The following is a 115,343-nucleotide window of genomic DNA, read 5'->3' as shown; positions in this document are numbered from 1 at the left end:
AGCCAGGGATCAATGCGCGAACAGCGAGTTGCCCTTCTGCCCCGCCAGTTTCTCCGGTTTGATCAGGAACCGCGCCAGTGCCGGCAACAGCCACAGTGCACCAAACATGTTCCACAGCAGCATGAAGGTCAGCATCAGGCCCATGTCGGCCTGGAACTTGATGGCCGAGAAGATCCAGGTGCACACGCCGATCGCCAGGCACAGGCCGGTGAACAGCACAGCTTTACCGGTGGACTTCAGCGTCTGGTAGTACGCCTCTTGCAACGGCAGGCCCGCACGCAGGAAGCTTTCCAGACGGCTGTAGATGTAAATCCCGTAGTCCACGCCAATCCCCACACCCAGCGCCACCACCGGCAACGTCGCGACTTTCACGCCGATGCCCATGAACGCCATCAGGGCGTTGCCCAGGACCGAGGTCAGGACCAGTGGCAACACGATGCACAAGGTCGCCGCCCAGGAACGGAAGGTGATCATGCACATGGTCGCGACGCAGATGTAGACGAGGATCAGGATGGTCAGCTCGGACTCCTTGATCACCTCGTTGGTGGCCGCCTCGATACCGGCGTTACCGGCCGCGAGGATGAATTCCAGGCCTTCCTTGTTGTTCTCCTTGGCGAAGTCCTGCACGGCATGCACCGCGCGATCCAGGGTGGCAGCCTTGTGATCGTTGAGGAACACCAGCACCGGTGCCAGGGAGCAACTGTTGTTGTACAGGCCGTCAGCGCGAGCGATGGAGTTGTTCAGCACGTCCGGGTTGCGCGACAGGGTTTCCCATTTCAGGTTGCCCTCGTTCATGCCCTTGATCATTTGCTTGGACACGGTCACCAGCGAGATCGCCGACTGCACGCCCTCGGTGTTCTGCATCTTCCACATCAGTTCGTCGATTGGCGCCATGGCTTCATAACGCGAGCAACCTTCGGCCTTGGTCTTGACCATCACCACCAACACGTCAGAACTGGTGGAGTAATTGCTGATGATGAAGTTGTTGTCCTTGTTGTAGCGCGAATCCGGACGCAGCTCCGGCGCGCCTTGATCGAGGTCGCCGATTTTCAGGTTCTGGCTGTACCAGAGGCCACCGCCAAAGGCCAGCAAGGCCAGGACAATTGACACCGGCGCCACTTTCGGGCTGGCAAAGTTCGCCAGCAGGCGCCAGAACGGGTGTTCACGGTGAGCGTCTTTCTTGCTGCGCGCGATGGCGCGCTTACTGATACCGACGTAGGAAATCGCCACCGGCAGCAGAATGAGGTTGGTGAACACGATCACCGCCACACCAATGGAGGCCCCGATCGCCAGTTCACGGATCACCCCGATGTCGATGATCAACAGCGTGATAAAGCCCACGGCATCGGCGAGGATCGCGATCATCCCCGGCAGGAACAGCTGGCGGAACGTGCGGCGTGCCGCGGTCAACGCGTTGTCCGCGTCACTGGACTGCAAGGCGATGCCGTTGATCTTCTGCACGCCGTGGGAAATACCGATGGCGAAGATCAGGAACGGCACCAGCATCGAGTAAGGATCGAGCCCGAAACCGAAAAAGTGCATCAGCCCCAACTGCCAGACCACCGCCACCAGTGTCGTACTCAATACCGCCACGGTGCTGCGCATGCAGTTGGTGAACCAGTACAGCAGGACCAAGGTGATGATGAAGGCGACGCCGAAGAACATCACCACCATGACCAGGCCATCGATCAGGTCGCCGACTTTCTTGGCGAAACCGACGATGTGGATCTTCACGTTAGGGTTCTGGGCTTCGAACTTGTTGCGGATCTTGTCTTCGAGTTCGTGGGAGAACTTGCGGTAGTCCAGCGCCAGCAACTTGCCCTGGTCCTGCGGGTCCGGGTAGGACTCCAGCAACGGAATATCGACGATGCTCGACTTGAAGTCGTTGGCCACCAGACGCCCGACCTGACCGGACTTGAGCACGTTGTTGCGCAGCAGGTCGAGGCTTTGCTGGGAGCCGTTATAGCTCTGCGGGATCACTTCACCGCCGGCAAAACCCTCCTCCGTCACTTCCGTCCAGCGTACGCTCGGGCTCCACAGCGACTTGAGGCCGGAACGGTCGACGCCGGAAATGTAGAACACTTCGTCGTTGATCTGGCGCAGGGTCTCCATGTATTCCTTGGAGAAGATGTCGCCGTCAGTGGCCTCCACGGAAATCCGCACCGTGTTGCCCAGGTTCGCCAGGTCGTTGCGGTGCTCCATCATCTTTTGGATGAAGGGATGCTCGAGCGGGATCATTTTTTCGAAACTGGTGGACGGCCGGATCAGCGTTGCCTGCCAGAACAGGAAAATGCTGACCAGCAGGCAGATGACGATCACTGCCGGGCGGTTGTTGAAGATCAGGCGCTCAAGAAACGTCGCCTTGTCCTGTTGGTGGGTTGTCATTGATGTCATAGCTCCGCCCTTCTTATTATTTGCCCAGCTCTGAGCCGGTTGGCGAAGTAGCGCGAACGCCGCCCTGTCCTGCCAGAATCAGATTACCGTTGCCTGCCGCCGTCACTGCCGACACGGAAATGCGATCCGGCCGGTTGAACACGCTGAAGGTTCCGCCGTTGTCGTTGCTGCGAATCACCGAACCGCCGTTGCCGACGATGACGATGGAACCGTCGTCGAGCAACGTGGCGCCCGACAGACCAAACTCCAGCGCACCGCGAGCCGCCTTGAGCTCGACCGGCTCCCAGGTGGTGCCGAAATCGGTGGAGCGAAACAGGTTGCCGCGCAGTCCGTAGGCCAACAGTGTGTTGGGCTGGGCGGTGCCAATTACGCCAAACAGCGAACCCTGGTAAGGGCCTTCAAGCTTCTCCCAGGTCTGGCCCCAATCGGCGGAGCGGAACATGCTGCCCTGCTCGCCGACGATGAACAGCCCCGCGTCCTTGACCGCTGCGATGGCGTTGAGGTGGTACTGGTCTTCGTTGTCCAGGCGATCGCTGGCGTCTTCCCAGTTTTTGCCGCCATCCGTGGTGGTCATCAAATTACCGTAAGCGCCCACGGCAAAGCCGCTGTTGACGTCCTTGAACCAGACGTCGAGCAGCGGTGATTCGCGTTTCAAATCTTCGAATTGCTTGGTCCAGGTGACGCCGCCGTCCTCGCTGGCGAGGATCTGTGCGTCATGGCCGACAGCCCAGCCGTGTTTGTCATCGACGAAATACACCGAGGTCAGCAGTTGCCGGGTCGGCACCTTGGCCTGGGTCCAGGTTGCGCCCTGGTCATCGGAATACAGGATGTGCCCGCGATCTCCGACGGCCACCAGGCGTTTGCCGGCATGGGTGACGTCGAGCATCAGGCTTTTGCTGGCTTTGGCGGATTCAACGGAATAGACCACGTCGGACGTCGGCGCAGCAGTGGCCAGCGCGGGTCCCGACAACATGGCACAGCCCAACAGCGAGAGCGCTGTAGCCAGCAACGCGAATTTGCGTATTGCCGGCGGGCGGCAGATACCCACACCCATGACAGGCTCACTCATAGACCTTCCCCCATTATTATTGTTAGGTCGTTTAACCTTTCAGGGCGCCGTAAGGGGTGCTCATTGCGATTGTCTGTTCTGGAGCATAGTCCTGAAATGCGCAATCTAGAGCCCCTTCGGAAGCTGGCTTATCCTATCGGGGTTTGGAAAGGTCTGACAATCGACGCCACGTTATGTTTTGTTAACCTGGGGGTAATGCGGATTTCCTGAATGATTGGGTATCAGGTGGGGTGATTGGGATGGCGCCTTTTGGGGGGTTGAGGTTTGGGTACATATCCGTTGCTGTGGTAACGGCTGCTTATGGTTTCGCTTTTACAGCGACTCACTTTTCCAGACGCCGGAATGCCGGCCCAGCGAAAAGTAAGCAAAAGGCTTCGCCCCGGCGTACGGCGCCTCGCTGAGGCTCCGCGTACCCTCGCTACGGTGCCCATCAGGGGGCATCGCCTCCGGTCTGCTTCGCGACGACCTCCTCTCGATGTGTGCGGCTGCGCCGCACGGCGCTACGCGCCTAACCCCCTGATGAACACCTACGCTCGGCCTGCCGAAGGGGCGAAAGATCAAAAGCAGATCAAGATCAAGATCAAGATCAAAAGCCACAGCCACAGCAACAGCAACAGCCACATCGCTGGTCGCCTTTTGCAGCCATGCACCCGCCTGACAAGGCAGCTTCCACAGTTGGAAATAATTGGTCAGCTGCAAGGCCGCCATCGTCGGAACGCCGCCCGGAGCAGGCTCACTCCCACAAGGGAATGGAGTTCATCTGGGAATAATTGGTCGGCTGCCAGGCCGCCATCGCAGGCAAGCCAGCTCCCACAGGGAAATCGGTACATCTGGGAAAGATTGGTCGGCTGTCAGGCCGCCATCGCTGGCAGGCCAGCTCCCACAAGGTACGGTGTGCATCTGCGGTAGTTTGGTCGGCTGCCAGGCCGCCATCGCTGCGATGCGGCGACCCGACAAGCCAGCTCCCACAGTAAATCGGGGCATACCGCCCGCTCCTCACCACTCAACAGGATGAGCGTTAGCTCGGCTGCAGCTCTTGATCTTGATCCACGGGCGACATCGGAAGGCTGAGGGGAGGGATTTATCCGGGGTGGGAGCGTAGCGACCGTTCGACGAAGTCGAACACATCGAGAGGAGGTGCAGCGAAGCAAACCGTAGGCGATGCCCCCCGGATGGATCCCGGAGCGAAGGAACCCCGAGCCTCAGCGAGCGGGCCGAACGTAGGAGCAAGCGTTTTTTTGCTTACTTTTTTTAGGCGTTTGTAAAAAAAGTGAGTCGCCGTAATTGGATGGACTCGCCCGCGCCGAGGCGTCAATGCGCCACGGGGGCAGTCTAAAAAGCCACCGACAGCGAGGGCGAATCCATGAAAAAGCATACGACGGTTAAACAGTCCCTGTCTTCCACCGATCTATCGACCTGCACCACGGTGGCGGTCGATCTTGCCAAACAGGTATTCCAGATCGCGGGGGAAAATGCCCTTGGCCAGGTGCTTTACGAAGAACGAATCAAGTCGCGTGAAGCCTTTCATACCTTTCTGCGCCAACTCCCGCCAACCATAGTGGTGCTGATGGAAACAGGACCAGGCGCTCAAGCATGGGCGCGCCAGCTACAGGCTCAGGGCAGTCTGGCGCGGATTCTTCCAGCACAGCTTGTGGCCAAGCACCGCAGCGGCGCCAAAAATGATCGTAATGATGCCCAAGCCATATTGCGCGCCGGGCGCGACAGCAAAATTGCGGCAGTCCCCATCAAAAGCGCCACCGCACTGGCCATGCAGGCCTTGCACCGTGCCCGGCAAGGTTATGTCCGTCGGCGTACAGCCATGAGCAACCAGATGCGGGGCTTGCTAATGGAGCACGGCATCACCCTGGCCCAAGGTGATGCCGCCATCAATCAGACCCTGCCTAGGGTGCTGGAAGACGCGACACAACCCTTGCCCGACATGTTGCGCGAGCTGGTCGACGAGCTGCTGGGCGAATGGCGTCAGCTGGGCGAGCGGATCAACGTGCTGAGCGGTCGCCTGGAGAATGCCGCGAACGAGGATAAAACAGCCCGGCGACTGATGAGCGTACGCGGTATCGGCCCGATCATCGCCACCGCGCTTTTGGCCAAGCAAACCGACCCGGAACGCTTTGCCAATGCACGTCAGTTCGCCGCCTACTTTGGCATGGTGCCTGAGCAGAACAGCAGTGGGCAGAGGGTCCGCCTGGGCAGGATGAGCAAACGAGGCGACAGCTATGTGCGCAGCCTGATGGTGCAAGGCGCTCACGCGGTATTGAGGCATTTACGCCCGGATTCAGAGCAGCCCGACGATCGTCGGTTGCAACGTTGGCAGGAGCGACTGGGCCGCAAGGAAGCGGCGATACGCTTGGCGAATCGCAACTTTCGAATCGTTTGGGTGCTGCTACAAAATGACCAGACTTACCGCAGCCAACCGGCCGATGGCCGGCCAGCTGCGCCAAGTCATTGATCAAAAGCGTTCTGCCACCGGGGCGTCACGGCGCTCCAGCCCCTGCTAGAAAACATTGAACCCAGGTCAGACCGTCGCGGATCGATGCCTGCGCCCTTACCGGCCTTCGAGGCCTGCACGTAATCGGCATACCGCGAGCTCAACCAATGTTGGCCAGAAGCTCAAGACAGCGTCCTCGGACAGGCCTTATACATAAATGCAACCGGGTAGCAGTGTTTGAAAAGCAGGTAGTCAGTGTGGGCGAGTCCATACATAAGGGCGAAACCCTAAGCCGCCGTTACCGCAGCAACGGATATGTACACCAAGAACAACATGGTCGGCTATCAAGCCGCCATCGCGAGCAAGCTCACTCCCACAGGGTTCGAGTGAACACCTGTGGGAACCCAAACCAACCTCAAGCCAGACTTTTACTGACCACCTCAAACACATCACTGGAAAGCTGCCCAGAAGCACGAATCCGCTCCAGCTCACCTTTCATCAACGCCTGACGCGCATCATCATATTTGCGCCAGCGAGTCAGCGGCGCCAACTGACGCGAAGCAATCTGCGGATTAAACCCGTTCAACTCAATCACCAGATCCGCCAGGAACCGATACCCCGAACCATCCGCCGCATGGAAATTGATCAGGTTCTGCCCGGCAAACGCACCGACCAGCGCCCGCACCTTGTTCGGGTTCTTGATATTGAACGCCGGATGCTGCATCAACTGACGAACCCGCTCCAGACCACCCGGCAACGTACTGCCCGCCTGAACACTGAACCACTGATCCATGACCAGCGGATTGTCCTTGAAGTGCTCGGCAAAACTCGCCAACGCCTTGGCCTTCTCGTCTTCGAACGGCGAATTCACCAACACCGCCAACGCCGTCAGGCGCTCGGTCATGTTGTCGCTGGTCTCGAACTGCTCCAGCGTCGCCGCCAGGACTTCCGGCTTGCCGCTAAGCATCAAGTACGACAGCGCAATATTCTGCAACGCACGACGAGCGAAATGCTCGGCCTCGGCCACGTACGGAGTTTTCTTCGAGAGATCACGATTGGCCTGATAACGCAACCACAACGCCTCGAACAAACCATCAGCCAATTGCTTGCGAGCAAACTCGCGAGCGATGTGAATGGCGTCGACATCCGCCACTTCGCTGATTTCAGTCAGGTACGCCTCGCCCGGCAGCGAGAGCATTTCCGCAACCATCGCCTGGTCCAGCGTCTCGTCGGACAGCACAGTGCGCAGAGCAGAAATCAGGCGCTGATCCAGCACCAGTTTCTCGCCCTTCTGCTGCTGAGCAATCAACTCCTGCAACACCTGGACCGACAGTTGCTGACCGGCATCCCAGCGGTTGAAACCATCGCTGTCGTGCTGCATCAGGAACATCAGCTGATCACGGTTATACGGGAAGCTCAGTTTCACTGGCGCCGAGAACCCGCGCAGCAGCGAAGGCAGCGGCTGTTCAGCGATGTCGATGAAGGTGAATGTCTGCTCGGCTTCAGTCACCGAAATGACCCGTGATGTGCCTTGAGCGCGGTCTTCACCGGCAAGACGCAACGCGATTGCCGCGCCTTTGGCGTCCAGCAGGCCCAGTTCCACCGGAATCACGAATGGCAACTTCTCGACCTTGTCCGGGGTCGGCGGGCAGCTCTGGCGGAAGGTCAGGCTGTAGGTTTTCGCCGCCGCATCGTAAGACTCGCTGACCGCCAGGCGCGGTGTGCCGGCCTGGCTGTACCAGCGCTTGAATTGGGTCAGGTCGACACCGTTGGCGTCTTCCATGGCCTTGATGAAGTCATCGCACGTCACGGCCTGGCCGTCATGGCGATCGAAATACAGGTCGCTGCCTTTGCGGAACCCTTCGGCGCCGAGCAAGGTATGGATCATGCCCACGACTTCCGAACCCTTTTCGTACACGGTCAGGGTGTAGAAGTTGGAAATCTCGATGAAGCTGTCCGGACGCACGGCGTGGGCCATGGGACCCGCGTCTTCGGCGAACTGGTGGGTACGCAGGTACGCCACGTCCTGGATGCGTTTCACGGTGGCCGAGTTCATGTCGGCGGAGAAACCGGAATCGCGGAATACGGTGAAACCTTCCTTCAGCGACAACTGGAACCAGTCGCGGCAGGTGACGCGGTTGCCCGACCAGTTGTGGAAGTATTCGTGAGCGACGATCGCTTCGACACGCTGGTGCGCAGCGTCGGTCGCGGTTTCGGCGCGGGCCAGCACGGCGCTGGAGTTGAAGATGTTGAGGCCCTTGTTCTCCATCGCGCCCATGTTGAAGTCGTTGACCGCAACGATCATGAAGATGTCCAGGTCGTACTCGCGACCGTAAACCTCTTCGTCCCAACGCATCGACTTCTTCAAGCTGTTCATCGCGTGCTGGCACTTGTCGATGTTTTCCGGCTCGACATAGATGCGCAGCGCCACGGAGCGCTCGGTCATGGTGGTGAAGGTGTCTTCAACACACCACAAATCACCGGCCACCAGCGCAAACAGGTACGCCGGCTTCATGAACGGGTCTTCCCAGGTCGCCCAGTGACGGCCATCTTCGCCAGGACCACTGGCAATCGGGTTGCCGTTGGACAGCAGCACCGGATAGCTGTGCTGCTCGGCGACCACCGTGGTGGTGAACTTGCTCATCACGTCCGGGCGGTCAAGGTAATAGGTGATCTTGCGGAAACCTTCGGCCTCGCACTGGGTGCAGAACATCCCGCTGGATTTGTACAAGCCTTCCAGCGCGGTGTTGGTTTCCGGGTGAATGCGCACGCTGGTGTCGACCGTGAAGCGTTCGCTCAACGGCTGCAGCGTCAGATGATTTTCGGTCAGCTCATAGTCGCCAATGCCAAGCTCGCGGTCGGCCAGGTTGACCGTCAACAGCTCCAGCTGCTGGCCGTCGAGGACCAGCGGCGGCAAGCCCGGGCCACGCTCAGGATTGCGGCGCATCACCAGTTGCGCATGGACCAGGCTATGGTCCTCGAACAACTCGAAGGTCAGGTGCGTCTCGTCGATCAGGTACTCGGGCGCCTGATAGTCCTTCAGGTAAATCATCTTCGGTTGTTCGGTGCGCATGCTGGAGTCCTTACTGATGCACGGCGAGCTGATAAGCCGTGTACTTACGAATATTGATCACGCCAGTGTCGAAAATCAGGTATTGGCCCTTGACCCCCAACAGCGTGCCTTCGGCAATCGGATTCTTGTCCAGGTTGAAGCTGACAATCTTGGCCGGGTATTGCTCGACCGGATAGCGGATTTCGAGGGTTTCCACGTCGGCAATGGTCTGGATTGCCTGTAGGCCAAATCGTTCCTGCAAACCCTGCAAACCTTCGGCACAGCTTTCAAACAATTGATCACGAACCTGAGCCAGGTCCACCGAAATCGCATCGCCCTTGAGCAGGGCACGCCAGTTGGTCTTGTCCGCGACCTGACTGCGAAACAGGTCTTCGACAAAGCCCGATTGCTGGCGCGTCGACACACGCATGATCGGTAGCGCCTGACGCGCGCCCTGGTCGATCCAGCGGGTTGGAAGCTGGGTGGCGCGGGTGATCCCGACTTTCACTCCGGAAGAATTGGACAGATACACAATGTGATCGGTCATGCAGAACTTCTCGCCCCACTCCGGCTCACGGCAAGTGCCGGCGTCATAATGGCAACGCTCCGGACTCATGATGCAGAGGTCGCACTGGGCCAGTTTGGTCATGCACGGGTAGCAGTAACCCTGGCTGAAACTGGTTTTGGTCTTGCGTCCGCAATGGGAGCAAAAAATCGCCCCCAGGTATTCCAGACGCACCGTGCTGCCGATCAATGGATTGACCGGGACCTCGACGTCATCCAGACGAAACGCGTATTGCACGTTCGGCCCGTCAAGGCGCGCCGACATTTTGCTGATTGCACCGCGGCCAATCTCAATCAATGGACGGCATCCGATTTGAACAGGATATTGGGCACGCTGATCGACTTCGAGCTGCACTCCTGCGGCCCCATGTAGCCGGTACGCTCTTCCTCGGGAAGGTTCTGGATTTCCCAGGCAATCATCGCCTGCAACGACAGTTCGCGTTGCTCGGCGGTGAGCTTGCCACCGTCGGACCATTTGCCGATTTCCACCGCCAGTTTCAGGCTCTGGTAGATATCGGGGGTGATGTTTTGGATCATTTCGTTAAAAGAGGACATCAAGAGCTCCGCGCACTTAAATTCACATAACGGTTTCAGACGGCCAGTTTACGGCGGTTGTACAAACCACCCAACAAACCGGTCAAGCATCCGACGAGCAACCCGCCGACGTGGGCGGCATTGGCAATTTCACCGAAGCCGATCATCGAGACCAGCCCGGACATACACAGCACCAGCCACACCAGCATCATCACCAGCACGCCGCGCGGCAGGCGATAAGCCGGGTTCGGCGACAGCAGCTGGAAGATCCAGCAATGCCCGAGCAAGCCGTACAGCACCCCGGACAACCCGCCGAACAGGGTCGGGCCGCTGAAATAATACTGGGCGTAGTTGGAGACCAGGCTGAACAGCATGGTCAGGCCGATCAGGTTGATGCTGCCCTGGCGCGACTCGATGCGCCGCCCCAGCTCCCAATACCACATGCCGTTCATGGCCAGGTGCAGGATGCCGAAGTGGATCAACATCGGCGTCACCAGACGCCACCACTGCCCTGCCGCCAGGCTGTCAGCCAGCGGCACGAAATGGATGTAGTCGCCAACAACGCGGAAATCGAGGAAGGTCAGCCAGCGCATCGTGTCGAGGTTTTCACCCAGCAGCGTCACGGCGCCGACAATCAGGCTCAACAGCAGCACCAACCCGGTCGCCCTGGCGTGACGCAGTTGCTCCACAAAACCGGGCCGCTTGTTGGTGTGCGCCACCGGAATGTCCAGTTGCTGATCAGGGTCACCTTCCGGAAAGCGTTCGTACAGGGAACGCACGTCTTCGCTGATATTGGCCGGCACCCACAGCACCTGCTCGCCTGCTTCTTCGCTGACGCGATGCGGCACTTGCATGCGCTGCAGCAGTTTGACGAACCCGCTCAAATCCACCGCCAACGGCAGACGCAGTACGGCCACCACACTCATTGCAGCACCTCCGGCCGCTCGACATCGACCCAGACGAATTTGTGCGGATCGAGCCGGGTTTCCTGATCCAGGCGATAGGCGACCAGTTTGCCGTAGAGCACCGCGCTGTAGTCCAGGCAGGCCAGGTTCGGACGGATCGGTGTCGGTTTGCCGCTGCGCCAATAGTGGCCGACGAACAGCAACGGCTCATCGACGCCGTAGCGCAACAAGGTGTTTTTTTCCGTGGAAGACAGTGGCTTTCGGGCCACGGGCTCAGGCAAGGCGTCAGGCTGGAACACAATATCTCCGTAGGTTTGCGGGTCGTCTTCCCAGAACTTGGTGCGAAAGAACGAGCGCGTCAGGCCATCGCCGCTGGTCATGGTCAAACCGTCAGGCAAGCGCATGTCAGTGCCGCGCAGCAAGCGGTCGAACACGGTGCAGGCGAAACTGCCCGGCACGGCCGAAGCCTGGAGGAAATGTTCGTCGATGCACCCGTTGGGAAACAGCGCGCGCAACGGTTCGATCAAGCCCGAATCCCAGCAGGCGTGCACCACGCGAAAGCGTCCGGCGTCGACGAACAGGGGCAATTGGTAGAACCATTGCTGGAAATCATGCCAGTCGCCGGGATGCTGTTCGAATTGAGTCAGGGTTTCACCCAGCAAGCGTGCATGACGTGGCGTGTGTTCGCGCACGAACTGCTTGCCGCTGCCCGGAAGCGCGGGAGTGGCCCAGCCGAGCGCGTTGAATTCATGGTTGCCCATGATGCACAGCGCCTGGCCGGCCTCGACCATGTCGTGGACGATGTACAGCGCCTCACGGATCCGCGGGCCGCGGTCGATGATGTCGCCAACGAACACCGCCATGCGTGACGGGTGTCGCCAGACGCCACCTTGTTTGCGATAACCGAGCTGGTCGAGCAAGTGCTCAAGGGTCAGAGCGCAACCGTGCACGTCACCGATCAGGTCGTAGCTACGCGCGGGATCGAGCATCAGTCGCCTCCACCACCCAACCGACTGCCCCAGCCGAGCTTGGTCCGGCAGACTTCATAGTAATTGTGGTCGAGCGGATGAATCAGCCGCAGTTTCTGGGCCTTTTTGCTGATGGTGATGGTGTCACCCGGCGCGCAGGTGAAATGGTTCTGCCCGTCACAGGAGACTTGCGGGTAGATCTGCATATCTTTGGACACGACGATTTTCAGCTCACTGTTGCCATCGACCACAATTGGCCTGCCTGACAAGGTATGGGGGTACATCGGCACAATCACAATAGCGTCAAGCTTGGGGTGCATGATCGGCCCGCCCGCCGACAGCGCGTAGGCGGTCGAACCGGTGGGCGTGGCGACGATCAGGCCGTCGGCCTTCTGGCTGCAGACGAACTGGCCGTCGATGTACAGCTCGAACTCGATCATGCGCGTGGATTTGCCGGGGTGCAGCACCACATCATTCAGCGCATCGCCCTGGCCTATGGCCTCGGCATGGCGGCGGACTTCGGCTTGCAGCAGGAAGCGGTTTTCCACCAGGTAGTGGCCGTCGAGCACTTCGGCGACTTTGACTTCCAGCTCATCGGGGCGAATATCGGTCAGGAAACCCAGGCTGCCCCGGTTGATGCCAAGCACCGGGATATTGTGTCGGGCCAAGGCACGCGCGGCGCCAAGCAGGCTGCCGTCGCCGCCGACCACAATCACCATGTCACAGACTTCGCCGAGCATCTTGCGTGACGAGGTTTGCAGGCCATGGCCGGGCAGGACTTCGGCGATGGTGTCTTCGAGGATCACGTGCAGATGACGATCGAGCAGAAAGCGTTTCAGTCGGCGGACGGTATCCAGCACCTGCGAACTGCCCAGGCGACCGATGATGCCGATATTACGAAATTGCTCCATGGGGCCCCTGAGGTCTGTGACGGCGAAAAACACGATTATGGGCGAAAGCGCGGGATAGACAAAATCCTTTCAGCCACAAGGATGTACTCCGATTAAGGCTATGCTCGCAAGATGATCCTATTTCCCGATTTGCTCCAGTTACCCCATCGGTTGCGCCACCCTGAAGTGCGCGACCTGGCCTGGGTCATCCTCGCGCCGCCGATGCTCGGCGAAACGCCGTGGCCACAGCGGCATCCGCTGGCCGGCAGTGACTGGGTGCAGGCGCCGGAACGGCTGGAGCAGTGGCTGCGGCAACTGGACCGCGACAGCTATGACTTGCTGCACTGGCTGGCGCAGGCCAGGACGCGGCGACTGGGTCTGTATTACGAGCGTTTGTGGCAGTACGCCGTGCGCCACGCGCCGGGCATCGACTTGATCGCGGCCAACATGCCGATCCGTCGCGAAGGCCATACGCTCGGCGAACTGGACATGCTATTACGCGACCGCGACGGCGTGCATCACCTGGAACTGGCGATCAAGCTGTACCTGGGCCCGCAAAATGGCGACGGACACGACACGGCGCAATGGCTCGGGCCAGGATGTCATGACCGGCTGGACCGCAAACTGGCGCACCTGGCCCAGCATCAATTGCCGATTTCTGCTCGACCAGAGAGCCGCGAAGTACTCGCGGCGCTGGATATCCAGCAGTTCAGCGCGCATCTGTGGCTGGGCGGTTACCTGCTCTATCCGTGGCCCGGGCATGCCGGACCACCCGCCGGCGCGCATCCGCAACATTTGCGCGGTAGCTGGCTGCATCAGAAGGACTGGGCGCAATTTGTCGTGCAGCGCCCATTCGGTCGCTGGCAACCCCTGCCCCGCCACGCCTGGCTGGCGCCGGCGCATTATCCGGCAGAGCTGACCTGGGACACTGAACAGTTGAATGCCTGGCTGAGCGATCTCGAACCGCAGGCGCCAGCGCAATTGATGGTGCGCCTGACTGAAAATGCCGATGGGGAATGGGAGGAAGCCGAGCGGCTGTTCCTGGTGGCGGATCTTTGGCCGAATGTGCCCGGCGGTGGCTGAATTCTTTAGCGTCTTGACCGGCCTCATCGCGAGCAGGCTCGCTCCCACAGGGAAATGCAGTTCAAATGTGGGAGTGAGCCTGCTCTGGGCGGCATTCCGACGATGGGGTCGACTTGGCCTAAAAGGACAACCGCAACGCCAACGCCGCCAACGTCACCAACAGAACAGGCAACGTCAACACGATCCCGACCTTGAAGTAATACCCCCAGCCAATCTGAATATTCTTGCGCTGCAGCACATGCAGCCACAACAACGTCGCCAGACTGCCAATCGGGGTGATTTTCGGCCCCAGGTCGCTGCCGATGACGTTGGCGTAAATCATCGCTTCCTTCACCACGCCCGTGGCCTGGCTCGCATCGATCGACAGTAAGCCGATCAGCACCGTCGGCAAGTTGTTCATGATCGACGATAACAGCGCTGTCAGTACGCCAGTCCCCATGGCGGCGCCCCAAACGCCGTAATGCGCAAACCCGTCCAGCCACCCCGCCAGATACCCGGTGAGCCCGGCATTGCGCAGGCCATACACCACCAGGTACATGCCCAGCGAGAAAATCACGATCTGCCACGGCGCTTCTTTCATGACCTTGCGCGTGGAAATCTTGTGGCCACGGGCGGCGATGGCCAGCAGCAACGCGGCACACACGGCGGAGATGGCACTGATCGGAATACCCAGCGGTTCAAGGGCAAAACAGCCGAGCAGCAGAATCACCAGCACCGCCCACCCGGCATAAAACGTCGCCTTGTCGTGGATCGCCGTGGCGGGATGTTCCAGTTGTTCGGGGTCGTAATCCTTCGGAATGTCACGACGGAAGAACCACATCAACATCGCCAATGTGGCGGCGACACTGACGACGTTTACCGGAATCATGACCGCCGCGTAACGATTGAAGGTGATGTGAAAGAAGTCCGCTGAAACGATGTTCACCAGGTTCGACACCACCAGCGGCAGGCTCGCGGTATCGGCAATGAAGCCGGCGCCCATCACGAACGCCAACGTGGCCGCCGGGGAAAAGCGCAACGCCAGCAGCATGGAAATCACGATCGGCGTGAGGATCAGTGCAGCGCCGTCATTGGCGAACAACGCCGACACCAGTGCCCCGAGCAGCACCATATAAGCAAACAGCTTGCGTCCGCTGCCCCGCCCCCAACGCGCCACATGCAAGGCCGCCCAGGCAAAGAAACCCGCTTCATCCAATAACAGACTGATGATGATCAGCGCCACAAACGTGCCGGTGGCATTCCAGATGATCTGCCACACAATCGGGATGTCGCTCAGATGAACCACGCCGAAAATCAGGGCCAGCACCGCACCAAAAACCGCGCTCCAGCCTACACCGAGGCCTTTGGGTTGCCAGATCACCAGGGTGATGGTCAGCAGAAAAATCAGCGACGCAATGAGCATGCGAAACAGCCTTCAAAGAGAAATCAGAAATTAGCAGCAGCGTACCGGGCGATCGGCCATTGCTTGCAAACGGGCGACATCAGCGGCCAGCCACTCGGCGTGATCGGCCAGCGCGTGCTGTAACAGAGTGACAACCCACGGTGATAATTCCGGGTGCAGGCGATAAAAAACCCACTGCCCCTGTCGACGGTCCGCCAACAGGCCATTGCTGCGCAGTTGCGCCAGATGGCGGGAAATTTTCGGTTGACTGAGATCGAGCCCGGCCGTCAATTCACACACGCACAACTCACCTTCACGGGCGATCAACAACGCGATTCGACTGCGGGTGTCGTCGGCCAGGGCCTTGAAAATATCGACGGGACTGCGGGAGCTGGACATGGGTAAGCACGCCTCTGGACAAACGAGGCGTGGAATATATGGAATTTCGAATATGCAGTAAAGCGAATGCTGAGAATCGCAGCCAGCTGTAGCCGCTGACCAGCAGCGGCTATCGGCGTGACCTCAAAGGTTTCTTTCCATGGGGGCTGATTACACTTTCTTATGCTGTTCGACCCACTTGCCGTATGCATTGATGAAGTTCTGCAAGAACGGCTTCACCGATTCGGACAACTTGCCCGACTCGTCGAACGCCGAGCCCGCGCCACCCAGGTAGGCCTCGGGTTGCTGCATGCACGGCACATCCAGAAACACCATGGACTGACGCAAGTGATGGTTGGCACCAAATCCACCGACAGCACCGGGTGAAGCGCTGATCACCCCACCGGGCTTGCCGCTCCAGGCACTTTTGCCATAAGGACGCGAGCCGACATCGATGGCATTCTTCAACGGTGCCGGTACCGAGCGGTTGTATTCAGGGGTGACGAACAGCACTGCGTCGGATGAACTGACTTGTTGGCGGAAAGTGCTGTAGGCTGCCGGCGGAGAAGTTCCGTCAATGTCTTCGTTGTAGAGCGGCAGGTCACCAATTTCAATGATATTGAGCTTGAGATTGGCCGGTGCCAGGTCGGCCAGAGCCAGCGCCACCTTGCGGTTGATCGAATCCTTTCTCAAGCTGCCGACAATAACGGCGATCGTGTAGACGTTGCTCATGGAAGATTCTCGACTGTTCGATGGAAAGACATGTAGTTATAGATGACGAATCATCAGTGGGCTGCTGAAATAGCCGTCCCTGACTATTTTTTTCCTGTAGGAAAACTTACCTCGCCCAACCACGGTCTACAGAACCGCAAATTGAGTGATTTATCTCCAGAGGTTCTAAGCAGATGGCAGCAGTACTCGTCGGTCAGTTCCATGCAAGAGACGCGGAAGGCCGCGTTTATTCCGTGCATGAGTTCCAGGAATCCACCCCGTCGGCAGACGGCCTGACTGGCTCTGCGCCTGTCACCACCTACAAACTAGCCATTGGCGACCGCGTCAAAAAGCTCGATGACAACCAGTTTCTGCTGGTGCAGTCGGACGTGACCATCGTGCGCGAGCCTGACACCCATGTAGGCAAACTGCCGGAAACCAACGTCGCCTCATAACTTCGCGTTATGAGCAGAAGTCATATGCGCGCACTTGAGTTAGGATTCAGTCACTGACTCCCTCACCTGCTGAACATGGACTTCACGCATGCGTTTACGTCATATCGAAGTGATCCACGCGCTCTTGCAGACCGGTCACCTGGGTACTGCCGCCGAATGGCTGCAGTTGCCGGTGGCCGAGGTTGAAAGCCTTTTGCGCGATGCCGAGGATCAGTTGGGTTTCATGCTGTTTTCCAGCGTGCGTGGACGCTTGCAAGCTACACGTGAGGCGCGCGAACTCCAGGTCGAAATTGCCCACGTCTATGACGCGCTTGAGCCGGTGCAGCGCCTTGCCAGCAGCCTCAAGCAATATCAGGCGCATCCGCTGCGCATCATCTGCACCCCACCCCTGGCGCACCAATTGTTGCCACAAAGCATCGCGGCCTTGCGCCGACGTCTTCCCGATGCGCCTTGCACCCTGCTGAGCCAACCGACTCGTGACATCGTCCGCAGCCTGCTGCTGCGTGAAAGCGATCTGGGGCTGAGCCTGCACGACCCTGATCACGCCGACATTGATTGCCAGGTGATTGCTCAAGGCAAGCTCCAGCTATTGGCGCCCCACGGCTGGCTGCAACCGAAACAGAAATACATTTCGCTGCAGGACCTGGCCGGTCAGTCGATGGTCGGCCTGGAAGGTCACGACCCGCTGAGCCCGGCGCTGGAGAACAAGTTGCATGCGTTGCGCCCCGCCCCCGTCATTCAGACACGGGTGCAGACGCATCAAATGATGCGCAGCATGGTCGAGGCCGGCGAAGGCCTGGCGATTGTCGATCCGTTTACCGCCCTGGGCGCCAAATCGACCGGGCTCGACGCCTGCCCACTGGCACCCGCGGTACCGATCAGCCTGTATGCCCTGACGCTGAAAAACGCCGAGCCCATTCCGGCCGTTCAGACCCTGCTGGACATCCTCACGGAACAAGCCGCGGCGATGCTTTCGAGCTGAGCGGTTTTTCCAACGGATTATCGAACAAGCGGTACCAGAACAGCGCCACCTCGGCGGTATTGGGGTCGATGCCGCGATAGCGCAGATGATCGATCCCGCCAATCACAAAACCACAGCGCTCATAAAGCCGGCAGGCGCCCAGGTTGTTGTTCTGGGTTTCGAGCATGATGCCCGGCAGTTTTTTCTTGCGACTCCAGAACTGCGCCACATCCAGCAACGCCTTGGCCACACCATGACGCCGCGCCGGCGCATGCACGGCCAATTCGTCGATGTGGGCAAATCCGTTCCAGTTGGTGCTGATCACCAGATGCCCGACGGGTTCGTCATCGAGATAGGCCATGAACACCGCACTGTCGGCGGCATCGCGAAAACTGCTGAACTCCTCGGGATCGATGCCGTAGCACTTTCGATACGGGGTGATTGGCGTCACCCGCCACTGCTCCACCGGTTTGCCGATTTCGGCGACGCCATAAGCCGCGACTTCAAAACTGAAATCGCTGCCCCAGATATAAGGCGCAAAACCCTCATCGGCGACACGCACCGACAGGCCTGGATATTTTGGATTCATGATCGGTTGCATGCTGGGAAAGGTCCTCATTCCTTGATGCAATCAACGGTGTAATGCCGTCCATTGCCCTCGTCTTCGTGTTGCAGTCCATGCACATCAACGACAAACCCGGGGAAGCTGCTGTCGAACGTGCGAGCAAACGACAGGTAATCGATGATCGATCGGGTCGACTCGGTGAACCGTTCGCCCGGCATGATCAGCGGAATGCCAGGCGGATACGGAACCAGCATGACCGCGGCGATCCGTCCATCCAGCGCATCGATCGACACGGCCTCCACTTCACCGCGCACCAATTGATCATAGGCGTCAGCCGGCTTCATGGCGATTTCCGGCAACACGGTGTACATGCGCTTGAGGTGTTTGGCTGTGGCATTGCTGCGATAACAGGCATGCAATTGATCGCACAAATCACGCAAACCCATGCCCTGATAACGCGCGACATTCTGCTGCGCCACGCACGGCAGGCACGTCGACAAACTGACGTTGGCGTCGTAACTGCGCTTGAACTCAAGCAACTCGGTGAGCAGCGTGCTCCATTTACCTTTGGTGATGCCCATGGAGAACAGCACGAGGAATGAATACAGCCCGGTCTTCTCGACCACCAGCCCGCGTTCCCAGAGAAACTTACTGACGACCGCCGCCGGAATTCCGCGCTCACTCAGCGCACCGCCTGCAGTCAGACCTGGCATCACCAGGGTGACTTTGATCGGATCAAGCAGGACGTAATCGTCGGTCACGCCACCAAAGCCATGCCAGTCGGCGTCGGGTTGCAGTAACCAGTCCTGGGTCTCGACGCGATCAATGCCTTCGACCGACGGCGGCTGCCAGATGGAAAACCACCAGTCATCCGCGGCGATGTGTTGCCGCAGATTGGCCAGGGCCCGGCGAAAACTCAGGGCTTCGTCGAACATTTCCTGCAACAGCGAACGCCCGGCCGGGCCTTCCATCATCGCCGACGCTACGTCCAGCGACGCGATGATGCTGTACTGCGGCGATGTGGAGATGTGCATCATGAACGCTTCATTGAAACGGTCGCGATCCAGTTGCCGCGCGCCGCCGTCCTGGACGTGAATCATCGAGGCCTGACTGAACGCCGCCAGCAATTTATGCGTGGAATGAGTGGTAAAGACCAGCGGGCCATCGTCGCTACGGGATGTGCCCATGCCGTAACGCCCGGCGAAAAACTCATGGAACGCCGCGTAGGCGTACCAGGCTTCGTCGAAATGCAAAACTTCGACGCTGTTGCCCAGTTGCTGCTTGATCAGCTCGGCGTTGTAACAGAGGCCGTCGTAGGTCGAATTGGTCACCACCGCCAGCTTGACCTTGGGCGCCCGGCCTTTGGTCAGTGGGCTGGCGTCGATTTTCGCCTGGATTGATTCGCGGCTGAATTCGCTTAGCGGAATAGGGCCGATGATCCCCAGCTCATTGCGCTCCGGGCACAGGTACAGCGGAATCGCGCCGGTCATGATGATCGAGTGCAACACCGACTTGTGGCAGTTGCGGTCCACCAGCACCAGATCATCGCGAGCGACCATCGAATGCCAGACGATCTTATTGGCGGTCGAGGTGCCATTGATCACGAAAAAGGTGTGATCGGCGCCGAAATTACGCGCGGCTCGCGCTTCGGCTTCGGCCAGTGGGCCGGTGTGATCGAGCAAAGAACCCAATTCCGGCACCGAGACCGACAAGTCCGAACGCAGGGTGTTCTCGCCGAAAAACTGATGAAACGCCTGGCCGACCGGACTCTTGTGATAAGCCACTCCCCCGCCATGGCCGGGCGTGTGCCAGGAATAATTGGAATCAGCCGTGTGCTGCACCAGCGCCTTGAAAAACGGCGGGAGCAAACCATCAAGGTATTTGCGGGCGGCCCGGGCCACTTGCCGGGCGAGAAAAGGCACGGTGTCTTCGAACAGATAAAGAATGCCGCGCAGTTGATTGAGCTCGGCCATGGCGTCGGCCGGAGCGTTCTCTAGCGTCACCTGCTCACCCAGGGCGAAGATCGGCAGGTCCGGCGCACGAACCCGTGCGAGGCCGATGAGCTCCGCCATATTGTGTAACAAATGCGAGTGGGTGCTGGGGTCTTCGGCGGCGATCAACATGCAGGAGAGACCGTGATGGGTCGAAGCGACCAGCCGCCCCTCAGCGTAATCCACTGCCGAAACGATGCTGAAGCCTTCCTGCTCCAGCTCCCGGGCGATGCCTCGCACGCGGTCACCGGCAACGGTGTCGGCCTTGATGTCGCGGTGGACGATCAGGACCGGGAATTTCAAATCTTTATACATGAGACTCAGTGTCCTGAGGCTGCAGGCCGCGGCCTGCCAATATCCTCAGGGTAGAGGGTTCAAGCGCATGTGGCGAGCGCCGATGCCCCGAAGCGGGTCAACCGGCGCACCATCATGTAGCCAGCATTTCAGGCCTGAGCCTTGGCCTCGGCCAGTTGCTGCCACAACGACGGAGCGCCCGCAGCCTTGGCAATCGCTTCCAGACGCGCCACGTGCCGGGCCAGATCATCTTCGCTGGCGCGGATGATGCGGGTGGGCTGGCGATCGGCCGGCAAACGGCGGATTTCGGTGGCGGAGTTGTCCGCACCTTCACCCGAGCCATTGCCATCGGACGCATTACCGGCCAGCGACAGGCTGGTCTGGCCACCGGTCATGGTCAGATAAACGTCGGCGAGAATCTCGGAGTCGAGCAAAGCGCCGTGCAGTTCACGGCCGGAGTTGTCGACGCCGTAACGTTTGCACAACGCGTCGAGGCTGTTGCGCTGTCCCGGGTGACGTTCCCGGGCCATCATCAGGGTATCGAGGATCGAGCAGTGTTGCGTGATGTCCGCACGATCGTGCTGGCCCATCAAGGCGAATTCGTTGTTGATGAAACCAACGTCGAACGCCGCGTTATGGATGATCAGCTGTGCGCCCTTGATGAATTCGAAGAACTCATCGGCCACTTCGCTGAAACGCGGCTTGCCCACCAGGAATTCGTTGGTGATGCCGTGGACGCCGATCGCGCCTTCATCGCTCTCGCGATCCGGCTGCAGGTAAACGTGGAAATGCCGGCCGGTCAGGCGCCGACCGATCAACTCGACACAACCGATTTCAATAATCCGGTGGCCGTCGGTCACCGGCATGCCGGTGGTTTCGGTATCGAGTACAACGGATCTGGTGGCCATCAGTGCTCAGCTCTCAACGGGTCATTCGTGCAAAAGCGGCGATGTTAACACGCTCGCCGGGGTCTTTCAGATACACCGTGCTGCACCCATCGCGAGCAGACTCGCTCCCACTGATCGTTCCCACGCTCTGCGTGGGAATGCAGCCCGGGACGCTCTGCGTCCCACTGGAACGCGGAGCGTCCCTTGAGGCATTCCCACGCGGAGCATGGGAACGATCAGTGGGCGACTTCAGGCCTGTTTGTAACCGCGCACTTCATCCACGCCACGGTTAGCCAACTGGTCCGCGCGTTCGTTACCGTGATGACCGATGTGTCCGCGCACCCATTTCCAGGTGACGTTGTGGCGGTTGACCTGCTCATCCAGCAGTTTCCACAGGTCGGCATTCTTGACCGGTTCTTTCGCGGCAGTTTTCCAGCCGCGCTTCTTCCAGTTGTCCATCCACTCGTTGATGCCTTTCATCACGTACTGCGAGTCAGTCACCAGCAGGACGTCGCAGGAGCGCTTGAGTTCTTCCAGGCCGCGGATCGCGCCCATCAGCTCCATGCGGTTGTTCGTGGTGTTGGCTTCGCCGCCCCACAGCTCCTTTTCAACGCCCTTGCACACCAGCAACGCGCCCCAGCCACCTGGGCCAGGGTTGCCTTTGCAGGCGCCATCGGTGAAGAGTTCTACGCTATCGCTCATGCCAATCTATCCAGAAAATGCGGTGGCCCGCCGATCGGTGACCGACGATGCCCGAGGCCGGAACAGGTCCGGCCGGGAAAATAAAGTGTGTATTACGGGTCGATGCGGCGGCGATTGACCTTGGCCATCGGCAACGGAATCAGCTTGCCCATCGGTTCGCGCCGTTCCTGACGCAGCGGCCGCAAGCCCACCACGATCTTGCGCGCAACCAATAAATAGAAGCCGCCACCCGACAGCTGCCAGTCACCGGCCTTGCGCTCCCAACCGGCCAGACGAGCCTGCCAGGCGGGTGACGCAAGCGGCGGACGATAGCACCCGAAGCGGCGTTTCTCCAGCGCGAAGCCCAGCAGGTTCAACCAGTCACCGACCCGCGACGGCGAGATGCAGCGAGCCTTGCGCAGACCATCGTGGGCGAACACATGACGCAAGCCCCACGTGCTCCAGGGATTGATCCCGACGATCAGCAAATGCCCGCCGGGCCGCACGCTGCTGGCCGCTTCACGCAGCAGGCCGTGGGGCGAAAGGCAGAAATCCAGCCCGTGCTGCAACACCACCACGTCAGCGGCATGCTCGCTCAACGGCCAGGCCTGCTCTTCACAGACGATCTCGACGCCCGGCAATGGTGCGCCGAGACGTACATTGCGCTGCACCTGAGGCGCCGACGGCGGCGTCTGGGCCGACGGACCGTAATGCACCAGGTAACCGCCGAAGAAGCGCCCCAACTCGTCTTCGAGCATGCGCCGCTCTTCGTCCAGCAGAAATTGCCCAATCGGGCCGGACAGCCATTCACGGGCCGCGCTGATCAATGTCAGCCACTCAGGATCGGCCTGAGCGAACGCTTTATCGGTCATTGCATTCTCCAACGCGCCAGGAAGTTCTAAGATGCGCCATTGTTTTCCGCTTGGCGAATCCGACGATGATACAGATCAGTGCCCTGCCCGCCTTCACCGACAACTACATCTGGTTGTTACAAGACCATCAAACCCAGCGCTGTGCGGTGGTCGATCCCGGCGATGCCGCGCCCGTGCAAGCCTGGCTGGCGGCGCATCCGGGATGGGTATTGAGCGATATTCTGATCACTCATCACCATCATGATCATGTCGGCGGTGTCGAGCAGCTGAAAAAAGCGACAGACGCGACCGTCTATGGCCCGGCCAGCGAAACCATCCCGGCGCGGGACGTGGCGCTCAAGGACAATGACCGCGTCAGCGTGCTGGGCCTGGACTTCGACGTCTTCGCCGTGCCCGGCCACACGCTGGGACATATTGCCTATTACCATCACGGGCTGCTGTTCTGCGGCGATACCCTGTTTGCCGCCGGTTGCGGGCGCCTGTTCGAAGGCACGCCCGAGCAAATGCACGCTTCGCTGTCGCGCATTGCCGCGCTGCCGGAAGATACGCTGGTCTATTGCACCCACGAATACACCCTGAGCAATCTGAAATTCGCCACAGCGGTCGAACCGGGCAATCCGGACACTACCGCACGTCTGGAAAAAGTCATCGCGCAACGTGAAGCCGGAATCATGACGCTGCCCTCTACTCTGGCATTGGAAAAGCTCACAAATCCGTTTTTGCGTACCGGCGAAACATCCGTTAAAGAAAAAGTGGACGAACGGAACGGAACCGATAACCGGGCTCCGAGTGCGGTTTTTGCTGCCTTGCGGGCGTGGAAAGATAAGTTCTAAGCAGGCTATCTATTGGTACAAAAATTCTGAATGGTTGACCGCAGGGGGTACGCTTTCTAGAATCGCCCGACATTTTTGCCCGGAACTTACTTCCAGCCAATGTCGTCATCTATTCGCAAAGCCATCAATTCAGACGCATTGACCCGCTTGGCTCAAGCCATAGCGGTGGCTGTGTCCGCCACTCTGGCGGGCTGTTCCAGCCATGTGCCGCAGACCGAAGCGACACACACTCCGAATATCGCCGCGCGAGCCAAGCAGAAACCCATCTGGCTCAGCGAAAAACCAACACCGCAAGTACCACAGGACGTCTGGGAGCGCATGCGCCAGGGCTTCCAGTTGCAGGACGGCCTGGGCGTCAACCCGCGTATCGAGCAACAGCGCCTGTGGTTCGCCAGTAATCCGTCCTTTCTCGAAAACGCCGGCGAACGCGGCAGCCTCTACATTCACTACATCATCGAACGCCTTGAAGAACGCAACATGCCGCTGGAACTGGCGCTGTTGCCCGTGATTGAAAGCGCCTACAACCCGATGGCCTATTCCCGGGCCGACGCGGTGGGTCTTTGGCAATTCATCCCGTCCACCGGGCGTTACTACAACCTGCGTCAAACCCGTTTCTACGATGGCCGCCGCGACATTACCGCCTCGACCACCGCGGCCATGGATTACCTGACTCGCCTGCACGACATGTTCAACGGTGACTGGTTGCTGGCACTCGCTGCCTACAATGCCGGTGAAGGCACGGTCAGCCGCGCCATCGAGCGCAACGAAAAGCTCGGCTTGCCAACCGATTACTGGAACCTGCCACTGCCGGCCGAAACCCAGGCCTATGTGCCGAAGCTGCTGGCCCTGTCGCAGGTCGTACTGGCTCCTGAAGCCTATGGCGTGAATCTCAACCCGATCGCCAATGCACCGTACTTCCAGGTCGTCGAAATCAATCAGCGCATGGACCTGTCCAAGGTTGCTGAGGTGGCCAACATCGACGAGGACGAGCTGTTTCAGCTCAACCCGGCATTCAAGCAGCGTACGACCATCGACGGCCCCCAGCATTTGCTGGTGCCGACGTCCAAGGCACAGCTGCTGACCGCCAGCCTGTCGACCATGCGTCCTGAAGAGCTGATCAGCAAAAAATCGTTCAAGCCGGTCTTCGAAGGTGCCGACGAGTCCGAAGTCGCCAGCCTCAAGCGCGCCTACCGGGTGAAACGTGGCGACAACCTCGCCGCCATCGCCAGGGCCAACAAGGTCGACCTCAAGGACCTGCAGCGCTGGAACAAGATGACTGGCAAAGACCTCAAGGTGGGTCAGACACTGGTGATGCAAGACACAACCAAGCGAAGCGGCGGTCGCGTCAACACGGTGGTGGCGGCGAACAGCAAAACCGGCAGCAAGGCGGCCAAGGAAAAACCGCCGACCCAATACAAGGTTCAGCAAGGCGACTCGCTGTATATGGTTGCCAAACGTTTCAACGTAGAAATGCAACACCTCAAGCGCTGGAACCCTCGGGTCGGCCAGGCGCTGAAGCCGGGGCAGATGCTGACGGTTGCTTCGCCACGCTAAGAATGGGCCCCTGATTTCAGGGGTTTTTTATGCCTGCAGCACGGGTTTTCAGGCAAGCCCGCTCGCACAGGATCTGCAATCCGCACGGCTATCCAGCGCACCATTAACAGCGCATTAACCCCCTGTCTTTTTCCTGTCGATACAAGCTGTTACTGTACGGCCCACAAAGCCCAAGCCGCCTGGATCGGATCTCTGACTTGAAGCGTCCCCTCCTCCTGCTCCTGATCAGCCTGGCCTTGAGCTCCACCGCAAGCGCGACGATCAGCGAAAGCCACGGTTATGCGCAGTTCGGCACGCTCAAGTACCCGGCCAGATTTACCCACTTCGACTGGGTCAACCCGCAAGCGCCCAAGGGCGGTACGTTGCGGGTGATGGCGTTTGGCACCTTCGATACGCTCAATCCCTACACGTTCAAGGGTTCGAGCCCGGTCTCCACCCCCAACTTCCTGCAGTACGGCATCAACGAGCTCAACGAACCGCTGATGGTCGGCACCGGCCAGTACGCACCGTCCGGCGACGAGCCGACTTCCAGTTATGGCCTGATTGCCCAATCGGTGGAATACAGCGAAGACCGCAGTTGGGTGGTGTTCAACCTGCGCCCCGAGGCGCGGTTCCACGATGGCACCCCCATTACGGCCTACGACGTGGCGTTTTCCTACCGTTTGCTGCTCAAGGAAGGTCATCCGCAATACCGCACCAGCCTTCAGGAAGTGTCGCGGGTCGACATTCTCAATCCGCAGCGCATTCGTTTTGTGTTCAAGCGCGCCGGCAATCCGTTGCAGATCCTGCGCATGGGCGAGTTGCCAGTGCTGCCCCAGCATTACTGGAAAGGTCGCGATTTCAAGGCCACCACCTTCGAACCACCACTGGGCAGCGGCCCGTACCGCATCACCTCGGTCACACCTGGGCGTCAAATCGTTTTCGAACGGGTCAAGGACTACTGGGGCAAGGACCTCGCGGTCAATCGCGGCAAGTACAACGTCGATCGCATGGAAGTCGAGTTCTACCGCGACAGCGATGTGGCCTTCGAAGCTTTCAAGGCTGGCGAATTCGACATCTACATCGAGCATCAGGCCAAGAACTGGGATAACGGTTACAACTTTCCGGCCATCACTCGGGGCGACGTCATCAAGGCGCAGATCCCGCACCAGATCCCGACCCAGACCCAAGGCCTGTTCATGAACAGCCGTCGCCCGACCTTCGCCGAGAGCAAGGTTCGTGAAGCGCTGGGGCTGATGTTCGATTTCGAGTGGACCAACCGCACGCTGTTCAGCGGTGCCTACAAGCGCGCGTTGAGTTATTACCCCAACAGTGAATTCTCTGCTACCGGGCTGCCGGTCGGGCACGAATGGCTGATGCTCAAGCCGTATCGCGAGCAATTGCCCGCCAAGCTCTTCACCGAGCCGTTCAGCCTGCCGAAGACTGAAGGGCGCGGCATCCCCCGGGAAACCATGCGAAAGGCCCTGACACTGCTCGCAGAGGCCGGCTGGAAGCTCAATGGCCAACGGATCGAGAATGCCAAGGGCCAGCCACTCAGGCTCGAGATACTGCTGGTCAACCCGAACCTGGAACGCATTCTTCAGCCTTACGTCGAGAACCTCGCCAGCATTGGCGTCGATGCACGGCTGCGCACGGTTGATCGCGCCCAGTACAAGCAACGCCTGGATCAGTTCGATTTCGACATGATCCTCATGACCTTGAACCAGACCCTCAGCCCGGGTCTGGAGCAATGGCAGTATTTCCATTCCAGCCAGGTTGGGGTCAAGGGCAGTAAAAACTATGCCGGCATCGACAACCCTGTGGTCGATCACCTGCTTGAACAGTTGCTCGCCGCCCAAACACGCGATGAACAAGTCGCCGCCGGCAAAGCCCTGGACCGTGTGCTGCTGTGGCAGCACTACATGATTCCCAACTGGTACCTCAATTATCACCGCCTGGCCTACCGCAACCGGTTCGCCTTCGTCACCACGCCGCCCTACACCCTGGGCCTGTCCGCGTGGTGGCTGAAATCTTCGGAGAAAGATCGATGAAACCCGTCAGCGCCCTGCTCTTGCAGGCCAGCGGTCTGCTGTTTGCCGGGCTGGCCTGCGCCGCCCCGCAACATGCCGTGACCCTGTACAACGAGCCGCCGAAATACCCGGCCGACTTCAAGCATTTCGATTACGTGAACCCGGACGCACCCAAGGGCGGAATCTTTCGTCAGGCCGGGTTCGGCGGCTTCGACAGCCTCAACCCGTTCATCAGCAAAGGCGTGCCGGCCGACGACATCGGCATGATCTACGACACCCTGGCCAAACAGGGCCTGGACGAGCCTTTCACCGAATACGGACTGGTCGCCGCCAAGATCGAGAAAGCCCCGGACAACAGCTGGGTGCGTTTTTACCTGCGACCCGAGGCACGCTTCCACGATGGTCATGCGATCCGCGCCGAAGACGTGGTGTTCAGTTTCCAGACGCTGACCAAGGATGGCGCCCCGCTCTATCGCGGTTACTACAACGACGTCGATGAGGCGGTCGCCGAAGATCCACTCACCGTGCTGTTCAAGTTCAAGCACAGCAACAACCGCGAACTGCCGCTGATCCTCGGTCAGTTGCCGGTCTTGCCGAAACACTGGTGGGCGAACCGCGATTTCAACAAGGGCAACCTGGAAATGCCATTGGGCAGCGGCCCGTACAAAGTCAGCGAAGTCAAAGCCGGGCGCTCGGTGCGTTATGAGCGGGTCAAGGATTATTGGGGCAAGGACCTGCCGGTCAACCGCGGGTTCTACAACTTCGATGTGATGACCACCGACTACTACCGCGACAACACCGTGGCCCTGGAAGCGCTCAAGGCCGGGCAGTTCGATTACTGGCTGGAAATGACCGCCAAGAACTGGGCCAATGCCTACAACATCCCGGCTGTGACCGAGGGTCGGCTGATCAAGGAACAGATCCCCAACGGCAACCCCACCGGCATGCAGGGGTTTGTGTTCAACCTGCGCCGCCCGGTGTTCCAGGACGTGCGCGTGCGTCAGGCACTGACGCTGTTGCTGGATTTTGAATGGACCAACAAGCAGCTGTTCAATGGCGCCTATGTGCGCACCCGCAGCTTCTTCGAGAACTCGGAAATGGCCGCCACTGGCCTGCCCGACGCCGATCAACTGGCGATCCTCGACCCGTTTCGCGGCAAGATTCCCGAGCAGGTGTTCAGCGAGGCGTTCCAGAACCCGGTGACCGACGCCAGCGGCATGATCCGCACGCAGCAGCGTAAGGCCTATCAGCTGTTGCAAGAGGCTGGCTGGCGGATCGTCGATGACAAGATGGTCGATACCAACGGCAAGCCGGTGACCATCGAGTTCTTGCTGGCCCAGACCGAATTCGAACGCGTGCTGTTGCCGTTCAAGCGCAACCTCAGCGACCTAGGGATCGACCTGGTGATCCGCCGGGTCGATGTGTCGCAATACATCAACCGCGTGCGTTCGCGGGACTTCGACATGATCGTCGGCAGCTTCCCGCAGTCCAACTCGCCGGGTAACGAACAGCGGGAATTCTGGATGTCCGCCGCCGCCGACAAGCCCGGCAGCCGTAATTCCATGGGCTTGAAAGATCCGGTCGTGGACCAACTGGTCGAGCAACTGATCAACGCCGATTCGCGTAAAAGCCTGGTGGCTCACGCGCGGGCGCTGGACCGCGTGCTGCAATGGGGTTATTACGTGATCCCGAACTGGCACATCAAGACCTGGCGCGTGGCTTACTGGAACCACATCGGTCATCCAAAAATCTCACCCAAGTACGACATTGGCATCAACACCTGGTGGGTCAAGCCCGACGCTAAACCGGCGGTGGAAGTCGAAACCAAACTGCAAGCCGACCCTGCGGGCACGGAGTAATAGATGCTGGCGTATATTTTTCGGCGACTGCTGCTGATCATCCCGACCCTGCTCGGCATTTTGCTGATCAACTTCGTGATCATCCAGGCCGCCCCGGGTGGCCCCGTAGAACAGATGATCGCCAAGCTCGAAGGCTTCGAAGGCGCCACCAGCCGCATTGCCGGCGGCGGTGCCGAAGTGTCGGTGGCCGGATCGGCGTACCGCGGTGCCCAAGGCCTGGACCCGGCGCTGGTCAAGGAAATCGAGCACATGTACGGCTTCGACAAATCGGCGCCGGAACGCCTGTGGATCATGATCAAGAACTACGCCACCCTGGATTTCGGCGACAGCTTCTTCCGCGACGCCAAGGTCATCGACCTGATCAAGGAAAAGATGCCGGTGTCGATTTCGCTCGGGCTGTGGAGCACCCTGATCATGTACCTGGTGTCGATCCCGCTGGGAATCGCCAAGGCTACGCGGCACGGCAGCCACTTCGACGTCTGGACCAGTTCGGCAATCATCGTCGGTTACGCGATCCCGGCGTTCCTGTTCGCCATCCTGCTGATCGTGGTGTTCGCCGGTGGCAGCTATCTGGACTGGTTCCCGCTACGGGGCCTGACCTCGAACAACTTTGCTGACTTGAGTACCGGCGGCAAGATCCTCGATTATTTCTGGCACTTGGCGCTGCCGGTGACGGCGCTGGTGATCGGCAACTTCGCGACCATGACGCTGTTAACCAAGAACAGCTTCCTCGACGAAATCAACAAGCAATACGTCGTCACTGCCAAGGCCAAGGGCCTGACCAACCACCGCGTGCTGTACGGCCATGTGTTCCGCAATGCCATGCTGCTGGTAATCGCCGGCTTTCCCTCGGCGTTTATCGGGATTTTCTTCACCGGCTCGTTGCTGGTCGAGGTGATCTTTTCGCTTGATGGCCTCGGCTTGATGAGTTTTGAAGCGGCGATCAACCGTGATTACCCGGTGGTGTTCGGCACACTGTTTATCTTTACCTTGCTGGGGCTGGTGGTGAAATTGATCGGCGACCTCACCTACACCTTTGTCGACCCACGTATCGACTTCGAAAGCCGGGAGCATTGAGATGAATCTGTCCCCGCTCAATCGCCGGCGCTTCGAACTGTTCAAGGCCAACAAGCGCGGCTGGTGGTCGCTGTGGCTGTTCTTGGTGCTGTTCGGCCTGAGCCTCGGCGCCGAGCTGATAGCCAACGACAAACCGCTGGTGGTGCATTACGACAATGGCTGGTACTTCCCTGCGCTCAAGCGCTACCCGGAAACCGCGTTCGGTGGCGAATTCCCGCTGGAAGCCAACTACAAAAGCCCGTACATCCGCGAACTGCTCAAGGCCAAAGACGCCTTTGTCCTGTGGGCGCCGATTCCCTACAGCTACCAGAGCATCAACTACGACCTGAAAGTCCCGGCACCGGCGCCGCCGTCGGCCGACAATCTGCTGGGCACTGACGATCAGGGCCGTGATGTATTGGCGCGGGTGATCTACGGTTTCCGCATTTCAGTGCTGTTTGCCCTGACGCTGACCATTCTCAGCTCAATCATCGGCGTTATCGCCGGCGCCTTGCAGGGCTTCTATGGCGGCTGGGTGGATCTGGCCGGACAGCGTTTCCTGGAGATCTGGTCCGGATTGCCGGTGCTGTACCTGCTGATCATCCTCGCCAGCTTCGTCCAGCCCAACTTCTGGTGGCTGCTGGGGATCATGCTGCTGTTCTCGTGGATGAGTCTGGTGGACGTGGTGCGCGCGGAATTCCTGCGTGGGCGTAACCTCGAATACGTGCGAGCGGCACGGGCACTGGGGATGCAAAACGGTGCGATCATGTTCCGTCACATCCTGCCCAATGCCATGGTTTCGACGATGACGTTCATGCCGTTCATCCTGACTGGCGCCATCGGCACCCTGACCGCGCTCGACTTCCTGGGCTTCGGCCTGCCACCGGGCGCACCGTCGCTGGGTGAGCTGGTGGCCCAGGGCAAATCCAACCTGCAAGCGCCGTGGCTGGGCATGAGCGCGTTTGCGGTGCTGGCGTTGATGTTGAGTCTGCTGGTGTTCATCGGCGAGTCCGCTCGCGATGCCTTCGACCCGAGGAAGTGAAATGAATCAGGACAATCTGATCGAAGTGCGCGACCTGGCCGTCGAATTCGTCGTTGGTGATCGCATTCAGCGCGTCGTCGAAGGCGTGAGCTTCGACATCAAGCGCGGGGAAACCCTGGCGCTGGTAGGCGAAAGCGGGTCCGGCAAATCGGTCACCGCGCACTCGATCCTGCGGCTGCTGCCCTACCCGCTCGCCCGTCATCCGTCCGGGACCATTGAGTATTCCGGGCAGAATTTGCTGAGTCTGAAAGAGAAAACCATCCGCCATATCCGTGGCAACCGGATTGCGATGATCTTCCAGGAGCCGATGACCTCGCTCAATCCGCTGCACTCGATCGAGAAACAGATCAACGAGGTGCTGGGCATTCACAAGGGCCTGATCGGCAAAGTGGCGACCAAGCGCACGCTGGAGTTGCTGGAAATGGTCGGCATACCCGAGCCGCACAAGCGCCTCAAGGCCCTGCCCCACGAATTGTCCGGCGGCCAACGCCAGCGGGTGATGATCGCCATGGCCCTGGCCAACGAACCGGAGTTGCTGATCGCCGATGAGCCGACCACGGCCCTGGACGTGACCGTTCAGCTTAAAATCCTCGAATTGCTCAAGGAATTGCAGGCCCGTCTGGGCATGGCGCTGTTACTGATCAGTCACGATTTGAACCTTGTGCGAAGAATTGCGCATCGCGTATGTGTCATGCAGCGCGGTTGCATCGTCGAACAGGCATCGTGCGAAGAGCTGTTCCGCGCGCCGCAGCATCCGTACACTCGGGAACTGCTGGCAGCGGAGCCTAGCGGCAAGCCGGCAACCAATGTCATTGGCCCGCCGCTGCTGCAGGTCGAGGACCTGAAAGTCTGGTTCCCGATCAAGAAAGGTTTACTGAAAAAGACCGTTGACCACATCAAGGCGGTCGACGGCATCAATTTCAGCCTGCCTCAGGGACAGACCCTGGGGATTGTGGGAGAAAGCGGTTCAGGCAAGTCGACACTGGGGTTGGCGATTTTGCGGCTGATTGCCAGCAAAGGCGCGATCCGTTTTGAAGGCAAGCAGCTAGACTGCCTGACGCAGCAGCAGGTTCGGCCATTGCGTCGGGAGATGCAGGTGGTGTTCCAGGACCCGTTCGGCAGCCTGAGCCCGCGAATGTGTGTGAGCCAGATCGTCGGCGAAGGCCTGCGGATCCACAAGATGGGCACCGAGGCGGAACAGGAACAAGCGATTATTGCGGCATTGAAGGAGGTAGGCCTGGACCCGGAAACCCGGAACCGCTACCCCCACGAATTTTCCGGTGGGCAGCGGCAGAGAATCGCCATTGCCCGGGCATTAGTGCTAAAACCGGCGTTGATTCTGCTGGACGAGCCGACTTCGGCCCTCGACCGCACCGTGCAACGCCAAGTGGTGGAGCTGCTACGTTCACTGCAAACCAAGTACAACCTGACGTATCTGTTTATCAGCCATGACCTGGCTGTCGTCAAGGCGCTGAGCCACCAGCTGATGGTGGTCAAGCATGGCCAAGTGGTCGAACAGGGAGACGCGCAAAGTATCTTTGCCGCCCCCCAACATCCGTATACACAGCAGTTGCTGGAAGCCGCTTTCCTGGCACCAGCCACTGCGCAATAACCTGAAAGAGAGGAGCAACACATGGGTTTTCTCGCCGGTAAGCGCGTACTGATCGTCGGTGTCGCCAGCAAGCTGTCCATCGCATCCGGCATCGCTGCCGCCATGCATCGCGAGGGCGCTGAGCTTGCCTTCACTTATCAGAACGACAAACTCAAGGGTCGTGTCGAAGAGTTCGCACAGAGCTGGGGTTCCAACCCTGACCTGTGCTTCCCGTGCGACGTGGCCAGCGATGAAGAGATCGCCAAGGTTTTCGTTGAACTGGGCAAGAAGTGGGACGGCCTGGACTGCATCGTGCACTCCGTCGGCTTCGCCCCGGGCGACCAACTGGACGGCGACTTCACCGAAGCCACCACCCGTGAAGGTTTCCGCATCGCTCACGACATCAGCGCCTACAGCTTCGTGGCCCTGGCCAAGGCTGGTCGCGAAATGATGAAAGGCCGCAACGGCAGCCTGCTGACCCTGTCGTACCTGGGCGCAGAGCGCACCATGCCTAACTACAACGTGATGGGCATGGCCAAGGCTTCGCTGGAAGCTGGCGTCCGTTACCTGGCCGGCTCCCTGGGCCCGGACGGTACCCGCGTCAACTGCGTATCGGCTGGCCCGATCCGCACCCTCGCGGCTTCCGGCATCAAGAACTTCCGCAAAATGCTGGCGGCCAACGAAGCGCAAACCCCGCTGCGTCGTAACGTCACCATCGACGAAGTCGGCAACGCCGGCGCCTTCCTGTGCTCGGACCTGGCGTCCGGCATCAGCGGCGAAATCATGTACGTAGACGGTGGTTTCAACACCACTGCAATGGGTAGCCTGGAAGAGTGATCTTTCGCTAGCCGATAAAAAACCCGCCTAGGCGGGTTTTTTATTAACTCAAAGCTGGCGATTAATCATCGCGGCTCATGATGCCGAACAGCTGCAACAAGCTGATGAACAGGTTGTAGATCGATACATACAGGCTGATGGTCGCCATGATGTAGTTGCGCTCGCCGCCCTGAATGATGGCACTGGTCTGGAACAGAATGCAGACCGAGGAGAACAGCACAAAACCTGCGCTGATCGCCAGTTGCAGGCCGCTGATCTTGAAGAAGAAGCTTGCCAGCGTCGCACCCAGCAACACGAAGAAGCCAGCGGTGATGAAACCACCGAGGAAGCTCATGTCCTTGCGGGTAATCAGCACGTAAGCCGACAGGCCACCGAATACCAGCGCGGTCATCGCGAAGGCCGAACTGACTACTTCAGCGCCGCCCTGCATGCCCAGGTAGCGGTTGAGGATCGGGCCGAGCAGGAAACCCATGAAACCGGTCAAGGCAAATGCCGACACCAGGCCCCAGGCCGAATCACGGAGTTTGTTGGTGAGGAAGAAAAGGCCGTAGAAGCCGATCAGCACCACGAACACGTTCGGGTAACCGACACGCATCTGCTGAGCGACGAACGCCATCACGCCGCTGAATGCGAGGGTGAGGGCAAGCAAGCCGTATGTGTTGCGCAGGACGCGGCTAACCTCTAGCTGCTCAGCCTGCACGCTGTTATTAACTGCGTAATCCTGTTCGCGCATGGCGACACTCCTGTTGGTTTGAAACGTTCAGTCGCAAAGATCATAACAGACGCTCTGTAACAAGCTATGCAGAGAGTTTGACAGTGTGTTTCATTCAGGTATTATGGCGCCCGCAACGCAAACGGAGGTGTGGCCGAGTGGTTTAAGGCAACGGTCTTGAAAACCGTCGACTGTAACAGGTCCATGAGTTCGAATCCCATCGCCTCCGCCATCTTTATACGACAAAGCCCTGATTATTCAGGGCTTTGTCGTTTCTGGGGCTTGGTAAAAAACCATTGCCCACACTTCAGCCCACACCCTGGATGAAGCATTGCTGTTCGACCCGTCGCTAATTTTTCAAATAGTCTCCTGCGACCAAAAGACATCACCGAGCCCGGTCACGCGAGCTTTATAGCTCCGCCCTGGATATCGTCACGCGCCATTCGTAAGTCAATAGCGTCCTGGTTAAGTCGGTGAATCATGTTGAGCAACCGCTGGCGTAGTACTTCGTCTTTGAGTTGCTCTGCTGCGCGCATCATATCGAGCGCGGCTGCCTCATTGTTAGTGGCGACCGAGTCGAGCAGTTTGCGCAGGCTTCTTGATGGTCGGTTCATCTCCAACCTCCTGGATTTCAGTGAGGCGAAGCATAAGGCTGGAATGTTTCGTAAGTATTTCAACTGCACGAACTGGCTTGAATCAGCGGCTCCGGCTCTTTTGGCGTTAGCTGGCGGTCGATACGCGTGCAGCAACCCGTCATGGATGGCGCGCCGTGGATTCGGTAAAAGACATCGGCGTCCCACCCAAGGTGCGCTTCATACGTTAGTACCGATAGGTAGCCTGCACTGAAACCCCATTCGCACTATTGTTGTAACTGGCACTGTATTCCGGTTGAACACCGGAATTGTTTGCCTGCTTCACCGAGACTTTAGAATCCCAGAGATAACCATAAGCGAAGTCAATCGTCAGATCGGAACTCGGCGAATAAGCGCCACCAAAGGTCACCGCTTGGCGGTTCCCGACCGGAATGCGTACGCTGCGATCGGCATTTCTGATGGGCGACGGATCATAGGCGTAGCCTGCGCGCAGCAGCCATTGTTGGTTCAATTGATAGGAAGCGCCCACTGCGGTGCTCCACGTGTCGCGCCAGTTCATTTCTTCAATCACATGCCCCAGACCCGCTGCCTCGCCGAGGGGGGAAAGACCGCTATTGATTGCCTCGACCTTCTGGATCCGGCTCCAGCGTTTCCAGGTGGTCCCAAGATAGCCCGTCCAGCGACTGTCGAAATGATGGGTGATAGACGTATCCACGGACTCGGGCATGGTGAGGTCTATCTTGTTGTCATATTTTCCGTTCAACGGAATGACGCTCGGGGAGCCAGAAATCTCGGTATGCCCTTCAAGTTGATAATCCACCTTCGAGTGATAGTTAATCCCCCAAGTGGTTGCCTCAGTAAAGTCAATCAACAGGCCGATGTTGTAGCCAAGTGCGGTGTCATCACCCTTGATGGTGACCAGTGTGTCCTCGCCGTTGTTCAGGGCGCCGGTCGCCAGGTAATTCTGAAGCTTTGCATTGAAATGATTTATGGTCGGGCCGCCACCAATGGACACGTAATCATTGATCCGCCAGGCAATGGTCGGTTGCAGGGTTACTTCCTTGGTCGTGCTATAAGAACCGTGATAGCGCCCCTGAAAAGTGCTCTCGTAATCATTGATCAGACCACTGGGGGCATAGAGTCCCAGCCCCATCGAAAAACGATCATCAAGGGGCGTAGACATGTAGACGAAGGGCACGACGCCCAAGGGTACCGAGTCCCCTTTATTGGTGCCTGTGGCACTGCTTCGTGCATCACTGATGTCGTCGCTGACCGAAACGACCGCGGCCCCGCCGGAAATCTCACTGCGCTTCAACTTGGTCAAGCCTGCGGGATTTCCAAAGATAGTGCTCGCGTCCAGCGCCGAAGACGACCTTCCCGCATAAGCAGTTCCCGCACTGCTTGCACTTTGTTCGTTTAGAGCAATGCCGTTTGCGCTGACGATGGTAGAGGCGCTGAGCAGTGCGATGGCACTGCCGAATTCAATCCAGACAGCACACTTGCGCGGAGTAGAGAGACACGGGATCACGCGGCTATTGAGTTTCATTTTCCACCTCTTGTTTATTGTTTTTGTTGTTTGCACGCAGGCATGGCTTCGCCGCCCCGTGCACTTGTCAGTGCCGGCTGGAATTGATCCAAGTTGTGTCATAGACCTTGGCGGAACAGCACCAAGGCTTGACGGCTGGACTTACAGATTGCGAATCAGGAACTCAATTAATCCACTCGACTTGAAAGCTATAACGGCCCAACAGCGGAGCCAGGACTTCCTGGTCAGGTCCGGCCTTGACGCAGGCAACCTGCCCACGACGATTGTCCTGAACGACTTCAACGGCAATATCCGAAAGCCCCAGACGTTCCACTTCCTGCTGGATGACTTTGGCAATTTCCCTCTGCTGCAAAGCGGGCTTGAATATCTTGCCCACTGCCGTCAGGGGCAATGCGTCGAGGATTTCAATGCGCTTGGGCACGGCTGCCCGCTCGCTGATGTTCAGATGAGCGAACGCTTCAAGTTCTTCAACATTGCAGGTTTGCCCGGGGCGTAGTTGGACGTAGGCAACCGGCACCTCGCCCGAGTAGGCATCGGGGCTACCGATTGCAGCGGCCAAGGCGACAGCGGGATGCGCCTGAAGCGCCTCCTCGATCTGCTTTGGATCGATGTTGTGGCCACCGCGAATGATCAACTCCTTTTTGCGCCCGGTCAGCCAGAAATAACCCTGCGCATCCTGGCGGCCCAAATCGCCGGTATTCAGCCAGCGCTGACCGTCGATATCGATCCAGAGGCCCTGGTTATGACGCTCCTCCAGATAACCCTCGAAGAGGTTCGGTCCACTGATCGTGATGACGCCGATCTCATCCACGTTGGCGTCGCGCAGATACGCTCCAGAATCATCGAGCATGACCGCGCGCATATTCTGATAGGCCAGTCGTATCCCGATGGAGCCGATACGGCGCTCGCCATGGGGTGGATTGATTGACGAGACGCAGGCGCCCTCGGTCAGGCCATAACCTTCAAGGATCTTCACTCCGGTGCGGCGCTCGAATTCCCGGAAAAGCTCAGCGGGCATGGGGGCCGCGCCACAGATTGCATAGCGAAGACTGGAGAGGTCGCGACCCTGCCATTCATTTTGCAGAAGCGCGGCATAGACCGTTGGCACGCCGGAAAAGAGGTTGATACCGAAGTGCTCGACCATCTCCCAGAATCGTGGGATCACGCCCTCGCCACGATACCCCTGAGGCGTGCCGAGGATCACATGGTCGCCTTGAGTCCAAGGCATCAGTCCAGTCACCAGTTGCCCGTTGACGTGAAACAGCGGCAGGCCACAAAACAGAACCTGGACATTACTGCGTGGCTGCATGTGAGCGTCGATGGCCCATGCGTCGAATACTTCAGAGCCATGGGTACGCGCGGCAATTTTGGGGAGCCCGGTGGTGCCGCCCGTACAGATGTAGGAAGAGCACTCATCCTCGCGGATTTGCCGACCGCTCTTGAGGTGTGTGTGGGGCTGGGTATTCATCAGCGATTGCCAATCGTGGATCGCGATACCGCTGTGCACGTCTCGCTCTTTCAGTGCCATGGCTTTCAGAGCCCCTCGCACCGGTTCGTCGACATAGGGCTCCATGCTGACCCAGACAACAGACCTGAGCGTGGGTAGCTGATCCCGTTGCGAAACCAGTTTGGGCCACAGATCGCTGCCCGGAGTCGGGGCGAGTGTCACCACCACTGACACCTTTGCCGCATTCAGCAAGCCTGCGATTTGCTTGGCCTCAAGCAGAGGATTGATCGCCATGACAATCCCCGCCGCCTCCCCGCCCCATAGAGTGAAGTGGGTTTCCGGCAGGTTGGGCAGGATGAAGGCAATCACCTCCCCCGGTTTTATGCCCAGGTCATGGAAGGCATTCGCCGCGCGGGTGATATCCGCGAAGAGTTGGGAGTAACTCCACTCGTGGGTGCGCTTGAAATCGGCGGCATCGGCGAAGAAGCTGAGCGCCGGTGCCTGGGGGGTGCGCTCGGCCGCCACACGCAGCGCTTCATAAGTGCTGCAAGCCAGCCCGCGCTCCGACAAGGGGACTCGCTCAAGACTTTCGATGTCATTCAGGCTTCGAACAATCATTAAACTTCTCCCACGACCCGGTTGCGTTGCACGCCAAGGTCGACCACACCATCGGCGCTGCGAATACGCGCCTCGACCACGTCACCGGCCTTGAGGTACTGCGTCCGGCCCTCTTGTGCCTTGAGGAACAGCTTCCACTTGGTGGCTTCCGGCAAAAGGGCTGCAATGCGCATTTTTCCGGGCGAAGGGATCGTCAGAGCGCAGCCGGCAGGTGTCCCCGTGGCAATCAAGTCTCCGACCGCGAGATCTTGCAACGCGCTAAGTTCGGTCAGGGTTTCAGCGGGGCCGTAAACCAGATTGGCCGTGCTGTCGTTCTGTCGTACCTGGTCGTTGACTGTCAGGCGCAACTGCAGCGCTTTCAGGTAATGCATGCTCTTGGCATCCAGAAGGCACAGGTACGGGCCGACCGGACCAAAAGTACGGTAGCTCTTGCCCTTGTAGAACTGCATCTGGGGAATCTGAATGTCACGGGCCGAGTAGTCATTGACAATGACGACGCCGGCAATGAATTCATGCAAATTGGCGTCGGTGACAGCAATAGCGCCGGTGATCGAGCGTTTCATCACCAGGCCCAGTTCGATCTCGTAGTCAAGGAAGCGCACGTGGCGCGGCTTGATCAGGTCGCTGTCAGCCGCCACCAGGCAACTGGTCGCCTTGGTGAAGATCATGTTGAATTTCTTCGCATCAGGATCCATGCCTGACTCGATCATGTGCTGACGGTAGTTGGCACCCTGGCAGACAAACTGCTGGTTACGGGTCACCGGCGACAGCAGTTTTACGTCGCCCTCCTGCAACTCCGGACCTTTCAGTTGAGCAAGGTCGTCGAGACTGTTCTGGCTGATGAAGTCACCGGTCGTTTCAAAAACACCGGGGACAACTGTGATACGGCCCTGGCGAAGCACGCCCCAGTGGATACCGTTCTGAAATTCAAAGCGGACTACGTGTACAGCAGACATTGAAGGTACTCCTGGAGCGGCGTTTGTCCCGCGTTCAGTGGCGCGGGAACTGTTGTGATGTTCTGAAACGGGGGCTGGCAACGGTGTAGCTCTACCCGAACATGCGCATGAGTGTTATCAGCTTGCGAATGCTCAGGTCAGGGCTGCGTCGCAGGTTGCGGATCAGCAGCAGAAAATTGGCCAGGTTCATTTTGGGTTTGGTAAAACTCCTGGGCATGCGCTGCCCCCACTGCGCCATGGCCTCGGGACTCACCGGATGAATGCCCGTCGGCCGAGTGGCGGTGAAAATATCCCCGTCGCAGTAATGCTCGTGCTTGTCGCCCCAAGGGTCTTGCCAGTAATCGAAGATCTGACTGCCCAGAATGTGCCGGCCGATGCCCCATGAGTGCGCCCAACCGCTCTCACGCAGGACGCGCTGCCCCATACCCACGGCGTCTGTATCGACGACTTCATAAGCGCTATGGCTGTAGGTCGCCATGAACCCTTGCGCAATCGCGAGCGTATGGTGATCCGCGGGAATGTCACCGAGATCAAGGCGCATGAACGTGACGATAGGCGTGCCGTCGGGGAGTACCTGCACATCGCTGGGAATAAACCCGAAATGCTGCGTGTACCAGGCGCAGGTTGCTTGATAGTCGGCCACTTCAATGACGATGTGGCCCAGCTTGAGGACTTCAGGAGGAGTAATCGGCGGACGCTGCGTCGCGTTGATTCGCTGTGGTTCCTGCGCCAGGTTCCAGTTCAGAGGCGCTCGATGTGCCAGCGCCTTGCCTGGTGTCTGGTCGCACACGGCTTCCACAATGAAACCGGAAGGATCCGTCAGTCTGACGTAATAGCCTTTACCCGGATGTTCCGATTTCTCGACCGATGACGCACCCGGGATTCGAGTGAGCTTTTTAAGCTCTTCCAGGGACCGCACGGCAAGCCCGAACCCGATGAAACGGGCCTGTTCGGCCCATTCGACGCGGTAACAATACGCAGCGGCGTCGGTGGCCCGCATATAGAGAATCTCGGCGTCCTGCCGAGCGACCGTCAGGCCGAAGTCAGTCAGGAAACGCGCCGCCTCATTCAAGTCCGGCCGCTGGAAGATCAGGTGAGTCAAAACCTGGGCCTTTACCGTCGGCTGCGGATGCCGCGCGGGGTGTGGTGTCGCCAACCGATGCAATTCTTTTTTGTCGTTCATTGTTGTTGTTTTCCGGGGTTTTAGGGCAAAGCGGTCCCGTACCCCTGAAAATCCAGGGGTTTGCTCAGTCAAATCAATTAGGCGCTCAGTCGAGAGTTGGCAGTGCCGGCAACTCTTGAGTTGCCAACGCACGGGCCTCTTGTGGCGGCACACCCAATGCGCGCAATACCAGCTCGGCGGTATCGGAGCCCGATTCGCGCCACGTTCGGTGACCTTCCAGTACCAGGAAAATCGAGCCGAGCACGCTGCTCGATATCAGCGTCAGTACCGAGAGCAATTGCTCCTGCGCAAACGTATAGCGCCCGGCGGCGAGCCCGCTCAGAAGATCCTTGGTCGCCTGGCTGCTGAACATTTCGCGCAACGCCGAATTGCTCATGGCGAATTTATGGATGAACGCGCCCCACTGGGAATCTTCGTGCGCACGGCGAATGAAGAATCGAATGCCATTGGCCAGGCGATGAGCAGGGTCCGAGAGGGCATTGAAGCTCTTGTTGACGCGCTCATGCATCTCCCTCGCGAGATGGCTGGCGACCGCCTCGAACAGGTTTTCCATGCTGTCGATGTTGCTATAGACCGTTCCGCGCGCCACACCGGCCTCTTGCGCGAGGTCGAGGATGTTCACTTGCGAGGTGCCTCTTTCGGCAAACAGGCGAAAGGCAGCTTGATGGATGCGGCGCTGTGTTGGGTTCAGGGATTCCACGGTTCTCTCTCCAGGATTACCTCATGGATCAATTGAACACTCGTGTTCATTTTGCGTCAATACTATTTTTTGGCCTACTGGAGTCAGCACCCGTAAAAACAGCCTTATGGCAAACATTTCGGATGAGAGGATCGATTTCGCATGATAAAAAACAGTCAAGCGAACTCACTAAACTGAACACAGATGTTCAGTTTAGTGAGAAGATTTTTAATGGCTGAAGACTCGTCGCCAAGCGAAGCGCTATCGACGATGGATAGATCAAACCAGTTAGAGCGCCGACGACATCGGATCAGGCCGGCAGCGGCTTGCCGGCGATTTTCCTGGCTTTGGCAGGAGTGACGCCCAGGGCTTGGAGAACCATTTCGGCGACCCGCAGATCATGCTCCTCCACTGCACGCCCCTCGACAACAGAGCGCATGGCTCCGGTTGTGCACGACAAAACGATGTCCAGGGCGACCCCTTCGTCTTCGTAAGCAAACGTACCCGCACGCAATCCTTCGCGCAGATCGCCCAGTACATGGTCAGCCAGACGCGAGCGCATGGCCTGGTCGAAATGGATAATGCGCAGCAGCGCATTCGCCCACTGGTGGTCGGCTGCGGCCCGGCACACAAACATGCGCACGCCGATCGAAAGCCGCTGTGCACCACAGTGCACGTCCCTGCTCTTGGCGGAAATGGCATCGGAGAACTCGGCGGCCATGGCGATGCCCACCGCCTCCAGCACTTCGTCGCGAGTCCGAAAATAGTTGTAGATGGTGCCGTTGGATACCGCGGCTTCCGCCGCGACCTCGAGCAGTGCGATCTCCCCCACTTCCTTGCGTGCGATAAGACGCAACGCGGCGTCCACCAGGCCGCGGCGGGTGCGCTCACGTTTCTTGTGACCTCTCGTGAGAGGTTCTGGCGCATCAGCTTCTAAAGGAAGAGTGGGGGAATGCATGATCAAGCTCGTAATCTAATGGGCTCGTTGATGGTAATGGAAACACCGTCCGGCATGGCGCCTTTGCTGGCCAGCAGCCCCCAGCAGTCTCGAAGCAGGCTGCCTGCTTCTGCGCCTGGGGCGTGGTGCATGATGATACGGTCGGGGCGAACCGCGACGAGCGTTCCCTTGGCAGCCAGCGGCAGGATCTCATGGTTCATGTCTTCGATGAAGTCACAGCTGCCACCGGAGCGTTGGCCGCGTGCTCTGACCTCTAGAAAGTGGCCTCCCATTTTTTCCCAGGAAACAATCTGGTCAGGGGTCAGCAGTGACAACGGGTCAACCCCGAATCCAACCAGGGTCAGGTTATCTCCCAGCGCATCGTCGCTCAGCTTGATCTGCTTTTGCATGTTGCGAGTCCAGGCCTGCGGGAACAGGCTGCCACGTACCAGTTTGTCGCCCCGGCAATGCTGCACGAACAGGCCGTGTTTGAAGGTGTTCTTCGGCTTGATGTCCAACTGTTCGAAGTACCTTCTGGTCGTGGGCGTCAACGCCAGCGTGCGCATCAGACCGTGGACAAAGAAAGCGGCAATCTTGTTCTTGGGCATCACCAGGCGGCCCATGAGTTTCGCCAGATTGATCATTGCGCGGGCATGAGGTCGGCGCTCTTCGTCATAGGTATCAAGTATTGCAGGCGCGGCATGGCCACGAAGGACCCAAGCCAGTTTCCAGGCAAGGTTGGCGCCATCACGAAGTCCCGCAACGAGGCCCTGGCCGACAAAAGGAGGCGTGATGTGCGCTGCATCGCCGGCGAGAAAGACCCGCCCCTTGCTGAAACTGTTGCAGCAGCGCGCATGGAATCGATATACCGCCTTGCGCTCGATTTCCAGCTCTTGCGGGTTGATCCATGGCGCGATCAGCCGGGCGATGCTTTCGGGGCTTTCCAGCTCTTCCCGGGACTCGCCGGATTGCAGCATGAATTCCCAACGCTCCCTGCCGCCGGGGGCAGGCATGTGCGGCGTCGGGCGCCGCGGATCACAGACAAACTCGATGTGATCAATCGCTGACTTATGGCGGTTCTTCACATCGACAATCAACCAATCCTCCGCGTAGGTCTGCCCTTCGAATTCCTGGCCAATCAGCGCCCTGACCCTGGAGCTGGCGCCATCCGCTCCGATCAAATACTGGGCGCGGACGGAATGCGTCTGCCCATGTTCATCCTGTACGCAAGCAACGACGCCATCCGACATCTCGACCAGGCTCTCAAGCTCGAAGCCTCCCAGGCTGGTGACGGTTTTAAGCCGGGCAACCTGGCCGCGCATCGCGTGTTCGAGGTCGGGTTGATAGAACGTCACAAGTTTCGGATGGCCGTCGATGCACCCCTCGGTATTGGCTCGACCGAACTGTCCAAGTACCGGGGAGTGCATTTTCACTTCAGGGATAACGATCTTCTCGAAAGCGTCTTCCGACAAACCGGCCTGTTGCAGGATGCGCAGCGCCTCATTGTCCAGAGCAATGGCTCGCGGCATCAGGAGGACGTCATGGACCTTGTCCAATACCAGGGTCGTGACGCCATAGCGGCCCAGAAGCGCAGCAATGGTCGCACCTACCGGACCATAACCGATCACCAGCACATCGACGGCGGCGGGAGGCAATTGGCAATCTTTCTTGTTGTTGTTCATCTCGAGCCCTTGTTGTGATTGAAGTCGTGAGACGCGAGGTCTCCTCGTCAGGCAAGGTGAAGGTATTCAATATTGAGAGATATTTCAATATTGATGTTTTTGTCATTATTTTTTGAGATCATGCTCAAGCCGCGACAGGACCAAGGGGCGAGCCGGATTGCGCGGCGTGAACCGAGTTTGCGCGCGTGCGAGTTTCCGACCGGCGACGCTTGGCTTGAACGCCGATCAGCGTTGTCATTGGACCCATGGCTCAAACCTGCCGAGGCTGGAGAGCCGTTGATTCAAAAGGCTGGCCGATAGGACCAGGAAGCCGGACACAGCGGTTTTCACTATCGAACCCTATGTGCAGCGTCGCGGCGCACAACCTTGTTTTAGTCGTCAGGAATCAACCGTGGCACGTCCGCAGCCCCATCCAAACCCAGTCTCGCTCTGCTTCTTCGAGTTCGAACTCGACGAGTCCAACGCCTGCCTGTCGCGTAACGGGGAAACCGTTGCGGTGGCCCCAACGCCTTTCACGTTGCTGTGTGTGCTGGCACGCCAACCAGGGTCGCTGGTGACCAAGGATGCCTTGCTGGATGCCGTGTGGGGGCATCGGTTCGTCAGCGACTCAGTGCTGAAAACGGCCATCAGCGATTTGCGCAAGGTGCTGGGCGATGACCCCAGGCTTCCTCGCTTCATCGAGACGGTATCGCGGCGCGGCTATCGCTTCATCGCCCCACCCTCCTGTGCCCTTTCGATGCCGCCTGCATCCGCCACCGTTGCAGCGACCGGCACACCTTCGTCACCGTCATTCATCGGTCGCACTGGCGAGGTCGCGAGGCTGCAAAGGGCCTGGGGACAGGCGAAGGGCGGCCAGCGCGCCGTGGTCTGGCTCGCTGGAGAGCCGGGAATCGGCAAGACCACGTTGATCGAACATTTCCTCTCCGGCCTTGGCGACATCGCCTGCGCACGCGGCCATTGCGTGGAGCACTACGGCGCCGGCGAGCCGTATCTGCCGGTGCTGGAGGCATTAGCCGATCTGTGCCGCAGCGACCCTACCCTGCCGGCGCTGATGCGCGCCGTGGCACCGACCTGGCTGCTGCAACTTCCGTGGCTGAGTACCACGCAGGAGAGAGACGCCTTGCGGCGCGAGCTTGCCGGCGTCGGCCCGGATCGCATGCTTAGGGAAATGGGCGAATTGCTGGACCGCTACACAGAGCAGCGCCCGTTGATGATGGTGACCGAAGACCTGCACTGGAGCGATAGGGCGACGGTCCAGCTCATCAACTATATGGCGCGGCGACGTGGCCGCACACGGCTGATGTGGCTGTCGAGCTTGCGCCTCGCCGAGGTGGTTGCGCTCGATCATCCCCTCAGCTCATTGCGCCACGAACTGCGTCTGCAACGTCTGTGCGAGGAAGTGGTGCTCGACCCGTTCTCGGAAACCGAGGTCGCTGACTATGTTGCGTTGCGTTCGACCTCGCTGGCACGCAATGAAGCCTTCGTGCGCGCCCTGCACGAGCGGACCGACGGTGTGCCGTTGTTCGTTTCGTCAATCACCAGTGAAGTGATGGACCCAAAGGACGACAAAGCCACCATCGAAGCTCGGCTTGCGGATCTGGCGGTTCCCGAAAATCTAGCAGCCATCATTGATCACTACATCGCCAGGCTGGGTCCCGAGCAACGTACCCTCCTCTCGGCCGCAGCGGTATGCGGGGTCGAATTCCGCATCGAGACGGTTTCACTGGCCCTCGAGCGCGACCTCGCTTGGGTGGCTCACACCTGTGAAGAGCTGATACACGAACAGGTATGGCTCATACGATCGCGGGTCACGGAAATTGAAGAGACACTGGAGCCACCCCACGCTTTCCGACATGCCCTCTTCCGCCAGGTACTGTACGACCGCACCCCGCGCGCCTTGCGCACCCAACTTCATCGCCAGGTCGGCATGGCCCTCGAACACGAACGCAAAACCGGCGTGCCGGTTGCTGCCTCGGAGCTGGCGATGCACTTCGACCGCACTCGGCAACCGATGATTGCGCTGCGTTACTACGCTGAGGCCGCAGAGGCCGCGCTACTGCATTTCAGCCCGGACTTGTGCATTGGCCTCACTGAGCGCGCCTTGGTCTTGTTGATGCAGACTCCCGAAGGGACGGAGCGCAACGCGCTCGAAATCACCCTGGCCACCCTGCAAGGGGTTTCGGCTTTTCACATGTTCGGTGTCGGCAGCAAAGCCAAATGCGCTTTCGAACGTGGCTACCGACTGCTGGCAGATGTACCCGAGCACCCCATGCGGGGTCGCCTGCTGCATGGATTCGGCTACCTGCTAGGTTTGCGCGGCGACTATGAGTTGGCGCTCGAGGTGGCGGAGCGTGCTGAAACCCTCTCCTGCGAGGCAAATGATCAAGCGCTCATGCTGGCGGCGTGCATCGTTCGGGGCGAGGTGCACCACCTCCAGGGACGCACGAAGACGACTCGCCATTGGCTGGAACGCGCCCTCGCGATCGCCGAGCCGCTGGACATCGGGACGAACGAGATTTTTGCAGCCGATCCTCAGGTCATGCTGCACGGCATGCTGGCGATAGAACTCGTGCGTTCTGGTCTGATCGAGCAAGCCCGAATCCACATGCAGCAAGCGCGGGCACGCGCACAGACGTTGCGCCAACCCATGACCTGGCTGGTCGCCGCCTGGCAGGAGGTGTTGATCGAGGTACGGATGGGAAATCACGCGCGTGTGTCTGCGTTGGCCGACGACATGCAGGCGCTGGTCGATGAATATTCGCTCGCACTCGGGCGCACGGCTTGCCGCTGGTGGCGCGGTTGGGCCGACGCGCGCAACGGAGCAGCGCGCGACGGCTACCGTCGCATCCGTGAGGCCTATGAAGAACACACTGGGCTTGGAATGCGCTCCGGTGCCAGCGAGGTACTCGGCTACGCCACCGAAGCGCTGCTGCTCGCAGGTGACTGCAACGCAGCGCAAGTCGAGCTGCAGGAAGCATTTCGGGTGGGCGAAGAATTGGGCGAGCGCGTCTACCTGCCGCAGTTATTGCTGCTGGAGGCAGCGATCTGGCGAGCACAGGGTCAGTCCGACGCCAGCATCGCTGCGCTGCGGCACGCGGTTGCAGAAGCCCGCGCCCAAGAGGCGCCGTGGCTGGAGCTGCAAGCGCTGGTCGAACTGTGGGAGCACCCTGACGCTACGGCCGAGGACCATCTGGCATTGGCGACGCTGGTTGACCAGTCGCCGGAAACCGACGGAACCGATCTGGCGAAACGCGCGCGCTCGCTGATTCGCGCTGCCAAGCGGTCGTGAGCAACGCGATTACTCCTCGGTAAGGGTCACTGTTCCGACCGAAATCTGACCTTTCGCTTACGACTCGCCCCAGCAAGCCGCTTACGCTGGCGTCGAACTTTCTTGCCTCCCTGGACTGCGATGATCCTGAACCCTGAATCCAAATACCCGAGCCGCCGCTCGTACGTAGTGAAACTGCGTAGCGACGCCGCGCCCGGAGCCCTTGTGGGCCGCCTCGAAAACCTGGTCACCGGGCGACAGCGCGAGTTTTCCTGCGCCGAAGAGCTGCTGGAATCGATTGCCTCGGACCTTGCGTTGACGGCCGGCGAACACACGATAAATGCCGACAGCGAATGACGCCTTCACGACGAACGAGTGCTCGAAATGGCGACCGAACGGCGACCCTTCGCTGACAACTTCGCGCGCGCCGAGCCCTACGCTGATGCCACCTCGAATCTTCACGAGCTCAATCCGATGCCGCGATTTCCAACTTTCCATCTTTTGACCCGCAACGGCCAGACGCCCCTGCAATATGCCGAACGCGTGGGCAGCATCGTCGTGGGCGCAGCGCTCGCCGCGTCTGTTGCCCTGATATTGACTGGTTGCTCCACGGAGGTGCTCAAGCCGTCGGTAGACCTGCCGAGCAACTTCTCCACGAGCACGGCCTCCGAAATGGAACCCGAGGCGGCGTGGTGGGAGGTTTACCACGACCCGTTGCTGACGGATCTTGTACGCCGAGCAGCGCGTGAGAATCGCGACGTCAAGATGGCCGCCGAGCGCTTGCGTGCCGCGCGTGCCGGAGAAACCGTCAGCCAATCCTGGTTGTTCCCGAGCGTCGGTGCATCCGCCTCCGGCAGTGACCGCAGCACTGGCTTCAACTCGGCCACGAAACAAGGTTATCCGGATACCAAGACAACCAGTGTCGGTCTGGATGTGTCGTGGGAGCTCGACCTGAGCGGCCGTCTGCGAGCCGGCGCAGCGGCGGCTGACGCCGATGCGCTAGCCGCTGAACACAACATGCGTGGCGTGCGCCTGTTGGTGATGAGCGACGTCGTCAGCAACTACTTCACACTGGTCGGTGCGCAACGCCAGGTCGCGACGCTTCGAGCCATCTCGGCGATGCAGGACGAGACGCTGCGCTTGGTCACCGCGCGTCAACAGGTCGGGCTGGCATCCGCCTTCGACGTTGAACGTGCGCAGACCGACGCATTGTCGGCGCGGGCGCAGATTCCGCCGCTGGAAACCCAAGTTGCGGTGGCACGTCACCGTATCGCGGTACTGATCGCAGATCAGTCTTTCAACACCAGGAACATCCAGCCTTCAACAGGTGATTTGACCGACGTGCCCGAAGCCAGGCCCGGCCAGCCCGCCGAGCTGCTGCAACGCCGCCCCGATGTACTGGCGCTGATGGCACAGCTCGACGCCGCCAATGCGCGACGCCAGCAAGCGGCCGCCGAGTGGTTCCCGCAACTCTTTCTCGGCGCGTCCTTTGGTCGCCAGGGACTGAGCCTGAACGGTGCCGATCTTGGTGCCGCGCGCTTCACCAATGTGGCGGGCCTGCTGGCGATGCCGCTCTTCAATGCCGGGCGCACGCAAGCAATCAACGATGCGGCCCAAAGCGCTCAAAAAGAGGCGGTGCTGCGCGCCGAAGACGGCATCGTACGGGCGCTCGAGGATGTGGAGAACGCCCTCGTCACGCTAGCGCAGGAGCGGCGCCGCGCCGGGTCGCTGCAATTGGCAGCCGCATCTGCCGAGGCAGCGCAGACCCGTGCGCAATCGCTCTATAACCGCGGGCAGATCGACCTATTGCCACTGCTGGATTCGCAGCGGGCACGCCTGGCGGCACGCCTGAACTCCAATGAAAGCAATACCCGCCTGCTGATCGATAGCGTGCAGCTTTACAAGGCCCTGGGCGGCGGCTGGCAGGTATTCGAACACCCCGTCACCCCCACCGCAGCCAACAAAGCCGACCAGCCACCACTTTCTTAAGCATCTGCCGTTTATTAGAGGATCCGCCTTGAAAACCTCCCTTACCGCGGCCGGCGCCCTGGCTGTCGCCGTCATGCTGTGCGCGTGCAGCCCCAATCAAACTGCCGTGCAGGCACCCCGACCCGTGCGTACCGCTGAAATCAACTACGACAATGCTCGCGACATCAGTCGCTACGTGGGCACCGTGCAATCGCGGCATGAAGTCGACCAGGCCTTCCGCGTCGGCGGCAAGGTCGCCCAGCGCAAGGTCGAGGTAGGCCAGTTTGTGCGTGAAGGCGACATATTGGCTGTACTGGATGACGCTGACTATCGCCTCGCCGAAGAGGCATCGCGACAACAGTGGACGGTTGCCGCAGAACAGATGCGCCAGGCTGACTCGGACCGCCAGCGCCTGACCGCACTGAAGGCTGACGGCTCGGTCAGCGCAGCCGACGGCGAGCGCGCACAAACCAATGCCCAAACCGCCCATGCGACGGCCGAAGCCGAGGCACGAAAGCTCGAACTCGCGCGCAATCGTCTCAAGTACACCGTGTTGCGCGCCTCGCGTAGCGGCGTCGTCACGGCTGTGCGCTTTGAGGCCGGACAGGTCGTGCCCGAGGGGCAACCGGTTGTCTCGATCGCGAATCCGGACGAATCCGAGATCGTCATCGACGTGCCCGAGGATCAACTGGCCGTCTTCAAGGACGCGCATTTCAAGGCGTCGCTGGCGAGTGCGCCGAACGAGGTCTTCGATGTCACGCTGCGCGAGCTATCGCCGCAAGCCGCAGCGCAGACCCGCACCTATCGCGCGCGGCTCAAGCCGGCCCAGGCGCTGCCGCTGGGCGCCACCGCCACGGTAACGGCTGAGCGCGTCATGACCAGTGTCTCAGTGGCGGCGGTGCCGGCCACGGCACTGACGCAAAACGGTGGCCAGCCGGCGCTGTGGGTGGTCACGCACACGGGCAAGGATTCGATAGGCATCGTCGACCTGGAGCCTGTGGCGGTGTTGGGCTATCGCAACGACGAGGTGCTCGTCTCCGGGCCGCACGCTGGCGCATTGGTCGTCACCGCCGGTGTCCAGAAGATGACGTCCGGACTGAAGGTCGCGCTCCCCGGTGCGGCGATCGTTGACGCCAATACCACGCAGCAGGCCGCCCGATGAACAACTTCAACCTCACCAGCTGGGCGCTGCGCCATCGCGCCATCGTTCTGTTCATGCTCCTCATTGTCGCGGTGGCTGGCGCGTTCAGCTTCACCCGCCTCGGCCAGCTCGAGGATCCGAACTTTTCCGTGCCGTCCATGACCGCCATGGTCATCTGGCCGGGCGCCACTGCCCAGCAGCTGCAGGACCAGGTCCTCAACCGCATGGAGAAGAAATTCGAGCAGATCGACAACTTCGAGAAGGTGGTCACCTACGCGCGACAAGGCTATGCAGGCATGACGCTTACCGTGCGCGGCGGCACTTCCAAGGCTGACCAGCGCGAAGCCTGGTATCAGGCGCGCAAGAAACTCAACGACCTGAGTCTCGAGATGCCTGACGGCGTAATCGGCCCGATCCTGAACGACGAGTACGGCGACGTGTACGGCCTGATGTACGCCATCAAGGGCGACGGCGTCGGTCAAGCCGACCTGTCGCACGCGGCCGAGGACATCAAGCGCCAGATGCTGAAGGTGCCGATGGTCAAGAAGATCGATCTCATCGGTAAACAGGCCGAGCGTGTCTACGTCGAGTTCTCGCACGAGCGCCTGGCCGCGCTGGGCATCACACCGCTGGCCATTGCCGAAAGCCTCAAGAGCCAGAACGCCATGGTGCCTGCAGGCCAGATCGATACCCGCGGCGACCGCGTCATGGTGCGCGTTAGCGGCCAGTTCGCCAGCGAAGCGGCTATCCGCAACGTGCCCATCGCCGCGGGCGGCCGGCAGATCAAGCTCGGCGACATTGCGACCGTTACACGGGGCTTCGAGGATCCACCCACCTACACGGTCCGCCACAACGGCCAGCCCGTGCTGATGCTCGGCATCACGATGACCAGCGACGGCAACATCGTGGACCTTGGCAAGGCAATGGATACGGCAGTCGCCAAGATCCAGTCCGAGCTGCCGCATGGGGTAGAACTTGAACTTGTGGCCGACCAGCCCACCACGGTGAAGGATGCAATCCTGGACTTCGGTCGCGCACTGGCCGAGGCGTTGATCATCGTGATCGCGGTGAGCCTGGCCAGCCTGGGCTGGCGCGCAGGTCTCGTGGTTGCGGCCACGGTGCCGCTGGTGCTGGGCGGCGTGGCGCTGGTGATGCTGGCGATGGGCTGGAACCTCGAACGAATCTCGCTCGGCTCACTGATTATCGCCTTGGGACTTCTGGTGGATGACGCCATCATCGCCATCGAGATGATGGTGGCGAAAATGGAAACCGGCATGGACCGCGTGAAGGCGGCTGCCTTCTCCTATCAGTCCACCGCCATGCCGCGCCTGACCGGCGCACTTATCACCGTCGTGGGCTTCCTGCCGATCGGCCTCTCGAAGTCCACCACCGGCGAGTACGCGGGTGGCATTTTCTGGATCGTTGGCACCGCAGTGCTGTTCTCGTGGATCTGTTCCGGCATCTTCACGCCGTACCTGGCGGTCAAGATGCTGCCCAACGACTTGGGCACGCACCAGCACGGTGACCCGCACGACACGAAGTTCTACCGCAGCCTGCGCCGCCTGATCGACGCCGCCATCGAGCGTCGCTGGGTGGTCATCGGTGCGACGGTTGCCGCCCTGGTGCTTGCCCTGGCCTGTATCAAGCTGGTGCCGCAGCAATTCTTCCCCAACAGTTCGCGCCCTGAACTGGTCATTGACCTGCGCGTCAAGGAAGGCTCCTCGTTCGCCGCGACGACCGAGCAGGTCAAGCACATGGAGGAGATCCTGGCGAAGGACGAGGACGTGCGTTTCTATACCGCCTACACCGGCGCCGGCGCACCGCGTTTTTATCTCTCGCTCAACCCAGAGCTGCCCAATCCGGGATTTGCCCAGTTAGTCGTCATGACCAAGGACCTGCAAGCACGCGAACGGGTGCGTGCGCGGCTGGTGGCCTCGGCCGACCAACAATTCCCGCAGGCGTGGGTGCGCGTGACCCGGCTCGAGTTGGGGCCACCTGTCGGCTACCCGGTGCAGTTCCGCGTCGTAGGGCCTGATACCCAGAAGGTGCGCCAGATCGCCCGCGAGGTGGAGAACGTGATTGCGTCCAACCCGAAGGTGCGCGACCTCCAGCTCGACTGGAACGACCCGGTGCGCACGCTGAAGGTCGAACTTGATCAGGACAAGGCAAACGCGCTCGGTCTCACGCCGGCCGACGTGTCGCTGGCGACTCAGACCGTGATGAACGGTGCAACCCTGTCGCAGTTGCGTGAGCATGAGGACCTGATCGACATCGTCGCCCGTGCCGTGCCGGCTGAGCGTCACAGCCTCGACACGCTGAAAGACATCAACCTCTACACGCGCCAGGGCACGGTGGTGCCGCTGTCGCAAGTCGCACAGGTGCGCTCTGAACTGGAAGAACCAGTGCTTTGGCGCCGCAACCGCGATATGGCAATCACGGTGCGTGCCGACGTGAAGGATGGCGAACAAGGTGTCTCGGTGACTCAGGAGATCCAACCGTTGCTCAAAGACATCGAAGCGAAGCTGCCGTCGGGCTACCGCATCGATACGGGTGGCGCCGTTGAGGAAAGTGACAAAGCCAACAAGGCGCTGATCGCGGTGGCCCCGCTGATGCTGATCACCATCCTGCTGTTGCTCATGCTGCAACTGCAGAACTTTTCCCGCATGTGGATGGTCGTGCTGACCGCGCCGCTGGGGCTGGTCGGTGTGGTGCCGGCGCTGCTGGTCTTTCAGTCGCCGCTGGGCTTCGTTGCGATCCTGGGCATCATCGCACTGGGCGGCATGATCATGCGTAACGCAGTGATCCTGATCGATCAGGTGCAGATCGAAATCACCGGAGGGCGCGACCCATGGAATGCGGTGCTGGACGCGGCCATTCACCGGGCGCGTCCAGTGATGCTGACGGCGCTGGCCACCGTGCTGGCAATGATCCCGCTGACGCGCAGTGTGTTTTGGGGACCGATGGCCATTGCGATCATGGGCGGCCTTACGGTGGCGACGCTGCTGACGATTTTCTTCGTCCCGGCCTTGTACGCCGCATGGTTCAAGATAAGTCGCCAGACAGCCGCTGGTACTCAATCAGTGAGGAGTGACGCCGCGCTCGCTTCTGAGTAATGAGTGCCGGAGCGTTGGCTCCTGAATCTCAGCGCTTTTGGAGCGTTTCTTGAATCAACCGAGGTCAGCCGCGATGTCTTGGCGAATGTTTCTTTCGCCCCCTCGCGGCTTACTTCGGGACAAGGCCGGCACCGTAAGCACGGGCTGATCAGTGTTTGCTCATCAGACCATGCAGGACGCCGAACCTCAGCCCCGGTTCGGAAGGCGTCATATGCGAGACACCAAACACCTTGAATGCCGCCAGCATAAGCACCAAGCCTCCAGGCAAGATGCTCTGACGATGCGTTTGCAAGCCCGCCAGACCGAGCTGTTTGACATGCCCCACTTCAAGCAGGCGCAACGACAGGCGCAACAAGCCGCTGTAGGTGATGCCGACTTCGTCATAGTCGTTCAACCCGTTGGCCTTGAGGACTTTGGCCAGCATCCGTGCGGTGCCTGAAGAGCCAATCACCTGCTGCCAACCCAGCGCGCGATAACGCCGCGCTACTTTTTCGAACTGAACAGTGGCCGCACGCTCGGCCTCCAGCAGCGCCTGAGCCGTGATACAGCCCCCTTGAAAATAGCGGGCGCCGAACGTGCCGCTGCCGATGGCAATACTCTCGGTCATCAGGGGCCGAGCGCCCTGCCCCAGAATCAATTCAGTGGAGCCGCCACCGATATCCACGACCAGTCGCCGGTTTTCGGTACCTGGGACCGTATGGGCAACACCGGCGTACACCAGCCTTGCCTCTTCGTGCCCGGAGATCACGTCAATCCGAAACCCAAGGTGGCGCTCGGCGCTGGCCAAAAACAGTTGCGCATTGTCGGCTTCGCGCACGGCACTGGTCGCCACCGCCCGCACTCGCCCGGCCTCGAAGCCGCGTAACTTTTTGCCAAATCGCGCGAGCGCTTGCCATCCCCGATCCAGCGCCAACTCGTCCAGCGCTCCACCTTCAAACCCCTCCGTCAAACGAACAGGTTCACGCAAGGTTTTCACTTCCTGGATCATGAACCCCTGACGCCGTCTGACTGACTGGCCGATGATCATGCGAAACGCATTGGAACCAAGATCAATGGCTGCAAATAGAGAAGCGTCTCCTTTCACGGGGGATTCCTTGCAAGCTGAGCGCGCTAGGCGGTTTGCGAGGATCTTGCCATGGGGTCGATGACGCTAAGATGACACCCGCGACCCTTTGCAGACGAGCAGGTATCCGCATCGCGGGTCTTGAGGAGGTGATCGTCGAAGTACGCAAAAAATCTGTCATCGCGCTGTAATGTTCGATAGTCATACTCCAGCAATCACAACGCGTGCTCGTTTTTTTGCTGCCTCTTCAGGCGGCTTTTTTTTGCCTTGATTTTGGCAGCCGCGCGCGACATCCCCCCAGAAAAACCGCCGCCCCATGGGTGGTGCTATGGCGCAACAAACACCGGCTCACCCAGATTCAACATCAATCGATTGGCCCAGGCGAAAATCGAGATCGCGTGGATCAGATCCAGCACCTGACCATCATCCAACCCTTGATCGCGCAAGGCATGGATGTGACTGGCGTTCAGCGACGCCGGCTCCAGGGTCAGATCAATGGCGAACCGCACGATGGCCTTTTCCCGATCCGTCGTGCCGGCGGTTGCAGGGTCAGCGAACACCTCGGTGATCACATCGTTGCGCTTGGCCAGTTGCTCGAACCGTTGTGCATGCACCGAGGCGCAGTACACGCACTGATTGACCCGCGACACTACCGTACTCGCCAGTTCGCGCTCGGCACGGGACAAACCGCCGGGGGCATACATGATGGCGTTGAATGCCTGCGAACGCTGGCGAAGGATGTCCGGGTGGTGAGCCAGCGTCAGGTAGTAGTCCGACGTCATGGCCTGCGGATGACTTTCTTGCAGCACGGCCACTTGCTTGCGCGTGGCGCTGTTCAGGTCAACGGTGGGTAGCCAGGATTTCCAGCCCAGCACTTCGTTGGTGAATCCATTGCTGCGAATAAGCTCGCTCATCAGGCTGCTCCAGCGGACAGTAACGCGCCGAGCCCGGCGGCCAGACGCACTTGATAGGACAGGAAGGCAATCAATTGCGCCAGCACGACGACTTCGGCGGTGCTCAATCCTTCATGTTGCAGCGCTTGCAAAGCCACCTGATCGCCATGGACAGGGGATTCGATCAAGGTACGGGTAAAACTCAAAATCGCCCGCAGACGAGCATCGTTCAGCGTTTCGATGGCACCGGAATCGATAGCCGCGCGCACGGAATTATCCGCGTCCAGCGCCTGCAACTGCTCGAGGTAATGCGCCGTCAGCGTCGGGTGCGGTGTCAGTCGCGCGGCGTAGTAAGCCACCCACAGGCGCTCAATCAATGACAGGTTGCTTTCCAGCGTCGGATCAAAAAACAGATCCTGACAGGCCTGTGTCGACGCAACGACTTTCCCCCTGGCATGGCGCACGGCATGCAGAGGATTAGTGGGCTGTAGGTTCAACAAGCGGTCGAGCAAATCCGAAGCGGGAATGGGCTCAGCGGTCAAGGTCATGACAAATCCTCCAGGACGGTTGGCATAAATTGCGCGCAGAGCCTGGCGGCCCTGGCGCAAGACGATTCAAGGTAGTTCGGTGACCATGGTCGCCGCCGTGCGGTCGCTGACCAGCGGTTCGACTTTCAGGCCTTTGCGGGCGGCCCAGATATTCTGGTAGTGGAATAACGGGATGATGCCAACGTCGTCACTGACCACCTTGACCGAGTCCTGGAGGATCTTGCGGCGCTTGCCCTCATCGAACTCGGCGGTCGAATCCACCAACGCCTTGTCCACCAACGGATTGCTGTAATGGCCCCAGTTGGAGGCGCCCTGTCCTTTATTGCTGTCCACGGTGGTCAGGATGTTTGTCAACGCATACGCCGCTTCGCCGGTGCCGTTACCCCAGGCGATGACACTGACCGCGAGTTCATTCTTGTTGGCCTTGCCGGCGTATACGGCCCACGGCAACACTTCGAGCTGAACCTTGACGCCGATCCGCGACCAGAACTGCGCCACGGCCTGCAGCGCTTCCGGTGCCTGTGGGTAGCGATCACCCGGCACATGCACAGTCAGTTGGAAGCCCTCCGGGAAGCCTGCCAGTGCCAACAGTTCCTTGGCCTGTTTCGGGTCGAACGGAATGTTCTTCACATCCGGGTTGTAGCCGAACGTGTTGGCCGGCATCCATTGATTGGCCTCGGTGACGGTGCCCTGCATAATCCGCTCATCAATGGCCTGGCGATTGATAGCCAACGACAGCGCCTTGCGCACGCGCACATCACGTAGCGGGTTCTCGGGCAACGGCTGGCCGGCGTTATCACGAATGAACTCGTTGGGGCCTTCGCGGAAACTTGGCTGGATAATCAGCGCACGCAAGCCTTGATAGGCGTAGACATTGACATTTGGCGTCTTGCGCAAACGTTCGACATCGGTGGGCGACACTTTGTCGATCACGTCCACATCACCGGCGAGCAACGCGGCTGTGCGGTTGGCGGCGTTGGCGATAAAGCGATAGTCGACCTTGTCCCAGGTCGGTTTTGCGCCCCAGTAGGTTTCGTTGCGCTCGAAGATCGTCCGGTCACCCGGCACATAGGAGACGAAGCGGTACGGCCCCACGCCAACCATGGCTTTGCCCGAGTTGTAATCGGCGCTGCTGGCATTGGCGCCGGCATGACGGCTGACGATGTAGATCGAGTCCACGTCCGGCAGCAGGTTTGCATTGGGCGTGCGGGTCTTGATGATCAGGGTGTGATCGTCCTTGGCCGTTACCGATTCCACGGTGCGGGTGGCCCCGGCATAGGAAGCGACGCTGCCCGGCACACTGCGGGCGCGCTCGAACGAGAACACGAAGTCATCGGCGGTCAGCGGCTTGCCGTCCTGCCATTTCACGTCATCGCGCAGGGCAAACTCCCACGTCGTGTCATCGATGACTTTCCAGCTTTTGGCCAGGCCAGGGAGGGTTTTGTCGTCGCGGCGGTTGACCAGCGATTCGAACGCGTGCAGCGCCACCGAGCGGTCACCGGCGTAGTTGTTCAATTGCGGATCGAGGGACGACACCGGGTCGGCGTAACCGATGCGCAAGGTCTGCGCGGCAGCACTGCCGGCCGCCAGGATAAGCGCCGAGGCTAACAGTGAACGAACAAATGGATTCATGGGTAATTCCTTGCACGCAATGGGCATGACGAACGTCAGTGCGCTCGTTCAAAAGTGGTCGTTGAGGTGACACGCACTCAGGTGGTTCGGCGAAACCTCCCTGAGTGTTGGAACTTCGCTGCGACAGCGCGTGGTGGCGTGCGGGCAACGAGGGTGGAAATGACACCCGGCGGGCGGGTTCAGCGGACTGGGGATTTCCCCTTTGACCGCGTCATAACGGGTGCTGCGGACATCGAAGCGCGGGATTTGCGCCAACAGTGCCTGGGTGTAGGGATGGTTGGCGCGGGCAAACAGGTCATCGACCGACGCGCTCTCGACCACGCGACCCAGGTACATCACAACGACGCGGTCGCACAGGTGTTCGACGACGCCCAGATCATGACTGATGAACAAATAGGTCAGGCCCAACTCGTCGCGCAGGTCCATGAACAGATTGAGAATCTGCGCCTGAATCGACACGTCCAGCGCCGCCACGGATTCATCGCAGACCAACAGTTGCGGCTGCACTGCCAGTGCTCGGGCAATGCCGATGCGCTGACGTTGACCACCACTGAATTGATGCGGATAACGCTGACGCAACTGAGGGCTGAGCCCGGCCCGTTGCAGCTGCGCACTGACGTAATCGTCGAAGCCTTGTTTGTCGGTCAAGCCATGCAGCAACGCGCCCTCGCCAACGATATGGTCGACCCGCAGGCGCGGATTGAGGCTCGACGACGGATCCTGAAAGATCATCTGCACTTGCAGGCGTACCGCCTGGCGATCTTGCGCCGTCAGGTTGTCGCGCAATTGACCGTTCACCAGCGCGGTGCCCGATGACACCGGCAGCAACCCTGCCACCAAGCGCCCGAGGGTTGATTTGCCACAGCCGGATTCACCGACCAGGCCAACTACTTCGCCACGAGCGATGCGCAGGTCCACGCGATCGACGGCGTGGGTCACTGGCTTGGGACGAGTCAGATGAAATCGTTGCAACAGGTGCTGGATTGAATGCTCAGGCACCGGTTTGCCAAAGGTTTTGCTGACCTTGCGCAGTTCAACGAGGGGGTTTTGATCAGTACGCATCGGCGGCTCCAGGGTGAAAACAACGAACCGTCTGGCCCGGCAGGACCTCCCGGGGTTCAGGTTCCTGTGCGCAAGCCACCGATGCTCGGGTACAGCGTTCGGCGAACGCACAGCCCGCCGGCATGGAGGACAAATCCGGCGCCATTCCGGGAATCTGGCGCAGACGCTCACCGCGCTTGTTGCGGCTCGGCAGGCTGTTGATCAGGCCTTGGGTGTAGGGGTGTTGCGGACGATCCAGCACATCGGCGACCGGCCCTTGTTCGACGATGCGCCCGGCGTACATCACCGCCACGTCATCGGCCAGCCCGGCCACCACTGACAGGTCATGGGTAATCCAGATCAGCGACGTGCCCTGCTCGCGCACCAGTTTCTGCGCTTCGCTGAGAATCTGCGCCTGGATCGTCACGTCCAGTGCCGTGGTCGGCTCATCGGCAATGATCAGGTCCGGCGAATGCAGCAGTGCGATAGCAATCGCCACCCGCTGGCGCATGCCACCGGACAACTGATGGGGATAGGCGCGCAGACGTTCCTCAGGGCTGGCGATGCCCATCAGTGCCAAGGTTCGGCTGGCGTGCTCACGAGCCTCGCGCTTGCTCAGCGGGCGATGGGCACGCACCGCTTCGATCATCTGCGTATCGACCCGCAGCACCGGGTTGAGCGTCATCATCGGGTCCTGAAAAATCATCGCGATCCGATTGCCTTGTAACGCGCGCAGTTGCGAAGCCGAGAGTTTTGTTAGATCACGACCTTTGAATAACACTTGGCCGCCACTGATACGACCGGGCTCATCCACCAAGCCGAGAATCGAAAACCCGGTCACCGATTTACCCGACCCCGACTCGCCCACCAGCCCCAGAATTCGACCTGGCTGAACGCGTAACGACAGATCGCGCACCGCCGGCAGTACGCCTGCCCGGGTATGGAACGAGGTGCAAAGACCACGTACTTCCAGGGTTGGCTGCTGCAAAGGCACTTCGGGCAGGCTCATCGCTGCAACCTCGGGTTCAGGACATCGCGCAATCGGTCGCCGACCAGATTGATCGCGACAATGGTGATCAACAGCGCCAGCCCCGGAAACAGGCTGATCCAGTATTCGTTGCTGAGCATGTACTGGAAGCCGTTGGCGATCAGCAGGCCCAGGGAAGGCTCCGTCACCGGCACACCAAGACCGAGAAACGACAAGGTCGCTTCCAGCGTGATAGCGCGGGCGATCTGCAAGGCGCCGATGACAATCAGCGGCGGCAGGCAATTGGGCAGAATATGCCGGGTGACGATGCGCCACGGACCGATACCCTGCCCTCGCGCGGCCTCGACGTATTCGCGGCGGCTTTCAGTCAATGCCTGACCGCGAGCAGTGCGGGCGTAATAGGCCCACTCCAGCAGGATCAACGTGAGCATCACATTGCCCACGCCCTTGCCCAGCCAGGCGAGAATCATCAGTGCCATGAGAATCACCGGGAACGACAGCAGCAGGTCCACCAGACGCATCAACAGCGCATCGACCCAGCCACCGACATAGGCCGAGACCAGGCCCAGCAGCGTGCCGATCAACGCCGCAATCAACGCCGAACCGATCCCCACCCACAAACTGATGCGCAAGCCATACAGGATTGCCGAGACCAGGTCGCGACCTTGGCCATCGGTGCCGAGCCAATAGGTGTAGCCGCTGTCCATGTTGGCGCTGCCGGGTGCCAGGCGTGCATCCAGCACGTTGAGCTGCATCAGGTCGTAGGGGTTTTGCACGACGATCCATGGGGCAAAAACCGCGACCACCACGATAGCCAGCAACGCCAGCAGAGCGACGACTGCCGTCGGTGAGCCCTTGAACTCGACGAACACCCGGCGCCAGGGCGACTGGGCCTGCAACCGCACATTAAGGGATGTTGTTTTTTGAATGGCATTCATCGGGAGGCCTCGCTACGCACGCGGGGGTCGAGCACGTAATACAAGCCGTCGACAATCAAATTGAGCACCACGAAGATCACCACGACCACCATCAAATAGGCCACCACCACCGGACGATCCAGGGTGTTGATGCTGTCCAGGATCAGCTTGCCGGCGCCGGGCCAGGAAAAGATGCTTTCGGTCACCACCGCGTAGGCAATGGTCGACCCCAACTCCATCGCCAGCACCGTGACCAGCGGGATCATGGTGTTGCGCATGACGTGCATGCACATCACCCGCATCGGCGAGAGCCCCTTCGCCCGGGCAAATTTGACGAACTCCTGTGGCAGCACTTCGCGAACACCGGCCCGGGTCAGGCGCAATACAAGCGAAATTTTGAACAGCGCCAGGTTCAACGCGGGCAACAGCAGGTGCTGCAGGCCATTAAGGGTCAGCCACGACCACTGCACGCCCAGCCATTCGCGGGTATCGCCCCGCCCGCTGGCGGGCAGCCAGCCCATTTTGATCGAGAACAGCATGATCATCATCAATGCCACCCAGAACGCTGGCAGCGAAAAGCCCACGATGCTGCAAGCCATCATCAGCCGCGAGAACGGGTGATCGGGATAGGCGCCGGCAAACATGCCCAAAGGAACGCCAATCACGATGGCCAGGAACAGCGCGCAGAACGCCAGTTCGAAGGTCGCCGGCAGTCGTTGCAGAATCAGGCGCATGGCGTCTTCGTGATAGACAAAACTCTGGCCCAAGTTGCCGTGGACAGCGCCCTTGAGAAAAATCAGGTATTGCGCCCACAGTGGCTGGTCCAGCCCCAGGTGCGCGATGGCCTGCAAGCGTTCGGCCTGATTGAGGTCCTCCCCCACCAGAATGTCCATGGGATTGCCGATAGCGTTCAGACCGATGAACACCACGAGGGTCATCAGCACAATCACCAGCAGCGACTGAGTCAATCGTCGCAGGGCCCAGCCGATCATTGCCGTGACTCTTCAGCGGTCGGCCGGGCAGCCACCCACTCATCGCCCAGCAGTTCAGGGTCTGCATAACTGCGTATCGACTCGAAATGCAACGCGATGTCGTCGTTGAACAATTGGCCGACCAAGGCCTGCGCCAGGCGCTTGGAGCCTTCGCTGATGGCCGGGATATCCCCGGACACCGCACCATAGGTCAGTGCGGCGGGATAGCTGAAGCAATGGATGTGGTTCAGCCCCGGACAGTGGCCGGGCAGCTTTTCCTGAAACTCGAAACAATCGCCCAGGTCCGGCAGTTCGGACATCTCGGCATCAACTTCTGTGGACGGCGCCTCGAAGCGATCCCGCCAGACGCGGATGTGCGAGGCGAACGGTGCGAATTCCGGGCGTTGTTTAAAGTCAGTTCGAAAGCCGGTAGCGAACACCAGAAAATCCGCGTCGATTCGGGCAGTGGGCGTGTGCAGCCACAGGCCGCCGGCCGGATTTTCTTCCACCGACACCACCGGGCTGCTCAACAGGAACCGCGCCTTGCCGGAGTTGGACACCCTGAGCGTACTGCCGCGCGGTGGCGGCACCTGCTGGGTATTGAGGTAGTTGCGAATGCGCCATTTCCAGGCGTCCGGCAGGCGCCAGTAGCCGTGGATCATTCCCGGATTGCCGGCGCCTTTGCCTTTGTTGATTCGGGGTAGCTCGGCGCGGCGGATCAGCAGATCGACCCCCTTCGCACCCGCTTCCAACGCGGTGGCGGCACTGTCCATGGCGGACGCCCCGCCACCGATGACCGCGACACGCTTGCCTTCAAACCAGGCGTTCTGCAAACCGTGCGCAGAATGTGCCCAAAGATGACTCGGCAGCCGCCGGGCGAACTCAGGCACCCAAGGGCCGCCCAAACCGTCGCGTCCGGTGGCCAGCACGACATGACGCGCCAACAGATGATGCGTCTGCGCCGACGTCACGACGGCCAGCTCAACCAATCCGTCAGCCCTTGGCGCAACCCGGCTGACGCGATGTTCATTGCGCACATCCAGCGCCAGGACCTTGCGATACCAGCGTAAATAATCGGCCCATTGCAGACGCGGAATTTTGTCCAGGGCGGCCCAGCCCTCAGCGCCGAATTGCGCTTCGAACCAGGCACGGAACGTCAGCGCGGGCAACCCGAGCGCCGGCCCGGTGAGGTGTTTGGGTGAGCGCAAGGTTTCCATACGCGCGGTGGTGGCCCAAGGGCCTTCGAAGCCTGCTGGCGACTGATCGAAGATCACCGCAGCGACACCCAGGTGACGCAGCTCGGCGGCAAGCGCCAGACCGGCCATGCCGCCGCCGATGATCGCCACGTCAACCACCGCCGCCCCCTCGTTGAAGCGCGGCTTGACCCAGGGATTGGCAGGCAGGTCGAGCCAGGCCAGGTCTTGGCGCAAGCGTGCTTCGAGTGCCGCAAGGCTTGCGGGTGGATTCACATCGGACATTGATCGCTACTCGATGATGATCGAGAGCAATTCACTCGACCCTTGGTTCGAACACTACAAACGCTTCATTGGCCGCACAAAATGAATGCTTGGCGCCATTGAATGCTTAAAGTGAATACTAGAAGGGGTTTTTTATTCTCGCAACGCGCAAAAAAACATATTGATAGACGCAAATGGAATTAACGAGCCGCGTTATCAGACCTGCGCGACTTACTCGGCGTAGATGCTCTGCAACAGCGCGTCATGCACACTGGCTTCATGCATGACCATATGCGGCAGCAGCAATTTTGCCGAAACGGCAATCTCGTCGATCAACGCCCGCGTCACATCGGACACCGGGTTGGCGAATGCCGAAATCAAGCCGAAGAAGAACGGGATATTGCAGGCAATCGGCCTGACCACCACGCCTTCCAATGGCACCCCCACCGCGGTGAAGGGATCGACCAGGGCAACGCCCAACCCGACCCTGGCCATCTGCATCGCGACCAATGACGTGTTGGTATCGAGCATGTGCGGCGGTGAGCCTCCGGCGTCAAGAAAGGCCTTGTCGACGCGCCGACGAAAACGATACGGATTGGCCATGGTGATCAGGGTCTGCTGTACCAACAGCTCCATGGACAGTACTTCGTACGCCGCCAATTCGGAGTTGGCCGGCAACACCGCGACACAGGGCGCCTCGCCGATCCAGTGAATATCCAGTCCGCGATGTTCCAGCGGCAAGCTCACGGCGCCCAGATCCATGGTTTTCGACAACACCGCCTGCACCACGTTTTCCGGGGTCATGCTCTGCAACTGGATCTGCTGCGGACGCAAGCTATCAGGCAAGCGTGACAACGCCATCGGCAACAACCCAAGCGCCAGCGCCGAGATCGCTACCAATTTGATCTGATGATTTTCTTCCCGGGCGATGTGCTGGGCACGCTGGCGAATGTTGCGAATCCCCAGCAATGCGCTTTCGACTTCGGCGTACATCATGAACGCCTTGTGGGTGGGCGTGACCTTGGGTCCGCTGCGCTCGAACAAGGCAAAACCGAGCTCTTGCTCCAGCTCCTGGATAACCCTGGTCACCGAAGGCTGGGAGCGGCCAAGCATCTTTCCTGCCGCGGTGACACTGCCCGCCGACATCACAGCAGCAAACGCTTCAAGCTGACGCAGATCCATAAGCACGCCTTGATCAATACACAACGGACAGGGGCCCCGGCATGAGACTCCATGATTCGAAGCGCGAAAGTCTACACACTGTTGGGACATATATCGCGCCAGCGATCCCTCTACAGCCATCCCTATAGCCAATCCCAGCCCACCTGCGCCCCTTTGACCTCGATCTATACATATTCCTCAACGATATTTAAAAAATAGTTTTTATATCTATAAAGTCGATAGCTAGCTCCCCATCGACTCTCGGTTAGCCAAGCCCCCTTAACCATTTACACTCGAGAACATCATGAAAGGCACCAAGCTCCGTTCGTTGTCAGCTGCCCTCGGTTCCACCGCTCTGTTGAGCGTCGTGTTTGCTTCCTCTGCCATGGCCGGCTTGCTGGAGAAAGGCCGCGCCAGCGGACTGACCGCGGGCATTGCCAACGAACAGCCCTATGCCTATATCGGTACGGATGGAAGGATTACGGGGGCCAACGTCGAAGTATTGCAGGCCATTTTGAAACCGCTGGGCATCACCAGGATCGACACGCCAATCACCGATTTCGGCTCGCTGGTTCCCGGGCTTGCTGCCGGGCGCTTCGACCTGATCGGTGCGGGCCTGTTCATTAATCCCAGTCGCTGCAAGGTCATCGGCTACTCCAACCCTGTCACCCATTCCGGCGGCGCTTTTATTGTCAAAGCGGGCAACCCGTTGAAGTTGCACAGCCTCAAGGATGTCGCCAGTAATCCCAAGGCGCGACTGGCCACGCAAACCGGCACCAATCAGGTACAGGAAGCCAAGGACACCGGCATTGCCGCCAACAATGTGATCCTGTTCGACAAAGATACCGAGGCGTTGGCCGCACTCCAGGCCGATCGTGTCGACGTGGTGTATTTCCCCGATGCCGAAATTATCAGCCTGGTGAAAAAAGCGGACAGCCCGGCGGTCGAACGCGCCCTGCCCTTCAATCAGATTACCGATGCACAAGGCAAGCCGACCTGGAATTACCACGCCTATGGCCTGCCAAAAAATGATCCTGAATTCACCCAAGCGTTCAACGACCAGCTGTCGAAACTACGGGCTTCCGGCGAGCTGCTGAAAATTCTGCAAAAGTACGGCTACACCGAAAATGAATTGCCGGACGCCGGCGTGACGGCTGCACAACGCTGCGCACTCTGACACTCATCGCACTGAGAGAACTTCATTTTGCACAAGCACATCATCGGCAAAAACGGCACGTTGAGCTGGGGAACGCTGACCTTTGACTCGCCATTGCTGGCGGATCTGCAACTGCCGTTTTTCGACATCCAGGCGCCGCTGCCAGGGGCAAAACTGGCGATCATCGCCGGTATGCACCCCAACGAAGTCGATGCCATGGAAGCGGCGCTGCGCCTAAAGGACCATTTCGCCCGGCATCTGCTGCGGGGCTCGGTTTCGATTCTGCCGGTGCTGAACATGCCCGGTCTGTTCGAGCACGCCGAATTCGTCTGTCCGGTGGACGGCAAAAACCTCAACTTCCTCTCACCCGGTGATTTGCAAGGCTCTTTCAGCCAGGTGTTGATACATCATGTGTTGCACGAATGGGCGAAAGAAGCCGACGTCTTTATCGACTTGCACGGCGGCGACTTGCGCGAGGACGTCGCCAAATTCGTCATGTGCCAGATGACCGGTGACAGGGATTTCGATCAGCACACTCGAGCGTTGGCGCATCAGTTCGATGCCGACAGCATCGTCGAATTCGCGGCGGAGCAAACCAACAATCGCGGGCGCGCCACCAATGAGCTGCCGAGGCTGGGCCGCCATGCAGTCATGGCCGAAGGCGGCGCCAACGGCGTGTTTGACCCCGAGTGCATCGCGTTTCATTTCGATGGCGTGGCCAACATCGCGCAGTTTCTCGGCCTCACCGAAGAACGCGCAGCCGTATCGAAACAGCGGCGTAATATCGTGGTGAGCAACTTCGACAAGGTCGAAGCGCCCATCAGCGCACGACTGTATCTTGATGTGGCAGCCGGCGATCCGGTGATTGCCGGCCAGCGCCTCGGACGCCTGAAGGATCTTTACGGCAACCCCCAGGGCGAGTTGCTGGCGCCCCACCACGGATTGGTGCTGATGGTCGTCAACCACCCGATTATCAACCAGGGCGAATGGCTGATCAGTCTCGCACCGTTGCCTGCCAGCACGCTTTGAACCCCGCGGCAGCAAACGGCCTCCACCCACACGAGCACAGGCCATGTTTTTCGAATCTTCCACGATAGAGACCGCTACCTTCATTGCCCGGCAGCTCGCAACGGGGGCACTGACGACACTGGAAATCACCTTCCTCGCAGAACTGGTGGTGTTGCTGATGTCGTTCATCATCGCGCTGATGCGCCTATCACCCTCGCGGAGCCTGCGCTGGATCGCCACGGTGTACGTCGAAGTGTTGCGCGGCATCTCTGCCCTGGTCCTGCTGTTCTACCTGTTTTTCATTTTGCCGTTGTTCGGTATCAGCCTGTCACCCATGACCACCGGCGTCATCGGCCTGGGCCTTACCTTTTCCGCCTATGGCTCGGAAATAGTGCGCTCGGCACTGATCAACGTCAGCCGAGGGCAGCGCGATGCATTTCGAGCGCTGGACTTTGGGCCAGTGACCGCGTTTCGCCGAATTCTGTTGCCCCAGGCCCTACCGTTCATGCTACCGCCGCTGGGTAATCAACTGGTGGAGCTGATGAAAACCACCTCTCTGGTGTCCTTGATTACCCTGAGCGACCTGACGTTTTCCGGCGGACAATTGGTGACCACCCTGGGACAACAGACGCTGATCTGGAGCATCGTCCTGGTGTGCTATTTCGTCATGGCCTGGCCGCTGAGCTGGTTGGTCCGGCGTTATGAGCGACATGTCACGGCATGGCGTCAGGTGAGCCCATCATGAACTTCGACTACGCCTTTGCCTGGTCAATCCTGCCGGATCTGTGTCGCGGCCTGCTGGTTACCATCCAGGTGGTGGTGCTCGGCTTTATGCTCGCAGTGTTGTTGGGGTTGCTGTTGGCGATTGCCCAGCGCTCCCGGATTACCATCGTTCATGCCGCAAGCACCGGCTACCTGAGCTTCTTTCGCAACACGCCGTTGATGGTCCAGTTGTATGTGCTGTTCTTTGCCTTTCCGCTGGCGGGGATCACCCTGCCAGCGATCTCCACCGGTGTCATCGGCCTGGGGCTTTATTACAGCGCCTACATCGCCGAGGCCTACCGGGGCGCCATCGAAGGCGTGCCGGCCGGGCAATGGGAAGCCGCCAGGGCGCTGGATTTCGATACGGCGACGACCTGGCAAAGGATCGTCCTGCCCCAGGCGCTGAAACCGATGCTGCCGATCCTCGGCAACTATCTGATCGGCATGTTCAAGGAAACCCCGCTGCTGGCTGTGATCACCATCCCGGAGCTGTTCCAGGCGGCCAAGCAAATCGCGGGCATGACCTACCGCTACAACGAACCCTATACCGTCATGGCCCTGATGTTCCTGGCGATCAGCGTGCCGACGTCCCTGTTCTTCAAACACCTCGAAAGGCGCAGCCATGACTGATCTCACCCACACCCAGAGCCTTGCGCCGGTGCAAATTTCGCTCAAGCAAGTGGTGAAAAGCTTTGGCAGCACCCGGATTATCGATCACCTCGACCTGAGTATCCCCCAAGGGCAGAAAGTCGCTTTGATCGGCCCGAGCGGTTCAGGGAAATCCACGGTGCTGCGCTTGATCAAAGGGCTCGAAAGCTATCAGCACGGCAGCATAGAAGTGGCCGGCGCCCCGATTCCTGTCAAGCACTGGCGTTGGCCAAGTGCCAGAAGAGCGCCCGTGGTGCATCGCGTGGGCATGGTTTTCCAGCATTTCAACCTGTTCCCGCATTTGACGGTTCAGGAAAACATTACCGAGGCACCTTTCCGGGTGCTGAAACTGAGCCGCGAAGAAGCCAACGCCCGCGCAGAGCAATACCTGGGTTTGGTCGGATTAAGCCACAAGGCTGACGCGTTCCCGAGCCAACTGTCAGGTGGCCAACAGCAACGCGTGGCGATTGCCCGAGCCCTGGCAATGCGCCCGCAAGTCATGCTGTTCGACGAAGTCACCTCGGCGCTGGACCCGGAACTGGTCGGCGAGGTGTTGGCGGTCATCCGCGCCATCGCCCATGAACAGCAAATGACGATGTTGTTGGTGACCCATGAAATGAAGTTCGCTCAAGACATCGCTGATCGAGTGCTGTTTATGGAGGCAGGGAAAATTGTCGCCGATGGCACACCCAGGCAAATATTGGTTAATCCTGATAACGAGCGGACCCGACGCTTTCTGAACCTGGTTGAGCAACGTTAATCATTGATCACGGCTGCTCGATCACCTCTCCAACTCCCAAGTCCGACTGAAACCCGTTCAAGCGGTCGGTAGCATTTGCCGCTGGACAGGGGCTTTTGAATAGCCCTGTCCCGGGATATCCGTTAGCAGACTGCGCGTGTATTCGCTGGCCGGAGACTGAAAGATCTGCTCGCAGGCGCCCTGCTCGACGACCCGCCCCGCCTGCATCACCACCACCTGATTGGATATCTCCCGGACCACGGCCAGATCGTGGGAGATGAACAGGTAACTCAGACCGAGCCTTGTTTGCAGCTCCCCAAGCAGCTTCAGAATCTGTCCTTGAACCGAAGCATCCAACGCCGATAACGGCTCATCGAGCACCAACAGTTCAGGCTCCAGCGCCAGCGCTCGGGCAATTGCCACGCGCTGACGCTGTCCTCCGGACAGTTCAGTGGGACAACTGCCCAGCAAACGGGCTGGCAGCTCCACTTGCTCCAACAGGATCGCCGCTTGTTTGCGTCGCCAGGCCGCATCCCCTACTGCGAAAGCTTGCATTGGCTCGCAGATAATTTGTTCAAGGCTCAGACGCGGATTGAGCGATGCGTAAGGGTTTTGATAGACCACCTGAATCCGTCGACGCAGGGCCAGCCACTCACGCTTTGAAACCTGGGTAATGTCCTGACCATCGAACAAGACGCTACCCATGTCGGGGCGCTCCAGACCAAGGATCAACCGCGCAGTGGTGGACTTTCCCGAGCCCGACTCACCCACCAGGCTGGTAGTGCCATGTCGCGGCAAATGGAAGGAAACCCCATCGACCGCCGCCGGCCCAGGGTTGCGCCAGGTGGAGAAATCTTTGCTCAGGTTCTTCACCACCAGTAACGTCGCAGGCTTGCCATCGACCTGCGGCACGCTCGCCGACGTCCGCCGTTGTTGCACGGTCAGACTCGGTGCGGCGTTGAGCAGCTGTTGCGTGTAGGCGTGTTGCGGCGCCTGGAAAATCCGCCGGGCATCACCGGACTCGACGATTCGCCCCTGGTGCATCACCAGCAACCGATCGGCTCGATCCAGCGCCACACCCAGGTCATGGGTAATCAGCAAAACAGCCGTCCCGCGCTCCCGGGCCAATGCCTGCAAGCGATCAAGAATCTGCCGCTGCACCCCGACATCCAGCGCACTGGTGGGCTCATCTGCAATAATCAGCGGCGGGTCGTTAGCCAGAGCGATGGCAATCAATACGCGCTGACGCATACCGCCCGAGAGCTGATGGGGATAGCCGCGCGAGACGCGCTCCACCTCCGCCAGACCGACTTCACGCAGCAGTTCCAGGCTACGTTGGCGAGCGAGGGGTTTCGGCACGCCGTGCAAGGTCAATGCTTCAATCAATTGGCTGCCGATACGCTTGACCGGGTCGAGTGACAAGCCGGGATCCTGAGGCACAAAGCCGATACCGTGCCCGCGAATTGATTGCCACTGGCGCTCGCTGACTTGCGTTATTTCCTGACCCGCCAAGCGGATACTGCCGGCCTCGATCTGCGCATTGGCGGGCAGTAAACCCACCAGCGCCGCAGCCAGGGTCGATTTTCCCGAACCGGACTCGCCGACAATCGCCAGGATCTCGCCGGGCTGCAGTTGAAAATCGAGGCCGGCCACCCCCTCGATCGGCCCTTCGCTGCCCTGATAAGCAATGCGCAGGCCACGCACTTCCAGCAAGTGTTCCTGTTGCAAACTCATCTCCGTACTCCCTATTCATCTTGTAGAGCCCTGGCCAACTGGTTGGCCGACACCACCACGGCAGCCACCACCAACCCCGGCAAACTGGTGTACCACCAGGCAGAAATCATGTAATTGCGCCCTTCAGAAACCAGCAACCCCCATTCCGGCTGCGGCGGTGGCGCGCCGAACCCGAGAAAGCTCAATGCCGACACCGCCAGCACCGCGCTGCCAAACTCCAGGGCCGCCAAGGCCAGCACCGGTGCGGTCGCATGGGGCAGGATGTGCCTGACGATAATGGTCCACGGCCCGACACCGCAGGCCGACGCAGCTTCGACAAAGGTGCTGGCGTTCCAGCGCAGCACTTCGCCCCTGACCAGCCGCACGAACGTTGCAACCGAAGACAAGCCAACCGCCAGGGCAATGTTCAAGGTGCCGAAGCCCAGGACGGTGATCACCGCCATGGCCAGCAGCAACGCTGGAATCGCCATCAGTATTTCCACCAGGCGCATCAATATGGCGTCGACCCAGCCCCTGAAAAAACCGGCCAAAACACCCAGCACCATGCCACTGAACAAGGCGATCACCACGGCCAGCAGCGTCGCGCGCAACGACAGCGCCGAGCCGTGTACGGTGCGGCTGTACAGATCGCGACCCAGATGATCGGTGCCAAACCAGTGCTCCAGAGAAGGCCCCTGTAACGCGTGGGCCGGCACGCCCAGCAAGGGATCAAAGCGACTGAACAGGTGAGGCCAAAGCGCCCAGCCCAATACCAGCAACAAGACCAACAGCCCCAATGGCAACAACGGTCGTCGGCGCAGCGTTCGCAGCAAGGTGGCTTGCCAGCCCAAGTGCCTTTGCGATTGGCGCGTAGCGGGCAGCGCATTAATCAATCCGTCGCTCATCCTCTGGCTCCTGTCGCGCAAGCGCGGATACGCGGGTCCAGCAGCGGGTACAACAGGTCGACCAGCAGATTGACGACAATAAAGATCAGCGCCGCCAGCAGCACCACGCCCTGGACCATGGGGATGTCCTGCGTGCTGACGGCGGCTTGTGCCAGCCGTCCGACGCCTTCGCGGGAAAATACGGTTTCCGTGACCACCGAACCGGCCAGCAGCGAACCGACGATCACCCCGGACAGACTCAGAATGGGGATCACCGCGTTATGCAGCACGTGCACCAGCAACAGACGCAGCGGGCTCAGCCCCTTGGCCCGCAATGCATCGACGAAAGGCTGACGCCAGGTCGCGGCCAATGAGCGTGCCAGCACTTGAGCGATCACCGCGCCGGTGGGAATGGCCAGCGTCAGGGCTGGCAGCACCAACGAGGCCAATCCCTGATTACCCATCGCCGGGAACCAGTGCCAGCCAAAGGAAAACCACTGCAACAGCAGTAACCCGACCCAGAAGGTCGGCACCGACACCCCGATGGCAGGCAGCCCGAGCAACAAATCGCACAACCAGGCACGGCGCGTCAGGCTTGCCCCCAACGCCAGCCCAATACCGGACACCAACGCCACTAACAGAGACAGAATGGTCAGCGCGGCAGTTTTCGGCAGCGCTTGGGCCAACGCCCCGGAAACTGGCTGGCCACTCTGGATCGAATGGCCAAAATCCAGCTGCACCGCGTGCCACAGGGCAATCCCGTACTGAACCACCAGCGGCTCATCAAGATGATATTGCGCACGCAACGCGGCGACCTGCTGCTGATTTACCGTGCTCTGCTCGCCACTCTGATTGAGCATGATGCTCACCGGGTCGCTGGGCAGCGCATAGAGAATCAGGAACGACAGGCTGAACGCTGCCCACAGCACCAACACGGCCTGCCAGGTGCGCGACAACAGATAGTGCCTGATACCCGGACCGCGACGGCGTCTCGCAGCCGGGCTCGCACGCCCTATGGATTCACTCATCGTCCGGCCCTCATGGCTGCAACCAGGTGTCGAAAAACTGCAACCGCGACGAGGCTTCATAGTGCAGGCCATGAACTGTATTGCCGTGGGCCAGGATCGTCGCCAGTTCAACCAGCGCAATCGCATGCCCATCGCGTAAAAGCAACTCGCTGGCCTGATCGATCAAGCTCTGGCGTTTGGCGCCGCTCAGGGTCTCGGCGGACTCGCGTAACAGTCGATCCACTTCGCCTGGTTGCCGTTGGTTGATGTTGTAACCCGCCGCATCGAACAGAGTGCGCAAGACATCAGGATCGGCTCTGGTCAGATTGAGAAAGCGCAGACTGAAGTCGCCACTCGCCTGTAGCGCGGTGACCTGGCTCAAGGTCGACTTGTTCAGGCGCAGGTCAATCCCCACTCGTTTCAATTGTTGTTGAACCAGTTCGAGAATCGGTGTCGGCTGCCAGTAGTCGAGTCGAAATGACAGGCGCTGGCCATCTTTACTGCGCACCCCATCCGCACCCGTCTGCCAACCAGCTTCATCGAGCAGCCGTCGGGCGCCATCCGGGTCGTAGGTCAAAAGGCTGGAGAAGTCCCGATACAACGGCGTGCTGCTGGCCAGCAACGCACTGGCGGGTTTCTGATAGCTGGAAATAATGCTTTGCAGTTCGGCTCGATCAATCGCTTTGCTCAGCGCCTGCCGCACCTTGATATCGGCGAAAAGCGCCGTCGATTCGTTCAGCGCCAGGTTGTACACCACCCCAGGATTGGCTCGGGTCAAAAGCACCAGGCCCTGGCTTTCGATGCTTTGCTCGTCTTGTGGGGCCACCCCGGTGTTCACATCGATCTGGCCAGACGCCAGGCTCCCCAAACGCACCCCTGACTCGGGAACGATCAGGAATTCGATGCCGTCCAGCCAAGCCTTGCCCGTATGGCCAGCTAACGATGACGCCCAGTCATAGTCATCGCGCCGATGCAGCGATACGCCCTGATTGTGCACAAAGGATTTCAAGGTGAAGGGACCCGAGCCGATCAACTGGCCTTGGCAACGGTCACCTGCCATCAGACCGAGGGTCGTGCGCGACAGCAGGCCCAACGTCATGGTTGACGTCGCCTGGAGGAACTGCGCGTTTGGCTGCTCGAATTCGACCACAACGGTCTGGCTGTCGGGTGTCTCGATGTGCTTGAGCCCGGCCAGATAGGTTGAGCCCAGGATCGAGCGCGCGCCAAGGGCGACGATGCCTTCGAAGTTGGCTTTTACCGCCGCCGCATCAAGCACCGTGCCGTCGCTGAAGGTCACGCCTTTGCGCAAGGTAAAGGTGAAACGTCGAGAGTCCGGATCGATCTCCCAGCGCTGCGCCAGCCACGGTACGATTGCGCCATTGAGCGGGTCCTGATCGGTCAGAGAGTCGACCAGTTGCCGCCCGACATTGAGCGCGGTGTTATTCCCCGCCTGCTGTGGGTCGACACACTGTGGATCACCCTCCAGCGCGACCCGAAGCGTGCCACCGTTTTGCGGTTTGGCGGCAACCGCGCCGGTCTTGTTGCTCTGCGGATCGCCGCAAGCCCCCAGCAGCAGCGCCAGCAGCGGCGCACTCAGAGACAGCCAGCGCAACCGCTTCGTCATCTTGTACCGCTCACTCATGATTCAGCCTCTTTCAGTGGCTGCAGGTTCTGGACGCAGTGGCGGTTTTCGATGTAGGGCAAGCCGAGGTTTTCACGCAAGGTTTTGCCCTGATAATCACGCCGGAACAGCCCGCGGCGTTGCAGTTCAGGCACCACGCCATCGACAAAATCGCCAATGCCCTGCTGCAGGCCCGAGAACATCACATTGAAACCGTCCGCGGCACCATTCTCGAACCACTCCTGAAAATCGTCGGCAATGCTTTGTGGGGTGCCGATCAAAATCCGATGGCCACCGGCGGTGAGTTTGTTGAACAGCTCGCGCACCGTAGGACGCTCCCGGCGGATCAGGTCGAACACCAGCTTCTGCCGGCTCTTATGGGTGTTGGTGTCGAACTGCTCGGGGGGCAATGGCACCAGCGAGTCGAACGGCAGTTCAGACAAGTCGAAACCCAAACTGGTAAAGCGCGAGATCGAACTGAGAAAGGCTTTCGGGTCCTGCAATTCCTGCAACCGGTCGTATTTGGCCTGGGCCTCGGCCTGGGTTCGGCCAACGACTGTTGAGACGCCCGGAAGCACCTTCAGATGTTCGGGATTGCGCCCCAGACGCTGGGCGCTCTGCTTGATTTCGCGATAAAAGGCCTGCCCCTGCTCAACCGTATGCTGGGCGGTAAAGATCAACTCCCCGGCCCTCGCCGCCAGTCGCTTGCCCGAGTCGGATGAGCCCGCCTGGGCAATCACCGGATAACCCTGCACAGGGCGCGCGGCATTCAGCGGTCCCTGGACCTGGAAGTACTTGCCGTGGTGATTGAGCACATGCAATTTGTCCACGTCGAGCCAGCGACCGGATGCCTTGTCCTGGACAAAGGCATCGTCCTGCCAACTGTCCCAGAGGCCAGTGACCACATCGTAGAACTCCTCGGCACGCTCATAGCGATCAGCGTGCTTGATGTGTGCATCGAGGTTGAAATTTTCCCCGCCGCCCAGCGATGTCACCAGGTTCCATCCTGCCCGACCGCCACTCAGATGATCGATGGAAGCAAACTTGCGGGCGATGTTGAAGGGCTCGTTATAGGTGGTGCTGGCCGTGGCGATCAATCCGATATGACGCGTCGCCAACGCCAGCGCTGGCAGCAACACCAATGGGTCCCAGCGCACACTGTTGGGACCGCTGGCGAGTGCTAATGGATCGAGATCGACACTCACGGTGTCGTTGAAGAACAACGCATGAAAGCGCGCGGCTTCAAGTTTTTCGGCAATCCAGCGGTAGTGTTCGAAATCGCGGAATGAATCGTTGGCAGCCGCGGGGTCACGCCACGCGGCGCCTTGTATGCCGGCGCTGGGAATGAAGGCGCCGAGGATGATCTGTCTGTCACGTTGGCTCATGTTGGCGTCCTCATCAGAAGTTGTAGGTCACGCGGGTGTACCAAAAGCCGCCGTAAGGATCGAACGGCGAGATGCTGCCGAACTTCGGAAAGCCGTTGGTATCGCCGTTGGGGTAAGCGTTGTTATCGGCCTTGACGTTGAGCAGGTTGTTGGCCCCCACGGCCAGGTTCAGACTTTTGGTCACGTCATAGGCGACCTCCAGGTCAGTGAGCCATTTGGCACCATAGGTGACGTCAAAATCGGGGTTCACATCCCGGGCGATGACTTTGTCGTAACGGTTGAGGGAGGCGTTGATATCGAACTTGTCGATTTTCCAGTTGGCACTGAGGATCAGCTTGGTCTTGGGGTTGGCGACCGTCAGATAACCTTGGGCCACCCGATCGAACAACACCAGGTTGCTGCCAGCAGCGGTGAGCGCGGCCGGTGTCGACTTGATGCTGTCGATTTCGGTTTTGTTGTAGTTGAAGCCCACTCCGTATTTGACGTTGCCCAACGCGCCGTAATCGACACGGTAGTCGGTGACCAGGTCCACACCACGGGTGGTGGTGTCCGCCGCGTTGGTGAAGTACTTCACCCGGTAACCAGGCCGGAAGCCATTGGCCTGGAGGATCTGGTCGACACCGTTGCCAAACAGAAAACCGGTCTGGGCGATGCGGTCCCTGATTTCGATCTGATAAGCATCGAGGGTGATGCTGGCTTCGGGCAGCGGCTTGTAGGCGAAGCCAACGCTGATGTTGCGCGACTTCTCCGGCTTCAGATCCTCAGCACCCAACGCTTGGGCTAACGGTGAGTCAACGCGCACCGATTTGGCTTCCACAAACTGTGCGACACCATTGACGAGGGTGTATTGGTTAGCCGTTTGGGCATACACCGATTGCGACAACGACGGGGCACGGAACCCGTTGCTCAAGGTGCCTCGGATAGCGAACTCAGGCGTGAAGTCATAGCGCAGCGACAGCTTGCCGCTACTGGTGTTGCCGGAACTGTCGTCATAGCTCTCAAAGCGACCCGCCAGGCCGACATAGAATTTCTCGGTCAGGTTGATCCCCAGATCGGCATACGTCGCGTAGCTGTTGCGACTGGCTTGACCGGCGTCTTCCGGGGTCAGGGTAATCGCGCCCTGAGCCCCGACTGCCGCTGGCTGGCCGCGTAAAGGACCACTGGGGTAGATGTAGCCGCCATTGATGTACGACAGCGGATCATCTGACTCGGTCTTGTAGCGTTCATGCCGGTGCTCAAGGCCTGCGGACACTTGTAATGGCTTGGCCAAGCCGACTTCGAACGCACGGGTCAGGTCGAGATTGTTGGTCCACTGGTCAAAGTAATTGGTGTAGCTGTCGAAGTGGGTCGGGCTCGAAGGCCCCAGGGAGGCGTTGAGGGTTTCGTCGGCACCGGCCTGCCCCTTGTCGCGGCCAAAGGTCGAGCTCAAGTCCCAGCTCCAGTCGGCCACCAGGCCCTTGGCACCTCCGGCAACCTGGTAATCCGTTTCCTCGAGGGTGTAGAACGGCGCCGTACCGTCGGGGTAGATCTCGGGGATGATGTTGGTGGAATTGGGTCGGCGGAAGTTCTGCCCGCCCCGCGCATCGCGCTTGGTCAAGGTCGAGAATGAGTAAAGGGTGACATTATCCAGGGGCAGTTCGGCGTTGTAGGCCACCCCCAGCGCCTTGATTTTCGGCAAACCGTTTTTCTGCACGTCCTTGTCGGCCGTCGCCTCGCGCGGGTCGGCCGAACCATCGGGTTGCCGGTAGTAGAACGCACCGGTTGCGTCGCGCGCGCGAACGGCGGTCTGCTGGGACTTGGCGTCCAGGGCAAAGTTGAAGAAGCCCTCATTGGGCAGTTCGAAACCCTTGTTCAGCGTCTGGCGGATAGTGCCACCATCACCCTTGGTGTACTCGCCATAAGAGGTGCTCACCGAGCCGCCACTGTCGTTCTGCTTGAGGATGATGTTGATCACCCCGGCAATCGCATCTGAGCCGTACTGCGCCGAAGCACCATCACGCAGTACCTCGATATGGTCGATGGCGCTGATCGGGATCATGTCCAGATCGACCGGGTTGGTGCCGTAGGCCGCCGTTGAATCGAGGTTGACGACCGCACTATTGTGACGGCGCTTGCCATTGACCAGCACCAGCACATTGGAGCCGTTCAGGCCGCGCAAACTGTAAGGCCTGGCGATGCTGTCGTTGGAGGACCCCGAAGGGCGTTGCGAAAATGACGGCAAAGTCCTCTGCAAAGCCGTGCGCAGGCTGTTGGCGCCGGTTTTTTCCAGTTGCTGTGCGCTGATAACGTCGATGGGCGATGGGCTGCTGGTGACCGTGCGCGCCTCGCTGCCGCGGGAGCCGGTGACGATGACCGTATCGAGGGTGTCATCGGTGGTGGCTGCATGGACCGGCAGTAACGCGAAACCTGCAAACGCCAAGGGGGCAAGTTGCAGCTTCGAAACACAAGGGTTCGATTTCATGTGAGATCAACTGTTCAAAAGATGAGAGAAGTCGTTGCGCCATAACGGTCGGACATCGACGCTTTGGCTGATCAAGCGGTTCTCGTAGAACAGGTCTGCAACCTGTTGCTGCGAGGCAATGGCGGTGTCATCGATACCGATAAGGCGTGCCAACTGGCTACGCTGCCGGAACTGATGCAGGTACAGCGCGCGGTCGATACCGGTCAGCGCTTCACTGCGTTGTGCCCAGCGTTCGGGATGGCCGTTGACCCACTCCCAAGTGGCCTTCTCGCGCTGCAAAAAGTCGCCGATCTGGCTGCGGCGCGAGGGATCGGCGAGCACTTGTTCAGTGGTGGCGATGACGTAATTGCCGGAGTAGTAGCGGCTGACGTTTTCCAGTAACTCGCCATCCATTTGGCTGGCGGCTTGCAAGGCACTGATTCCGCCGGTCGCCAACGCGTCGATGTGGCCATTGCGAAACGCGGTCAAGGCATCCTGCATCGGCAACGGCACCGCCTGTACATCAGCCAGGGACAAACCGTTCTGGCGCAGCATGTTGAGTACGAAGTAATGAGTATTGGTGGCCCGCACATAACTGATGGTCTTGCCCCTCAGGTCGGCAATGCTGCGGATCCCGGAGCCTTTCTTGACCACGATGCCACTGTCGTTGTTATCGCCCTTGTAGACCGCGATCAACGCCAACGGCACCTTGGCAATCGAAGCGAAAATCGGTGGGATCTCGCTCATGAATGCATAATCCAGATCCCCGCTTCTCAGGGCCTCGAGCACCAGATTGCCGCCACCAATATCCACCCATTCCACGGGGTAAGGCGTGTCCGCCTGCCCGGCATCGACAAGAAATGACGCCGCCGAGCCTTTGTAGCGCCAGACCCGTAAAGGCGCTGGCGAAGCCTGGGCGTCGAGCAGCGTTCCGGCAGCCAGGACGCCGGTGGCAAGCAGCAATGTGCGACGAGAGAGCGAGAGCATGGTCAGCCCCTCAGTCGAGCAGGTCAGGTTCTTCGGTGCGGATCAGATCCCACAACGGCAGGAAGTTGAGCCAACCGAAAAACTCATGACGAGCCTTGTCTTTTCCACCTTCAAGCAAGTCTGCCTGCGGTAACAGCGGCACTCCTGCCGAGTGCGCCAACAGATGAGCGCGTGCCGTGTCTTCAGCGAGGATAAATCGCCAGGCAGCACTTTCCACCGACTCCCCGGTGACCCACAGGCCGTGGTTCTGCCAGACCAATAAATTATTATCGGCAAAGGTCTCGACGAACGCCTGGCTGACAATGTTCCGGTCCTGTTCCAAGGCGCCGCTGGCCGTGCGCAAGTCGTGGCGGCGAAACAACACCTGGTCGTCTTGAAAGGCCCCGGCTTCGGCGGTAATCGGGTCGAACAAACGCCCCAGCGACGACCACACCCGACCGTGGAATGCATGCAGGTGAGCAATGCCGACGACTTCCGGGCGTGCCTGCTGCAAATCATGGTGAAGTTCAAGGGCACTGGTGTTGAGCAAGCCATCGCCCTCCACCACCTGACCATTGCCATCGACACGCAGCAGATGGGAAACCGTTATTTGCGAGAACGGCACGCCGAGTGGGTTGATCCAGTACTGCTCAGGATGGATCGGGTCGCGAGCGGTGAAATGCCCGGCAACGCCGACTTCATAGCCAAAACGGGCAAACAACCGGTAAGCCGCGGCGAGGCGTTGCTTGCGATGCAGACGCTCCAGCAATGGATCGTCATGTCGGGGGACGCTCCCCAGGGTCAGGCGATTGTTGTCGGAAGGCAGCGTGTAGATGGTTTGGGGAAAACGCTTTTCATTGCTCATTCGGGTAGACCCTGATCAGGCACTCGGATTGCGTGCAGTTTTTTCAAAGGCGAACGAAACCGTGGCTCGGGCGCTGCCGGCATCGAGATCGTGATGGTTTTTTTGCGGGGACTGGCGTCAGGCCATCCGTTAGGAGCCACGCGCACAGCGACAGGATTAAGGTCAGGTAGTCATGATCAGGAAGTCCTCGCAGATGGGTCAGGCTTAATGCTCTCCTCCACCGTGCGAGGGGTCGGGTCGAGTTACTCTCAGAGGAAGACCTCTGAAGTAAAAGATATTCGTCTAAGAATCGCCTGTAAAAGGCTTTGTAGTTATAAGTTAATAATTAGTTTATTTAATATTTATTAACTTCGTTATCAGTAATTTGCATTTCATTTTGGATCAGCCGACGTATACAACCCTGCCCCCGCGCCTCCGCGTAAACGGCGAAAGAGCAACAGCGAAAAACCACAGACAAGCCCACTGAACAGCATCACCAGCGTGATGTCGTCGACCGTCACTTGCCGATGGCCGCGCCAGCGCTGTACCAGCCCCAAAATCGTCGCAGCCAGCCCCACCGAAAAACTCAGGCTCAATTGCATGGACATCGCCGCCAGACTGCTGGCCCGACTCGACAGTGCTGACGGCACATCGGCATAGGTCAACGCGCCGAGAGTGCTCATCTGCAGCGAACGCGCCAGCCCTCCGACAAACAGCAAGCCAATGACCAGCCAATACGGCGTATCGGCCCGAAATGTCGAGCAGACGGCCACTGACAACCCTCCCAGCACTGCGTTGCCGACCAGCGTCTGGCGGAAGCCGAAACGCTGGACAATGGACGCCGCCAGGAACTTGATCGCCAGCGCCCCGGCCCCGCCGGCAAACGTCAGTAGCCCTGCGGACAGCGGGCTCAGACCAAAACCGAGTTGAAACAACAGCACCAGCAAAAACGGCAAGGCACCGCTGCCCAATCGGAACAGATTGCCGCCCCAGATGGCGATGGAAAATGTCGGGATGCGCAGTAATGTCAGGTCGATCAGTGGCCGCTCGCAGCGTCGCGCATGGACAACGTACAGCCAGGCGAATCCCAGGCCGACGATCAGCAGCACTCCAATCGGCAACGGCGCCAGCAACCCATGGCCGAGGGCTTCAAACGCGAACACCAGACAGGCCAAGCCACCAGCGCTGAGCAGCAGCCCCTTGCCATCGAGCCTGCCCGCCTCGCCTGCCGGATAGTCTGGAATGAATCGCCATACCAGCCACAGTCCCAACAGGCCAATCGGCAGATTGATGAAAAAGATCCAGTGCCAGGAGACATAGGTCACCAGCAGACCGCCCAGCGGCGGCCCGATCACCGGCCCCAGCAATGCCGGCGCGGTCAGAAAGGCCATGGCCCGAAGCAGGTTGTCTCTCGAAGACCAGCGCAGCAGTATCACTTGCCCCACCGGCACCATCATCGCCCCGCCCGCCCCTTGGGCCAGACGCGCCAATGACAGTTGCAGCAATGAACCGGACAAGGCGCACGCCAGGGAGGCCAGCGTAAACAACGCAATGGCGGCCAGAAACACCCGCCGTGGGCCAAAGCGATCCGCCGCCCAACCACTGGCAGGCACGAACACCGCTGCCGCCAACAGGTACAACGAGACCACCAGATTCATCCGCAAGGCAGGCTCGCCAAAGTCCGCGGCCATTTGCGGCAATGCAGTCAGGACCGCCGTGGCATCCAGTAACTCCATGAATAACGCACAACCGGCAATCGCCGGCACCCGATAATCGAAAGGCCGACTTGCCGACATGCATAGTGCTCACATAGGTAAAGGTGATCAGGCCACCGCATCATTTTTGTTCGAAACGCTGCCCCTTGAGCACTGCGCTGATATGTTCACGCCCGTTCAACGTTTTGATGCTGCGCAAGCGTTCGACGGCCTGCTGCGACCAACTGGGCGTGCTCAGTCCCTGCTCTCGATAAAAGGTTGCGATGTGCTGGTCATAGTCTTCGATCAACTGCTGCTCCACAGACTGCCCGTAAGTTTCGCGGTGTAGCACGACCTGTTGCGGCAGTCGCGGTTTGACGACGCTCGGGTGTGCCGGGTCGGCATAGCCGACACACAAGCCGAAGACCGGAAAAACCAGCGGTGGCAGCTGTAATTCGTCGATGACGGCCGCGAGGTTATTTCGCAGTGCGCCGATGTACACACTGCCCAACCCCAGGGATTCCAACGCCACCACGGCATTTTGCGCCGCCAGCGCAGCGTCGATGCTGCTGACCAGCAGGCTATCGAGATAGGCCGGAGCGCCGAGCTCGATTTCGCGCCGTTCGGCCTGACGCTCGATACGCGACAGATCCGCCAGCCAGACCAGGAACAGCGGTGCCTGACGGATATGCGCCTGGTGACCGGCAAGTTCGGCCAGCCGCGCCTTGCGTGCTGGATCCTCGATCGCCACCAGGCTCCAGGCTTGCAGGTTGGAAGAGGTGGCCGCCGATTGCGCAGCCGCCACTAACACGTTCAACGTCCCTTCCGGCAGTGGCTTATCCAGATAGCTGCGCACACTGCGGTGCTGCACGAGCGACTCGATGATTTCATTCCACGGCGCGCCTTGCGGCAACTCGCTGTGTCGGTAGCGATAATTCAAGGACGAAGACATCTATGCACCCACCGCTTGCAAGGTTTCTGTTTGCGCAACTCGCGCAGCGCTGTGGCGATTGACCGGCACCGGCAAGCCCAGATGACCACGCAATGTGCTGTGGCTGTACTCGCTGCGGAACAAGCCGCGCTCACGCAGCAGCGGCAAGACTTCGTCGGTGAAGCGAGCAAATTCCCCCGGTGCGCCTACGCGGATGTTGAAACCATCAACGGCTCCTTCGACAAACCAGCGCTCTATCTCATCGGCAACGGTCTTCGGCGAGCCGACAAAATTCGAAAACGGTGCGGCAAACCGCCAGGCGGCCTGGCGCAGCGTCAACCCTTGATCACGCGCGACACGCTTGATGTGTTCGGCATGACCGCGATAACCGTTGCTGCCCAAATCACCCAGCTGCGGGAACGGTTCGTCGAGCGGATATTGGGTAAAGTCGTGATAGTTGAACGGGCGCCCCAGTTGCACCAAAGCCTTATGCAAATCCAGTTCGCCATGGCGCTCGCGGTCGATGGCCTGGGCCTGCTCGTCGGTATCGGCAATGATCGGGGCGATGCCTGGCAGGATGGTGACGTGATCGGGGTTGCGTTCGGCGGCGGCGGTGCGTTGTTTGATGTCGGCGTAGTAGGCGCGGGCATCCTCAAAATTATCCACGCCGGCAAAGATTCCCTCGGCGAAGTTTGCCGCCAGGTTGCGCCCGGATTCTGAAATACCGGCCTGGAAAATCACCGGTTGGCCTTGGGGCGAACGAGCGATATTCAGCGGCCCGGTAACGGAAAAAAATTCGCCTTGGTGATCGAGACGATGTTGACGTTGCGGGTCGAGAAAGACTCCGCTCTGCTTGTCTCGCACAAAAGCGTCGTCTTCGTACGAGTCCCACAACCCTTGCACCACTTGCAGATGTTCGCCGGCCCGGCGATAGCGCTCGGTGTGATCAATGTGCTGCTCGCGCCCGAAATTCCCCGCGGCACCTTCAAGCCCTGTGGTGACCACATTCCAGCCGGCCCGACCCCTGCTGATCAGATCCAGCGAGGCGAATTGTCGAGCGACGTTGAACGGCTCGGTATAGGACGTCGTCAATGTGGCGACCAGACCGATCTTCGACGTTGCCCCGGCGACGGCGGATAACAGCGTCAGGGGTTCCAGGCGATTGAGAAAATGCGGGGCCGATTCCGGGGTGATGTAAGGGCTGTCGACAATGAAGATCAAGTCAAACTTTGCCGCCTCCGCTTGTTGGGCCTGCTGGCGATACCAGTCGATATCGATGCTCGCATCACCGGGTATCTCCGGGTGCAGCCATTCGTTCTGAGCGGTACCGACGCCAGTGAGAATGGCGCCGAATTTGAGTTGTCGTGGTGAAGTAGACATCTGGATTTTCCCCCGGAGATGGCAGCATAGCTAGCCTTTGGAGGATGACCTTATGCGTTGGAAATACGCTTGTGAAATGCTTTGTTGATCTATCCTAATTATGAAAAACAATGATCTTGTACTAATTTATTATTCTTCTAGCGCATATCAACGCCACACAGCGCGACTACCTTGGCGTCGATCTGTAGGGACAGTACCTCTCCATTGCGCAATTGCCAGTCAAAGAAGTCCGAAAGATCCCGCCGAACCAACGCGCGGATGACCTTGGCGACAAAACCGTGGGCAACCAGCACGACGACCTGATGTGCATTGGCAGCCAGAAGCTCGTTTAACCCTGCCCTGATGCGTTCAAAGACTTGCTCGATGGACTCTCCGTCCGTAGGAGCCAATGCCCACCGTCGAGTGATGTTTTGCACCCACAACTCGGGATAGCGCTCTCGCGCTTCGTGTTGTGTCAGTCCTTCGAATACGCCAACGCTTCGCTCTCGAAACGCGTCCAGCGTACGCACCGTCAGTAAACCATCGACAAAGATGATTCGAGCCGTTTGCTGAGCCCTGCGTAGTGGAGAGGCCACAACACTGTCAATATGCGCAGGTAGCTTCGTCCTCAACACCATTGCCTGCACGACTCCGTTTTCGTTGAGTTGCGCATCCAGCGAGCCTTGATAGCGACCTTTTGCATTGGCCTCGGTTTCGCCGTGGCGAACAACATATAGCTGCATTGATCTTTCGCTCCAAGAGTGGCAACAGTTAAGTCATCGACGGTGGCTCGAAAGCCGTTACGGGCGGCAACGCCTGATTCCACTTCACAATGTCCACCGAGGCGGTTTGCGCCGAGCAGCCCTGGGACAGACTTGATGAACCGATATCAGCGGTGACCATGTTCGGGTTGCCGTGTTTATCCAGGCTGTTTCGCTCACCTTTCACCAACGGATCGAACCAGGCCCCCGTGGCGATCTGCACCACACCCGGGCGGATTCCATCCGAGACAATCACCCCGGCCAGAAACGCCCCGCGCTCGTTGAATACCTTGACCACGTCGCCATTGACAATGCCCCGGGCGTGCGCGTCCGCAGTATTGAGGGTCAAGGGCTCACGCTGCTGGATTTTCGAGGAGCGGCTGTAGGCGCCATGATCGTATTGGCTGTGCAAACGGGTTTTCGGTTGGTTCGACAGCAGTTGCAACGGGTACTGCGCCACAGGTTTGTCCAGCCACACCGGGTGACCGGGGCAATCGGCGTAGCCAAAACTCGCGATGCGTTCGCAGAAGATTTCGATCCGTCCCGAAGGCGTCGGCAGCGGATTGGCCTCCGGGTCTTCGCGGAAGGCTTTGAGCAATACCGTATCGGTATCGGGGTAGGCAATTTCGAACAGGCCATCTCGCCAGAACGCGTCGTAGTCCGGCAGCTCAATTCCCTGTTCCTGCGCCCTGCCCCGGGACTCGTCATAGGTAAAACGCAGCCACGCCTCGGCGTCACGACCTTCGGTGAATGACTCGCCGAACTCCAGACGCTCGGCGACATCGGCCAGAATCGAATAGTCGTCCCGGGATTCGCCCACCGGCTTGATCGCCTGCTTCATTGCGATCATGAAGCGGTCCGACGCGGAGCTGCCGATATCGTTGCGTTCCAGGGCCGTCGTGGCCGGCAGCACGATATCCGAATACTTGGCCTGGGCAGTCCAGAACTGCTCATGGACAACGATGGTTTGCGGCCGCTTCCAGGCCTCCAGCAGACGGTTGAGGTCTTGATGGTGGTGAAAAATGTTACCCCCCGCCCAATAGACCAGACGTATGTCCGGGTAATGCATCTGCTTGCCGTTGTAGTCGAACGGGGCTCCCGGATTAAGCAGCATGTCGGTCACCCGCGCCACCGGAATGAAGTCCCTGACCGGATTGACCCCTTGGGAAAAGCGCGGTCCGGAAAACGCTTTGCGACCGCTACCCGTGTTGTTCATGCAGCCATAGCCGAGGCCGAAACCACCGCCCGGCAGGCCGATCTGCCCAAGCAGCGCGGCCAGTGTCACCGTCATCCAGAACGGCTGTTCGCCGTTCACCGCTCGCTGCAAGGAGTAGGCAATGTTGATCATGGTGCGCTTGCAGGCCATGCGCCGTGCCAAGTCGATGATTTGCGGTGCCGGGATGTCTGTCAGGGCCTGCGCCCATAACGGGTCTTTGGGCTGGCCATCGACATGACCGAGCAGGTATTGGCGAAACCGCTCATAGCCGACCGTGTAGCGCCGGACGAAGTCCTCATGGTGCAAACCCTCACTGACCAACACGTAAGACAACGCCATCATCAGCGCCGTGTCGCTGCCGGGGCGCACCGGTAACCATTGAATATTTGTCGGCCCTGCCAGGTCTTCGCGCAAGGGACTGACGTTGACGAACTGCACGCCGGCCTCGGACATCTTTTCGAGTGCCCGGGACAGCAGGTGATCACTGGCCCCGCCGGGGCTGGTCTGGGCGTTTTTCGCAGGCAGGCCACCGAAAGCGACGAACAACTCGCAATGCTGCGCCAGGTTTTTCCATGAGGTATGCGCGGCCAGCAACCAATCCATGTTGCCGACGATATGTGGCATCAGCACCCGCCCGGCGCCAAGGCTGTAGCTGTCCATGCTGAACACGTAGCCACCGAACAGATTGAGGAAGCGATGCAACTGACTCTGGGCGTGATGGAAGCGTCCGGCACTGCCCCAACCGTAGCTGCCGCCGAAAATCGCCTGGTTGCCATGCTCGCTCTTGACCCGTTTCAGTTCCCGGGCGACCAAGTCCAGCGCAACCTCCCACGACACTTCGACGAAGGGTTCCTGACCGCGCCGCTCGGGGTGAGATCCAGGCTCGGCGAGGTAACTGCGGCGCACCGCCGGCCGCATTATCCGCGTTAGCGAAGTAATGGCCTCGGGAATCGACGCCCCGATGGGCGACGGATCAGAGTCCCATTCAACAGGCACCATCGCATGCAGCTTTCCGTCGACAACCTGCGGACGGTACGCGCCCCAATGCAGCGAAGTGAAACTCATGGCACCCCCCCAGTTACACCCAGCAGATCACATATGGGAGCGGGCTTGCTCGCTCCCGCCCCCATTATCACCAGCTTTCGCCGAGCCCCAGCAACCCCATGATCTGGCGTCTCAGATCCACCAGATAAGGATCGTCGCGATGACGCGGATAAGGCCGTTCGATGGTCAATTGCGCTTTAATCGCTGCCGGTCGGTCACTGAATACGATCACTCGATTGGCCAGCAGCAAAGCCTCTTCAACATCATGGGTCACCAGCAGCGCGGTGTAACCCTGACGTTGCCACAAGTCGATCAACTCTTTCTGCATGGTAATGCGGGTCAGCGAATCCAGCTTGCCTAATGGTTCGTCGAGAATCAGTAGCCGCGGTTCGTTGACCAACGCCCGGGCCAACGCGACACGCTGGGCCATACCCCCTGACAATTGCCGTGGATACGCCCGGGAGAACTGACTGAGCCCGACTTTTTCCAGTGCCTCATCGACCTTGGCGGAATGGGCTTTAAGGATACCCTGGGCTTCCAGGCCAAGGGCAACGTTGTCCCACACACGCCGCCACGGGTACAGCGTCGGGTCCTGGAACACCACGACCCGGCTTGGGTCCGGACCGGTAATCGGGATGCCATCAGCCAGCAAAGCGCCGGAATCCGCAGGTTCCAGCCCCGCCACCAGTCGCAGCAACGTGGACTTGCCGCACCCCGACGGTCCTAGCAGCGCAACGAATTCACCGGGCGCCACGTCAAGGGACACCTGCTCCAGAACCGGCAAGTGCTGACCGTCCAGGGCGAAACCATGACTCAGGTTCTCAATGCGCAAGGCCAGCCCTGCTGACGCTGTCGCGGTTGTTGCCGGTGCCAGCGCTACCATTTCATCGCTCCTTTTTGCCAGGCCAGTAACCGGTCACGGATCAGGAACAGCACAGAGATCAACCCCGAACAGGCCAGTGCCATGACCAACAACGCCGCGTACATATTAGCGTAGGCCGCCCACCCCTGAGCCCATTGCAAGTACCAGCCGATGCCGGATTTGACGCCCATCATCTCCGCAACCACCAGGGTCGAGAATGAGGCACCCAGGCCCATGAACAAACCGACAAATACGTGGGGCAACGCAGCCGGGATCGCCACTTTGAAAATCAGAAACCCCTGCTTCGCGCCCAACGTCCGGGCCACGTCGTAATAGGCTTTGTCGACACTGGCCACACCCGACCACGTCAACACCGTCACCGGAAACCAGGTCGCCAGAGCAATGAGAAATACGCTGGCACTCCAACTGCTGGGAAACAGAAAGAAGCACAGTGGCAACAACGCCGTCGAAGGCACCGGCCCGAGAATGCGCAACACCGGATGCAGCCAATAACCGATGCTGCTCGACCAACCGATGGCCACCCCTGCCGCAAACCCGGTGGCAGCGCCCAGTGCCAACCCGCTTCCAAGCAACAATGCCGAATGCCACAAGCTGTCGACCAGACGCGGCCAGTCTTCAACGTAGACCGCGAGCAAGGCTTGCGGCGGTGCAAAAAATGGCACTGCAAGCATGCCCAGCTTGGCGGTGAGCAGTTCCCAGATGCCCAGCAAAATCGGTAGCGCGATCAACCAGGCTCCAGCGGCACGAGTGCGCGCGGCGATCTTGGGCGACCAGTGACCAATGATGCCCAGCAGCCCGATCAACGCTGCCACCGCCAGGCACAGATTCGCCAGGCCATGGGTCATCGGCCAGACACGCGTGGCATTGGGCCAATAGCTGATCAACATCGCAACCACCACCCATGCCGTCACTGCGACCGCGCCTTGGCGCCAAAGCTTGAATACCCACGGTCGGGCGGATGCGGCCAACGTCGAAACATCAGCTGAAGACATCGGCGGTGATCTCCTTGGCGAACTCGCCGGCGTCGGTACCCTGACTGATCACTTCCACGGTTTTCAGGTCGGTGACGTAGGTGGTGATCTCCTTGGTCAGCAACGAGCCGACGGCGTGATGACCGTGGGTATGGTCGTGCAGGATGGCCTCGACTTCTTCGGTGGAAGTATTCAGCGCATAGGCCTGGAAGCCCTTGGCCACGGCCTCGGGGTTTTTCACCGAGTAATCGTGGGCCTCCAGAATCGCCTGGGTCAGGGCTGCGGCCACGCGCTTTTCCTCGCGCACCAGTTTGCCAGTGATGCCGACGACGCAGCAGCTGAGGTTGGCGTACTCCTCGACCAGGTTGGTGGACAGCTCCTGGGCTTTGCCGGTCTTGATCAGGCGATACATGAACGGATCACTGCCGCTGACTGCCTGCACTTCACCGCGCTCCAGTGCTGTGCCCAGCAGGTCGGCCGGGTACAGTCGCCATTCCACATCCCGCACCGGATCGATGCCGTGCTTTTTCAGCAGGATCGAGAAGAAGTTACGGTCCGGGCTGGCCATGTCGGTCACGCCGATGGTCTTGCCCTTGAGGTCTTCGAGCTTATGGACGTTGCCGTTTACTGCGCTGAGCAAACGCAGGCAACCGCCGTGAGTGCCAGCGGTGAGTTTGACGTCGAAGCCCTGCTCCAGCGCCTTGAGCCAGCGCAACGCCATGCCGACACCAGCATCAGCCTTGCCGGTGGCGATGGCTTCAAGCAGCACTTCTGTGGAGTTGCCAAAGTTGACCAGTTCGACATCGAGGTTGTGCTTCTTAAAAAAACCCTGACCGTGGGCGATGACCACCGGCGCCAGGCAAACCGCGTTGAGGTTGACCGCCAGTTTCAGTGCACGCGGGGCGTCCAGACGAATGAATTCGCCCGTGTTGGCGGGCTCGCTGGCGCTATCGACAGCATGGCCGGCGTGCTCATCCGCCGCCCGGCTAAAGCGCGGCAACGACATCAGCAGCGGACTCGCCAGGGCAACACTGGCCAGCCCCAGCAGGTGGCGACGGGTCAAACGATCGAAAACAGCCATTCAAATATCCCTTTGGTTAATGGAGGTAGTTCAGTCCTTCAGCTCGCCGAGCTCCAAGTGCTCGCGCAAGGTCGAACCCTCATAAGCACGACGAAACAAGCCTTTGCGTTGCAGATGGGGAATCACGCTTTCGACGAATTCGCTGAACGAACCCGGCAGATAGCCCGGCGAAATGACGAAACCGTCGCAGCCGTCGCCAAGGAATAGCTCGGCAAGTTGATCGGCGATTTGTGCGCCGGTACCCACCAGTTGCGGCACGCGAACGCTGCTGGCAAAAATCCGACCCAGTTGCTCCAGCGTGGTCTCGGCACCTTGCATCAACAGCTTTTCGGCGGCCGCAGGATGGATCAGGGGCGATTGGGCAATCTCGGCCAGCGTTGCCGATAACGGAAACGGTGACAGGTCGACATTGAGCTGTGAGGCCAGCGTCACCAGCCCCAGTTCAGGACGTGCCAGTGCGTTGTGACGATCACGCTTTGCCCGTGCTTCGGCCTCGGTGCCGCCAATGAACGGCATCACCGCCGTCAGCACTTTGCAGCTGTCGGCCTCGCGCCCTTGTTGCACGACCTGCGCACGTACGTCGTCGCGGAAGGCGCGCATGGCGCTCAGGTGCGGATGAATGGTGAAGATGGCTTCCGCCCAACGCGCCCCGAAACGCCGACCGCGACCGGACGAACCGGCCTGGATCAGCACCGGTCTTCCTTGGGGCGTGCGCGGAATATTCAGGGGGCCTTCGACCTTGAACCACTCGCCACGGTGCTGCACCGACTGGATCTTCGATGGATCGGCCAGCTCCCCGCTTTCGCGATCGAGCTTGAGCGCGCCGGGTCCCCAACTGCGCCACAGCTTCAACGCCACTTCGACAAATTCGTCGGCACGGTCGTAACGCAGGTCATGCTCAAGGTGCTTGTCCTTGCCGAACAGGCGCCCTTCGCTGTCGTTCATTGAGGTGACGATGTTCCACGCCGCGCGGCCCTTGGACAGGTGATCCAGGGTGGCGAATTCGCGGGCGATGTGCGCGGGTTCGTAGTAGGTCGTGGAGCGGGTTGCACCCAGGCCGAGCTTGCTCGTTTGCCCGATCAGGTAAGACAGGATCGGAAGCGGGTCCAGACGTGTCGCATCCTGAGCGCCATAACGTAACGCCAGATCCCGGGAGCCGCCCATCTGGTCACCGACCGCCAGGCGATCGGCGAAGAACAGGAAGTCGAACAGCCCCTCCTCCACGACTTTGGCTACGCGCGCGTAATACTCGGGGTCGAGGTAATTGCCGACGGTTTCAGGGTGACGCCAGACAGCGTGACTGTGAACGACAGGGCCCGTCAGCAAGAAGGCTGACAGATGAATTTGACGACTCATGGCAACGCTCCCCTACTTCGCCTTCGGCGTCCAGACTGCGATGTCGGAAACCTTCAACGGCTTGGGCGTCAGCTTCGCCGCGTAATAGGTGTCAGCGATGCGTTGTTGCTCGGCCAGCTCGTCGACCTTGACCGGGACAATGTCATAGCTGCGGCGGGTATTCGCCAGCTCCACGGTGGCGGGAGGAATGTTGCCCCACAGCGGGCCGAGTATCTTCGCGGCCTCTTGTGGGTGCGCTTTGACCCACTGCCCTGTCTCGCGCAAGGTATCGAAGGTGACTTGCAACACGTCCGGGTGTGCGCTGGCGAACTTTGTCGTCGCCAGGTAGAAGCGGTTGTAGTCGGCCACGCCGTCCTTGCCATCAGCCAACACGCGCACGTGATGATCCAGTTGTTGGGTCGCCAGGAACGGGTCCCAGATAGCCCAGGCATCGACACTGCCGTTGGCGAATGCGGCCCCACCATCCGGTGCTTCGAGGTAACGTGGAGTGATGTCGGCGAGGGTCAATCCGGCTTTTTTCAACGCGCAAATCAACAGGAAATTGCTGCCCGAGCCCTTGGAAACCGCGACGGTCTTGCCCTTCAGATCGGCAACGCTGCGGATCGATGAATTGTCCTGAACGATGATTGCCTGGGCGCCAGACGATGGGTTTTCCCGGGCGTAGTAGGTCAATGGCGCATCGGCAGCCTGAGTGAACAGCGCAAAGGCGTCGGCGACGTCGGCATGCAAATCGACACTGCCTGCGTTTAGGGAACTGAGCAGGCCGGTGCTGAATTCATGCCAGTTGACGGTGAAGCCCAAGGGCTTCAGTCGCTCTTCCAGTTGGCCGTTTTGCTTGAGCAATATCCATAAGGTCGATGAACGCTGGTAGCTGATATCAATGGCTTGCTGGGCGTGTGCCCCGGCGGCGACGAACAACAGGCTGGCGGCGATGATGAGTTTTTTAAACGTCATGAAAGGCCTTGATAGGATTGGGGCGGCGAGGCTGAGGGAAAAAACCGAGTCAGCAGTGTTGCGTCCAGCAAGACTCGAAGGCCTAAGCTGAAAACAGCAATGATTATATTAATGATGAAAGATTATGAAAGAATCATATAACGCTAAGGTTATTCCTGTTTTGGCGAGTGGTCCTGAGTTGGGCGGCGTGACCGCGCACCCAGTCGGCCAGTGAATCGAGGGTGTCTGCCATTGGTTTCAGGTACAGAGGCATCATCGGCCCATCTCTCCCTGGGGCCGGTCAGCACATCGTAAAACGCCCTGCTCAAGATGATCCCAGCATCGACTCGGCGGACTTCCCTGTCCAATGATCAAACGTGCTGACTTATGCGGTTGGGTTCGAATTCGACGGCCTCAGGCAAGCGTCAGGAATAACGCCGAGGTCCAGACTCTGGACTGATCCCGCTGACGCGCGCAGATGAACAACGGATGCTCACGACCCGGTTGCAGGTTGAGTCGCGCCAACTCGATCTTGCCTTGCAGCTCGCGCGGCAGCGACGCCGCGGTTGTTCGCTCAAGCGAGACTTTCAACTCGGCGCCCGGCAGCTCTTCGACCACTTGGGATTGCGCCAGCAGTTCTTCCCCGGACAGTTCCATCAGTACGGTCGGCGCGTGCACGTAGGGTTGCGGTTCAGACGGGTCGCCGACCTTGATGTAGTTGTCGATGCGGCTGTGGATCTGCAACGTCGCGCCGGCCAATTGCGACAGGTCGATCTCGATGCTGTCAGTGTCGCCGTTGGTGTCGGTACGAAAGGCCAGGACCGTTGCATCCTTGCGCCAGACGGTTTGCTCGGGGTGATCCAGACCCAGGGCACGAAAGCCATTGATGACGGCCCCGGTCACGCGAATTTCGCCGGTCCAGTAAGCGCCGCGATAACGGTCCTTGATCCGTGCACCACCGAGGCGCAGACGAATGCGCTGGGCGGAAAACCCTAACTCCTGGTGCAGGTTGCGCGACCAGATCAGCTTGTCGCCATCGAACAGATCGACCTGCTCCCAGCCCGCTTCGCCCAGCAGTCGATAATCCAGCGTGGCATTCGAATCGGCGCTGAAGACTTCCCCCATAAAGTGTTGGCCCTGGCGCAGGCTGGCAAACGAACGCTCGCCGGTGGTGGCAAAGGTGCGACGGGCACGAAGTGCCTTGCCGACACTGGCGCGGTCGAACGCCTCAGCGACCACACCGGTCAGTCCGCCGCGCGAGCCGAACACCGCCGTGGCCGGCACCCCGCCGCCGCAACGGCCCTGATGCTCATCGCTGTTGGCTGCGGCACCGACCCGATAACCGCGCTGAAGCGCCTCGGCGTAGACCCAATGGAATTGCCCCCAGGCCGAGCCGACTTCGATCAACCGTTCCAGCTCCGGGTGATGCCAGTCGAGGTTGCAACGGCGCCCACCGACATGGGGCATCATCAGGTGGCCTTCGGGATCTTTGGCATACGCGGCATACAACTCGTCCACCGGCCAGGCGCCTGGCTTGATGGTGCCGGCGGTGAACTCATTCCACTCAAAAGAGCGCACCAGCCGCCCTTGATTGTCGAAAGGAAACTCGGGCTTTCGATCGTGCAGGAACACCACATTGCGGTCGCCACCGGCACAGGAGTTACCGCACCATTCGGTGCCGGGATAACACACAAAACGGCCCGGCTCGTTGAGTTCGTGAATCAGGTTGACCGCCTGATCCCAGCGTTGCTCGGTGATATTGAAATCATTGGCGGTGTAACCGAGGACATCGAGGCCGGCGACATCGCGGCCGTAGCTGAGGTTGTACAACGTGTCGTTGGTGCCCACGGTGTCATCCGAGTGCACATGCAGGTCCGCGTAGAGCGGACGCAATGTCGTTCCTGCCGGGTCGACGCTGACGAAAGCCTGGGCGCCACGGACGAAAGGCCCCTCCACTTGCGCCGACAATCGCCACTCGCCTAGCGCACCGAGATCAAAACCTTCGAGCCGGGCTGTGGCCCAACCTTCAGTTGCCAAAGTGAAGGGTTGTTGCCGCTCGCCCCCTTCAGGATCAACGAGAGTCAGGACACCCTTGAGCGGCAAGTTGCGGCACGTGTTGCCCCAGGCGTCATCCACCCTGAGCAGAACGTCGAACGCCTCACCGGCGCTGACCAGTCGAGGAACAATCAGCTGCACGCTCTGCGCCGCTCCCGGCACGATGTTCAGCAAGGGATCGCCCGGCACTTCGGCAAATTTCGAGCTGCCCAACGGGTCGATGAACATACGGAAACGGAAGTCCTTCTCAACGAAACTCTGTACCCGTGTCCCCGCGCCGCCCTGACGACGATCGCCCAGGCGGATGGTGATTTTGTCCCCGGGATTCAGGTAACCGTCGACGATGTCGATGATGATCGCTTTCTGAAACGGCCGTTCATGGCCCTTCTGGTCGAAGCGCACTTTCAAGTGCTGCACCGTGGCCTGGCTCTGACCGGGAACCAGCTCACCGGCCTGATATTCGGCGCTGACGTAGTTGGGCCCGGCAGGATTCGAGGTCTGGAACAAGGCCCAGTCGGAGTAGAACTTGAAGGCCAGTTTCAACCATGCGCCGTCGGCCAGGCCACTTCCACCCACCTCGTAGATCAGGGTGATTTCATCCCAATGACCGGCGATCAGGGTGTCACGGTCACAGTGGACACTGCCCAGGAACGGGCGTTTCTTGTTGCGTTCGTAGAGGCCTTGCGGGGCAATGTAATGCCCGGCTTCGCGGGGATCGAAAACGTTACTCACATGACACCTCGTGCAGTGGTCCACTGAAGATTTGAAGACACATGGCGATGCTTACTGCACGCGCCATTTCTGGTAGTGACGCTCGATGCGCCGGAACACGAAACTCTCCATCAGCCACGCAATCAGGCCGATCAGCACGATGCCGAGCAACACCTGACTGCTGTTACCGATCTGTCCGCCCGTGGACACCATCCAGCCAATGCCTTGGGACGCACCGATCATTTCCGCCGCGACCAATGCCCGCCAGCCCTGGCTGAAACCGATGCGTAAGGCCGCCGTCACGAAGGGTAATGACGCCGGCAAATAGACATGGGCCAGCAATTGCCAGGTATTGGCGCCCAAGGTTCGTGCGGCGCGAACTTCGCCACCGCGAATGCTCTGCACACCCTCCTGAATCGTCACTGCCATGGGGAACACCGCGGCAATGAAAATCACCAGCACAATCGAGACATACCCCAGGCCGAAAATGATCATGATCAGCGGCGCCCAGGCGATCGGCGGGATCGCCATGAACAGGCTATTGAGCGGCGAGATGAAATCGCGAAAGCGTGATGACAGGCCACCGGCCGTGCCCAACAAAATCGCAATAATCACTGCGGCGCAGAAGCCGCCGACCTCTTCAAGGACACTCGCCCTGAGGTGCTGCCACAGCGAACTATCGCTGAGCCAGCGCACAGCCTCGCGGGCGACATCCCATGGCTGCGGCAGGATATAAGTGGGAAAACGACTCGCCAGGGCGATCCAGATCAACAGCAGGAACGGCAGCGAAGCCCATCCCCAATTCGGTTTTGGCAAGGACATGACAGACTCAGCGCGAGGCTTTTTGCAGGTAGGAGGTGTCCACGATCTGCTCGGTCTTGAGCGTGGTATCGATAAAACCGAGGTCGTGGGAGTAATTCATCAGGCGCTGGATGAATTGAATATCCGAAGCCCGCAAGTCCGCCGACCAACCCAGTCGGGTCCGCGCCTGGGCGACGATGGTTTCTGGCGCGATGGTCTTGCCGTCAGCGCCTTGCACCGCTTCAAGCTTGAACGCCTCGGCGATTATGCGATTCGACTCGTCGGGATGCTCATTGAGGAACGCTATGGCCTTGCGGTGCGCACGCAGCAACTTGACCACGTCGTCCGGGCGCTCCTGCAAGGTTTTGGGTAGCGCGATCACTACGTACCACGGGTAATTCGGCAGCGCCTGGTTGACGTCGAGCAAAATCCGGCTCGCCCCCCGCAGCAACGACTGGCTGACAAAGGGCTCCCAGGAAAACGCCGCATCGACAATGCCTCGCTCCAGCGCCGCGTTCATATTGCCGGGGGGCATGTCGATGATGTCCAGGTCCTTGTCAGGATTGAGCCCGGCCTTTTCTTTCAGCACATAACCGCGCAGCAGGACGTCCATGCCACTGCCCTTCTTGACCCCGGCGAGTTTTTTGCCCTTGAGTTGATCCAAGCTGGCAATCGGACTCTTGGCATCGACAATCACCGCCGCCTGGCCGTAATTGACCTTGGCCAGAATCCGGCTTTGCAGCCCTCGGGAGAACCATTGGTAAACCGGTGGCGTGCCGACATAGGCCACATCCAGCTCATTGGCGGCCAACGCCTGCTGGATAACCGGGCCATCGCCCAAGGCCTTAAGATCGACATTCAAGCCTTCCTCGCGGTAGTAACCTTGTTTGTCGGCGATCAGCGCCGGGGCATTGGCCATGGCGAAGACATAACCCACACGCAGGGGCTTTTCCTCAGTGGCGACGGCAAATGTGCTGCTTGCCAGGGCGGCAACAGACAATGAAAGGGCAAGCAGCGAACGTTTGATCATGCGGTTAACTCGGGTTGTCGGGTGGTGTGGGGAGTGGCTGCGGACACTTCCATGACATGGGAAATGCGCTCCATCAGCTCATTGCGGTAATCGAGAAAGGCCGGCAAGCGGCGGGTGTTCAGGTTGGAGCGAGGGCGTGGTAGATGAATACTCAGTTCGCTATGGATACCGCCCGGGGCGATGTTGAGCACGATCACCCTATCCGCCAGGAACACCGCCTCGTCGATATCGTGGGTGATGAACAGCACCGTCTGGCCCAGCTCGGCCCAGATGCGCAGGGTCTCTTCATTCATGCTGTTGCGGCTGATGGCATCCAGCGCGGCGAAGGGCTCGTCCATCAGCAACACGCTGGGCTCCAGGGCCAGGGTCCTGGCTAGGGAAACCCGCTGCTGCATACCGCCAGAAAGCTGATGCGGCAATCGATGCGCCGCGCTCTCCAGACCGACCAGGCGCAGGTACTGCAACGCTTGAGAGCGCTGTTGCGCCTCGCTGAGTTGCGCCGTCATCCGCAGGCCAAAGCGGACGTTTTCCAGAGCGCTCAACCAGGGAAACAACTGCGGCGCCTGAAACACATAACCCAGTTCCGAACGCTCCGGCTTCACCGCTGTCTGGTTGATGCTGATCTGACCGCTCTGGGGTTGCTGAAAACCGGATAACAAGTTCAACAAGGTGGTTTTGCCGCAGCCCGACGGCCCCAGAATCGCAACGAATTCGCCAGGCCGGGCGTTCAGGCTGAAAGCAGAAAACACCTGATGCCCGTTGGGGTAGCTGAAGCTGATGTCATCGACCGTCAGCGCGTCGGCTTGCTGCTGCAGGTAGGCGTTTGTTTTGAGCATGGCAAGTGTCGTCAGGTCGTTTACAATGGGAATGCCTGACATAATACGTATTAATACATGTTGTCCCAATAACCTATTTTTATAACCTTAGAAGTGACGGCGCACCGCCCCACTCCAAGGACCCTGGAAGCCGACCGTGTCCACGTCCATTCTGCGCGACAGCGCCACCTCGCTTTACGAACAGATCGCCCATCGATTGCTGGAAGAAATTCAGCGCGGTGACTTTGAACCCACCGGCAAATTGCCGTCGGAAGCGGAGCTGGGCCAACGCTTTGGGGTCAGCCGCGTCACGGTGCGCCTGGCGGTGGGCAAGCTCAGCGATGACGGCGTGGTGGAGCGCAAGCAAGGCAAAGGTACCTTCGTGGCGGCCAAGCAGGTTCGCCACGGCCTGGATGCATTGCGCAGCTTTCACGAAGCCTTGTTGCTGCAAGGTCTAAAACCGAGCATGCGGGTCATCAGCCATGCACTGCAGCCAGTCCCGGAGGCATTGCGTGGATTGTTTGAAGCAGCGGACGATTGCCTGCTGCTGGAGCGACTGCACTTTGTCGATGACGAACCCATCGCACTCGGGCGCAGCTATTTGCCGGCGGAGCTGGCCAGCGTGGTGTGGACTGATGTCGAGCACCAACCGATCTACTCCATTCTGGAGTCGATCACCGGCATGGCGGTCACCCGTGCCGATCTGGCGATCCGCGCGCAAGAAGCGGACAAAAGCCTGGCCAGTGCCTTGCACATCAAACGCGGCGCGGCGCTGTTGGTCATGGAACGCACATCGTACTTCGCTGACGGCCAATGCTGTGACCGCACGACGTTTTTCATCCGACCTGAACGCTACGCCTTCGTCCTCAGCGGTGTGTTCAAATCCACAAGCGGCCGTTAGAACGACCGCTTGTGCACGGAGATCAACTATGCCTTCCCGACTGGATGGTCATCGGCCCCATAAGCCGTAGTTCTGCCGCCCTAGAGGTCACTGTCGAAACGGAACGACGCGCCATAAGCTGACGCTGGCAAATGGCTCGAACCGTCACCCCGTAACCGCGAGCGAAAGGTACCGCTTTGCGGTTGGGTGCGATATAGGCCACGTTTTTGCAGTTCAGGGATGACCAACTCGACGAAGTCTTCAAGACTGCCGGGGCTGATCAACGGATTGAGCATGTAGCCGCTGGTGCCTGAAATGCGTGCGTGCTCTTCGATGCGCTCGGCCACCTGTTGCGGTGTGCCTACAAGGATCAGATCGCTCCCTCGGGTAACGTTGGCAAAGCGCTGTTTGACGTCGCCCGCGGTCAACGGTTTGCCACTGCCATCGGGACGCATCACATAGGAAGTCATGCCTTCCGTGTGGGTTGAAAGCGCGTCGCTGTCGGCATAGCGGCTGATATCGATGCCGGTGTCGCCGGCGTAGCTCACCAATTGCGCCTGCAAGTGATAGTTGCTTTGCAGCTCATCATATTTGCGCTGAGCTTCGATTTCGGTCTTGGCCGTGACGATACGCAGCACCGTTAAAGACTTCACATCCTCGGGCTGACGGCCACGAGCCTGAGCCTGGGCCCAGATTTCTTCCAGCCCCTGACGAATTTCCAGTGGGTTGGATTTGGCGATGAAGATAAGTTCAGCGTGCTTGGCCGCGAACTCCCGGCCACGCCCTGACCAGCCGGCTTGGATCAGTAAAGGTGTGCGCTGGGGCGATGGCGAGGTCAAGTGCGGCCCGGCCACCCGGTAATGCTCTCCCACGTGGTTGATTGGCCGTACACGATCACCCCGCGCGTAGAACTGGCGTGCCTTGTCCGCGACCACGGCGTCGCCGGCCCAACTGCCTTCCCAGAGTTTGTAGACCACATCGAGGAACTCTTCAGCGCGCTCGTAGCGATCATCATGCTTGATCATCTGTTCCAGCCCGAAGTTGCGGGCGGCACTGGACAGGTACGAGGTAACGATGTTCCAGCCCACCCGGCCATTGGTGAGGTGATCCAGCGTGCTGAAACGTCGGGCATGGGTAAAAGGATGTTCGTAGCTGGTGGTCACGGTTACGCCAAAGGCCAGGTTTTCGGTCACGGCCGCCAATGCAGGAATGATCATAAGCGGGTCATTGGCGGGTGCTTCCACGGCCCATTTCATCGCCGCATCGGCGCTGCCGCCAAATACGTCGTAGAAACCCAGGACATCACCAAAAAAAAGCATGTCGAGATGAGCCTGGTCGGCAATGCGCGCCAGATTTGACCAATAGCCCAGAGAATTGATGGCCAGTCGTTCGTCAGCCGGGTGCGTCCAAAGGCTCGGCGCACCGCCACAGCCCACACTGGCTTGCTCATAGAGGGCAAACAAAAGAGGTTTTGGATCGGACATCGTGGTTCCTGTAAATAAAGTCATTGAACGGGGTGGATCACCGCTGAGGGCAAAGCCCCTTGTTCGAAAAAACTGACGGAAAAAAAACGCCACAGAATCGAGTCAGTGGCGCTTGTATTGTTCAACCCGAAAACGCTGTTGCCTGTTCAAAGAGAGCAGGCACTGCCACCGTGCTTTTCAAGGTATCGCTGCTGAGTTTCATCCGCCTTTTGGAATTCACCCAAGGGAAGAATGACCGTCGCCACCGGTCTTTTCAGCTGACCGGAAGCGTCCAGGCGCTGTTTGGCGACCAGCGCCAACTGGGCCTGTTGAGCGGAGCTGAAAAACAATGCTGAACGGTATTTCTCCCCGACATCCGCACCCTGGCGGTCGATGGACGTCGGATCATGCAGCGTCCAGAAGTGCTCGATCAGGCGGCTATAAGTAATCACCCGCGCATCGAAGTCGACCTGCACCACTTCAATCAGTGTCGCCTCCCCTCTGGCCGACCGTGCAAAACCGACCCTACTGTCGAGTACGCCCGGCAACTCCCTGAATGACGCTTCTGCGCCCCAAAAACAGCCGGCGCCAAACGTTGCCTGCTCAACCTGGGCTTCTCGCTGAAAATCAGTCATGCGTTGACCACCTCTTTGTAGGGCAGCAGATGCAGGTGCAACTGCGCAATATGTTCAGGACCGATGCCACAACATCCGCCGACGATGCTGGCGCCCGCGGCAACCCACGACCTCGACCAGTCAAGGTAGGACTCGGGGCCCAGATCGCGACGAATCTCCAACAACGTGCTATTGGCCTCGGCCTGTGCGCTGACGGGCGGGAAGGCGTTGGCGTAAACCCCCAGTTCAATGGATTGGCCGAGGTTCTGAATAACATCCCGGGCCTCGGCCAATGCCGCTGCCATCACTTCCGGCTGGCTGCAATTGAAGAGCACCACTGTCGCGCCCAACTCCGCCGCCACGCGCACCGCATCGGCGACGGGTTCGGATGAACGCAATCGCGACGCCTGGCCAACTTCATCCAGAAGCGTAAACGACAGCCAAAGCGGCTTGGGTTGTGCACCCAGCGCCTCGGCTACCGCCCGAACTTCAGCGATGGAACTCTGGGTTTCCGCCAACCAGACATCGACGTGGGCCTGCAGTCCGGCGATCAGTTCCCGATGAATCGCCACCGAGCGTTGATGATCAAACAGGTCCGGTCGATATGACCCCAGAGCTGGAGGCAAAGAACCCGCCACCGTGACCGGCTCAGTGCTCTCGGACGCCGCCTGGTGCGCGAGCCGACCAGCGCGCTCGGCCAGCGTTCGCCCCTGTTCGGCAAAGCGCTCATCACCAATGTGAAAAGGCACCACCGCGTAGCTGTTGGTCGTGACGATCCGCGCACCAGCAGCAATGAACGCTTTATGCGCCTGAAGCACAAACTCAGGCGCCTCGATCAGCGCAAGCGCTGACCATTCCGGCTGACGAAACGGTGCGCCTATACGCTGCAACTCGCGACCCATACCGCCATCGAGCAAACGCAAGGAAGCCTGACTCATTGGGCCGAACTCACTTTTGGCGCCGACGCTGCCAACCATTGATCAACCGTGGCGCTGTTCGCCTGTACCCATGCTTTGGCTGCGACTTCCGCCGGCTGCTTTTCCTTTTCGATCTTCAGGATCAGCTCATTGAGTTGCGCCGGATCGATAGCGACATTGCGCAAGAACTCGGCAATTTTCGGTGCGCGTTTCTGCAAGGCAGCGGAGGCCAGGACATGGACCTTGGCATCCGGGAAGGCGCAGGTAATCTGGCTCTTGTTCAGCCAGTCCGGGTCGACCGTCGGGCTGATGAATTTCCAGCAGCCATCGGCCTTATACAGCGGGTCATCCTTTTTGTTGTCCTGGGCGTAGCCGTCGAACGCCGGTTCTTCCAGGCGGCGCAAGTCGAAGGCCGAGAAGATCCAGTCCGGGGTGTAGGCATAGAACACCACGCCACGTTGCGACTTGTAAGCCGAGGCCAGTTTGGCGTATGTCACCGAGGCTTCCGTGGACACCGACTCGAACTTATCGGCAAACCCGTAATCCTTGGCCTTGATCTGGCCAATGTAAGTCGACTCCCAGCCCGCTGGTCCCACCAGCAACTCAGCCTTGCCGCCGCCCAGAGGTTCGAAGAGCTTGGCCACTTCCGGTTTTTTCAGGTCATAGATGGATTTGACCCCGTACTTGTCCTGCAAATAGCCGGGAATGTAAAACCCTTGTTCGCCCGCATACGGATGCGTGTTCGGCACCAATGACCGGGTGCCGCCAGTGACGTACTTGGCCCAAGCGGCCGATTGATTGGGCAACCAGATGTCGGTCAGCACATCCACCGAGCCATCGCCTTTCGCCGCGGCACTGAACAGTACCGGGACGTCTCCTGCCAGATACGACACATCGCCATCCAGGCGACTTTTGATCACTTCGCCGAGGATGTGCTGGATGGCGATAGCCCCCGTCCAGTTCTGCTCACCAATGACTATTTTGTCCTTGGCCCAGACAGTGGCGGGAAGGATTAGGGAGGTCAGCAATGCGGCGGCGCCCAGGGTGCGCAATACGTGTGTCTTCACAATAAGTCTCACTGTTCAGTTGTGCAGATGATCTTGCTTGCGCAAGCTCGATTGAATGATTCGATCAGGGATCAGAGCGCACAGGACGATCGCCACACCGGCCAGAACACCCTCCCCCCCCTTGATGTTGCGCAACGCCGTCATGACGTCATAACCCAAGCCGCCAGCACCGATCAGGGCGGCCACCACGACCATCGACAGGCTCATGACGATGGTTTGATTAATGCCCAGCAACAGCGACCGGCGAGCCAGGGGCAGTTGCACCTTGATCAGGGTTTGCCAAGGGCTGGCCCCGTGGGCGACCGCCGCTTCGACGGCATCCTTCGGGACTTCCTGGATACCCAGCGACGTCAGGCGAATCATCGGCGCCAGGGCGAAGATCACTGTCGCGATCACCGCGGGAGTCTTGCCGACAGAGAAGAACGCCACGGCAGGAATCAGGTACACGAACGTCGGCAGGGTTTGCATGACATCCAGCAAGGGTGTGATCAGGCGCCGTACGAGCGGGCGCTTCGCCAGCAGAATGCCGGCTGGTACACCGATGGCCAGGGCAATCAACACCGACGAGCCGACCAGCGCCAGCGTGGCAATAGTCCTCTCCCAAAAGCCGAACAGGCCGATGTACAACAAGGCTGCGCTACTGGTCAGCGCCAGCGTCAGGCCCGCCGAACGCCACGCCAGCAACACCAGCGCCAGCGCCGAAACCGGCCATGGCAACCAGCCCAGCAGGTTTTCGATGCCTTCGATGACAGTGCGAACGGCCACGATCACGCCAACGAAAGCGCTCTCGAACGTGACCTGCGACCAGCCGATGAATTCATCAATGCTCTGCGCCGCCAGCAGCAGCGCCTGGCGATTGGCCGGGAACTGCAGCAGCACGTGAGTGGTGTCAGGCGTAAGCACGCGCCAGATCACCAACGCCTGACTGACCAGCAGCACCGCCAAAGGCAGCCCCCACCCCGATACGTTGCGCCGCACAGGCTGGCGGCTCAACGAGAACACTGTGAAGCGACTGGCCGCGAACACAATCACAGCCGCCAGAATCGCCAACCATGACGAATTGGCAATGCCTTGGCCCACTGCCGCCAGCGCTGAGAGCTCAGCAGCGAACCCGAGCCAGAAGAAACCGCCCTTGCCTCGCGCGGCCAGCGCTGCCGGCCCCAGCAACAGTGCTTGCCACCCGCGCAAGCCGGGGTGGGCGGGTTGCTCGCGCGGAGCCGTTTCGGGAGCCTGGAAGTGACCGCTGTCGACGCTGCGCAGTGGTGCTGGGGCTGGGGTGCAATCCCGGAAAAAATCCGCAACTTCGGCGTCAACCGGATGTTCAAGCAACTGTTTGGGTGTGCCCAACTGCACCAGGCGGCCGCGGCGCAGCACGGCGATACGGTCAGCAAGACGTATTGCCTCCGTCGGGTCGTGTGTAACCAGCAATGTGCTGATACCGCGCTCACGCACCAAGGCCAGAAAATGGCTTTGCAGATCGCGCCTGATGGTCGGATCCAGCGCACTGAACGGCTCGTCCATCAGCAGGATGTCCGGATCAGTCACCAATGCCCGTGCCAGGCCGACTCGTTGCTGCATGCCGCCAGACAGTTCATGGGGATAATGCTCGCCCCAACCTTCCAGGCCTACCGCCTGCAACTGCAGGATTGCCGCCGCATGACGAATCGACTCGGATTCGCCACGCAGCTCGAGGGGCAACGCGACGTTGTCCAGCACCGTGCGATGAGGCAACAGGCCAAAATGTTGGAACACCATCCCGATGCGTCGCGATCTCAGATCGCGCAAGGCCGTGTGACTCAAACCGCTGATGGCCTGCCCTTCGATCAAGACCTCGCCACTCGTGGGTTCGATCAAGCGATTGATATGCCGCAGCAACGTGGATTTGCCGCTTCCGGATGTCCCCATCAGGCACAGAACTTCCCCGCGACGCACCTTCAAGCTGACATTGCTGACGGCCGGCAGCACCGAAGAACCTTTGCGCAGATAGGCTTTGGTGACGTCCCGCAGCTCAAGCACAACGTCGCCCTCATTTGTGTGATCGCTGGAGGGTTGCGCAAGCCGTTGAGAGGAGTCGATCCGGGCAGTCGGCAAAGAGGTTTGAATAAGTGTCACAGGAGCTCCGGGCAAGCAACCTCTGGATACGGGCAACGCGCTCGCCCCAGAGTAGGAAAATTGGCTGGGCCTCAGGCCATGACCCGAATACGGTTAGCCTGAAGCAAAAAAAGCGCCGCGCGTGGACCGCAGCACTTCCTTGAGGCATAAAGCTAATCGATCTTAAAAAGCAGAAATAAATATCTTTTTGGAATTAGCTTAGGCCTTCTTTTCCGAAGGTATCGGTGGCGGCGTTTCTCGAATATCGGGCCTTTGAAGGCGTGGCCGCGCTGTCGGCGAGCCCGAGCAAAAGCTTGGTCAGCGCCAACGGTGCGTTTATCACCCGCGCGCAGTTCCCCTTCGACGGGGCGCACCAATCGGAATGCTATGAACTACGCCTGAGTGCGATGGGTGAGGATCAGTCCGAAGGAAAAACCATATCAACGTCGATGGGCCAAGGAACGTACCAGCCGATCGCCCAGGCTTTGCACGCTCTGGACCAGAATCACCAGCACCACCACCGTGGCGACCATCACTTGGTTGTTGAAACGCTGATAGCCATAGCGAATCGCCAAGTCCCCCAGCCCGCCGCCCCCAATGACGCCAGCCATGGAGGAAAATCCGATCAGCATCACCAAGGTCAACGTGATGCCCGCCAGCAACGCCGGCAGCGCTTCGGGCAGCAGTACCTTGAAAATCACATGCCAGATATCACCGCCCATAGCGAGAATGGCTTCGATCCGGCCCTTGTCGACTTCGTCCAGGGCGTTCTCGACAATTCGGGCAAAGAACGGAAAGGCACCGATGGTGATAGGCACCACGGCGGCGGTGCTGCCAAGGGTCGTGCCGACCACCAGCCGGGTCAGCGGAATCAGGGCAATCAGCATCACCACGAATGGCAGCGAGCGGCCAAGATTGACCAACCCACCCAGGCCTTTGTTGAGCCGAGGCATCGGATACAAACCACCGCTGCGACTGATGAACAGCAACACGCCCAATGGCAAGCCGATAAGCAGGGTAAAGAACCCCGCCAGCACAACCATGTACAGAGTTTCACCGGTTGCATTGAGCACCAGCTGAAAGATCTCGTTCCAGTCGATCACACGGTTCATGAGCGCTCCACCCTGACGCCACGTTGTTTGAGAAACGCCACCACCCGCGTCAATTTCAGCTCATCGCCAGACTGCTGAAAAGCCACGCGCAAACGCCCGACCCGACGCCCACCGATGGACTCGACACCACTGGCCAGCAAGTCCACCTCCACGCCCTGCTGCTGCACCAATTCATTGAGCACTGGAGTGGCCAGAAGGTTGTCGAAAAAGCTCAGTTCCAAAGTCCGGGTATCGTTGCCCAAAGGCGTGCTGTAACTAGGTAGCAGCCATCGGCCAAGGCTCGAATCCGGATTGGCCAATAACTGTGCAATCGGCCCTGCCTCGACCAACCGGCCATGGGCCAGTGAAGCAGCATGATCACAAATGGACTTGACCACATCCAACTCATGGGTGATCAGCACGATGGTCAGTCCCAACTGGCGATTGATGTCGCGCAGTAGTTCAAGAATCGAGTGGGTGGTTTCAGGATCGAGGGCGCTGGTGGCTTCATCCGACAGCAGATACGCCGGTCGCGCCGCCAATGCCCGAGCAATGCCCACCCGTTGTTTCTGCCCGCCGGAGAGTTGCGAGGGAAACGCCTGAGCCTTATCGCTCAGGCCTACCAGATCCAGCAGTTCTCGTACCCGTGAATGACGCTGCGTTTTAGTGACACGCGCTATCTCCAGCGGCACGGCGATGTTGTCGAAGACGTTGCGCGAGTGCAGTAAGTTGAAGCCCTGAAAGATCATGCCGATACGTTGGCGTTGCTGGCGCAGCTCGATGTCGGACAAGGCGGTGAGGTCCTTGCCATCCAGCAGAATGCGACCAGAACTGGGGCGTTCGAGCAGATTGAGGCAACGCAGCAGCGTCGATTTACCCGCACCGCTGCGCCCCAGAATCCCATAGATCGCGCCATCGGGAATACTCAGGGACACCTCGTCCAGTGCAGGTGCCTGCCCTGGGGCGTAGGTTTTGCTCAACTGCTCGACGATGATCATGGCTTGCTGGTCGCAACAGCCACCGGGACCACCGGGATGACCGAGCCCGAGAAGTTATCAGTGATGAACTTGGCCACTTCAGGCGACGTCAGGTCTTTGGCCAGTTGCTTGATCCGTGGATCGTCCTGCAGTTTTGGCGTGGTCACCAGGATGTTGGCGTAGGGATTGTGCTCGGCCTTCTCCAGACCCAACGCATCCTTGGCCGGGACCAGACCGGCTTCCAGCGCGTAGTTGCCATTTATCACTGCAAGGTCCACGTCATCCAGGGAGCGAGGAATCTGTGGCGACTCGATCTCGAGGATCTTCAGCTGCTTCGGGTTCTCAGCGATGTCCTTCGGTGTCGCCTGATCGGTCGCCGGGTCGTTGAAACCGGCTTTGAGTTTGATCAAGCCGTTGTCCTGCAACAGGTACAGGGCGCGACTCAGGTTGGTGACGTTGTTGGGAACGGCCACCGTGCCTTTTAGCGGCACCTGGGCGAAGGTCTTGTACCGATGCGAGTAGATCCCCAGAGGTTCGATATGCACCGTTGCCGCCACTGCAAGTTTTTCTCCAAGGGCTTGCTCCTGAGACTTCAAGTACGGCAAGTGCTGGAAGTAATTGGCATCGACATCGCCGTGTACCAGCAGCTCATTGGAGTTCACGCCGTTGGGGATCTCAATGACTTTGAGGTTCAGCTTCGGGTCGAGTTTCTGCACGTACGCCAGAATCTGCGCATGGGGCACAGGGTCCGCTGCCACGCGCAACGGCTCCAAGGCCAGTGCATTGAAAGAAGCCACCAGAGCGCCCAGCACGGCCAGGGTCAATCCTGTTTTTTTCATCATGTTCGTAGTCCTTGACGGGTTCAGGCGCTCAGCGCCTTGGGGATTAGTGCATCGGCGTAAAAACGTTGGGCAACATCGGGATGGGAACGCAGGCGACCTTTGAGGTAGTTCCAGCCCACGTCACGAAATAACGGATTGTCCGGATCACTGGCCGGGCCCCGTGCTTCCCGCAGCAGAGCCGTGGGCAAGGGATACAGCGGCACTACCGCGTCCAATTGCGCACCGAGGAAAAACGCAATCGACAAGCGCTCGCTCCCCTTGGGCGGCGACAGCACTCGATGCACCGTGGCGCGCAGATAACCGTTGCTAGCCAGCTCCAGCAATTCGCCGATGTTCACCACGAGGGTGTTGTCCCGAGGCAGCGCATCGATCCAGCGCCCCTCCTCGATCTCGACTTGCAGACCGGCCTGCCCGTCTTGCAGCAGGAAGCTCAAGAACCCCGAATCCTTGTGTGCACCGACGCCTTGATTACTGGTATCCGGTGCCTGCCCCGGATAACGCATCAATTTGATGTGTTCATTGGGTTTGTCGCCGTACAACTGATCGAAAGCCTCCTGTGGCAATGACAGCGCTTGAGCGAAGGCCCGCAGCAGACGCAGCGACCTACGGGTCATGGCTTGCTGCCAATCCAGCAGTAAAGGCTTGAGTTGAGGCAGCGCCGCCGGCCATTGATTGGGGCCTTGGAGACGCAACCAGTACGGACTGTGCTCATCCTGCGGCAACACGTCCCGCTCGGCCCCCAGATCGAACTGTTCGCGCAGGTCGGGCTTGCCGCGTGTGATTTCTGAAGCCGCGCGGTTGTAGCCGCGAAAGTGCGGTGAGTTGATCATGCCGATCGCTGCTTTTTCGCTGTCCGGCAAAGCAAAGAATTGGCGGGCGTGGTCCTGCACCTGCTTCAACAAACTGCCGTCGATGCCGTGGCCGGTCAGATAGAAAAAACCCACATCCCGCGCGGCGTGACGCAAGTCGTCAAGAAACCCCTGACGCTGTGCCGCCGTGCCCTCGAGCAGTGACAGGTCCAAGGTCGGCAGGGTCGTGATGTCCTGTGTGTGCGCCATGTTTCACTCCATGTGTCTTAACTGAATCTGTAAGCCTTGGTTGAAGCTAAACGATCTTAAAAACCAGTAATAAATATCTTTTTCGCATTAGCTTAGGTCCGCCTCAAGCGAGCAGCGAGGCTGTATTTTTTGACTGGATAGGTATTCACGGGCAGTCACGAATGTTATTCGAGAACCCTTCTGTCATCGCTGAACAGCAAGCTGATGTGCGAACTTCAAGTTGCTCATGAACATGGCGTCCATAAACTTGTTGAGCGCAATCACAAGTGATCGGTAAAACTAGCGGTAAAGGCTGAACACTTACGCTGCCATCACAAGTTAATCCGATCTATCGTTAGCGTCCAAAATTCTAATCCGCGGTTTAAATGGGAAGTTACAGTAAGTCCTCTCTTGCCCTTTAAGGATGGCGTCATGTCATTAACCGCAGAAGTTGTCTGGATAAACGGGGGCGGCGCTGTTGAAGGATTAGGCGCGGCGCTGGCACGACGGTTCGCCAAAGGTGGATATAAGGTCGCCGTGAGCGGTCGTATCGCGACAAAGTCGGGGAAACTTTTTCCGTGCGCGCGAACCCAAATCATCGCTGGTATTACTACCCGCGTTTACGACCTGAAGAAGTGCTGCTGCTCAAGATCTTCGATTCGCGCACCGACGGTGTGGCGCGAGCGGGCGCACACACCGCTTTCGATGACCCTTCTACGCCACGTGATGCCCCACCACGGCGCAGTATCGAATTGCGTGCATTGGTGTTCTTCGCCGTCTAGTACATGACCGTAGTTCTTCTTCCCTTCGGACCGACATCACTGGAGCCCGTTTTGCACCACGGGCACCTGCGCCCTCGGCCAGCCCTGATCTGTCTATGCTGCTTCCTGCCTCCACTCGCCCGATCACCTAGCCGGGTATTCGCGCACTGAGCCGCCACCCCGAGCGACATCATCACACCCTCAAAACCTACGAACCCTACGAACCCTACGAACCCTGGCGAAGCCAGGATCTGCGTGGTTTTGCTCTCGCGTTGAACATTCCAAGTATATCCGTCGCAATAACGACGGTATCTGCCCGGGAATCTACAACCCTCAACGGCGTCATACCCTTAACCTGCCAACCCTCAAAGCACTCATTAAGTGGCAGAATCCCCTCACATTGATTTTTTCGGAGGCCACAATGCTTCGCGTGTTTGAACAAAGGCTCGATCCATTTCCTCCCGACGAAGCACCGCCACCGCCTGTTGGCCTGATGCGGTTCCTGTGGGCCTGCACCCGAGGAGCACGCGGCTATATTCTTGCGCTTGCTCTGCTGAGTGCCAGTGTGTCGATTTACGAAGCCTGGTTGTTTTCCTTTCTTGGGCAGGTCGTGGATCTGCTCTCGACATGGCAAGCCGGTAGCGATGCAAAGGGGCAAGAAAGTCGAGTGCTGTGGGGGATCGGGATTGTATTGCTCACCAGCATTGGGCTGGTGGCGCTTCGCACCATGGTGCAGCACCAGGTATTGGCGATTAATCTGCCGTTGCGGCTGCGCTGGGACTTCCACCGTCTGATGCTGCGGCAAAGCCTTTCGTTCTTCTCCGATGAGTTCTCCGGCCGCGTCACGACCAAGGTGATGCAGACGGCACTGGCCGTGCGCGAAGTGCTGTTCACCCTGATCGAAATAGCTCCCGGCATCGGCGTTTATTTCATTGCGATCATCGCACTGGCCGGCGGCTTTGCCCTGAAACTCATGCTGCCTTTTATTGTGTGGGTCGCGCTATTCGGGCTGGCCATGCTGTACTTCGTGCCACGCCTGGGGCATGTCGGCCAGGAACAGGCCAATGCGCGATCTTCGATGACGGGGCGTATTTCCGACGCCTACACCAACATCACCACCGTGAAACTGTTCTCGCACTCCAAACGTGAAGCGCATTTCGCGCGCGCGGCGATGGAGGATTTCAAGGACACCGGTTTTCGCCAGATGCGCCTGGTCAGCCAGTTTGAGATCGTCAATCAGGCACTGGTGGTCGGGCTGATCATCGGAGCAGGCGGCTACGCGCTGTGGCTCTGGCACCAAGGCCAAGTCGGCACGGGGGCCGTGGCGGCGATTACGGCCATGGCGTTGCGCATCAATGGCATGTCGCACTGGATCATGTGGCAAATGACCTCGCTGTTCGAAAACATTGGCACCGTGCAGGATGGCATGGCCACCCTGACCCGTGGTCCCAAGGTGCAGGATGCGCCGAACGCTGGCGTGCTGGTGCCCTCTGGCGGCGCGGTGACGTTTGACAATGTAAGTTTCAGCTACAACGGTGAACGCCACGTGCTCGATGGCTTGAACCTGAACATCCGCGCAGGCGAAAAGATCGGCCTGGTGGGCCGTTCCGGTGCAGGGAAATCGACGCTGATTAATCTGTTGCTGCGTTTCTATGATATCGACAGCGGTGAGATCCGCATCGATGGGCAAAACATCGCTCAGGTGACACAAGACAGTCTGCGCAGCGCTATCGGCATGGTCACGCAGGATACGTCCTTGTTGCACCGCTCCATTCGCGACAACATCGCTTACGGCCGACCGGACGCAACCGAGGCGCAGATCCGCAGCGCTGCGGCCAATGCGCAAGCCGACGGATTCATAAGCCAACTGAGCGACCGGCAAGGCCATAACGGCTATGACACCCTGGTGGGTGAGCGCGGCATCAAGCTCTCCGGCGGCCAGCGCCAACGCATCGCCATTGCCCGAGTGATGCTCAAGAACGCCCCGATCCTGTTGCTTGACGAGGCCACCAGCGCCCTGGACTCGGAAGTCGAAGTCGCCATCCAGGAAAACCTCTATGAAATGATGGAGGGAAAAACCGTCATCGCCATCGCCCATCGGCTGTCGACGATTGCGGCCATGGATCGGCTCATTGTCATGGATGAAGGACGCGTCATCGAACAAGGCACCCACGCTGAATTGCTGGCAAGAAACGGCACCTACGCACGACTCTGGCAGCATCAAAGTGGTGGCTTTCTCGGTGAGGATGAGGGGCTGGCTGAGGCGATGGATCAGGCATGAGCGTGGGCGCGGCAGGCAGGACCGCCCCCACGACTAATCCACAATGAACAACTTCGCCCCGTGGGTAGTGAATGATCGATGTCCCTCAGCATCATTACCCACCTGATAGCTCATGCCCGGCGTCAGTGTGAACTGACGACCATCCTCCAGCTCTGTATGCAACTGCCCCTCCAGGCACAACAGGATGTGCCCTCTCCAACACCAGTGATCGGCCAAATAGCCAGGGCTGTACTCGACCATCCGCACACGCGCTGAACCAAACTGGCAGGTACGCCAATAGGCTGTGCCTGTCTGACCGGCATGCGCCACGGGCTCTATCGTTGACCAATCAGTGGTACCGAACGGGATTGCAGTGAGATCCATTGTTGCCTCATCGACATGCGATAAATGCAGACCGTATCAATCTGGCGATGGTGTCGATAGACACAGAGGTGATGCATTTATGGGATACAGGCGCTGCGCCCACCCGAAGGCTAGTTGACCCGCCGCCCTCCAAACGACGGCGGCTGTCGCCGCCGGATTGGACCTGACCCTGCGAACTCGCATCGGGCAGACGAGTCATCTCACCGTCATTTCCGGATTGCCCGGCGCGACACTCCTTGGCTACGTGCTTCATAGCAGTGGCGACGATCCTACGCCCGCCATCAAAAACCTCGCAGCGTTGATCAAAAGCCTGCAAGAACAGGCGTCTAGGCCAAATCACCTTCGATGATGATCAGTTCCCGGCGAGAACCGCGTAGCGCAAATTTCTTTGCCTCAATGTAGGCAGGATCGTTGTAGCAGGCCTTCGCTTGTTCGTAGCTAGGAAACTCTACGGCAAGTACCCGGTTACTGGATTGCGCCTCGACCAGAACGCTGGGGTCCAGAAATTTCAGCTTGGCTTTGTACTGCTCACTAATAGGGGCCCAAAGCCGTCCATATTCATGCTGTGCATCCGGGTCGACCACATCAGAGCCGAAGATAATCCAATAGCCTTTCAAATTAGTTCTCCAGTGCGGGGGGTGCGATTGTTCACGGCCGCTTATTTTGGCAGTGTCGGCAAGCGAGGATTATTGTGGTGGCGGCGTGATATGTGGCACTGGCTCCAACGCACCGCTCTCCAGTAACTGCTTGTATGCTATTGCCTCGGACTCTCGGTGATAAATGCCGACCAACACCTCACCTTGCAGCACTTCCCAAAAGGTCACGCCCGCGTTAATAGCATCATGGGACATATGGTCTTCGGTGCGTTCTCTAACGATGATGTGCATGAACGTTCTCCACGTCGCATTGAAAAGGTAATTGATTTCAAAATATTACGCTTCATTATTTAAAGTGACAACGTTATTTATGTAAAATTCATCAGCCATAAATATGGAATGGTATTTAGCGGCTACACTTACCAGCCTCTCGTATTTCTGCCACCTCCCTTCCCTTTGACTGCGCATTAATAACGGCAGCGCAGCACTGTCTGCCTAACGGACTACAGCGGAAGGTCATGCGTTGCACGCCCGACAACATGTGGCTTAACTCCACACCGGCGGGCCGCTCTTTAAGAACAAAAAAAAATTTTCGACTTTGCCGCAGAGACTAGCGCACGGTTAATGCAGCGTATTAGCTCATCGCTCTGGAACGGTTTATCAAGCATGCAAACCGCGCCACCATCAATGGCCCTGCGGCGAATGGAGGGTTCGGCAAAACCCGTGATGAATATTATCGGGATTTGACTACCTGATTTATTAAGCAGTGCCTGCAGTTCCAGCCCACTCATACCCGGCATTTGCACGTCCACTATCAGGCAAATCGTTTCGGCAAAACTTGAAGAGCACACGAAGGTTTCGGCTGAATAGAACAGCCTGACGGTAAAGCCTATCGAACGAACCAGGCTCCCGATTGAAGCGAGAATAGATTCCTCGTTGTCAATCACTGAAATAACGGTCGGTCTGTTCATGCCCGCTTCCACTCAAAGAAAAACAATCGCCGTATGGCGTTGTGATGCGGACCGACTGTAACTGTATTGCCCTCGCTTAAGAACCATACTCATGTATGACTCTGATAATACCAGTTGCTAAATTAATTTGATTAACGCCGGAGTGCTGAAACAACCATTATTCAACCCGACAATAAAACCTCCATTTTCACCAGTTCAGCAAATGTGCCAGCCTGCATTTTATCCATCGCTTGTTTGCGATGAATTTTGACTGTTACTTCGCTCAATCCGAGAACAGCAGCGATTTGCTTATTGATCAGTCCGCTGACGGCATGGCCCATTACTTGGCGCTCGCGGGGACTCAAGGTCGAATAACGAGATCGCAACGTCTTGAGCTTGAGCGTCTGCTTGCGGTGCTCGACATTTTCACGTATTGACACCGTCACAGCGTCAAGCAACTCCTGATCCCGAAAAGGCTTTACCAGAAAATCCAGCGCTCCAGCCTTCATCGCTGCGACCGACATCTGGATATCTCCATGGCCGCTAATAAAAACGATGGGGCTGTAGATATTTCTCTGCTGCATCTGAAGCGGCAGATCAAGGCCGCTTTCCCCTTGCAGGCGCACGTCCAGGATCACACAATTGGGTGGGATCTCTTGCGCAGCGAGTAGAAACCTTGAGCCTGAGGAGAAAGTTCTCACTCGCATGCCAATCGACCTTAGCAGCGCACTGATGGCATCACAGATCGCAATGTCGTCATCTACAACGAACACTTCCGGTGCCGCATGCTCAATAATCATATGAGCGGCTTGCCGTATTGGGGTAGTGAAAAGTTGAAGCTTGCGCCTCGGCCAGGTTCGCTGCTCGCCCATATTCTTCCGCCGTGAGCTTCTATAATAGAGCGACAAATGGCTAGCCCCATTCCCACGCCTTTAGGTTTTGTGGTGAAAAACGGCTCAAACAAACTCGATATATTTTTCTCAGGTATCCCAGGGCCGTTATCTCGCACCGTCACCCCAAGATCATCAGTGTCCGCCCGCTTTACTACGATCAGCACTTCACGGGGAGCGCACACGTGATAGGACATTGCCTGAATAGCATTGATTATCAAATTTATAATGACCTGTTGCAGTTGTACCCTATCACCGTTAATTAAAGGCGCGTGCTCGTCTATGTAACATCGAAGAGTTATCTTATTTCGTTTGATTTCTCGCTCTACTAACTGAACGGTCTCATTCACCAACTCAGATACATCTACCGTTCTATGTTCCGGAGCCGCTTTACGAGAGATCGCCCTCACCCGCTTGACCACTTCGCTCGCACGATTGGCCTGCGCAATAATTCTTTCAATGGCGCGTCGCACCTCAACAACGTCAGGTTCGTTGCGATTGAGCCAACGCAGGCCTGACTCTGCATTGGTAATAACCGCTGCCAAGGGCTGATTGACTTCATGCGCAATGGACGCAGCGAGTTCGCCCAATGTGGTCACCCGAGTGATATGAGCAAGTTCGGACTGGGTGCGTTGTAATGCCTCCTCCGATGTCCGCGCTGCGGTTACATCCATCAGTGCCCCCATGAACTCACAGGTATTGTGTGATTCAGCAAAGGGGCTGGCGAGCATGCGCAAGGTCTTGAGCCGTCCGTCTGTCATCACCAGTCGAAACTCGATCTCTAGAAGAGCGTGGGCGTTTACTACCTGATGAATTGCTGTCCGCACACGCGCCTGGTCGTCGGTGTGAATCAATTTCACCATTTCTTCCAAGGTAGGCTTTTGAACATCATCGAACTCTAATATTCGCTTTGCTTCTGTGGACAAGTACATCTCCGTGCGCGGCATCAGAAAACCGAAACTTCCTGTCAGGCTGAGGCTTTGTGCACCGGCCAGAAATGCTTCGCTGCGATTCAACAACAGCAATTGCTCTTGCAGATTGCTTTTCGCTGTTGAGTGCTTCAAGGCCAGATATGCGGTGACAACAATTGCGGACAGACTGATGATACAGCGACCGCAGGAGTCATCACTGCACTTCAGACCATGGGAGGAAACATAGGCAAGCATGGTCAAGCCACAGCAGCCCAACGCGATGCACAGCACACCTTTGCGGCTAAACATATCTACCGAGATCAGAATCACCGCCACGTAGAGCACGGCGATAGCGATATCCAAAGTACTGAGGCTGTCCATCAGAAAAATGAGCAGTGCCGTAATGATCGCCGCCGCCCGCT

Annotated in this window: 96 protein-coding genes, 1 tRNA gene and 3 pseudogenes (1 of these 100 cut by a window edge); 28 read left to right on the top strand and 72 right to left on the bottom strand. The window is 59.4% G+C overall.

Annotated elements, in window-relative coordinates; all coding sequences use genetic code 11:
* Positions 1-9: 9 nt before the first annotated feature.
* Entirely contained in the window at positions 10-2,394 is a 2,385-nt protein-coding gene (locus K5K95_RS23575; RefSeq protein WP_222586356.1) for an efflux RND transporter permease subunit, read from the bottom strand.
* Between the two features lie 16 nt (positions 2,395-2,410).
* Entirely contained in the window at positions 2,411-3,463 is a 1,053-nt protein-coding gene (locus tag K5K95_RS23570; RefSeq protein ID WP_222586355.1) for a WD40/YVTN/BNR-like repeat-containing protein, read from the bottom strand.
* Between the two features lie 1,363 nt (positions 3,464-4,826).
* Here K5K95_RS23570 and K5K95_RS23565 point away from each other — a divergent pair.
* Entirely contained in the window at positions 4,827-5,930 is a 1,104-nt protein-coding gene (locus K5K95_RS23565; RefSeq protein ID WP_222585923.1) for an IS110 family transposase, read from the top strand.
* Between the two features lie 394 nt (positions 5,931-6,324).
* On the opposite strand, the gene pepN is transcribed toward K5K95_RS23565, so the two are convergent.
* The 6 genes from pepN to K5K95_RS23535 are packed head-to-tail and all read right to left on the bottom strand — an operon-like array spanning position 6,325 to position 12,843.
* A complete protein-coding gene (pepN, locus tag K5K95_RS23560) occupies positions 6,325-8,982 on the bottom strand; it encodes an aminopeptidase N (RefSeq protein ID WP_222586354.1) in 2,658 nt (885 codons plus the stop codon).
* Positions 8,983-8,992: 10 nt separating this feature from the next.
* Positions 8,993-9,823 (bottom strand): DUF2797 domain-containing protein, encoded by an 831-nt coding sequence (locus tag K5K95_RS23555; RefSeq protein WP_222586353.1) that lies wholly within the window; start codon positions 9,821-9,823, stop codon positions 8,993-8,995.
* Positions 9,820-10,080: a YeaC family protein gene (locus K5K95_RS23550; RefSeq protein WP_090183249.1), complete on the bottom strand. Its 261-nt coding sequence runs from the start codon at positions 10,078-10,080 to the stop codon at positions 9,820-9,822. The genes K5K95_RS23555 and K5K95_RS23550 overlap by 4 nt, the downstream gene beginning before the upstream one ends.
* Before the next feature lie 35 nt (positions 10,081-10,115).
* Entirely contained in the window at positions 10,116-10,985 is an 870-nt protein-coding gene (locus tag K5K95_RS23545; protein WP_222586352.1) for a rhomboid family intramembrane serine protease, read from the bottom strand.
* Positions 10,982-11,956, bottom strand: coding sequence for a metallophosphoesterase (locus K5K95_RS23540; RefSeq protein ID WP_409999735.1), 975 nt, complete (start codon positions 11,954-11,956; stop codon positions 10,982-10,984). The genes K5K95_RS23545 and K5K95_RS23540 overlap by 4 nt, the downstream gene beginning before the upstream one ends.
* Entirely contained in the window at positions 11,953-12,843 is an 891-nt protein-coding gene (locus K5K95_RS23535) for an NAD(+) kinase (protein WP_010459816.1), read from the bottom strand. Before K5K95_RS23535 ends, K5K95_RS23540 begins: the two co-directional genes overlap by 4 nt.
* A 111-nt stretch (positions 12,844-12,954) precedes the next feature.
* On the opposite strand from K5K95_RS23535, the gene K5K95_RS23530 reads away from it, so the two are divergent.
* Positions 12,955-13,905, top strand: a complete 951-nt coding sequence (locus K5K95_RS23530) for a DUF1853 family protein (RefSeq protein ID WP_222586350.1) — start codon at positions 12,955-12,957, stop codon at positions 13,903-13,905.
* Between the two features lie 118 nt (positions 13,906-14,023).
* On the opposite strand, the gene K5K95_RS23525 is transcribed toward K5K95_RS23530, so the two are convergent.
* The 3 genes from K5K95_RS23525 to K5K95_RS23515 form a co-directional block, all read right to left on the bottom strand.
* Complete coding sequence (locus K5K95_RS23525) at positions 14,024-15,307, bottom strand: arsenic transporter (RefSeq protein WP_222586349.1); 1,284 nt, start codon at positions 15,305-15,307, stop codon at positions 14,024-14,026.
* Between the two features lie 30 nt (positions 15,308-15,337).
* Complete coding sequence (locus K5K95_RS23520) at positions 15,338-15,685, bottom strand: metalloregulator ArsR/SmtB family transcription factor (RefSeq protein WP_222586348.1); 348 nt, start codon at positions 15,683-15,685, stop codon at positions 15,338-15,340.
* Positions 15,686-15,835: 150 nt separating this feature from the next.
* Complete coding sequence (locus K5K95_RS23515; protein ID WP_222586347.1) at positions 15,836-16,396, bottom strand: NADPH-dependent FMN reductase; 561 nt, start codon at positions 16,394-16,396, stop codon at positions 15,836-15,838.
* A gap of 173 nt (positions 16,397-16,569) precedes the next feature.
* On the opposite strand from K5K95_RS23515, the gene K5K95_RS23510 reads away from it, so the two are divergent.
* Both K5K95_RS23510 and K5K95_RS23505 read left to right on the top strand, forming a co-directional pair.
* Positions 16,570-16,830 (top strand): hypothetical protein, encoded by a 261-nt coding sequence (locus K5K95_RS23510; protein WP_222586346.1) that lies wholly within the window; start codon positions 16,570-16,572, stop codon positions 16,828-16,830.
* 88 nt (positions 16,831-16,918) lie between these two features.
* Positions 16,919-17,812: a LysR substrate-binding domain-containing protein gene (locus K5K95_RS23505; protein ID WP_222586345.1), complete on the top strand. Its 894-nt coding sequence runs from the start codon at positions 16,919-16,921 to the stop codon at positions 17,810-17,812.
* On the opposite strand, the gene K5K95_RS23500 is transcribed toward K5K95_RS23505, so the two are convergent.
* The 5 genes from K5K95_RS23500 to K5K95_RS23480 all read right to left on the bottom strand — a co-directional run bounded on the left by K5K95_RS23500 (position 17,778) and on the right by K5K95_RS23480 (position 23,081).
* A complete protein-coding gene (locus K5K95_RS23500; RefSeq protein WP_222586344.1) occupies positions 17,778-18,392 on the bottom strand; it encodes a GNAT family N-acetyltransferase in 615 nt (204 codons plus the stop codon). The two genes, K5K95_RS23505 and K5K95_RS23500, sit on opposite strands and share 35 nt — an antisense overlap.
* 14 nt (positions 18,393-18,406) lie before the next feature.
* Complete coding sequence (locus tag K5K95_RS23495) at positions 18,407-20,662, bottom strand: Orn/Lys/Arg decarboxylase N-terminal domain-containing protein (RefSeq protein ID WP_222586343.1); 2,256 nt, start codon at positions 20,660-20,662, stop codon at positions 18,407-18,409.
* Positions 20,663-20,790: 128 nt separating this feature from the next.
* Positions 20,791-21,549, bottom strand: coding sequence for a DNA polymerase III subunit epsilon (dnaQ, locus tag K5K95_RS23490; protein WP_090183233.1), 759 nt, complete (start codon positions 21,547-21,549; stop codon positions 20,791-20,793).
* Positions 21,550-21,777: 228 nt separating this feature from the next.
* On the bottom strand, positions 21,778-22,230 hold the full coding sequence (rnhA, locus tag K5K95_RS23485) for a ribonuclease HI (RefSeq protein ID WP_008028618.1): 453 nt from the start codon (positions 22,228-22,230) through the stop codon (positions 21,778-21,780).
* Positions 22,231-22,322: 92 nt separating this feature from the next.
* Positions 22,323-23,081 (bottom strand): class I SAM-dependent methyltransferase, encoded by a 759-nt coding sequence (locus tag K5K95_RS23480; RefSeq protein ID WP_222586342.1) that lies wholly within the window; start codon positions 23,079-23,081, stop codon positions 22,323-22,325.
* A 65-nt stretch (positions 23,082-23,146) separates the two neighbouring features.
* Between K5K95_RS23480 and gloB the strand changes: the two genes are divergently transcribed.
* The 8 genes from gloB (at position 23,147) to fabI (ending at position 33,862) form a co-directional block, all read left to right on the top strand.
* Positions 23,147-23,914: a hydroxyacylglutathione hydrolase gene (gene gloB / locus K5K95_RS23475; protein ID WP_222590401.1), complete on the top strand. Its 768-nt coding sequence runs from the start codon at positions 23,147-23,149 to the stop codon at positions 23,912-23,914.
* A 99-nt stretch (positions 23,915-24,013) separates the two neighbouring features.
* Positions 24,014-25,468, top strand: coding sequence for a transglycosylase SLT domain-containing protein (locus tag K5K95_RS23470; RefSeq protein WP_222586341.1), 1,455 nt, complete (start codon positions 24,014-24,016; stop codon positions 25,466-25,468).
* A gap of 215 nt (positions 25,469-25,683) precedes the next feature.
* Complete coding sequence (locus tag K5K95_RS23465; protein ID WP_409999734.1) at positions 25,684-27,498, top strand: extracellular solute-binding protein; 1,815 nt, start codon at positions 25,684-25,686, stop codon at positions 27,496-27,498.
* Positions 27,495-29,336 carry an extracellular solute-binding protein gene (locus tag K5K95_RS23460; protein WP_222586339.1) on the top strand — a complete coding sequence of 614 codons (1,842 nt, stop codon included), beginning with the start codon at positions 27,495-27,497 and terminating at the stop codon, positions 29,334-29,336. Before K5K95_RS23465 ends, K5K95_RS23460 begins: the two co-directional genes overlap by 4 nt.
* A 3-nt stretch (positions 29,337-29,339) precedes the next feature.
* Positions 29,340-30,413: a microcin C ABC transporter permease YejB gene (locus K5K95_RS23455; RefSeq protein ID WP_090183223.1), complete on the top strand. Its 1,074-nt coding sequence runs from the start codon at positions 29,340-29,342 to the stop codon at positions 30,411-30,413.
* 1 nt (position 30,414) lies between these two features.
* Positions 30,415-31,434 carry an ABC transporter permease gene (locus K5K95_RS23450; RefSeq protein WP_090183221.1) on the top strand — a complete coding sequence of 340 codons (1,020 nt, stop codon included), beginning with the start codon at positions 30,415-30,417 and terminating at the stop codon, positions 31,432-31,434.
* Position 31,435: 1 nt separating this feature from the next.
* Positions 31,436-33,046, top strand: coding sequence for an ABC transporter ATP-binding protein (locus K5K95_RS23445; RefSeq protein ID WP_208667977.1), 1,611 nt, complete (start codon positions 31,436-31,438; stop codon positions 33,044-33,046).
* A gap of 21 nt (positions 33,047-33,067) precedes the next feature.
* On the top strand, positions 33,068-33,862 hold the full coding sequence (gene fabI, locus K5K95_RS23440; protein ID WP_008152082.1) for an enoyl-ACP reductase FabI: 795 nt from the start codon (positions 33,068-33,070) through the stop codon (positions 33,860-33,862).
* Between the two features lie 61 nt (positions 33,863-33,923).
* On the opposite strand, the gene K5K95_RS23435 is transcribed toward fabI, so the two are convergent.
* Entirely contained in the window at positions 33,924-34,595 is a 672-nt protein-coding gene (locus K5K95_RS23435; protein WP_222586338.1) for a Bax inhibitor-1/YccA family protein, read from the bottom strand.
* Between the two features lie 123 nt (positions 34,596-34,718).
* Between K5K95_RS23435 and K5K95_RS23430 the strand changes: the two genes are divergently transcribed.
* Positions 34,719-34,806, top strand: a tRNA-Ser gene (locus tag K5K95_RS23430).
* A 166-nt stretch (positions 34,807-34,972) separates the two neighbouring features.
* On the opposite strand, the gene K5K95_RS23425 is transcribed toward K5K95_RS23430, so the two are convergent.
* From K5K95_RS23425 to K5K95_RS23390, 8 genes are all read right to left on the bottom strand, one after another.
* Complete coding sequence (locus K5K95_RS23425) at positions 34,973-35,188, bottom strand: hypothetical protein (RefSeq protein ID WP_222586337.1); 216 nt, start codon at positions 35,186-35,188, stop codon at positions 34,973-34,975.
* 205 nt (positions 35,189-35,393) lie between these two features.
* Entirely contained in the window at positions 35,394-36,713 is a 1,320-nt protein-coding gene (locus K5K95_RS23420) for an OmpP1/FadL family transporter (protein WP_222586336.1), read from the bottom strand.
* Positions 36,714-36,876: 163 nt separating this feature from the next.
* Positions 36,877-38,778, bottom strand: coding sequence for an acyl-CoA synthetase (locus tag K5K95_RS23415; protein WP_222586335.1), 1,902 nt, complete (start codon positions 38,776-38,778; stop codon positions 36,877-36,879).
* Entirely contained in the window at positions 38,778-39,734 is a 957-nt protein-coding gene (locus K5K95_RS23410; protein ID WP_222586334.1) for a fumarylacetoacetate hydrolase family protein, read from the bottom strand. The genes K5K95_RS23415 and K5K95_RS23410 overlap by 1 nt, the downstream gene beginning before the upstream one ends.
* A gap of 91 nt (positions 39,735-39,825) precedes the next feature.
* Positions 39,826-40,917 (bottom strand): VOC family protein, encoded by a 1,092-nt coding sequence (locus K5K95_RS23405; protein WP_222586333.1) that lies wholly within the window; start codon positions 40,915-40,917, stop codon positions 39,826-39,828.
* A gap of 85 nt (positions 40,918-41,002) precedes the next feature.
* Positions 41,003-41,617 carry a TetR/AcrR family transcriptional regulator gene (locus K5K95_RS23400; protein WP_222586332.1) on the bottom strand — a complete coding sequence of 205 codons (615 nt, stop codon included), beginning with the start codon at positions 41,615-41,617 and terminating at the stop codon, positions 41,003-41,005.
* 289 nt (positions 41,618-41,906) lie between these two features.
* Complete coding sequence (locus K5K95_RS23395; RefSeq protein ID WP_222586331.1) at positions 41,907-42,554, bottom strand: TetR/AcrR family transcriptional regulator; 648 nt, start codon at positions 42,552-42,554, stop codon at positions 41,907-41,909.
* A 2-nt stretch (positions 42,555-42,556) separates the two neighbouring features.
* Entirely contained in the window at positions 42,557-44,215 is a 1,659-nt protein-coding gene (locus tag K5K95_RS23390; RefSeq protein ID WP_222586330.1) for a bifunctional 3-(3-hydroxy-phenyl)propionate/3-hydroxycinnamic acid hydroxylase, read from the bottom strand.
* 391 nt (positions 44,216-44,606) lie between these two features.
* Between K5K95_RS23390 and K5K95_RS23385 the strand changes: the two genes are divergently transcribed.
* From K5K95_RS23385 to K5K95_RS23365, 5 genes are all read left to right on the top strand, one after another.
* Positions 44,607-47,504, top strand: a complete 2,898-nt coding sequence (locus K5K95_RS23385) for an ATP-binding protein (RefSeq protein WP_222586329.1) — start codon at positions 44,607-44,609, stop codon at positions 47,502-47,504.
* Between the two features lie 120 nt (positions 47,505-47,624).
* Positions 47,625-47,840, top strand: a complete 216-nt coding sequence (locus K5K95_RS23380; protein WP_222586328.1) for a hypothetical protein — start codon at positions 47,625-47,627, stop codon at positions 47,838-47,840.
* Between the two features lie 117 nt (positions 47,841-47,957).
* Positions 47,958-49,472: an efflux transporter outer membrane subunit gene (locus K5K95_RS23375; protein WP_222590400.1), complete on the top strand. Its 1,515-nt coding sequence runs from the start codon at positions 47,958-47,960 to the stop codon at positions 49,470-49,472.
* A 28-nt stretch (positions 49,473-49,500) separates the two neighbouring features.
* Entirely contained in the window at positions 49,501-50,613 is a 1,113-nt protein-coding gene (locus K5K95_RS23370) for an efflux RND transporter periplasmic adaptor subunit (RefSeq protein ID WP_222586327.1), read from the top strand.
* A complete protein-coding gene (locus K5K95_RS23365) occupies positions 50,610-53,705 on the top strand; it encodes an efflux RND transporter permease subunit (protein ID WP_222586326.1) in 3,096 nt (1,031 codons plus the stop codon). Before K5K95_RS23370 ends, K5K95_RS23365 begins: the two co-directional genes overlap by 4 nt.
* Positions 53,706-53,853: 148 nt before the next feature.
* On the opposite strand, the gene K5K95_RS23360 is transcribed toward K5K95_RS23365, so the two are convergent.
* From K5K95_RS23360 to K5K95_RS23315, 10 genes are all read right to left on the bottom strand, one after another.
* Entirely contained in the window at positions 53,854-54,789 is a 936-nt protein-coding gene (locus tag K5K95_RS23360) for a Ppx/GppA family phosphatase (protein ID WP_222586325.1), read from the bottom strand.
* Positions 54,790-55,094: 305 nt separating this feature from the next.
* The gene (locus K5K95_RS23355) at positions 55,095-55,682 is read right to left on the bottom strand and encodes a peroxidase-related enzyme (RefSeq protein WP_222586324.1); all 588 of its coding nucleotides are present in this window, start codon (positions 55,680-55,682) and stop codon (positions 55,095-55,097) included.
* Entirely contained in the window at positions 55,682-56,203 is a 522-nt protein-coding gene (locus K5K95_RS23350) for a CMD domain-containing protein (protein ID WP_409999733.1), read from the bottom strand. Before K5K95_RS23350 ends, K5K95_RS23355 begins: the two co-directional genes overlap by 1 nt.
* 72 nt (positions 56,204-56,275) lie before the next feature.
* Complete coding sequence (locus K5K95_RS23345; protein WP_222586322.1) at positions 56,276-57,841, bottom strand: ABC transporter substrate-binding protein; 1,566 nt, start codon at positions 57,839-57,841, stop codon at positions 56,276-56,278.
* 48 nt (positions 57,842-57,889) lie between these two features.
* Positions 57,890-58,903: an ABC transporter ATP-binding protein gene (locus K5K95_RS23340; RefSeq protein ID WP_222586321.1), complete on the bottom strand. Its 1,014-nt coding sequence runs from the start codon at positions 58,901-58,903 to the stop codon at positions 57,890-57,892.
* Entirely contained in the window at positions 58,893-59,891 is a 999-nt protein-coding gene (locus tag K5K95_RS23335; protein WP_222586320.1) for an ABC transporter ATP-binding protein, read from the bottom strand. The genes K5K95_RS23340 and K5K95_RS23335 overlap by 11 nt, the downstream gene beginning before the upstream one ends.
* Positions 59,888-60,808: an ABC transporter permease gene (locus K5K95_RS23330; protein WP_222586319.1), complete on the bottom strand. Its 921-nt coding sequence runs from the start codon at positions 60,806-60,808 to the stop codon at positions 59,888-59,890. Before K5K95_RS23330 ends, K5K95_RS23335 begins: the two co-directional genes overlap by 4 nt.
* Positions 60,805-61,779 carry an ABC transporter permease gene (locus K5K95_RS23325; protein WP_222586318.1) on the bottom strand — a complete coding sequence of 325 codons (975 nt, stop codon included), beginning with the start codon at positions 61,777-61,779 and terminating at the stop codon, positions 60,805-60,807. Before K5K95_RS23325 ends, K5K95_RS23330 begins: the two co-directional genes overlap by 4 nt.
* Positions 61,776-63,236 (bottom strand): NAD(P)-binding domain-containing protein, encoded by a 1,461-nt coding sequence (locus K5K95_RS23320; protein ID WP_222586317.1) that lies wholly within the window; start codon positions 63,234-63,236, stop codon positions 61,776-61,778. The genes K5K95_RS23325 and K5K95_RS23320 overlap by 4 nt, the downstream gene beginning before the upstream one ends.
* A 210-nt stretch (positions 63,237-63,446) precedes the next feature.
* Positions 63,447-64,397, bottom strand: coding sequence for a LysR family transcriptional regulator (locus K5K95_RS23315; protein WP_222586316.1), 951 nt, complete (start codon positions 64,395-64,397; stop codon positions 63,447-63,449).
* A 283-nt stretch (positions 64,398-64,680) separates the two neighbouring features.
* Between K5K95_RS23315 and ehuB the strand changes: the two genes are divergently transcribed.
* Genes ehuB through K5K95_RS23290 form a run of 5 tightly spaced genes read left to right on the top strand, consistent with a single transcriptional unit; the run spans position 64,681 to position 68,710 of the window.
* A complete protein-coding gene (ehuB, locus tag K5K95_RS23310) occupies positions 64,681-65,553 on the top strand; it encodes an ectoine/hydroxyectoine ABC transporter substrate-binding protein EhuB (protein WP_222586315.1) in 873 nt (290 codons plus the stop codon).
* A gap of 27 nt (positions 65,554-65,580) precedes the next feature.
* Complete coding sequence (locus K5K95_RS23305; RefSeq protein WP_222586314.1) at positions 65,581-66,561, top strand: succinylglutamate desuccinylase/aspartoacylase family protein; 981 nt, start codon at positions 65,581-65,583, stop codon at positions 66,559-66,561.
* A 43-nt stretch (positions 66,562-66,604) separates the two neighbouring features.
* Positions 66,605-67,285, top strand: a complete 681-nt coding sequence (ehuC, locus tag K5K95_RS23300) for an ectoine/hydroxyectoine ABC transporter permease subunit EhuC (protein ID WP_222586313.1) — start codon at positions 66,605-66,607, stop codon at positions 67,283-67,285.
* Positions 67,282-67,932: an ectoine/hydroxyectoine ABC transporter permease subunit EhuD gene (gene ehuD, locus K5K95_RS23295; protein WP_222586312.1), complete on the top strand. Its 651-nt coding sequence runs from the start codon at positions 67,282-67,284 to the stop codon at positions 67,930-67,932. The genes ehuC and ehuD overlap by 4 nt, the downstream gene beginning before the upstream one ends.
* Positions 67,925-68,710 (top strand): amino acid ABC transporter ATP-binding protein, encoded by a 786-nt coding sequence (locus K5K95_RS23290; protein ID WP_222586311.1) that lies wholly within the window; start codon positions 67,925-67,927, stop codon positions 68,708-68,710. The genes ehuD and K5K95_RS23290 overlap by 8 nt, the downstream gene beginning before the upstream one ends.
* Before the next feature lie 57 nt (positions 68,711-68,767).
* Here the strand turns inward: K5K95_RS23290 and K5K95_RS23285 are convergent, their stop codons facing one another.
* The 22 genes from K5K95_RS23285 to K5K95_RS23180 form a co-directional block, all read right to left on the bottom strand.
* Positions 68,768-70,423 (bottom strand): dipeptide ABC transporter ATP-binding protein, encoded by a 1,656-nt coding sequence (locus K5K95_RS23285; RefSeq protein WP_222586310.1) that lies wholly within the window; start codon positions 70,421-70,423, stop codon positions 68,768-68,770.
* A gap of 11 nt (positions 70,424-70,434) precedes the next feature.
* Positions 70,435-71,307: an ABC transporter permease gene (locus K5K95_RS23280; protein WP_222586309.1), complete on the bottom strand. Its 873-nt coding sequence runs from the start codon at positions 71,305-71,307 to the stop codon at positions 70,435-70,437.
* Positions 71,304-72,314, bottom strand: coding sequence for an ABC transporter permease (locus K5K95_RS23275; RefSeq protein ID WP_222586308.1), 1,011 nt, complete (start codon positions 72,312-72,314; stop codon positions 71,304-71,306). Before K5K95_RS23275 ends, K5K95_RS23280 begins: the two co-directional genes overlap by 4 nt.
* A 10-nt stretch (positions 72,315-72,324) precedes the next feature.
* Positions 72,325-73,935 carry an ABC transporter substrate-binding protein gene (locus tag K5K95_RS23270; protein ID WP_261398042.1) on the bottom strand — a complete coding sequence of 537 codons (1,611 nt, stop codon included), beginning with the start codon at positions 73,933-73,935 and terminating at the stop codon, positions 72,325-72,327.
* Positions 73,932-75,299, bottom strand: coding sequence for an LLM class flavin-dependent oxidoreductase (locus K5K95_RS23265; RefSeq protein WP_222586307.1), 1,368 nt, complete (start codon positions 75,297-75,299; stop codon positions 73,932-73,934). The genes K5K95_RS23270 and K5K95_RS23265 overlap by 4 nt, the downstream gene beginning before the upstream one ends.
* A 13-nt stretch (positions 75,300-75,312) precedes the next feature.
* Positions 75,313-77,760 (bottom strand): TonB-dependent receptor plug domain-containing protein, encoded by a 2,448-nt coding sequence (locus K5K95_RS23260; protein WP_222586306.1) that lies wholly within the window; start codon positions 77,758-77,760, stop codon positions 75,313-75,315.
* A 6-nt stretch (positions 77,761-77,766) separates the two neighbouring features.
* A complete protein-coding gene (locus K5K95_RS23255; protein WP_222586305.1) occupies positions 77,767-78,726 on the bottom strand; it encodes an ABC transporter substrate-binding protein in 960 nt (319 codons plus the stop codon).
* 10 nt (positions 78,727-78,736) lie between these two features.
* On the bottom strand, positions 78,737-79,570 hold the full coding sequence (locus tag K5K95_RS23250; protein ID WP_222586304.1) for a class II aldolase/adducin family protein: 834 nt from the start codon (positions 79,568-79,570) through the stop codon (positions 78,737-78,739).
* A gap of 371 nt (positions 79,571-79,941) precedes the next feature.
* Positions 79,942-81,345 (bottom strand): MFS transporter, encoded by a 1,404-nt coding sequence (locus tag K5K95_RS23245; protein ID WP_222586303.1) that lies wholly within the window; start codon positions 81,343-81,345, stop codon positions 79,942-79,944.
* A gap of 40 nt (positions 81,346-81,385) precedes the next feature.
* A complete protein-coding gene (locus tag K5K95_RS23240; RefSeq protein WP_222586302.1) occupies positions 81,386-82,195 on the bottom strand; it encodes an NADPH-dependent oxidoreductase in 810 nt (269 codons plus the stop codon).
* The gene (locus tag K5K95_RS23235) at positions 82,196-83,554 is read right to left on the bottom strand and encodes an LLM class flavin-dependent oxidoreductase (protein ID WP_222586301.1); all 1,359 of its coding nucleotides are present in this window, start codon (positions 83,552-83,554) and stop codon (positions 82,196-82,198) included.
* Between the two features lie 137 nt (positions 83,555-83,691).
* A complete protein-coding gene (locus K5K95_RS23230) occupies positions 83,692-84,276 on the bottom strand; it encodes a histidine phosphatase family protein (protein WP_222586300.1) in 585 nt (194 codons plus the stop codon).
* Positions 84,277-84,304: 28 nt separating this feature from the next.
* Complete coding sequence (locus K5K95_RS23225) at positions 84,305-86,575, bottom strand: molybdopterin guanine dinucleotide-containing S/N-oxide reductase (RefSeq protein ID WP_222586299.1); 2,271 nt, start codon at positions 86,573-86,575, stop codon at positions 84,305-84,307.
* 67 nt (positions 86,576-86,642) lie between these two features.
* Complete coding sequence (locus K5K95_RS23220) at positions 86,643-87,437, bottom strand: ABC transporter ATP-binding protein (RefSeq protein WP_222586298.1); 795 nt, start codon at positions 87,435-87,437, stop codon at positions 86,643-86,645.
* Positions 87,431-88,429, bottom strand: a complete 999-nt coding sequence (locus K5K95_RS23215) for an ABC transporter permease (RefSeq protein ID WP_222586297.1) — start codon at positions 88,427-88,429, stop codon at positions 87,431-87,433. The genes K5K95_RS23220 and K5K95_RS23215 overlap by 7 nt, the downstream gene beginning before the upstream one ends.
* Positions 88,416-89,489: an ABC transporter substrate-binding protein gene (locus tag K5K95_RS23210; protein ID WP_222586296.1), complete on the bottom strand. Its 1,074-nt coding sequence runs from the start codon at positions 89,487-89,489 to the stop codon at positions 88,416-88,418. The genes K5K95_RS23215 and K5K95_RS23210 overlap by 14 nt, the downstream gene beginning before the upstream one ends.
* A gap of 30 nt (positions 89,490-89,519) precedes the next feature.
* The gene (locus K5K95_RS23205; RefSeq protein WP_222586295.1) at positions 89,520-90,845 is read right to left on the bottom strand and encodes an LLM class flavin-dependent oxidoreductase; all 1,326 of its coding nucleotides are present in this window, start codon (positions 90,843-90,845) and stop codon (positions 89,520-89,522) included.
* Positions 90,846-90,857: 12 nt separating this feature from the next.
* Complete coding sequence (locus tag K5K95_RS23200) at positions 90,858-91,799, bottom strand: aliphatic sulfonate ABC transporter substrate-binding protein (RefSeq protein WP_222586294.1); 942 nt, start codon at positions 91,797-91,799, stop codon at positions 90,858-90,860.
* A gap of 393 nt (positions 91,800-92,192) precedes the next feature.
* Positions 92,193-94,565: a hypothetical protein gene (locus K5K95_RS23195; protein WP_222586293.1), complete on the bottom strand. Its 2,373-nt coding sequence runs from the start codon at positions 94,563-94,565 to the stop codon at positions 92,193-92,195.
* A gap of 51 nt (positions 94,566-94,616) precedes the next feature.
* On the bottom strand, positions 94,617-95,366 hold the full coding sequence (locus tag K5K95_RS23190; protein WP_222586292.1) for an ABC transporter permease: 750 nt from the start codon (positions 95,364-95,366) through the stop codon (positions 94,617-94,619).
* Between the two features lie 7 nt (positions 95,367-95,373).
* Complete coding sequence (locus K5K95_RS23185; protein ID WP_222586291.1) at positions 95,374-96,375, bottom strand: ABC transporter substrate-binding protein; 1,002 nt, start codon at positions 96,373-96,375, stop codon at positions 95,374-95,376.
* The gene (locus tag K5K95_RS23180) at positions 96,372-97,211 is read right to left on the bottom strand and encodes an ABC transporter ATP-binding protein (RefSeq protein ID WP_222586290.1); all 840 of its coding nucleotides are present in this window, start codon (positions 97,209-97,211) and stop codon (positions 96,372-96,374) included. Before K5K95_RS23180 ends, K5K95_RS23185 begins: the two co-directional genes overlap by 4 nt.
* A 136-nt stretch (positions 97,212-97,347) precedes the next feature.
* Here K5K95_RS23180 and K5K95_RS23175 point away from each other — a divergent pair, with 136 nt between their 5' ends.
* Positions 97,348-98,091, top strand: a complete 744-nt coding sequence (locus K5K95_RS23175) for a GntR family transcriptional regulator (RefSeq protein WP_222586289.1) — start codon at positions 97,348-97,350, stop codon at positions 98,089-98,091.
* A gap of 80 nt (positions 98,092-98,171) precedes the next feature.
* On the opposite strand, the gene K5K95_RS23170 is transcribed toward K5K95_RS23175, so the two are convergent.
* From K5K95_RS23170 to K5K95_RS23150, 5 genes are all read right to left on the bottom strand, one after another.
* The gene (locus tag K5K95_RS23170; RefSeq protein WP_222586288.1) at positions 98,172-99,554 is read right to left on the bottom strand and encodes an LLM class flavin-dependent oxidoreductase; all 1,383 of its coding nucleotides are present in this window, start codon (positions 99,552-99,554) and stop codon (positions 98,172-98,174) included.
* 146 nt (positions 99,555-99,700) lie between these two features.
* Complete coding sequence (msrA, locus tag K5K95_RS23165) at positions 99,701-100,168, bottom strand: peptide-methionine (S)-S-oxide reductase MsrA (protein ID WP_222586287.1); 468 nt, start codon at positions 100,166-100,168, stop codon at positions 99,701-99,703.
* Positions 100,165-101,085 (bottom strand): homocysteine S-methyltransferase family protein, encoded by a 921-nt coding sequence (locus tag K5K95_RS23160; RefSeq protein ID WP_222586286.1) that lies wholly within the window; start codon positions 101,083-101,085, stop codon positions 100,165-100,167. The genes msrA and K5K95_RS23160 overlap by 4 nt, the downstream gene beginning before the upstream one ends.
* Entirely contained in the window at positions 101,082-102,131 is a 1,050-nt protein-coding gene (locus K5K95_RS23155) for a glycine betaine ABC transporter substrate-binding protein (protein ID WP_222586285.1), read from the bottom strand. The genes K5K95_RS23160 and K5K95_RS23155 overlap by 4 nt, the downstream gene beginning before the upstream one ends.
* A 15-nt stretch (positions 102,132-102,146) precedes the next feature.
* Positions 102,147-104,207: an ATP-binding cassette domain-containing protein gene (locus K5K95_RS23150; RefSeq protein ID WP_261398186.1), complete on the bottom strand. Its 2,061-nt coding sequence runs from the start codon at positions 104,205-104,207 to the stop codon at positions 102,147-102,149.
* A 251-nt stretch (positions 104,208-104,458) separates the two neighbouring features.
* On the opposite strand from K5K95_RS23150, the pseudogene K5K95_RS23145 reads away from it, so the two are divergent.
* Positions 104,459-104,653: pseudogene (locus K5K95_RS23145) on the top strand (XRE family transcriptional regulator); the annotation flags it as partial.
* A 9-nt stretch (positions 104,654-104,662) separates the two neighbouring features.
* Here the strand turns inward: K5K95_RS23145 and K5K95_RS23140 are convergent.
* From K5K95_RS23140 to K5K95_RS23125, 4 genes are read right to left on the bottom strand one after another with little or no spacing between them, the layout of a single operon-like run.
* Entirely contained in the window at positions 104,663-105,334 is a 672-nt protein-coding gene (locus tag K5K95_RS23140) for a methionine ABC transporter permease (RefSeq protein ID WP_095129318.1), read from the bottom strand.
* Positions 105,331-106,311, bottom strand: coding sequence for a methionine ABC transporter ATP-binding protein (locus K5K95_RS23135; RefSeq protein ID WP_222586283.1), 981 nt, complete (start codon positions 106,309-106,311; stop codon positions 105,331-105,333). The genes K5K95_RS23140 and K5K95_RS23135 overlap by 4 nt, the downstream gene beginning before the upstream one ends.
* A complete protein-coding gene (locus K5K95_RS23130) occupies positions 106,308-107,132 on the bottom strand; it encodes a MetQ/NlpA family ABC transporter substrate-binding protein (RefSeq protein ID WP_222586282.1) in 825 nt (274 codons plus the stop codon). The genes K5K95_RS23135 and K5K95_RS23130 overlap by 4 nt, the downstream gene beginning before the upstream one ends.
* A 20-nt stretch (positions 107,133-107,152) precedes the next feature.
* Positions 107,153-108,190, bottom strand: coding sequence for an isopenicillin N synthase family dioxygenase (locus tag K5K95_RS23125; protein ID WP_222586281.1), 1,038 nt, complete (start codon positions 108,188-108,190; stop codon positions 107,153-107,155).
* Between the two features lie 527 nt (positions 108,191-108,717).
* Here K5K95_RS23125 and K5K95_RS23120 point away from each other — a divergent pair.
* Together K5K95_RS23120 and K5K95_RS23115 are read left to right on the top strand one after the other, a co-directional pair.
* A pseudogene (locus tag K5K95_RS23120) lies at positions 108,718-108,951 on the top strand (CmcJ/NvfI family oxidoreductase); the annotation flags it as partial.
* A gap of 400 nt (positions 108,952-109,351) precedes the next feature.
* Complete coding sequence (locus K5K95_RS23115) at positions 109,352-111,211, top strand: ABC transporter ATP-binding protein (RefSeq protein WP_222586280.1); 1,860 nt, start codon at positions 109,352-109,354, stop codon at positions 111,209-111,211.
* Between the two features lie 33 nt (positions 111,212-111,244).
* Here the strand turns inward: K5K95_RS23115 and K5K95_RS23110 are convergent, their stop codons facing one another.
* Entirely contained in the window at positions 111,245-111,574 is a 330-nt protein-coding gene (locus tag K5K95_RS23110; RefSeq protein WP_222586279.1) for a DHCW motif cupin fold protein, read from the bottom strand.
* Positions 111,575-111,713: 139 nt separating this feature from the next.
* Here K5K95_RS23110 and K5K95_RS33240 point away from each other — a divergent pair.
* Positions 111,714-111,923 (top strand): annotated as a pseudogene (locus K5K95_RS33240) (LysR family transcriptional regulator); the annotation flags it as partial.
* Here K5K95_RS33240 and K5K95_RS23105 read toward each other — a convergent pair.
* From K5K95_RS23105 to K5K95_RS23085, 5 genes are all read right to left on the bottom strand, one after another.
* Positions 111,901-112,191: a DUF1330 domain-containing protein gene (locus tag K5K95_RS23105; protein ID WP_222586278.1), complete on the bottom strand. Its 291-nt coding sequence runs from the start codon at positions 112,189-112,191 to the stop codon at positions 111,901-111,903. The pseudogene K5K95_RS33240 and the gene K5K95_RS23105 sit on opposite strands and share 23 nt — an antisense overlap.
* Positions 112,192-112,260: 69 nt before the next feature.
* Positions 112,261-112,461, bottom strand: coding sequence for a hypothetical protein (locus K5K95_RS23100; RefSeq protein ID WP_222586277.1), 201 nt, complete (start codon positions 112,459-112,461; stop codon positions 112,261-112,263).
* Positions 112,462-112,742: 281 nt separating this feature from the next.
* Positions 112,743-113,141 carry a response regulator transcription factor gene (locus K5K95_RS23095; protein WP_222586276.1) on the bottom strand — a complete coding sequence of 133 codons (399 nt, stop codon included), beginning with the start codon at positions 113,139-113,141 and terminating at the stop codon, positions 112,743-112,745.
* A gap of 161 nt (positions 113,142-113,302) precedes the next feature.
* Positions 113,303-113,920 carry a response regulator transcription factor gene (locus K5K95_RS23090; RefSeq protein ID WP_222586275.1) on the bottom strand — a complete coding sequence of 206 codons (618 nt, stop codon included), beginning with the start codon at positions 113,918-113,920 and terminating at the stop codon, positions 113,303-113,305.
* Positions 113,917-115,343 carry the 3' portion of a sensor histidine kinase gene (locus K5K95_RS23085; RefSeq protein ID WP_261398041.1) on the bottom strand. Its footprint extends 49 nt past the window's final position, so 1,427 of the gene's 1,476 nt are visible here — the last part of the coding sequence; its start codon lies beyond the right edge, outside the window — the gene reads right to left on this strand; its stop codon occupies positions 113,917-113,919. The genes K5K95_RS23090 and K5K95_RS23085 overlap by 4 nt, the downstream gene beginning before the upstream one ends.

This window comes from Pseudomonas sp. DR48, from assembly GCF_019823085.1.
Lineage (GTDB): Bacteria > Pseudomonadota > Gammaproteobacteria > Pseudomonadales > Pseudomonadaceae > Aquipseudomonas.
The sequence above is the reverse complement of the archived record's forward strand: the minus strand, read 5'-3'. Positions and strand labels throughout refer to the sequence as shown.

Bases quoted from the DNA above. Each gene is read 5' to 3' on its own strand.
- K5K95_RS23575 (WP_222586356.1), bottom strand. From the start codon at position 2,394: ATGACATCAATGACAACCCACCAACAGGACAAGGCGACGTTTCTTGAG.
- K5K95_RS23570 (WP_222586355.1), bottom strand. From the start codon at position 3,463: ATGAGTGAGCCTGTCATGGGTGTGGGTATCTGCCGCCCGCCGGCAATA.
- K5K95_RS23565 (WP_222585923.1), top strand. From the start codon at position 4,827: ATGAAAAAGCATACGACGGTTAAACAGTCCCTGTCTTCCACCGATCTA.
- pepN (WP_222586354.1), bottom strand. From the start codon at position 8,982: ATGCGCACCGAACAACCGAAGATGATTTACCTGAAGGACTATCAGGCG.
- K5K95_RS23550 (WP_090183249.1), bottom strand. From the start codon at position 10,080: ATGTCCTCTTTTAACGAAATGATCCAAAACATCACCCCCGATATCTAC.
- K5K95_RS23545 (WP_222586352.1), bottom strand. From the start codon at position 10,985: ATGAGTGTGGTGGCCGTACTGCGTCTGCCGTTGGCGGTGGATTTGAGC.
- K5K95_RS23535 (WP_010459816.1), bottom strand. From the start codon at position 12,843: ATGGAGCAATTTCGTAATATCGGCATCATCGGTCGCCTGGGCAGTTCG.
- K5K95_RS23530 (WP_222586350.1), top strand. From the start codon at position 12,955: ATGATCCTATTTCCCGATTTGCTCCAGTTACCCCATCGGTTGCGCCAC.
- K5K95_RS23525 (WP_222586349.1), bottom strand. From the start codon at position 15,307: ATGCTCATTGCGTCGCTGATTTTTCTGCTGACCATCACCCTGGTGATC.
- K5K95_RS23520 (WP_222586348.1), bottom strand. From the start codon at position 15,685: ATGTCCAGCTCCCGCAGTCCCGTCGATATTTTCAAGGCCCTGGCCGAC.
- K5K95_RS23515 (WP_222586347.1), bottom strand. From the start codon at position 16,396: ATGAGCAACGTCTACACGATCGCCGTTATTGTCGGCAGCTTGAGAAAG.
- K5K95_RS23510 (WP_222586346.1), top strand. From the start codon at position 16,570: ATGGCAGCAGTACTCGTCGGTCAGTTCCATGCAAGAGACGCGGAAGGC.
- K5K95_RS23505 (WP_222586345.1), top strand. From the start codon at position 16,919: ATGCGTTTACGTCATATCGAAGTGATCCACGCGCTCTTGCAGACCGGT.
- K5K95_RS23500 (WP_222586344.1), bottom strand. From the start codon at position 18,392: ATGCAACCGATCATGAATCCAAAATATCCAGGCCTGTCGGTGCGTGTC.
- K5K95_RS23495 (WP_222586343.1), bottom strand. From the start codon at position 20,662: ATGTATAAAGATTTGAAATTCCCGGTCCTGATCGTCCACCGCGACATC.
- dnaQ (WP_090183233.1), bottom strand. From the start codon at position 21,549: ATGGCCACCAGATCCGTTGTACTCGATACCGAAACCACCGGCATGCCG.
- rnhA (WP_008028618.1), bottom strand. From the start codon at position 22,230: ATGAGCGATAGCGTAGAACTCTTCACCGATGGCGCCTGCAAAGGCAAC.
- K5K95_RS23480 (WP_222586342.1), bottom strand. From the start codon at position 23,081: ATGACCGATAAAGCGTTCGCTCAGGCCGATCCTGAGTGGCTGACATTG.
- gloB (WP_222590401.1), top strand. From the start codon at position 23,147: ATGATACAGATCAGTGCCCTGCCCGCCTTCACCGACAACTACATCTGG.
- K5K95_RS23470 (WP_222586341.1), top strand. From the start codon at position 24,014: ATGTCGTCATCTATTCGCAAAGCCATCAATTCAGACGCATTGACCCGC.
- K5K95_RS23460 (WP_222586339.1), top strand. From the start codon at position 27,495: ATGAAACCCGTCAGCGCCCTGCTCTTGCAGGCCAGCGGTCTGCTGTTT.
- K5K95_RS23455 (WP_090183223.1), top strand. From the start codon at position 29,340: ATGCTGGCGTATATTTTTCGGCGACTGCTGCTGATCATCCCGACCCTG.
- K5K95_RS23450 (WP_090183221.1), top strand. From the start codon at position 30,415: ATGAATCTGTCCCCGCTCAATCGCCGGCGCTTCGAACTGTTCAAGGCC.
- K5K95_RS23445 (WP_208667977.1), top strand. From the start codon at position 31,436: ATGAATCAGGACAATCTGATCGAAGTGCGCGACCTGGCCGTCGAATTC.
- fabI (WP_008152082.1), top strand. From the start codon at position 33,068: ATGGGTTTTCTCGCCGGTAAGCGCGTACTGATCGTCGGTGTCGCCAGC.
- K5K95_RS23435 (WP_222586338.1), bottom strand. From the start codon at position 34,595: ATGCGCGAACAGGATTACGCAGTTAATAACAGCGTGCAGGCTGAGCAG.
- K5K95_RS23425 (WP_222586337.1), bottom strand. From the start codon at position 35,188: ATGAACCGACCATCAAGAAGCCTGCGCAAACTGCTCGACTCGGTCGCC.
- K5K95_RS23420 (WP_222586336.1), bottom strand. From the start codon at position 36,713: ATGAAACTCAATAGCCGCGTGATCCCGTGTCTCTCTACTCCGCGCAAG.
- K5K95_RS23415 (WP_222586335.1), bottom strand. From the start codon at position 38,778: ATGATTGTTCGAAGCCTGAATGACATCGAAAGTCTTGAGCGAGTCCCC.
- K5K95_RS23410 (WP_222586334.1), bottom strand. From the start codon at position 39,734: ATGTCTGCTGTACACGTAGTCCGCTTTGAATTTCAGAACGGTATCCAC.
- K5K95_RS23405 (WP_222586333.1), bottom strand. From the start codon at position 40,917: ATGAACGACAAAAAAGAATTGCATCGGTTGGCGACACCACACCCCGCG.
- K5K95_RS23395 (WP_222586331.1), bottom strand. From the start codon at position 42,554: ATGCATTCCCCCACTCTTCCTTTAGAAGCTGATGCGCCAGAACCTCTC.
- K5K95_RS23390 (WP_222586330.1), bottom strand. From the start codon at position 44,215: ATGAACAACAACAAGAAAGATTGCCAATTGCCTCCCGCCGCCGTCGAT.
- K5K95_RS23380 (WP_222586328.1), top strand. From the start codon at position 47,625: ATGATCCTGAACCCTGAATCCAAATACCCGAGCCGCCGCTCGTACGTA.
- K5K95_RS23375 (WP_222590400.1), top strand. From the start codon at position 47,958: ATGCCGCGATTTCCAACTTTCCATCTTTTGACCCGCAACGGCCAGACG.
- K5K95_RS23365 (WP_222586326.1), top strand. From the start codon at position 50,610: ATGAACAACTTCAACCTCACCAGCTGGGCGCTGCGCCATCGCGCCATC.
- K5K95_RS23355 (WP_222586324.1), bottom strand. From the start codon at position 55,682: ATGAGCGAGCTTATTCGCAGCAATGGATTCACCAACGAAGTGCTGGGC.
- K5K95_RS23345 (WP_222586322.1), bottom strand. From the start codon at position 57,841: ATGAATCCATTTGTTCGTTCACTGTTAGCCTCGGCGCTTATCCTGGCG.
- K5K95_RS23340 (WP_222586321.1), bottom strand. From the start codon at position 58,903: ATGCGTACTGATCAAAACCCCCTCGTTGAACTGCGCAAGGTCAGCAAA.
- K5K95_RS23335 (WP_222586320.1), bottom strand. From the start codon at position 59,891: ATGAGCCTGCCCGAAGTGCCTTTGCAGCAGCCAACCCTGGAAGTACGT.
- K5K95_RS23330 (WP_222586319.1), bottom strand. From the start codon at position 60,808: ATGAATGCCATTCAAAAAACAACATCCCTTAATGTGCGGTTGCAGGCC.
- K5K95_RS23325 (WP_222586318.1), bottom strand. From the start codon at position 61,779: ATGATCGGCTGGGCCCTGCGACGATTGACTCAGTCGCTGCTGGTGATT.
- K5K95_RS23320 (WP_222586317.1), bottom strand. From the start codon at position 63,236: ATGTCCGATGTGAATCCACCCGCAAGCCTTGCGGCACTCGAAGCACGC.
- K5K95_RS23315 (WP_222586316.1), bottom strand. From the start codon at position 64,397: ATGGATCTGCGTCAGCTTGAAGCGTTTGCTGCTGTGATGTCGGCGGGC.
- ehuB (WP_222586315.1), top strand. From the start codon at position 64,681: ATGAAAGGCACCAAGCTCCGTTCGTTGTCAGCTGCCCTCGGTTCCACC.
- ehuC (WP_222586313.1), top strand. From the start codon at position 66,605: ATGTTTTTCGAATCTTCCACGATAGAGACCGCTACCTTCATTGCCCGG.
- ehuD (WP_222586312.1), top strand. From the start codon at position 67,282: ATGAACTTCGACTACGCCTTTGCCTGGTCAATCCTGCCGGATCTGTGT.
- K5K95_RS23290 (WP_222586311.1), top strand. From the start codon at position 67,925: ATGACTGATCTCACCCACACCCAGAGCCTTGCGCCGGTGCAAATTTCG.
- K5K95_RS23285 (WP_222586310.1), bottom strand. From the start codon at position 70,423: ATGAGTTTGCAACAGGAACACTTGCTGGAAGTGCGTGGCCTGCGCATT.
- K5K95_RS23280 (WP_222586309.1), bottom strand. From the start codon at position 71,307: ATGAGCGACGGATTGATTAATGCGCTGCCCGCTACGCGCCAATCGCAA.
- K5K95_RS23275 (WP_222586308.1), bottom strand. From the start codon at position 72,314: ATGAGTGAATCCATAGGGCGTGCGAGCCCGGCTGCGAGACGCCGTCGC.
- K5K95_RS23270 (WP_261398042.1), bottom strand. From the start codon at position 73,935: ATGAGTGAGCGGTACAAGATGACGAAGCGGTTGCGCTGGCTGTCTCTG.
- K5K95_RS23265 (WP_222586307.1), bottom strand. From the start codon at position 75,299: ATGAGCCAACGTGACAGACAGATCATCCTCGGCGCCTTCATTCCCAGC.
- K5K95_RS23260 (WP_222586306.1), bottom strand. From the start codon at position 77,760: ATGAAATCGAACCCTTGTGTTTCGAAGCTGCAACTTGCCCCCTTGGCG.
- K5K95_RS23255 (WP_222586305.1), bottom strand. From the start codon at position 78,726: ATGCTCTCGCTCTCTCGTCGCACATTGCTGCTTGCCACCGGCGTCCTG.
- K5K95_RS23250 (WP_222586304.1), bottom strand. From the start codon at position 79,570: ATGAGCAATGAAAAGCGTTTTCCCCAAACCATCTACACGCTGCCTTCC.
- K5K95_RS23245 (WP_222586303.1), bottom strand. From the start codon at position 81,345: ATGTCGGCAAGTCGGCCTTTCGATTATCGGGTGCCGGCGATTGCCGGT.
- K5K95_RS23240 (WP_222586302.1), bottom strand. From the start codon at position 82,195: ATGTCTTCGTCCTTGAATTATCGCTACCGACACAGCGAGTTGCCGCAA.
- K5K95_RS23235 (WP_222586301.1), bottom strand. From the start codon at position 83,554: ATGTCTACTTCACCACGACAACTCAAATTCGGCGCCATTCTCACTGGC.
- K5K95_RS23230 (WP_222586300.1), bottom strand. From the start codon at position 84,276: ATGCAGCTATATGTTGTTCGCCACGGCGAAACCGAGGCCAATGCAAAA.
- K5K95_RS23225 (WP_222586299.1), bottom strand. From the start codon at position 86,575: ATGAGTTTCACTTCGCTGCATTGGGGCGCGTACCGTCCGCAGGTTGTC.
- K5K95_RS23220 (WP_222586298.1), bottom strand. From the start codon at position 87,437: ATGGTAGCGCTGGCACCGGCAACAACCGCGACAGCGTCAGCAGGGCTG.
- K5K95_RS23215 (WP_222586297.1), bottom strand. From the start codon at position 88,429: ATGTCTTCAGCTGATGTTTCGACGTTGGCCGCATCCGCCCGACCGTGG.
- K5K95_RS23210 (WP_222586296.1), bottom strand. From the start codon at position 89,489: ATGGCTGTTTTCGATCGTTTGACCCGTCGCCACCTGCTGGGGCTGGCC.
- K5K95_RS23205 (WP_222586295.1), bottom strand. From the start codon at position 90,845: ATGAGTCGTCAAATTCATCTGTCAGCCTTCTTGCTGACGGGCCCTGTC.
- K5K95_RS23200 (WP_222586294.1), bottom strand. From the start codon at position 91,799: ATGACGTTTAAAAAACTCATCATCGCCGCCAGCCTGTTGTTCGTCGCC.
- K5K95_RS23190 (WP_222586292.1), bottom strand. From the start codon at position 95,366: ATGTCCTTGCCAAAACCGAATTGGGGATGGGCTTCGCTGCCGTTCCTG.
- K5K95_RS23185 (WP_222586291.1), bottom strand. From the start codon at position 96,375: ATGATCAAACGTTCGCTGCTTGCCCTTTCATTGTCTGTTGCCGCCCTG.
- K5K95_RS23180 (WP_222586290.1), bottom strand. From the start codon at position 97,211: ATGCTCAAAACAAACGCCTACCTGCAGCAGCAAGCCGACGCGCTGACG.
- K5K95_RS23170 (WP_222586288.1), bottom strand. From the start codon at position 99,554: ATGTCCGATCCAAAACCTCTTTTGTTTGCCCTCTATGAGCAAGCCAGT.
- msrA (WP_222586287.1), bottom strand. From the start codon at position 100,168: ATGACTGATTTTCAGCGAGAAGCCCAGGTTGAGCAGGCAACGTTTGGC.
- K5K95_RS23160 (WP_222586286.1), bottom strand. From the start codon at position 101,085: ATGAGTCAGGCTTCCTTGCGTTTGCTCGATGGCGGTATGGGTCGCGAG.
- K5K95_RS23140 (WP_095129318.1), bottom strand. From the start codon at position 105,334: ATGAACCGTGTGATCGACTGGAACGAGATCTTTCAGCTGGTGCTCAAT.
- K5K95_RS23135 (WP_222586283.1), bottom strand. From the start codon at position 106,311: ATGATCATCGTCGAGCAGTTGAGCAAAACCTACGCCCCAGGGCAGGCA.
- K5K95_RS23130 (WP_222586282.1), bottom strand. From the start codon at position 107,132: ATGATGAAAAAAACAGGATTGACCCTGGCCGTGCTGGGCGCTCTGGTG.
- K5K95_RS23125 (WP_222586281.1), bottom strand. From the start codon at position 108,190: ATGGCGCACACACAGGACATCACGACCCTGCCGACCTTGGACCTGTCA.
- K5K95_RS23115 (WP_222586280.1), top strand. From the start codon at position 109,352: ATGCTTCGCGTGTTTGAACAAAGGCTCGATCCATTTCCTCCCGACGAA.
- K5K95_RS23110 (WP_222586279.1), bottom strand. From the start codon at position 111,574: ATGGATCTCACTGCAATCCCGTTCGGTACCACTGATTGGTCAACGATA.
- K5K95_RS23100 (WP_222586277.1), bottom strand. From the start codon at position 112,461: ATGCACATCATCGTTAGAGAACGCACCGAAGACCATATGTCCCATGAT.
- K5K95_RS23095 (WP_222586276.1), bottom strand. From the start codon at position 113,141: ATGAACAGACCGACCGTTATTTCAGTGATTGACAACGAGGAATCTATT.
- K5K95_RS23090 (WP_222586275.1), bottom strand. From the start codon at position 113,920: ATGATTATTGAGCATGCGGCACCGGAAGTGTTCGTTGTAGATGACGAC.